Origin of the sequence: Stenotrophomonas maltophilia, from assembly GCF_013464485.1 — a bacterium.
Lineage (GTDB): Bacteria > Pseudomonadota > Gammaproteobacteria > Xanthomonadales > Xanthomonadaceae > Stenotrophomonas > Stenotrophomonas maltophilia_AW.
Map to the genome: position 1 here is coordinate 1 of NZ_RAUX01000002.1, position 98,705 is coordinate 98,705.

80 protein-coding genes and 1 pseudogene are annotated in these 98,705 nt (G+C 66.1%); 55 read left to right on the forward strand and 26 right to left on the reverse strand.

Going from position 1 to position 98,705, the window contains the following annotated elements:
* Nucleotides 1–745, reverse strand: a 745-nt coding sequence (locus D7Y61_RS01125) for a Crp/Fnr family transcriptional regulator (protein WP_180864629.1), incomplete at its 3' end; no start/stop codon positions are given.
* Nucleotides 746–871: 126 nt separating this feature from the next.
* On the opposite strand from D7Y61_RS01125, the gene hisS reads away from it, so the two are divergent.
* The 18 genes from hisS to cueR all read left to right on the forward strand — a co-directional run bounded on the left by hisS (nt 872) and on the right by cueR (nt 21,605).
* On the forward strand, nt 872–2,266 hold the full coding sequence (gene hisS, locus D7Y61_RS01130) for a histidine--tRNA ligase (RefSeq protein WP_180864630.1): 1,395 nt from the start codon (nt 872–874) through the stop codon (nt 2,264–2,266).
* Nucleotides 2,267–2,763: 497 nt separating this feature from the next.
* Nucleotides 2,764–3,072 (forward strand): YerC/YecD family TrpR-related protein, encoded by a 309-nt coding sequence (locus D7Y61_RS01135; RefSeq protein ID WP_049438528.1) that lies wholly within the window; start codon nt 2,764–2,766, stop codon nt 3,070–3,072.
* A 34-nt stretch (nt 3,073–3,106) separates the two neighbouring features.
* On the forward strand, nt 3,107–4,018 hold the full coding sequence (gene hisG, locus D7Y61_RS01140; protein ID WP_180864631.1) for an ATP phosphoribosyltransferase: 912 nt from the start codon (nt 3,107–3,109) through the stop codon (nt 4,016–4,018).
* The gene (gene hisD / locus D7Y61_RS01145; RefSeq protein WP_180864632.1) at nt 4,015–5,310 is read left to right on the forward strand and encodes a histidinol dehydrogenase; all 1,296 of its coding nucleotides are present in this window, start codon (nt 4,015–4,017) and stop codon (nt 5,308–5,310) included. The genes hisG and hisD overlap by 4 nt, the downstream gene beginning before the upstream one ends.
* Nucleotides 5,307–6,401: a histidinol-phosphate transaminase gene (gene hisC / locus D7Y61_RS01150; protein ID WP_180864633.1), complete on the forward strand. Its 1,095-nt coding sequence runs from the start codon at nt 5,307–5,309 to the stop codon at nt 6,399–6,401. Before hisD ends, hisC begins: the two co-directional genes overlap by 4 nt.
* Nucleotides 6,398–7,471: a bifunctional histidinol-phosphatase/imidazoleglycerol-phosphate dehydratase HisB gene (gene hisB / locus D7Y61_RS01155; RefSeq protein ID WP_180864634.1), complete on the forward strand. Its 1,074-nt coding sequence runs from the start codon at nt 6,398–6,400 to the stop codon at nt 7,469–7,471. Before hisC ends, hisB begins: the two co-directional genes overlap by 4 nt.
* A complete protein-coding gene (hisH, locus tag D7Y61_RS01160) occupies nt 7,468–8,070 on the forward strand; it encodes an imidazole glycerol phosphate synthase subunit HisH (RefSeq protein ID WP_134945586.1) in 603 nt (200 codons plus the stop codon). The genes hisB and hisH overlap by 4 nt, the downstream gene beginning before the upstream one ends.
* Nucleotides 8,067–8,801, forward strand: a complete 735-nt coding sequence (gene hisA, locus D7Y61_RS01165; protein WP_180864635.1) for a 1-(5-phosphoribosyl)-5-[(5-phosphoribosylamino)methylideneamino]imidazole-4-carboxamide isomerase — start codon at nt 8,067–8,069, stop codon at nt 8,799–8,801. Before hisH ends, hisA begins: the two co-directional genes overlap by 4 nt.
* Nucleotides 8,795–9,571, forward strand: coding sequence for an imidazole glycerol phosphate synthase subunit HisF (gene hisF, locus D7Y61_RS01170; protein ID WP_180864636.1), 777 nt, complete (start codon nt 8,795–8,797; stop codon nt 9,569–9,571). Before hisA ends, hisF begins: the two co-directional genes overlap by 7 nt.
* Complete coding sequence (hisIE, locus tag D7Y61_RS01175; RefSeq protein WP_180864637.1) at nt 9,561–10,181, forward strand: bifunctional phosphoribosyl-AMP cyclohydrolase/phosphoribosyl-ATP diphosphatase HisIE; 621 nt, start codon at nt 9,561–9,563, stop codon at nt 10,179–10,181. Before hisF ends, hisIE begins: the two co-directional genes overlap by 11 nt.
* A 149-nt stretch (nt 10,182–10,330) precedes the next feature.
* Entirely contained in the window at nt 10,331–11,920 is a 1,590-nt protein-coding gene (locus D7Y61_RS01180; protein ID WP_180864638.1) for a calcineurin-like phosphoesterase C-terminal domain-containing protein, read from the forward strand.
* Between the two features lie 46 nt (nt 11,921–11,966).
* Complete coding sequence (locus tag D7Y61_RS01185) at nt 11,967–12,251, forward strand: hypothetical protein (RefSeq protein WP_180864639.1); 285 nt, start codon at nt 11,967–11,969, stop codon at nt 12,249–12,251.
* An 84-nt stretch (nt 12,252–12,335) separates the two neighbouring features.
* The gene (locus tag D7Y61_RS01190) at nt 12,336–13,358 is read left to right on the forward strand and encodes a glucokinase (protein WP_180864640.1); all 1,023 of its coding nucleotides are present in this window, start codon (nt 12,336–12,338) and stop codon (nt 13,356–13,358) included.
* Between the two features lie 51 nt (nt 13,359–13,409).
* Entirely contained in the window at nt 13,410–14,408 is a 999-nt protein-coding gene (locus D7Y61_RS01195) for a N(4)-(beta-N-acetylglucosaminyl)-L-asparaginase (protein WP_180864641.1), read from the forward strand.
* On the forward strand, nt 14,405–15,142 hold the full coding sequence (locus D7Y61_RS01200; RefSeq protein WP_180864642.1) for a copper homeostasis protein CutC: 738 nt from the start codon (nt 14,405–14,407) through the stop codon (nt 15,140–15,142). Before D7Y61_RS01195 ends, D7Y61_RS01200 begins: the two co-directional genes overlap by 4 nt.
* A 408-nt stretch (nt 15,143–15,550) precedes the next feature.
* A complete protein-coding gene (locus D7Y61_RS01205; protein WP_180864643.1) occupies nt 15,551–18,508 on the forward strand; it encodes a TonB-dependent receptor plug domain-containing protein in 2,958 nt (985 codons plus the stop codon).
* 128 nt (nt 18,509–18,636) lie between these two features.
* Nucleotides 18,637–21,138, forward strand: coding sequence for a heavy metal translocating P-type ATPase (locus tag D7Y61_RS01210; protein ID WP_180864644.1), 2,502 nt, complete (start codon nt 18,637–18,639; stop codon nt 21,136–21,138).
* Nucleotides 21,139–21,149: 11 nt separating this feature from the next.
* Nucleotides 21,150–21,605, forward strand: coding sequence for a Cu(I)-responsive transcriptional regulator (cueR, locus tag D7Y61_RS01215; RefSeq protein ID WP_180864645.1), 456 nt, complete (start codon nt 21,150–21,152; stop codon nt 21,603–21,605).
* A 79-nt stretch (nt 21,606–21,684) separates the two neighbouring features.
* On the opposite strand, the gene D7Y61_RS01220 is transcribed toward cueR, so the two are convergent.
* Both D7Y61_RS01220 and D7Y61_RS01225 read right to left on the reverse strand, forming a co-directional pair.
* Entirely contained in the window at nt 21,685–21,879 is a 195-nt protein-coding gene (locus D7Y61_RS01220; RefSeq protein WP_180864646.1) for a heavy-metal-associated domain-containing protein, read from the reverse strand.
* Nucleotides 21,880–22,079: 200 nt separating this feature from the next.
* Nucleotides 22,080–25,154: a TonB-dependent receptor gene (locus D7Y61_RS01225; protein WP_180864647.1), complete on the reverse strand. Its 3,075-nt coding sequence runs from the start codon at nt 25,152–25,154 to the stop codon at nt 22,080–22,082.
* A gap of 1,123 nt (nt 25,155–26,277) precedes the next feature.
* Here D7Y61_RS01225 and D7Y61_RS01230 point away from each other — a divergent pair.
* The 6 genes from D7Y61_RS01230 to D7Y61_RS01255 all read left to right on the forward strand — a co-directional run bounded on the left by D7Y61_RS01230 (nt 26,278) and on the right by D7Y61_RS01255 (nt 36,199).
* Complete coding sequence (locus tag D7Y61_RS01230; protein ID WP_180864648.1) at nt 26,278–28,743, forward strand: GH92 family glycosyl hydrolase; 2,466 nt, start codon at nt 26,278–26,280, stop codon at nt 28,741–28,743.
* Between the two features lie 96 nt (nt 28,744–28,839).
* Nucleotides 28,840–29,889: a LacI family DNA-binding transcriptional regulator gene (locus D7Y61_RS01235; protein ID WP_180864649.1), complete on the forward strand. Its 1,050-nt coding sequence runs from the start codon at nt 28,840–28,842 to the stop codon at nt 29,887–29,889.
* Between the two features lie 60 nt (nt 29,890–29,949).
* Nucleotides 29,950–31,263 (forward strand): L-fucose:H+ symporter permease, encoded by a 1,314-nt coding sequence (gene fucP / locus D7Y61_RS01240; RefSeq protein ID WP_180864650.1) that lies wholly within the window; start codon nt 29,950–29,952, stop codon nt 31,261–31,263.
* Between the two features lie 7 nt (nt 31,264–31,270).
* Nucleotides 31,271–32,266 (forward strand): carbohydrate kinase family protein, encoded by a 996-nt coding sequence (locus D7Y61_RS01245; RefSeq protein ID WP_180864651.1) that lies wholly within the window; start codon nt 31,271–31,273, stop codon nt 32,264–32,266.
* A complete protein-coding gene (locus D7Y61_RS01250; RefSeq protein ID WP_180864652.1) occupies nt 32,263–33,489 on the forward strand; it encodes an AGE family epimerase/isomerase in 1,227 nt (408 codons plus the stop codon). The genes D7Y61_RS01245 and D7Y61_RS01250 overlap by 4 nt, the downstream gene beginning before the upstream one ends.
* Before the next feature lie 91 nt (nt 33,490–33,580).
* A complete protein-coding gene (locus tag D7Y61_RS01255; RefSeq protein ID WP_180864653.1) occupies nt 33,581–36,199 on the forward strand; it encodes a glycoside hydrolase family 2 protein in 2,619 nt (872 codons plus the stop codon).
* Nucleotides 36,200–36,285: 86 nt separating this feature from the next.
* Here the strand turns inward: D7Y61_RS01255 and mtnC are convergent, their stop codons facing one another.
* The 5 genes from mtnC to D7Y61_RS01280 form a co-directional block, all read right to left on the reverse strand.
* Nucleotides 36,286–36,981 carry an acireductone synthase gene (gene mtnC / locus D7Y61_RS01260; protein WP_180864654.1) on the reverse strand — a complete coding sequence of 232 codons (696 nt, stop codon included), beginning with the start codon at nt 36,979–36,981 and terminating at the stop codon, nt 36,286–36,288.
* Between the two features lie 3 nt (nt 36,982–36,984).
* On the reverse strand, nt 36,985–37,542 hold the full coding sequence (locus D7Y61_RS01265) for a 1,2-dihydroxy-3-keto-5-methylthiopentene dioxygenase (protein WP_180864655.1): 558 nt from the start codon (nt 37,540–37,542) through the stop codon (nt 36,985–36,987).
* Nucleotides 37,543–37,633: 91 nt separating this feature from the next.
* Complete coding sequence (locus D7Y61_RS01270) at nt 37,634–38,275, reverse strand: methylthioribulose 1-phosphate dehydratase (RefSeq protein WP_180864656.1); 642 nt, start codon at nt 38,273–38,275, stop codon at nt 37,634–37,636.
* A gap of 622 nt (nt 38,276–38,897) precedes the next feature.
* The gene (locus tag D7Y61_RS01275; protein ID WP_180864657.1) at nt 38,898–40,325 is read right to left on the reverse strand and encodes an amino acid permease; all 1,428 of its coding nucleotides are present in this window, start codon (nt 40,323–40,325) and stop codon (nt 38,898–38,900) included.
* Between the two features lie 82 nt (nt 40,326–40,407).
* Entirely contained in the window at nt 40,408–41,883 is a 1,476-nt protein-coding gene (locus tag D7Y61_RS01280; RefSeq protein WP_180864658.1) for an amino acid permease, read from the reverse strand.
* A 133-nt stretch (nt 41,884–42,016) separates the two neighbouring features.
* Between D7Y61_RS01280 and D7Y61_RS01285 the strand changes: the two genes are divergently transcribed.
* Nucleotides 42,017–42,631, forward strand: a complete 615-nt coding sequence (locus D7Y61_RS01285) for an NUDIX hydrolase (RefSeq protein WP_180864659.1) — start codon at nt 42,017–42,019, stop codon at nt 42,629–42,631.
* 94 nt (nt 42,632–42,725) lie between these two features.
* Here D7Y61_RS01285 and serA read toward each other — a convergent pair whose 3' ends face one another.
* Nucleotides 42,726–43,967, reverse strand: a complete 1,242-nt coding sequence (serA, locus tag D7Y61_RS01290; protein ID WP_180864660.1) for a phosphoglycerate dehydrogenase — start codon at nt 43,965–43,967, stop codon at nt 42,726–42,728.
* Nucleotides 43,968–44,137: 170 nt separating this feature from the next.
* On the opposite strand from serA, the gene D7Y61_RS01295 reads away from it, so the two are divergent.
* The 3 genes from D7Y61_RS01295 (at nt 44,138) to D7Y61_RS01305 (ending at nt 47,794) form a co-directional block, all read left to right on the forward strand.
* Nucleotides 44,138–45,526, forward strand: a complete 1,389-nt coding sequence (locus D7Y61_RS01295; RefSeq protein WP_180864661.1) for an FAD-binding oxidoreductase — start codon at nt 44,138–44,140, stop codon at nt 45,524–45,526.
* A 62-nt stretch (nt 45,527–45,588) separates the two neighbouring features.
* Nucleotides 45,589–45,888: a DUF2388 domain-containing protein gene (locus D7Y61_RS01300; RefSeq protein WP_180864662.1), complete on the forward strand. Its 300-nt coding sequence runs from the start codon at nt 45,589–45,591 to the stop codon at nt 45,886–45,888.
* Nucleotides 45,889–45,898: 10 nt separating this feature from the next.
* Nucleotides 45,899–47,794, forward strand: coding sequence for a DUF4105 domain-containing protein (locus D7Y61_RS01305; RefSeq protein ID WP_180864663.1), 1,896 nt, complete (start codon nt 45,899–45,901; stop codon nt 47,792–47,794).
* Here the strand turns inward: D7Y61_RS01305 and D7Y61_RS01310 are convergent.
* A complete protein-coding gene (locus tag D7Y61_RS01310; RefSeq protein ID WP_180864664.1) occupies nt 47,772–48,848 on the reverse strand; it encodes an ATP-binding protein in 1,077 nt (358 codons plus the stop codon). The two genes, D7Y61_RS01305 and D7Y61_RS01310, sit on opposite strands and share 23 nt — an antisense overlap.
* Nucleotides 48,848–49,564 carry a response regulator gene (locus D7Y61_RS01315; protein ID WP_180864665.1) on the reverse strand — a complete coding sequence of 239 codons (717 nt, stop codon included), beginning with the start codon at nt 49,562–49,564 and terminating at the stop codon, nt 48,848–48,850. Before D7Y61_RS01315 ends, D7Y61_RS01310 begins: the two co-directional genes overlap by 1 nt.
* 130 nt (nt 49,565–49,694) lie before the next feature.
* Between D7Y61_RS01315 and D7Y61_RS01320 the strand changes: the two genes are divergently transcribed.
* From D7Y61_RS01320 to D7Y61_RS01335, 4 genes are all read left to right on the forward strand, one after another.
* Entirely contained in the window at nt 49,695–50,843 is a 1,149-nt protein-coding gene (locus tag D7Y61_RS01320) for an efflux RND transporter periplasmic adaptor subunit (RefSeq protein WP_180864666.1), read from the forward strand.
* Nucleotides 50,844–50,879: 36 nt separating this feature from the next.
* Nucleotides 50,880–54,029 carry a multidrug efflux RND transporter permease subunit gene (locus D7Y61_RS01325; RefSeq protein WP_180864667.1) on the forward strand — a complete coding sequence of 1,050 codons (3,150 nt, stop codon included), beginning with the start codon at nt 50,880–50,882 and terminating at the stop codon, nt 54,027–54,029.
* Entirely contained in the window at nt 54,010–54,402 is a 393-nt protein-coding gene (locus tag D7Y61_RS01330; RefSeq protein ID WP_094001938.1) for a nuclear transport factor 2 family protein, read from the forward strand. The genes D7Y61_RS01325 and D7Y61_RS01330 overlap by 20 nt, the downstream gene beginning before the upstream one ends.
* Nucleotides 54,403–54,485: 83 nt before the next feature.
* Nucleotides 54,486–55,187 carry a COG3650 family protein gene (locus D7Y61_RS01335; protein WP_180864668.1) on the forward strand — a complete coding sequence of 234 codons (702 nt, stop codon included), beginning with the start codon at nt 54,486–54,488 and terminating at the stop codon, nt 55,185–55,187.
* A 164-nt stretch (nt 55,188–55,351) separates the two neighbouring features.
* Here D7Y61_RS01335 and yeiP read toward each other — a convergent pair whose 3' ends face one another.
* From yeiP to D7Y61_RS01360, 5 genes are all read right to left on the reverse strand, one after another.
* The gene (yeiP, locus tag D7Y61_RS01340; protein WP_005409468.1) at nt 55,352–55,918 is read right to left on the reverse strand and encodes an elongation factor P-like protein YeiP; all 567 of its coding nucleotides are present in this window, start codon (nt 55,916–55,918) and stop codon (nt 55,352–55,354) included.
* Between the two features lie 48 nt (nt 55,919–55,966).
* Nucleotides 55,967–56,737: an SDR family oxidoreductase gene (locus D7Y61_RS01345; protein ID WP_180864669.1), complete on the reverse strand. Its 771-nt coding sequence runs from the start codon at nt 56,735–56,737 to the stop codon at nt 55,967–55,969.
* Between the two features lie 100 nt (nt 56,738–56,837).
* Nucleotides 56,838–57,734: a hydroxymethylglutaryl-CoA lyase gene (locus D7Y61_RS01350; RefSeq protein WP_008268685.1), complete on the reverse strand. Its 897-nt coding sequence runs from the start codon at nt 57,732–57,734 to the stop codon at nt 56,838–56,840.
* Nucleotides 57,731–57,967, reverse strand: a complete 237-nt coding sequence (locus tag D7Y61_RS01355; RefSeq protein ID WP_180864670.1) for a glyoxalase — start codon at nt 57,965–57,967, stop codon at nt 57,731–57,733. The genes D7Y61_RS01350 and D7Y61_RS01355 overlap by 4 nt, the downstream gene beginning before the upstream one ends.
* Before the next feature lie 2 nt (nt 57,968–57,969).
* Nucleotides 57,970–58,758, reverse strand: coding sequence for an enoyl-CoA hydratase/isomerase family protein (locus D7Y61_RS01360; protein WP_180864671.1), 789 nt, complete (start codon nt 58,756–58,758; stop codon nt 57,970–57,972).
* Between the two features lie 119 nt (nt 58,759–58,877).
* Here D7Y61_RS01360 and D7Y61_RS01365 point away from each other — a divergent pair, with 119 nt between their 5' ends.
* Genes D7Y61_RS01365 through D7Y61_RS01375 form a run of 3 tightly spaced genes read left to right on the forward strand, consistent with a single transcriptional unit; the run spans nt 58,878 to nt 61,248 of the window.
* Nucleotides 58,878–59,132 carry a FeoA family protein gene (locus tag D7Y61_RS01365; protein WP_005409473.1) on the forward strand — a complete coding sequence of 85 codons (255 nt, stop codon included), beginning with the start codon at nt 58,878–58,880 and terminating at the stop codon, nt 59,130–59,132.
* A complete protein-coding gene (gene feoB, locus D7Y61_RS01370) occupies nt 59,129–60,994 on the forward strand; it encodes a ferrous iron transporter B (protein WP_180864672.1) in 1,866 nt (621 codons plus the stop codon). Before D7Y61_RS01365 ends, feoB begins: the two co-directional genes overlap by 4 nt.
* Nucleotides 60,994–61,248 (forward strand): DUF6587 family protein, encoded by a 255-nt coding sequence (locus D7Y61_RS01375; RefSeq protein WP_180864673.1) that lies wholly within the window; start codon nt 60,994–60,996, stop codon nt 61,246–61,248. Before feoB ends, D7Y61_RS01375 begins: the two co-directional genes overlap by 1 nt.
* Nucleotides 61,249–61,323: 75 nt before the next feature.
* Here D7Y61_RS01375 and D7Y61_RS01380 read toward each other — a convergent pair whose 3' ends face one another.
* From D7Y61_RS01380 to D7Y61_RS01395, 4 genes and pseudogenes are all read right to left on the reverse strand, one after another.
* Nucleotides 61,324–61,785 (reverse strand): DUF4304 domain-containing protein, encoded by a 462-nt coding sequence (locus tag D7Y61_RS01380; RefSeq protein ID WP_180864674.1) that lies wholly within the window; start codon nt 61,783–61,785, stop codon nt 61,324–61,326.
* 157 nt (nt 61,786–61,942) lie between these two features.
* Nucleotides 61,943–62,215, reverse strand: a pseudogene (locus D7Y61_RS01385) (NAD(P)H-dependent oxidoreductase); the annotation flags it as partial.
* A gap of 122 nt (nt 62,216–62,337) precedes the next feature.
* Complete coding sequence (locus tag D7Y61_RS01390) at nt 62,338–62,733, reverse strand: MerR family transcriptional regulator (RefSeq protein WP_180864675.1); 396 nt, start codon at nt 62,731–62,733, stop codon at nt 62,338–62,340.
* Nucleotides 62,734–62,737: 4 nt separating this feature from the next.
* Entirely contained in the window at nt 62,738–63,499 is a 762-nt protein-coding gene (locus D7Y61_RS01395) for a 3-oxoacyl-ACP reductase (protein WP_430543687.1), read from the reverse strand.
* 90 nt (nt 63,500–63,589) lie between these two features.
* On the opposite strand from D7Y61_RS01395, the gene dapB reads away from it, so the two are divergent.
* The 5 genes from dapB (at nt 63,590) to D7Y61_RS01420 (ending at nt 70,534) form a co-directional block, all read left to right on the forward strand.
* Nucleotides 63,590–64,309: a 4-hydroxy-tetrahydrodipicolinate reductase gene (dapB, locus tag D7Y61_RS01400; protein ID WP_180864676.1), complete on the forward strand. Its 720-nt coding sequence runs from the start codon at nt 63,590–63,592 to the stop codon at nt 64,307–64,309.
* A gap of 308 nt (nt 64,310–64,617) precedes the next feature.
* Nucleotides 64,618–65,745, forward strand: coding sequence for a glutamine-hydrolyzing carbamoyl-phosphate synthase small subunit (gene carA / locus D7Y61_RS01405; RefSeq protein ID WP_180864677.1), 1,128 nt, complete (start codon nt 64,618–64,620; stop codon nt 65,743–65,745).
* Nucleotides 65,746–65,894: 149 nt separating this feature from the next.
* Nucleotides 65,895–69,137: a carbamoyl-phosphate synthase large subunit gene (gene carB, locus D7Y61_RS01410; protein WP_106550405.1), complete on the forward strand. Its 3,243-nt coding sequence runs from the start codon at nt 65,895–65,897 to the stop codon at nt 69,135–69,137.
* Nucleotides 69,138–69,145: 8 nt separating this feature from the next.
* Entirely contained in the window at nt 69,146–69,610 is a 465-nt protein-coding gene (gene greA, locus D7Y61_RS01415) for a transcription elongation factor GreA (RefSeq protein ID WP_026347191.1), read from the forward strand.
* Between the two features lie 3 nt (nt 69,611–69,613).
* Nucleotides 69,614–70,534 carry a phosphoglycerate mutase gene (locus D7Y61_RS01420; RefSeq protein ID WP_180864678.1) on the forward strand — a complete coding sequence of 307 codons (921 nt, stop codon included), beginning with the start codon at nt 69,614–69,616 and terminating at the stop codon, nt 70,532–70,534.
* A gap of 39 nt (nt 70,535–70,573) precedes the next feature.
* Here the strand turns inward: D7Y61_RS01420 and D7Y61_RS01425 are convergent, their stop codons facing one another.
* The 3 genes from D7Y61_RS01425 to D7Y61_RS01435 all read right to left on the reverse strand — a co-directional run bounded on the left by D7Y61_RS01425 (nt 70,574) and on the right by D7Y61_RS01435 (nt 73,756).
* The gene (locus tag D7Y61_RS01425) at nt 70,574–71,644 is read right to left on the reverse strand and encodes a DUF1176 domain-containing protein (protein WP_180864679.1); all 1,071 of its coding nucleotides are present in this window, start codon (nt 71,642–71,644) and stop codon (nt 70,574–70,576) included.
* Nucleotides 71,645–72,688 (reverse strand): DUF1176 domain-containing protein, encoded by a 1,044-nt coding sequence (locus D7Y61_RS01430; protein WP_180864680.1) that lies wholly within the window; start codon nt 72,686–72,688, stop codon nt 71,645–71,647.
* 222 nt (nt 72,689–72,910) lie between these two features.
* Entirely contained in the window at nt 72,911–73,756 is an 846-nt protein-coding gene (locus tag D7Y61_RS01435) for a hypothetical protein (protein ID WP_180864681.1), read from the reverse strand.
* A gap of 184 nt (nt 73,757–73,940) precedes the next feature.
* Here D7Y61_RS01435 and recJ point away from each other — a divergent pair, with 184 nt between their 5' ends.
* Nucleotides 73,941–75,698 carry a single-stranded-DNA-specific exonuclease RecJ gene (recJ, locus tag D7Y61_RS01440; protein ID WP_180864682.1) on the forward strand — a complete coding sequence of 586 codons (1,758 nt, stop codon included), beginning with the start codon at nt 73,941–73,943 and terminating at the stop codon, nt 75,696–75,698.
* 13 nt (nt 75,699–75,711) lie between these two features.
* Here the strand turns inward: recJ and D7Y61_RS01445 are convergent, their stop codons facing one another.
* Nucleotides 75,712–76,752 (reverse strand): DUF1176 domain-containing protein, encoded by a 1,041-nt coding sequence (locus D7Y61_RS01445; protein WP_180864683.1) that lies wholly within the window; start codon nt 76,750–76,752, stop codon nt 75,712–75,714.
* 217 nt (nt 76,753–76,969) lie between these two features.
* On the opposite strand from D7Y61_RS01445, the gene D7Y61_RS01450 reads away from it, so the two are divergent.
* The 11 genes from D7Y61_RS01450 (at nt 76,970) to D7Y61_RS01495 (ending at nt 92,988) form a co-directional block, all read left to right on the forward strand.
* Nucleotides 76,970–79,213, forward strand: a complete 2,244-nt coding sequence (locus D7Y61_RS01450) for a type VI secretion system Vgr family protein (protein WP_180864684.1) — start codon at nt 76,970–76,972, stop codon at nt 79,211–79,213.
* A 19-nt stretch (nt 79,214–79,232) separates the two neighbouring features.
* Nucleotides 79,233–80,849, forward strand: coding sequence for a hypothetical protein (locus D7Y61_RS01455; RefSeq protein ID WP_180864685.1), 1,617 nt, complete (start codon nt 79,233–79,235; stop codon nt 80,847–80,849).
* A complete protein-coding gene (locus D7Y61_RS22525; protein WP_006441023.1) occupies nt 80,846–80,974 on the forward strand; it encodes a hypothetical protein in 129 nt (42 codons plus the stop codon). The genes D7Y61_RS01455 and D7Y61_RS22525 overlap by 4 nt, the downstream gene beginning before the upstream one ends.
* Before the next feature lie 19 nt (nt 80,975–80,993).
* Entirely contained in the window at nt 80,994–85,553 is a 4,560-nt protein-coding gene (locus tag D7Y61_RS01460; RefSeq protein ID WP_345776219.1) for an RHS repeat-associated core domain-containing protein, read from the forward strand.
* 8 nt (nt 85,554–85,561) lie between these two features.
* Entirely contained in the window at nt 85,562–86,260 is a 699-nt protein-coding gene (locus D7Y61_RS01465; protein WP_180864686.1) for a hypothetical protein, read from the forward strand.
* A 457-nt stretch (nt 86,261–86,717) separates the two neighbouring features.
* Complete coding sequence (locus D7Y61_RS01470; protein WP_180864687.1) at nt 86,718–87,347, forward strand: hypothetical protein; 630 nt, start codon at nt 86,718–86,720, stop codon at nt 87,345–87,347.
* Nucleotides 87,348–87,394: 47 nt separating this feature from the next.
* Nucleotides 87,395–87,793, forward strand: coding sequence for an Imm12 family immunity protein (locus D7Y61_RS01475; RefSeq protein ID WP_180864688.1), 399 nt, complete (start codon nt 87,395–87,397; stop codon nt 87,791–87,793).
* Nucleotides 87,794–87,810: 17 nt separating this feature from the next.
* Nucleotides 87,811–88,281 carry an SMI1/KNR4 family protein gene (locus tag D7Y61_RS01480; RefSeq protein WP_180864689.1) on the forward strand — a complete coding sequence of 157 codons (471 nt, stop codon included), beginning with the start codon at nt 87,811–87,813 and terminating at the stop codon, nt 88,279–88,281.
* Between the two features lie 166 nt (nt 88,282–88,447).
* The gene (locus tag D7Y61_RS01485; protein ID WP_180864690.1) at nt 88,448–88,894 is read left to right on the forward strand and encodes an SMI1/KNR4 family protein; all 447 of its coding nucleotides are present in this window, start codon (nt 88,448–88,450) and stop codon (nt 88,892–88,894) included.
* 483 nt (nt 88,895–89,377) lie between these two features.
* A complete protein-coding gene (locus D7Y61_RS01490) occupies nt 89,378–89,965 on the forward strand; it encodes an SUKH-4 family immunity protein (RefSeq protein WP_180864691.1) in 588 nt (195 codons plus the stop codon).
* A 104-nt stretch (nt 89,966–90,069) separates the two neighbouring features.
* Complete coding sequence (locus D7Y61_RS01495) at nt 90,070–92,988, forward strand: VIT domain-containing protein (RefSeq protein WP_180864692.1); 2,919 nt, start codon at nt 90,070–90,072, stop codon at nt 92,986–92,988.
* Between the two features lie 107 nt (nt 92,989–93,095).
* On the opposite strand, the gene D7Y61_RS01500 is transcribed toward D7Y61_RS01495, so the two are convergent.
* Nucleotides 93,096–94,364 carry an acyltransferase family protein gene (locus D7Y61_RS01500; protein ID WP_258010176.1) on the reverse strand — a complete coding sequence of 423 codons (1,269 nt, stop codon included), beginning with the start codon at nt 94,362–94,364 and terminating at the stop codon, nt 93,096–93,098.
* A gap of 175 nt (nt 94,365–94,539) precedes the next feature.
* Here D7Y61_RS01500 and D7Y61_RS01505 point away from each other — a divergent pair, with 175 nt between their 5' ends.
* Nucleotides 94,540–95,400, forward strand: coding sequence for a LytTR family DNA-binding domain-containing protein (locus D7Y61_RS01505; protein WP_180864693.1), 861 nt, complete (start codon nt 94,540–94,542; stop codon nt 95,398–95,400).
* A gap of 33 nt (nt 95,401–95,433) precedes the next feature.
* On the opposite strand, the gene D7Y61_RS01510 is transcribed toward D7Y61_RS01505, so the two are convergent.
* Nucleotides 95,434–96,174 (reverse strand): M48 family metallopeptidase, encoded by a 741-nt coding sequence (locus tag D7Y61_RS01510; protein WP_180864694.1) that lies wholly within the window; start codon nt 96,172–96,174, stop codon nt 95,434–95,436.
* 181 nt (nt 96,175–96,355) lie between these two features.
* On the opposite strand from D7Y61_RS01510, the gene prfB reads away from it, so the two are divergent.
* Together prfB and D7Y61_RS01520 are read left to right on the forward strand one after the other, a co-directional pair.
* A protein-coding gene (prfB, locus tag D7Y61_RS01515) for a peptide chain release factor 2 (RefSeq protein ID WP_180864695.1) occupies nt 96,356–97,481 on the forward strand; the annotation gives its coding sequence in 2 pieces (ribosomal slippage) (nt 96,356–96,430 and nt 96,432–97,481; 1,125 coding nt in all).
* 45 nt (nt 97,482–97,526) lie between these two features.
* Nucleotides 97,527–98,309 (forward strand): helix-turn-helix domain-containing protein, encoded by a 783-nt coding sequence (locus D7Y61_RS01520; RefSeq protein ID WP_180864696.1) that lies wholly within the window; start codon nt 97,527–97,529, stop codon nt 98,307–98,309.
* Nucleotides 98,310–98,705: the final 396 nt, after the last annotated feature.

Genomic DNA, 98,705 nt, shown 5'->3' on the forward strand with positions numbered 1-98,705 from the left:
ACCCTTCACCGGCCAGCGTGCGCAACCCGTCCTCGTCGAGGATCTCCACCACGTTCAGGTGGGGCAGGGCAATCAGCCCCTGCTGGCGCAGCTTGGTGAAGGTGCGGCTGACCGTTTCCATGGTCAGGCCCAAATGGTCGGCGATATCGCCACGGCCCATCGGCAGTGACACGCGCAGGCCGTCGCCACCCAGCTTGGCCTCGCGCGCAGCCAGGCGCAGCAGGAAGTCGGCCAGTTTCTCGGCCGGCTGCAGCCGCGCCAGTGCCAGTGCGGCGTCCTGTGCGGCGTCCAGTTCCTGGCAGGCACGCTGCAGCAGCTTGCGCTCCAGATGCGGGAAGCGGCTGCGCAGCGCCTTCATCTGCGGCAGCGCAACGCGGCACACGCGGCTGTCGGCGATGGCTTCGATATCGTAGCGGTGGTGGTCACTGCCGCTCAGCCCCAGGTAGTCGCCGGGCAGCACGAAGCCGTTGATCTGGCGGCGGCCGTCGGCCAGGGTGCGCACCAGGCGCAGGGCACCGCCTGTCAATGTATAGACATGCTGGCGCTCTTCGCCGGTACGGGCCAGGGTGCTGCCCATCGACACCTGCTGCGAAACGGTGACCTGTTCGAGCGCCTGCACTTCATCGGGCGACAGCGCCGAGCACACCGCAAGGTGGCGAACCGAGCAGTGCAGGCAGTCCTGCGTGACGCAGGACGGCGACGCGGAGTCATTGGTGGCGGGCGGAGCGCCGGAAGGCCGTGACATGTTGCGGGGGCGTATCGCGGGCGGGGAGGGCCTTATGATACTTCAAGCGGCCGTTCGACCCTGCCGGAGGCGGGGGCGCTAGAATGTCGCCCCCTCCCACGTCCCGTTCCAGCAGGAGTTCCGCCCGTGATCAAGCCCCGTACCCCGCCCGGCACCCTTGAACTGCTGCCGCGCGAGCAGATTGCGTTCCAGCGCATGCTGGATGTGATCCGCCGCAACTACGAGCGCTTCGGGTTCCTGCCGGTGGAGACGCCGGTGTTCGAGCTGTCCGACGTGCTGCTGACCAAGTCCGGTGGCGAGACCGAGCGCCAGGTGTATTTCGTGCAGTCCACCGGCGCGCTGGCCAACGCCGCCGAATCGGGTGACCGCTCATTGCCGGAGATGGCGCTGCGCTTCGACCTGACCGTGCCGCTGGCGCGCTACGTGGCCGAGCACGAACATGAACTGACCTTCCCGTTCCGCCGCTACCAGATGCAGCGCGTGTACCGTGGCGAGCGCGCCCAGCGCGGTCGTTTCCGCGAGTTCTACCAGTGCGACATCGACGTGATCGGCAAGGACAGCCTGAGTGTTCGCTATGACGCCGAAGTGCTGGCGGTCATCCACGCGGTGTTCTCGGAACTGCGTATCGGCGACTTCAGCATCCAGCTGAACAACCGCAAGCTGATGCGCGGCTTCTTCGAAAGCCTGGGCGTGGCCGAGGGCGAGCGCCAGCTGGCGGTGCTGCGCGAAGTGGACAAGCTGGACAAGCGTGGCGCCGATTACGTGCGCGAGACGCTGGTGGGCGAGGGCTTCGACATTCCGGCCGAGCAGGTCGAGAAGATCCTGGCCTTCGTTGCCGTGCGTTCGCAGGGCCATGCCGATGCGCTGGCCCAGCTGGCTGCGCTGGAAACCGGCGGGGCTTCGTCGGAAACGCTGCGCACCGGTGTTGCCGAGCTGCGCGAAGTGCTGCAGCTGGTGCAGGCGCTGGGCGTGCCGGAAAGTGCCTATTGCCTGAATTTCTCGATTGCGCGTGGCCTGGATTACTACACCGGCACCGTGTACGAGACCACGCTGACCGACCACCCGCAGATCGGCTCGATCTGCTCGGGAGGCCGTTATGAAGACCTGGCCAGCCACTACAGCAAGTCCAAGCTGCCGGGCGTGGGCATCTCGATCGGCCTGTCGCGCCTGTTCTGGCAGCTGCGCGAAGCCGGCCTGATCGACGGCATCGAAGCCAGCAGTGTGCAGGCGCTGGTGGCATTGATGGACGAACAGGGCATGCCGCAGTCGCTGGACATCGCCCGCCGCCTGCGTGCCGGTGGCATCAACACCGAAGTGCAGATGGAGCCGAAGAAGATCGGCAAGCAGTTCCAGTACGCCGCCAAGGCGGGTATCCGCTTCGTGGTGCTGGCGGGTGAGGATGAACTGGCGCGCGGCGTAGTCGCGGTGAAGGACCTGGTGCGCGAGCAGCAGTTCGAAGTCTCGCGCGACGAGCTGGCCAGCACCCTGCAGGTCGAGCTGGAACAGTCGAAGGTGATGTAAGGGCCGTTGGCCGCACGCCGACTACCCACGAAACGCCCACCTCCCGGTGGGCGTTTTTGTTTTTGGGCCGCGTTCCGGGGTCGGATCCGTTTTCCTTCAGAAAACGGATCCGACCCCAGGCTCTCCCAACAGCTCGCAGGAAACTGTCGAAGGCGGGGTGGGTCCGGTGGCAGGGGTGTGAGCGGCATGGATGCCGTGGCCAAGCCCCCATGGGTGAGGGCGCTTTGCTTGCGAAGCACTGCTTCGCAAGCGCCAGAACGCCCAGCCGCCAGCGGCTGGGCCGGACCGCGGAGCGGGGTTTACGGCGTCCCCTGTCACCGGACCCACCCCGCCAACCCCAGGAAACCAGTTTTTGCTGTTGCTTCAGTCGAGCATGGCTCGACTCTACAGCGGGTGCAGGGCGCAGCCCTGCCCACAACACCCCCAGATTTGACGCACTGCGCAAGAATGCGCTAATGTACTAGCGCGCTATTACATTGATGCATGGAAACAACCCCATGAAAGCCCGCCCCGACATTGCCGCCAAAGACCCGAAGGCCGACCTGGAAGCCCTGGCCAGGGCCTTTGCCGCCCTGCGCGAACCGGAGCAGGTGGAAGCGTTCCTGCGCGACCTGTGCACCCCCGCCGAACTGGAAGCCATGGCCGACCGCTGGAAGGTGGTGCCGCTGCTGCAGCAGGGTGTGCCGTACCGCGAGATCCACGAACGCACCGGCGTCAGCGTGACCACCACTGGACGGGTGGCACGCACGCTTGAGCATGGCCATCGAGGCTATGCCGCCGCCATCGACCGCCTTGCTTCGCGCTGATCCGCGCCCCGTTCCGAACTTCGAGACCTCCCCCATGAGTGCAACCCAGGCAGCGCCGGCACGAGACCGGTTGCGTATCGCCATCCAGAAGAGTGGCCGGCTGGCCGAGCCCGCCCGCAACCTCCTCAGCGCCTGTGGCCTGAGCTGGCGCGAGAGCCGCGACAAGCTGTTCTGCTACGGCGAATCGCTGCCGGTGGACCTGTTGCTGGTGCGCGACGACGACATCCCGGGCCTGATCGCCGACGGCGTCTGCGACCTGGGCATCGTTGGCCGCAACGAGCTGGACGAGCAGGCCGCGGCCCGCCGTCAGATCGGCCTGTCCGATGCCTACCAAGCGCTGCGCGGGCTGGGCTTCGGCCAGTGCCGGTTGATGCTGGCGGTGCCCGAGGAATGGCAATGGGAGGGCCCGGCGCAGCTGGCAGGTACCCGCATCGCCACCAGCTATCCGGCCATCCTCAAGCAGTGGCTGGATGAGCAGGGCGTGGATGCGCAGGTGGTCGAGCTGTCCGGTTCGGTGGAGATCGCGCCGCGCCTGGGTACCGCCGACCTGATCTGCGACCTGGTGTCCAGCGGCGCCACGCTGCGTGCCAACCAGCTGACCCCGGTGCACAACCTGCTCGACAGCGAGGCAGTGCTTGCCGGTGCGGTGCGGGTGCCGGATGACGCACGCGAGTCGCTGCGCGCGATGCTGCTGCGCCGTCTCGACGGCGTGGTGCAGCGCCAGGACCGCAAGTTGCTGATGTTCCGCGCCAGCGAGGATCGCGTGGATGCGTTGGCGCAGCTGCTGGCCGATGCCGAACCGCTGGTGCGGCTGCCGGCCGATGGCGGCGCGCTGCGCCTGCAGACCATGTGCCCCGGCCCGCTGAGCTGGCAGCGCATGGAAGAACTCGAGCGCGCCGGCGCGCAGGGCCTGATGGTGCTGAGCGTGGAGCGGTCGCTGGCATGAACCGTCTGATCTGGTCCCGACTTGATGAGGCCGCGCGCAGCGCGGCATTGACCCGCCCGGTGCAGGCCGTGGCGCAGCAGACCCGCGACGCGGTGGCGGCGCTGATCGCGCAGGTGCGTGCGCAGGGCGACGAGGCGCTGCGTGCGATTACCGCACGTTTCGACGGTGTCGAGCAGGCGTCCTTCGAAGTGTCCGATGACGAGTTCGCGGCCGCCGAAGCGGCAGTGCCGGCCGAACTGCGCCAAGCGATGATGGAAGCCGCCGAGCGCATCACGCGTTTCCATGAGGCTGGCATGGGCAAGGGCTATGCCGTGGAGACCGCACCGGGCGTGGTCTGTGAACGCATGCTGCGGCCGATCGGCCGGGTCGGCCTGTACGTGCCGGCAGGCAGTGCGCCACTGCCGTCCACCGCATTGATGCTGGGCGTGCCGGCACGGCTGGCCGGTTGCCCGCAGGTGGTCTTGTGTACGCCGCCACGCGCCGACGGCACGGCCGATCCTGCGGTGCTGGTGGCCGCACGCCTCACCGGCGTGCAGCGCGTGTTCAAGCTCGGTGGCGCCCAGGCCATCGCGGCGATGGCTTACGGCACGGCCAGAATTCCGGCTTGCGACAAGCTGTTCGGGCCGGGCAACAGTTTCGTCACCGAAGCCAAGCAGCAGGTCGCGCAGGACGGCGCCGCCGCCATCGACATGCCGGCCGGCCCGTCGGAAGTGCTGGTGATTGCCGATGCGGGTGCCAATCCGGCGTTCGTGGCAGCCGATCTGCTGTCGCAGGCCGAGCACGGCCCGGATTCACAGGTGCTGCTGCTGACCGACGATGCCGCAATGCTGGTGGCGGTCGAGGCCGAAGTCGAGCGCCAGGTTGCCTTGCTGCCGCGCCAGCAGATCGCGCGCCAGGCATTGTCGGCTTCGCGGTTGATCCAGGTGGAAACGCTGGGTGAAGCCTTTGCGATCAGCAACCGCTATGCGCCGGAACACCTGATCCTGGCGCTGCGCCAGCCACGCGACTGGCTGGACCAGGTGCAGGCGGCCGGCTCGGTGTTCCTCGGCGACTACACGCCGGAAGCACTGGGTGACTACTGCAGCGGCACCAACCACGTACTGCCGACCGCAGGCGCCGCGCGTGCCTACAGCGGTGTCAGCGTCGCCAGCTTCCAGAACCTGATCAGCGTGCAGAGTGCCAGCGCTGCGGGACTGGCGGCGATCGGTGGCTGCGCGCGCACTATTGCCAGCGCCGAAGGCCTGGACGCGCACGAACGTGCGGTAGCCCTGCGCATGGAGGCCGCGGCATGAGCGCCCCCATTGATGATGTGCTGGCACTGGTGCGCCCGGATCTGCAGGCCTTTGCCGGCTACAGCTCGGCACGCAGCGCGGCGGTCCAGGGCGAGGTCTGGTTGAACGCCAACGAGTCGGCCTGGGCCAATCCGGCCGATGCCGCCGGCAGCAGCCGGCGCTATCCCGAGCCGCAGCCGCTGGCGCTGCGTGAAGGTCTGGCCGCACTGTATGGCGTGCAACCGCAGCAGCTGCTGGTCGGGCGCGGCAGTGACGAGGCCATCGACCTGCTGGTGCGCGCGTTGTGCGTGCCCGGTCGTGATGGCGTGCTGGTCACGCCGCCGGTGTTCGGCATGTACGCCGTCTGTGCACGGTTGCAGGGCGCCCCGCTGATCGAAGTGCCGCTGGTGGACGGCGAAGACGGGCTGCGCGCCGATCTGGATGCGGTCATCGAGGCCGCATCCGCGCGCAATGCCAAGCTGGTCTTCCTGTGCGCGCCGTCCAATCCGGCCGGCAGTGATATCGGCCTGGCCGATATCGAGCGGGTGGCCACTGCTCTGCGCAGGCAGGCCCTGGTGGTGGTCGATGAGGCCTACGTGGAGTACGCCCAGCGCGCCTCGGCGACCACGTTGCTGGCCGCCCACGCCAACCTGGCGGTGCTGCGCACGCTGTCGAAGGCACACGCACTCGCCGCCGCGCGCATTGGAACGCTGATCGCCGCCCCGGAACTGATTGCCGTGCTGCGCCGTTGCCAGGCGCCGTATCCGGTGCCGACTCCGTGTGCCGAGCTGGCCGTGCAGGCGCTGCAGCCGGCCGCACTGGCACGTACCGCCGAGCGCGTGGCCACGGTCATCGCCGAGCGCGAACGCCTGTTCGCTGCGCTGCCGGGCCTGCCTGGCGTTCGTCGCGTGTACCGCTCGGCCGGCAACTACCTGCTGGTCCGCTTCGCTGATGCGCAGGCAGCGTTCGACACCTTGCTGGATGCCGGTGTGGTGGTGCGCGACCAGCGCGCCGCGCCGCAGCTGGGTGATGCGCTGCGTATCAGCATCGGCAGCCCCGAAGAGAATGACCGCGTGCTTGCGGCCCTGTCGGCGCGGAGGGCCGCAGCATGACACCGATCCTGTTCATCGACCGCGACGGCACCCTCATCGAGGAGCCGTCCGATTTCCAGATCGACGCCTACGAGAAGCTGCGCTTCGTGCCGCAGGTGATCCCGGCGCTGCTGAAGCTGCGTGATGCTGGCTACCAGTTCGTGATCGTCACCAACCAGGATGGCCTCGGCAGCGACAGCTACCCGCGCGCCAGTTTCGACGGTCCCAACGACCTGATGCTGCAGATCTTCGAGAGCCAGGGCATCACCTTCCGTGACGTGCTGATCGATTGCAGCTGGCCGCAGGACAATGCGCCGACCCGCAAACCGGGCATCGGCCTGATGACCGCCTACCTGCAGGACCGCAGCATCGACTGGGCGCGTTCGGGCATGGTTGGGGACCGTATCACCGACCTGCAGTTCGCCGACAACCTCAACATTCGTGGTTTCCAGCTGCGCACCGAACAGTTTGGGGGCGAGTGGGACTGGCCGGGCATCGCCCACGCGCTGGCCGACGCGCCGCGTACCGCCGTGGTCCAGCGCAATACGAAAGAAACGAAGATCCGCGTCGAACTGGACCTGGATCGCGCGGGCGATGCACACATCTCCACCGGACTGCCGTTCTTCGACCACATGCTGGAGCAGATCGGCAAGCATGGCGGCTTCGCGCTGGACATCCGGGCCGAAGGTGACCTGCACATCGACGAGCACCACACCATCGAGGACACCGGGCTGGCCCTGGGCCAGGCCCTGCGCGAGGCGCTGGGCGACAAGCGCGGCATTGGCCGCTACGGCTTCACCCTGCCGATGGACGAGGCGCTGGCCAGCGCCGCACTGGATTTCAGCGGCCGCCCCTACTTTGTGTTCGAGGGCGAGTTCAAGCGCGAGCGCGTGGGCGACATGCCTACCGAGCTGGTGCCGCATTTCTTCCGCTCGCTGTGCGATGCCAGCGGCCTGAACCTCAACCTGCAAGTGCGTGGCGACAACGATCACCACAAGGTCGAAGCCTGCTTCAAGGCGCTGGCCCGCGCACTGCGTCCGGCGCTGGCCCGCCAGGGCACGGCGCTGCCTTCCACCAAGGGGGCGCTGTGAGCGACGTTGCGCTGATCGATGCCGGTGGTGCCAACCTGGGCTCGGTGCGCTACGCATTGGAGCGCCTGGGTGCGACGGTGCGGCTGGTACGCGATGCGGACGGTCTGATCGGTGCGCAGCGGGTGATCCTGCCCGGCGTCGGCGCCGCCGGTCCCGGCATGCAGCGCCTGCACGCGCAGGGCCTGGTGGAACCGCTGCAGCGACTGGAGGTGCCGTTGATGGGTATCTGCCTCGGCATGCAGCTGCTGTTCGAACGCTCCGAGGAAGCGGGCGTGGAGACACTGGGGCTGATTCCCGGCGTGGTGCGCAAGCTGGTGCCGGCCTGCGGCATCCGGGTGCCGCACATGGGTTGGAACCGCCTGCTGCCGCTGCGGGAGTCGCTGCTGTTGCAGGGTGTACCGGAGCGGGCCAGCGCCTATTTCGTGCACAGCTATGCGGCGCCGCTGAATACCCACACCGTTGCTGCCTGCGATCACGGCGGCCTGTTCACCGCCGTGGTGGAGCAGGGCCGCTACTACGGTGCGCAGTTCCATCCCGAGCGTTCCGGCGAGACCGGCTCGCTGATGCTGCGCAATTTCCTCGAGGGCACTGCTGCATGAGTTTCATCGTTTACCCCGCGCTGGATATCCGCGATGGCCGCGTGGTGCGGCTGCGCCAGGGCGACTACGCGCAGGAAACCCCGTATGGCGACGATCCCCTGCCGCGCGCGCAGGCCTTTGCTGCGCAGGGCGCGCAGTGGATGCACCTGGTCGATTTGGATGCGGCGCGTGCCGGTGGCTATACGCTGGCGCCATTGCTGGCCGCGATCCGCGCGCAGACATCGCTGCAGGTGCAGACCGGCGGTGGCGTGCGCGGTCGCGATGACGTGGCGCGCATCCTCGAGGCGGGTGCCGGGCGCGTGGTGGTGGGTTCGCTGGCGGTGCGCCGCCCCGATGAAGTGGTCGGCTGGCTGGAGGAATTCGGTGCCGAGCGCATCACCATTGCGCTTGATGCCCGCCAGGACGCGCAGGGCCAGTGGCAGCTGCCGGTGCACGGCTGGACCGAGAACGCCGGCGTGACCCTGGATGATCTGGCCCAGCGCTACGCACGTGCCGGCATGCGTCACCTGCTGTGCACCGACATCGCCCGCGACGGCATGCTGGCCGGGCCCAACATCAGCCTCTACCAGCACCTGTCGGCGCTGCTGCCGGACGTGGCGGTGCAGGCCTCCGGCGGCATCCGTGACGTGGCCGACGTGGCCGAAGCGCGACGTGTGGGCTGCGGCGGCGCGATCCTCGGCAAGGCGCTGCTGGAGCAACGCATGGACCTGGCGGAGGCACTGGCATGTTGAGCCGCCGCATCATTCCCTGCCTGGACGTGCGCGATGGCCGCGTGGTCAAGGGCGTGCGCTTCCGCGATCACGTCGACATGGGCGATATCGCCGAGCTGGCGCAGCGCTACCGCGACCAGGGTGCCGACGAACTGGTGTTCTACGATATCGGTGCCAGCCCCGAGGCACGTTCGGTGGACGTGGCCTGGATCGAGCGCATCGCACGGCTGATCGATATCCCGTTCTGCGTGGCCGGTGGCATCGACAGCGTGGAGACCGCGCGCCGCGTGCTGTTTGCCGGTGCCGACAAGGTGTCGATCAATTCGCCCGCGCTGGGGCGCCCGGAACTGATCACCGAGCTGGCCGGCGAGTTCGGCGTGCAGTGCGTGGTGGTGGGCGTCGATTCGGTGCGCGAGGCTGATGGCCAGTGGCGGGTGCGTCGTTTCAGTGGTGACCCGGACAGGACCCAGGCGGTGCCGCTGTGCACCCTGGATTGGATCGTCGAAGCGCAACGGCGGGGTGCCGGCGAGATCGTGCTGAACTGCATGGACAGTGACGGCGTGCGCGGCGGCTACGATGTTGCCCAGCTGCAGCAGGCGCGGGCATTGTGTCAGGTGCCGCTGATCGCCTCCGGTGGCGCCGGTGCGATGGAACACTTCGCCGAGGCCTTCGACCAGGCCGATGTGGATGGCGCGCTGGCCGCCAGCGTGTTCCACAGCGGCGCCATCGCCATTCCGGAATTGAAGCGCTACCTGCGCGAGCAGCAGATCGAGGTGCGGGATGTCTATTGAAGTGAGGCCGTCACTGGATGCGCTGCAGGCGCTGGATTGGAGCAAGGGCGAAGGCCTGCTGCCTGCGGTAGTGCAGGATGCCGATACCCTGCAGGTGCTGATGCTGGGCTATGTCAGCGCCGAGTCGCTGGCGGCCACCCTGGCGATCGGCCACATGACCTTCTTCAGCCGCAGCAAGCAGCGGTTGTGGACCAAGGGCGAACAGTCCGACAACGTGCTGGTGGTGCTGTCGATCAGCGTGGACTGCGATGCCGATACGCTGCTGGTGATGGCACGGCCGGCCGGGCCGACCTGTCACACCGGTGCGGCGAGCTGCTTCGATGGCGCGCCGAAGGATTTCCTGGGCGGGCTGGGCCAGCTGGTGGCGATGCGCGAGGCGCAGCGACCACCGGGCAGCTACACCACGAGCCTGTTCGAGGGCGGTATCCGCCGCATCGCGCAGAAGGTGGGCGAGGAGGGCGTGGAGACCGCGCTGGCAGCGGTGGCTCAGGACGACGAAGCACTGCTGGGCGAGGCCTCGGACCTGCTGTACCACCTGCTGGTGCTGCTGCGCGCGCGCGGGCTGTCGCTGGAGGATGCGCGGGCGGTGCTGGAAAGGCGCCATCGTTAAGGGGTTTGTAGAGCCGAGCCCATGCTCGGCTGCTCTGGAGCTTCAAGCCAGCCGAGCACGGGCTCGGCTCTACAGGGCACATGCGCCACCGCGTGCGCGATGTCATCAACGGAATCTACAATAGGCGGTCTTTCTTTCCCGGACCGCCCATGAAACTGCCTGCCGCCTGGCTGTGCTGCCTGTTGCTGACCTCGCCGGCCTGGGCCGCGGACACCGTGGTCACCGGCAAGGTCTATCTGGAGCGTGACGGCAAGCCGGGCCGCGGTGCCACCGATCCGGGGCTGGCCGGGGTGCAGGTCTCCAATGGCGAGACCATCGTCAAGACCGCCGCCGATGGCAGCTACAGCTTGCCGGTGCGCGACGGCCAGATCGTCTTCGTGATCAAGCCCGATGCGTATTCGTTCCCGAAGGCGACCGATGGTCTTCCGTCGTTCTGGCGCCACTACCGCCCGAATGGCTCGCCGGCACTGAAGTACGGCGGCATCGCCGCGACCAGCGACGCCACCCGCAACTGGGATTTCGCGCTGCAGCCGGACCGCCATGACAGTCGCCGTGGCTTCCAGATGCTGGTGTTCACCGATTCGCAGACCGCCAGCCTGAAGGACATCGGCTATTACCAGCAGTCGATCGTGGCGCCGCTGGTCGGCCAGACCAGGGCGCGCCTGGGGACCACGCTGGGCGACATCGTCAACGACGACCTGACCCTGTACCCGGCGATCAACAAGGTCACCACCGAACTTGGTGTGCCGTGGTTCCATGTGCCGGGTAACCACGACCTCGATTTCGATGCAGCCAGCGACGATCATTCGCTGGACAGCTGGCGCAACATCTATGGTCCGGATACCTACGCGGTGGAAGAGGGCGGTGCCAGCTTCGTGTTCCTGGACGACGTGGTGTACGACCCCAAGGCCAGGCCGAAGTATGTCGGCGGCCTGCGCGAAGACCAGTTCGCCTTCCTCGCCAGCTACCTGAAGGGCCTGCACAAGGACCGCCTGCTGGTGCTGGGCATGCACATTCCGCTGTTCGATGCGGCGCCCGGGCGCGAGACCTTCCGTCATGCCGACCGCCAGCGCCTGTTCGACCTGCTCAAGGACTTCCGCAACGTGCTGGTGCTGAGCGGTCACAGCCACACCCAGCAGCACGTCTACCACGGCAAGTCCGAGGGCTGGCACGGCGACAAGCCGCTGCACGAATACAATGTCGGTGCCAACTGCGGTGCATTCTGGTCCGGGGTGAAGGATGCCGCCGGCGTGCCTGACAGCACCATGAGCGATGGCACGCCGAAGGGCTATGCGCTGCTGGATGTCGCTGGCAATGGCAGCTACAAGCTGCAGTACCGGGTGGCAGGCAAGCCGGCCAGCGAACAGATCGGCCTGCATGCGCCGAAGGTGCTGCGCCAGGGGGCCTACCCGGCGTGGGGCGTCTATGCCAACGTCTACATGGGCGAGGATGCCAGCGTGGTCGAGTACCGCGTCGACGGCGGCACCTGGCAGCTGATGAGGCAGGTCAGCCAGCCCGACCCGCGCCTGATGGTGGAAAACGTGGCCGACGATATGGCAGACAGTCTGCGTGGCTACGATCGTTCGCCGGAGGCCACCGCATCACCTCACCTGTGGCGTGGCGCGCTGCCGACCGATCTGGCGGTGGGCAGCCACAAGGTCGAGGTCCGCTCGACCCAGCCTGATGGCGCGGTGTTCACCGCAACTACCAGCTACAGCCTGCAGACGGCCCAGCCCTGAGCCCGACGGCTTGGATCCGCGGTTTCCCATCACGAAAGGACGCAACATGGATATCCGTTTCATGGCCGGCACCACGCCGGTGACCCTCAGCCGTCACTGGTTCACCGGCGCGATGCTGCTGCAGAGCGCCAGCGAGAAGGTCTGGGTGCAGCATCCGTGGCATCCGGGCACGCATTTCTCGTTCTCGCTGGTACAGTCATGGCTGCGCCATATCGCTGGCCATGAAGTGCTGGTCGAGCGTACCCGGCCGCTGCTGTTCGCCGGCTTCCGCCCGCAGCGCCTGCGCGTGCTGGTGGACGGCGTGCAGGTGGCCGAACAGGAAGGCATGTAGGCCAACCTGAACCACCAGCGTGCTAGGCAAAGCCGCCCCGATGCCTGAGAATCGGGGCGATTCAATCGATCCAAGCAGGCCAGCGTGACCATCGCAGCAGCGTCCCCGGTTTCCACCGACTCCGCCCGCGGCGGTCTTCCGCGCAGTCTCGTTGTCGCCGATGTCGGCGGCACCTTTGCCCGTTTGGCGCTGGCTGAAACGCAACCCGGCCAAGCGCCGCTGCTGGACAGCCATCGCACCTACGCCTGTGCCGAGCATCCCAGCCTGGCGGCGATCCTTGCTGATTTCACCGCAGGCCTCAGCCAGCCGGTGCAGACCGCCGTGGTGGCCATCGCCGGGCTGCTCGATGGCGATGTACTGATCAATTCCAACCTGCCGTGGACGGTCTCGCTGTCGGCCACCCGCGCGCAGTCCGGGCTGCATGAGCTGCAGTTGATCAATGATTTCGAAGCGGTGGCGCTGGCCGTCCCGTATCTGCAGCCGGAAACCCTGGTGCCACTGAACGGCGACGCCGATCCAGCGCAGGCGTTCCCGGCACTGGTGCTGGGCGCCGGCACCGGCCTTGGCGCGGCACTGCGTTTCGCCGATGGCGAGCGCCCGGTGCTGGCCAGCGAGATCGGTCATGCCGCGCTCGGTGCAGGCAATGCGCTGGAGCTGCAGGTGCTGGGCAAGCTGCTGCAGCGCTGGCCGCACGTGGACAACGAGCGCGTGCTGTCCGGCAGTGGACTGATGAACCTGTATCCGTGCCTGTGCGAACTGCACGGCGCCACCCCGGTGTGGACCAGCACTGAGGCGCTGGTCGGCGCCGCCCGCAGCGGCGAGGATGCGCTGGCGGTGGAGACGCTGCAGGTGTTCTGCGCGTGGCTGGGCAGCCTGGCCGGTGACGCGGCAATCGCCGTCGGCGCGCGCTCGGTGTACCTGGCCGGCGGCATCTCCGCGCATGTGCAGGATTTCCTGGCCGACGGCCGCTTCCGCGAGCGCTTCCTCAACAAAGGCGTGCTGACCGAGGTGCTGCGCCAGGTGCCGGTATGGCGGGTGGAACATGGCCAGCTGGGCGTACTTGGTGCAGCGGTCTGGCACGCCGCACGGCAGCCCACGCACGACTGATCGGCAGGGCCGGCATCGGGCCGGCCGTGCATTGCAGACTGGGAGGGGAAGATGGTGGATCGCAGGCAGTTCCTGCAGGCCGGTGCACTGGCCGCAGGCATGGCGGCTTTGCCGGGCGTGCAGGCACGCACGCAGGGTGGGGCCAAGGTGGTCTCGACCTGGGACTTCGGTGTGCCGGCCAACCAGGCCGCATGGAAGGTGCTGGCGCAGGGCGGCAGCGCGCTGGATGCAGTGGAAGCGGGCGCACGCTGGGCCGAGAGCGAGCTGTGCAACCCCACCGTCGGCCATTGCGGCAACCCGGATCGCGACGGCGTGCTGAGCCTGGACGCCAGCATCATGGATGGCGATGGCCGCTGTGGTGCGGTGGCCGCGTTGGTCGACATCCTGCATCCGGTGTCGGTGGCCCGCAAAGTGATGGAGAACAGCCCGCATGTGCTGCTGGTCGGCGAGGGCGCGCAGCAGTTCGCGGTGCAGCAGGGCTTCGAGCGGAAGCACCTGCTGACGCCGCAGGCCGAAGCCGCCTGGCGCGAGTGGCTGAAGACCGAGAAATACCAGCCGCAGATCAACGCCGAGCGCCGCGGTATCCCCGGCAACAGCGACAACCACGACACCATCGGCATGCTGGCGCTGGATGCCAAGGGCCATCTGGCCGGTGCCTGCACCACCAGCGGCATGGCCTGGAAACTGCACGGACGTGTGGGCGACAGCCCGATCATCGGTGCCGGACTGTATGTCGACAATGAAGTGGGCGCGGCTACCGCCTCGGGCGTGGGTGAGGAGATGATCCGCAACGCCGCTTCGTTCCTGGTGGTCGAGCTGATGCGCCAGGGACGCTCGCCGGCGCAGGCCTGTCGCGAGGCGATCGACCGTGTGGTGCGCAAGCGCCCGGAGGCGAGCAGAACGCTGCAGGTGTGCTTCCTGGCCATGAACAAGCAGGGTGAGGTGGGCGCGTATGCATTGCACCGCGGTTTTGTCTACGCGGTGTGCGATGCGCAGCGCCAGGACGATCTGCGCGACTCGCCGTCGATCTACACGAGCACGCAGGCGTGAGCACGCGGCTCACCCTGGAAATCGCCAGCAACTCGCTGGCCTCGGCGCTGGCAGCACAGGCCGGCGGCGCCGACCGCATCGAGATGTTCGACAACCTGGCCGAGGGTGGCACTACGCCGTCATTCGCCAGCATCGCGATTGCCCGCGAACGCCTGTCGATTCCGCTGTTCATACTGGTGCGCCCGCGCCCGGGCGACTTCCACTACGACGCACTGGAAACCGAACTGATGCTGCGTGACATCGCGCAGTGCCGCGCGCTGGGCTGCGATGGCGTGGTGATCGGCGCGCTGGATGTGCAGGGCGACATCGATCTGCCGCTGTGCCGCGAACTGGTGCAGGCCGCCGGACCGCTGCAGGTGACCTTCCATCGCGCCTTTGATGCTGCGCGCGACCTGCCGGCGGCGCTGGAGCTGGTGATCGGGCTGGGCTGCCAGCGCGTGCTGACCTCGGGCGGCCAGGTCAGCGCCGAGGCCGGTGCTGACGTGCTGGCGGATCTGGTCACACAAGCGGCGGGCCGCATCAGTGTGATGGCCGGCGCCGGGCTGGGCCCGGCCAATATCGCGGCCGTCGCGCGGCGGAGCGGCTGTGCCGAGTTGCACGCCTCGGCGAAAGGCCTGCGGCGCTCGGCCATGCAGTTCCAGAATCCGGCGCTGCGCGGCCTGGACCCGGACTGGAGCCAGACCGCTACCGCCACCGTGGCCGCGCTGCGGCAGGCGCTGGACGGCGCAAGTTAACCCGTTTCTTCTCTGTAGAGCCGAGCCCACGCTCGGCTGCTTTTCACGGCKAACAACAGCAGCCGAGCGCGGGCTCGGCTCTACAACGACCCGCTGTCGGCCGTACACGGCATCACGGACAATACAGTTCCGCGCGCGATTGTCGCGATCATGTCATTGACGTGTGCGCCGTTCTATCAGCGATGTTTCGCAACCATTTGATTTTTATGGATGACGGCGGCCGATAGCGGCATTCCGGGGGCTGTTGCTGCGTCGCCGCATGCCGGGCATGGTTCAGCTGTGCTTTAGTTTGGATCGATCCACAGGGGAGGGTGCCGAGCGGTCTTGAACCGATCCAGGCGCCCGGATCAGTTGTCTTGCCGCGCCACCACCCGTCCGTGCGTCCACACTTTCGAAGAGCAACCACCCATGGCTCAGATCGTCCGCAAGCCTCGTCACCTGCTGTCCCAGGCCCTGGTCCTGGCCCTGCTTCCCCTGGCTGCCAATGCGCAGGAAGCCTCAAGCTCGTCCACCAAGGATCTCGATGCGGTCACCGTCACCGGCTCGCGCATCAAGCGCGCCAGTGTCGAAGGCCCGGCACCGGTCAATGTGATCACCGCCGCGCAGATCCAGAAGGAAGGCTTCGTCAGCGTGTACGATGCGCTGAAAACCCTCACCGAAGCGACCGGCACCGTTGAAGCTGCCTCGCAGTGGGGTTCGCACACGCCCAATGCCAGCGGCCTGAACCTGCGCGGGATGGGCCCGAACCGTTCGCTGCTGCTGGTCAACGGCCGCCGCGTGGCCGACTACCCGCTGCCCTACGGTGGCGAAACCAACTTCTCCAACTACGGCAACATTCCCGCTGCCGCGGTGGAGCGCATCGAAGTGCTGACCGGTGGCGCCTCGGCCATCTATGGCTCGGATGCGATCGCGGGCGTGGTCAACGTCATCCTGAAGACGAACTACGACGGCGACGAAGTGCGCGTGCGCGGCGGCACCTCCACCGAAGGCGGTCGCGATACCTGGGATCTGTCCTGGGCCGGCGGCAAGACCGGCGACAACTGGAGCGTGACCTACGCGCTGCAGTACACCAAGCGCGATCCGCTGTTCGGCCGTGACCGCCCGCAGATGGACGATGCCGATGATGCGCCGTACCCGTCCTGGAACATGGAACAACGCAAGGTCGGCTTCCGTCCCACCGCCGGCCTCGCGCTGATCGATCCGACCACCGGCCAGCGCCTGGCGCCGCCCACCGGCACCTGCGAGAAGTTCGATGGCGAGTACTACACCGCCGATCGCCTGGTCTACAACTACGCCGCCAACACCATCACCAACACCGGTCGCCTGTGTGGCATGAGCGCCGACTACGCCAACTGGCTGCTGACCGGCGGCGCCGAGAACGTGTCCGGCAACCTGTACGCCACGTTCGATTTCGGCAACGACCTGCAGGCCTGGACCAACCTGGCGGTCTATCGTTCCGAAGCGATCTGGGGCACCAATCCGCCGAGCGTGTCGCTGATCGACGACGAAAACGGCTACTACTGGGACGCCAACCGCAACCGCCCGATCCTTGGCGTGCGCCAGTTCACCCCGAACGAAGTCGGGGGCCTGGATACGCTGCGCAACACCAACCGCGAACTGTCCTGGGACTGGAGCGCCGGCCTGCGTGGGCGCCTGGCTGACCGCTTCGACTGGAGCGCCACGGTGGGACGCTCGTACTACCGCGTGGAAGAACGGCAGAACGTGGTCGACAAGCAGAAGTCGTATGACTACTTCCTGGGCCCGAAGCTGGGCACCACCGCCGATGGCGAGGCGATCTACGCACTGAACGAAGCGCGCTGGTGGAATCCGCTGACGCCGGACCAGTACTGGCAGTTGGGCACGGTCGCCAGGAACCGCGCATCCTCCTGGGTCAACCAGGCCTCGGCGGACATCACCGGCGAGCTGTTCCAGGGCTGGGCCGGCCCGATCTCGTTCGCCGCCGTGGCCGAAGTCGCGCAGCAGGGCTATCACCTCAGCCCCGATCCGCGTGCCGGTATCGATTTCGACCTGCAGAACGTCGATCGCGGCGGCGGCGAGCGCACCCGCTATTCGGCCGGTGTCGAGTTCAAGATTCCACTGCTGGCCAGCGTGACCGCCACTGCCGCCGCACGCTATGACCGCTATGGCAGCTACAAGGCCGACGACAGCGCCGACGCGCTGGACATCGGCAACCAGAAGGAAACCACCTGGAACGTCGGCCTGGAATGGCGCCCGGTCGAATCACTGCTGGTGCGTGGTTCCTACGCCACCAGTTTCCACGCTCCGGACATGCACTACCTGCTGGGCCAGCCGAGCAGCTCCGAAGTGCAGACGTACGACCGCCTGCGCTGCATCCAGAGTGGCGCGTACCTGGTCAACAACTGCGGCGTGGGCAACACCGACGTCTGGTACACGTTCGATGTGAACCGGCGTGGCACGCCGCTGCTGCGCTCGGAGACCGGCGATTCGTGGACCGTCGGTTTCGTCTGGGACGTGATGTCCAACCTGTCGGTGAGCGCGGACTACTGGGCAATCAAGCTGGAAGACATGATCGTCGATGTGGGGGCCGACGAAGTGCTGGCCAGCGAGGCGGGCTGCCTGACCGGCAAGAACATGGACGGCACGCCGTGGGCCAATCCGGCCGGTGGCGAGTATTGCGCCGGCATCCTGGCCCGCGTGAACCGTGACAGCAACGGCCGCCTGGTATCGATCGAGCGCGGTCCGTTCAACCTGGCCAGTCGTGAGGTGCGTGGCATCGACCTGACCGCACGCTATCGCCTGGAAACCGCACAGTGGGGCAGCTTCCAGCTGGGCCTGAACTACACCAATCAGATCTCGACCAAGGAACAGCGCTACGCCAATGACCCGAACCCGGAGCGTCGCGACCGCGACCTGCGCAGCAAGCTGCGTGCGAGCCTGGCCTGGCAACGCGGCAACTGGAATGCCAACGTCTACGCCGACCGCGTTGGCTCGGTGCCGGGCGTGCGCTACCACTGGGGCACCGATCGCCTGAACAACCCGGGTGGCTGCCTGCCGTTCGCTGATGGCTATGTGCCCAGCGACAGCCCGTCGCTGAACTGCCTGGAACCGGCGACGCGTCCGGATGGCTCGCCGAATCCGAACCCGAATGCGGGCCAGCAGACCGCGCGCTACTACGGACGGGTCGGGCCGTTCATCACCTGGAACGTCAACCTGGGCTATCAGGTCACCGAGCGCGCCAAGGTCAACGTCTACGTCAACAACGTGTTCAATTCGGCCAGCTGGAACCACAAGGATCCGTACAAGCTGGACTATGACTTCGCCCCGACCCGTCTGCTGAGCGCGGTTGGCCGCGAGTTCGCGCTGGAGTACGTGTTCACCTTCTGAGGCGGATGGCGGGCGGTACGCCGGGCATGACCCGGCGCTACCGGCTGGACGGGGCGGCTGGATTTGACCTTCCCACAATGGCAAGGTTTAGCCTGTCCGCATCCAGAAGGAACCCCGGGAATCCGATCATGAGCACGCCCCGCGCCATTGCAGTCCCCGCCAGCCCCGCCACCATCAGCCTGCCCATCGAGGGCATGACCTGCGCCAGCTGTGTCGGCCGGGTCGAGGCGGCGCTGTCCAAGGTCGAAGGTGTGGGCAGCGTTTCGGTCAATCTGGCCACCGAGCGGGCGGATATCCGCCCGTCAGGTGCTGTCGATCGGGCCGCGCTGATCCAGGCAGTGGAGCGGGTGGGCTATGAGGTGCCGGCCGCCACCGTTGAACTGGCGGTGGAAGGCATGACCTGCGCCTCCTGCGTGGGCCGCGTGGAGCGCGCGCTGCTGGCGGTGCCGGGCGTCAGCCAGGCCAGCGTGAACCTGGCCACGGAGCGCGCGACCGTGCGCGGCGTGGCGGGCGTGGACGCGCTGGTGGCGGCCATCGACAAGGTCGGCTACGCCGCACACCCGATCGAGGCCGGCGTACAGTCCGATGAGGAGGCCGCAGAAAAGAAGGATGCCGAGCGCGCTGAGCTGAAGCGCGACCTGATCGTGGCGACCGTGCTGGCGCTGCCGGTGTTCGTGCTGGAGATGGGGTCGCACCTGATTCCCGGCATGCACCAATGGGTGATGGCCACCATCGGCATGCAGGTCAGCTGGTACCTGCAGTTCGTGCTGACCTTGCTGGTGCTGGCCATTCCCGGCCGCCGTTTCTACCAGAAGGGTTTCCCGGCGCTGCTGCGGCTGGCACCGGACATGAATTCGCTGGTGGCGGTGGGCACCGCCGCGGCGTTCGGCTACTCGGTGGTGGCGACCTTTGCGCCGCGGCTGCTGCCGCCCGGTACGGTGAACGTCTACTACGAAGCGGCGGCGGTGATTGTTGCACTCATCCTGCTGGGTCGCTTCCTCGAGGCCCGCGCCAAGGGCCGTACCTCCGAAGCGATCAAACGCCTGGTCAACCTGCAGGCCAAGGTCGCCCACGTGATCCGTGACGGCCGCACCGTCGAAATCCCGGTCGATGAAGTGCAGAGCGGCGACGTGGTGGAAGTGCGCCCGGGGGAGCGCGTGCCGGTCGATGGCGAGGTGGTCGAGGGTCGCAGCTACATCGACGAGTCGATGATCAGTGGCGAGCCGATCCCGGTCGAGAAGCAGCCGGGCAGCAGCGTGGTGGGGGGCACGGTCAACCAGAAAGGCGCACTGACGGTGCGTGCCACGGCGGTGGGCGCGCAGACCATGTTGGCGCAGATCATCCGCATGGTGGAACAGGCGCAGGGTTCGAAGCTGCCGATCCAGGCCGTGGTCGACAAGGTGACGCTGTGGTTCGTACCGGCGGTGATGCTGGCCGCGCTGGCGACCTTCGCCGTCTGGCTGATCTTCGGGCCCTCGCCGGCGCTGAGCTTCGCGCTGGTCAACGCGGTGGCGGTGCTGATCATTGCCTGCCCGTGCGCGATGGGGCTGGCCACGCCGACCTCGATCATGGTCGGCACCGGCCGTGGCGCTGAAATGGGCGTGCTGTTCCGCAAGGGCGAGGCGCTGCAGCTGCTGAAGGACGCGCAGGTGGTGGCGGTGGACAAGACCGGTACGCTGACCGAGGGCCGCCCGCGCCTGACCGACCTGGAGATCGGCGAGGGGTTCGATCGCAGCGCGGTGCTGGCGGCGGTGGCGGCGGTGGAATCACGCTCGGAACATCCGATCGCCCGCGCCATCGTCGATGCGGCCACCGAGCAGGGCATCGCGCTGCCGTCGATGGTCGATTTCGAATCGGTCACCGGCATGGGCGTGCGTGCCAGCGTTGATGGTGCGCGTGTGGACGTCGGTGCCGATCGCTTCATGCGTGATCTCGGCGTGGACATCAGCCCGTTCTCGGCGCTGGCCAGCCAGCTCGGAACGCAGGGCAAGTCGCCGCTGTATGCCGCCATCGACGGCCGCCTGGCCGCGATCATCGCGGTATCCGATCCGATCAAGCCGAGCACGCCGGCCGCGATCGCGGCGCTGCATCAGCTTGGCCTGAAGGTGGCGATGATCACCGGTGACAACGCCGGTACCGCGCAGGCGATCGCACGCCAGCTGGGCATCGATGAGGTGGTGGCCGAGGTGCTGCCGGAAGGCAAGGTCGATGCGGTGCGCCGCCTGAAGGCTACGCATGGCCACGTCGCCTTCGTCGGTGATGGCATCAACGATGCGCCGGCACTGGCCGAGGCCGATGTCGGCCTGGCCATCGGGACCGGCACCGATATCGCGGTGGAGTCGGCCGATGTGGTGCTGATGTCGGGCAACCTGCAGGGCGTACCAAACGCCATTGCGCTGTCCAAGGCAACGCTCGGCAACATCCGGCAGAACCTGTTCTGGGCGTTCGCCTACAACACTGCCCTGATTCCGGTAGCGGCCGGCGTGCTGTACCCGGTCTGGGGCGTGCTGCTGTCGCCGGTGTTCGCGGCCGGTGCGATGGCATTGTCCAGCGTGTTCGTGTTGGGCAACGCGCTGCGACTGCGCCGCTTCCAGCCGCCGATGGCGGACGTTGCCGCTGCCACCCACTGAAGGAGATCCGCATGAATATCGGTGACGCTGCCAAGGCCTCCAGTGTGTCGGCGAAGATGATCCGCTACTACGAACAGATCGGCCTGATTCCCGCAGCTGATAGAACCGAATCGGGCTACCGGGCGTATTCGCAGGCGGACATCCACCGCCTGCGTTTCATCCGCCGTGCGCGCGATCTCGGCTTCCAGGTGGCCGAGATCACCGATCTGCTGGGCCTGTGGAACGACACCTCGCGTCACAGTGCCGACGTCAAGCATCTGGCCGAACAGCACATCGCCGACCTGGAACAGCGCATCGAGCACATGCGGCAGATGGCCGACACGCTGAAATCGCTGATCAGCTGCTGCGCGGGCGACGAGCGCCCGGAGTGCCCGATCCTGCAGCGACTGGGTGAGGATGACACGTTGCCGGTGCCGGTTGAGGCGCCGAAGACCGGGGTAGTACGGCGACGCGCGCACAAGCACTGAACCGCCGCTGCGCATGTGAAAAAGCCCACCCGCTGTGATTGCAGCGGGTGGGCTTTTCAGTGTGAGTCAGGGCAGGGGATCAGGCAGTGCGCGGCGGGAAACCCGCATCGTTCAGTGCGGCGAAGACCTGCTCCTGCGAGGCGGTGGTCTGCACCTTGACCAGGCCGCTCGGCGGGTCGGCCACCACACTGGCGTTCGGATCGATCTGCTGGATCGCACGGGTCACGCTGCGTGCGCAGCCGCCGCAGGTCATGCCGTCAACATGGAATTCCATCTGTAGCTCCTTCGGTGCTCTTGGGGTGGAGTCAGTGTGCACCTTCCAACGATGGCAGGGTCAAGCAAAGGGCTGAACGTCTGGCAAGCGGCCAATGAAAACGGCAGCCGCCTGTACCAGCGCGGCTGCCGTGGAGGAACATCCCCGCCGGGGCGGGGTGTGGGGCTGCGCCGGGTCGCGCCCGGGCACCCCGGGATGCCTCAGAACTTCCAGTTCACGCCGAAGTACAGCTGGCGGCCGGCGTAGAGGTTGGAGAGCAGGCGGGCCTGGCTGTCGTTGCCGATGTAACTGCGCAGCTCGGACTTGGTCGCGTTCAGTACGGCAGCAGTCACCGTCCAGTCCGGTGTGAGGTTGTAGGCGACGTTCAGGTCAAGCTGGCTGTATGGCTTGGTGTAGGTGGTCATGCCGTTGTTCAGGCCGCCGACCACTTCGCCACGCCGGTTGTACGATGCACGGGCCAGGAACTTGTCGTTCTCGTAGAACACGGTCACGTTGGCCTGGTTCTTCGCACTGCCCACCAGCGGCGAGGAACCGATTTCCTCGCCGTCCAGCACGATCGAGGCCAGGTTGGTGTCGTTGTAGGTGTAGTTGGCCTGCACGCCCAGACCGAAGTCGAACGTGTACTGGCCGTACAGCTCCACGCCCTGCGACACGCCATCGCGGCCATTGGCCTGGGTCTCGTACTTCTGCACGGTGACCGGCTGCCCGCCGACGTTCATCTGCTGGTCGCGCACCACCGGCACGGTGAAGTTGTCCACGTTCTTGCGGAACAGTGCAACGCCTGCCACCGCGCCCGGCTGGAAGTACCACTCCAGGCCAAGGTCGAACTGGACCGCCTTGAACGGCTCAAGCGCCTTGTTGCTGCCCGACCCGTACCAGCCGGGCGTGTCGGTGCCACCGGTGACCCGGCGGTCGTTGGCGTACTCCTCGCTGATGTAGCGCAGGCCGCCGGGGTAGGCGATGCTGGTGTAGCTCGGACGCGCGACCACCTTCGATGCTGCACCGCGCAGCACCAGGTTGTCGGTGATGTCCCAGGCAATGTTGAAGCTGGGCAGTACGTCGGTATAGGTCTTCTCCAGCGACGACAGTGCGTAGACCTTGTCGCGGACCTGCGGGTCGGGCAGGCGGACGAAGCCACCCTGGCAGCGCAGGTTCGGATCGGCGGCCGGGTCATCGCAGCTCATCGGCGCGCCGCTGGCGTTGTCGACGAAGTAGTCGTTGAAGCGCTCGACCGAATCGCTGGACTGTGCGAACTGCTTGGTGCGCACCACGCGCACGCCGACGTTGCCGCGTACACGTTCGGTGCGGAAGTTGGCCTGGAAGTAGCCGGAGTAGATCTTCTCGTTGACGTCGTAGACGAAGTCTTCTTCGGTACGGTTGTGCGAGCCGCCGTAGGTCTTGTTCAGATAGTCGATGTAGGCCGGGTAGTTGATGCCCGGGAACACGTTGGCGTTGAACGCGCCGGTGATGTTGCTGATCGGGTTGGACAGGAAGAAGCCCGGCTGGGCATCGCCTGCGGTCGGATCGCAACCTGCCTGATAGCGGTTGTTGTCATAGTCGGACGGATCCAGGCCCGGGCACACCCAGTAGGTGTTGCCGGTATTGCGGTGGACCTTGCCATCGCGGTACTTGGCGCCGAACTGGATCGAGTCCAGCCAGCCGGCCTCGAACAGCTTGGTGACGTCTGCCTGGAAGTAGTTCTGCTTGACTTCGGTCTGCATCCACGACGAATCGGTCGAGCCGGTGTCGACTTCCGCGACGCCGGCCATCAGCTGTTGCTGCAGATCCGGCGAGAACTGCACCGACGGCGTGCCGGTCAGGTCCCATGCGGTGTACTGGTTGCCGGATTGCCACTGGTTGCCGACCTTGCGGCGTGGCTTGGCCGACATGCGGAAATTCATCGACGGACCGCCTTCAGACCAAGTGCGGCCGCCGGTGAACGACGCTTTCCACAGTGGGCTGATATCCCAGTCGATGGTCAGGTCGGCGGTCTGCGAGAGTGCCTTTTCCTTGCTGTATCCACCGGTCAGCTGCGGAGTGGGGATGGTGCAGTCATCCGGGCCCCAGCCACCGGGTTCCAGGCCGGCGGCCGCCGCCTCTTCCTCGCTGCAGTAATAGGTCTTTCCAGCCAGCTTCTGGTACTGGGCACCGGTAACGATGCTGCCGCTCGGGTCGAAGTCCAGCCCGTTGAGCAGGCGGCCACCGGCCCAGTTGCCGTCCTGGTTGTAGCGGGCCAGGTTCCACTCCGGCACCTTCAGCATGTTCTGCGTGTAGTCACCCTGGAGTTCGAAGCGGAAGTAGTTTGCCGTCATGGTGACGTTGTCGACCGGCTTGAACTGGAAGGTCAGCTGGCCGCCCTTGCGCTCGCGCTTTTCTTCCTTCACTGCGAAGTTCACCGAGGTCGGCATGAAGAACTCGCTGTAGTTCTTGCCGGTCTGGTTGTTGAAGCCGGACTGGCCCCACCAGTAGTGGATGCCGTCCTGTTCCAGCAGGTTGCCATTGGCATCGCGGGCCGTGGTGCCATTGCCGTACCACTGGTAGTCCTCGGTGCTGACTTCCATGGTGCGGGTGGTGCGCTTCTGCTGGGTCACGCCGACGAGGACGCCGAAGCGCTCGTCCTTGCTGTGCCAGGAGTACAGCGCGGACGCCTGCGGATCGACATCGTGGCTGGTATCGGAGGTGGTGCCCTCCAGGTTCACATAGCCGGAGTTGGATTCCATGTCCAGCGGGCGACGGGTATGCAGGATGACCGTGCCGCCGATGCCGCCTTCATCGATGCGTGCTTCCGGCGACTTGAACAGCTCCGCGCTGGACAGCATGTTCGATGGCAGCAGGGTGTAGTTGAAGGAGCGTGTCGCTTCGTTGTTGGTCTCCGACGAGGCGACGAAGTTGCCGTTCAACTGGGTCAGGGTCAGGTCGGGTGCAAGCCCGCGCACGCTGACACTCTTGCCTTCACCGCCGCTGCGGGTGATGACCACGCCGGGCACGCGCTGCAGTGCGTCGGCCACGTTCTTGTCGGGGAACTTGCCGACGTCCTCGGCGGTGATCACTTCGACCACGGCGTTGGCGTCGCGCTTCTGTTCGAGGCTTTTCTCGATGGCGTAGCGGTAGCCGGTGACCTGGACGCTGTCCAGGGTGGTGGCGTCCTGTGAGCCGGTGGACGCGGCCTGCTGCGCGGCGGCGCCAGCCGGCATGACGGCGGCGGCCAAGGCCAGCGCGATGGCCAACGCCAGTGCGTCCTGGCCATGCGTGCGTGTTGAATGCTTCATTCCCATCTCTCCCTCTCTCCTGGATTGATCCGGTGACGTGGCACGGACAACTTGAATCGATCTAATTTGAAGTGACATTGTCGCTATTGCCATGCAGTGGCAGTAGCACCGTGCGCGTGGCCTGGTACGTCCTGTTGCTGCTCCCCCAACTCCCGGCCATCGCAGTGTCGTTCTTGGATCGATCTAAGCGATGGGCGGGCGATTTTTAGCATGGGTCGCCCGTGGGCGCATGCTGCTGCGCAATATGGTACTGGCGTGGCGAAGGGATGACGGTTTGCTGAAAACAGTGAAATCGTTTTCGTGCGCAGGGGAAGGTGGGTCGGCAGGGCTGCGCCCTGCACCTGCCGAAGCCAGGGCAACGGCCAAAGCCAAAGCCAAGGCCAAAGCGGCTCTGGGCTGTCTGTGGGTTGGGCGGGGCGGTGTCGGATTGCGGGGACGCCGTAAACCCCCAGACCGACCCAGCCGCTGGCGGCTGTGCGTTCGGGCGCTTGCGAAGCAGTGCTTCGCAAGCAAAGCGCCCTCACCCCTGGGGGCTTGATGGCGCCATCCATGGCGCCAACGGTCCTGCCAGCCCACACCGCCCCGCCTTCGACAGTATCCCGGTGACGGATGGATTGATCTTGGTGCGGCATGGGGTCATGGGGTCAKATCCGTTTTCCAAAGKAAAACGGATCTGACCCCAATTGATTTCGTTATCTGTCAGAGATTCATCCACGCATGGCGTGGATCTACAGATCGCGGAAATCTGTCGAAGGCGGGGTGGGTCCGGTTGCGGGGGTGTCCGCGGCATGGATGCCGCGGCCAAGCCCCCAAGGATGGGTTTACGGCGTCCCCCGCAACCGGACCCACCCCGACTCCCCACAGGAAACCGGCTTCTGCTGTTGCTGTTGCTGTTGCTCCAGCTTGAAGCAGGTGCAGGGCGCAGCCCTGCCGAACGCCCCCCTCATGCTGCGCCGCAGAATGCATTCGGCTGAACCTGCATGCTCTACTTGAATCGATCTAAATTCACGGTCACGTGGGTCGGGCGTCATTCCAGGGGAGCTCTCTGCCGGTCACGGCGGGGCTCAACGGAACGGTGCCGGATGGCCCCGGCCGTCTGCCTCCGTGTCATCGACTACAGGAACCCGACATGCGTCCAGTGCCGTCCGCTCCCGCCGTCCCATCGACCTCGCGCCCTCTGGCGCGTCTGGCCTGCCTGCTGGCGCTTTCGGCCGTGCCGATGCTGCTGCAGGCCGCGCCGGCAGCACTGGAGCGTGAGGTCAACACCTTCATCGGCAGCAAGGACGACGGCAATACGTTCCCGGGCGCATCGGCACCGTTCGGCCTGATCCAGGTCAGCCCGATCGGCAGCCACTATTCGGGCTGGCGCTACGACGACGAAAAGATCCGCGGTTTCGGACACTCGTTCATTTCCGGCGCCGGTTGCTGGGAGCAGGGCGGGCAGGTGTCGATCCTGCCGGTCACCGGCAGCATCGGTCTGGGCGGCGATTTCGATACCGGCAACGCCAAGTCGTTCGACCACAAGGCCTACGCCTCGAACTACACCCATGACGGCGAGATCGGCCAGGCCGGCTACTACAAGGTGCGCCTGACCAGCTACGGCGGCATTGATGCCGAGGCCACCGCGCGCACCCGTGCCGCCGCCGAGCGCTACACCTTCAGCCAGCGCAGCGGCGATGGCCACGTGCTGGTCAATGTCGGGCAGGCCAACGAGCGCCATTCGGTGATCGGCAGCGTGGTCGACGTGGTCGGCGACCGCGTGGTTGAAGGCAAGCTGGTGACCAAGAGCTTCTGTGGCGGCCACCAGTACACCACCTGGTTCCGCATCGAGTTCGACCGTCCGTTCAAGGCGCACGGCACCTGGGGCGAGGGCGGCGGCCTGCCCGGTGCGCGCCACAGCATGGAAGGCGAGCAGAAGCCGAATGGTGCCTGGCTCAGCTTCGATCTGGCCAAGGGCCAGTCGGTGACGGCGGTCAGCGCGATCTCGCATGTGGACGCCGAAGGCGCGCGCACCAACCTGCGCGCCGAGGGCATGCAGGGCGGGGCGCTGCTCGGTTTCGACCGCATGCGCACGCTGTCCCAGCAGTCCTGGCGCGAGCAGCTGGGCCGCGTGCGCGTGCAGGGCGGTACCGCCGACGATCGCAGCGTGTTCTACAGCGCGGTCTACCACGCACTGTTGCAGCCGATGACCGGCAACGATGCCGATGGCCGCTACCGTGGCTATGACGATGGCATCCACCGCGCCGATGGCTGGACGTACTACGAGTACTTCTCGTTGTGGGATACCTACCGCGCGCAGAACCAGTGGCTGGCACTGACGCGCCCGGACGTGGCGCGCGACATCGGCCGCACCCTGTTGGCCATCGACGAGCAGGGGGGCTGGCTGCCGCGCTGGGGCTATGCCAACTTCGAGACCAACATCATGACCGGCGACCCGGTCACCCCGTTCATGGTCGACCTGTGGCGCTTCGGTGCGCTCAAGGGCCGCGAAGCGCAGGCCTGGGATGCGCTGCGCCGCAACGCCTTCGGTACGCCGCCGTTGAACTCGCGCATGGCTGGCCGCTCCGGCAACCCCACCTACCTGGACAAGGGCTATGTGGTCTACGACCGTGCGTTCCCGTCCAAGGGCATGGACGTCGATCCGCACCACGGCGGTTCGGCCACGCTGGAATACGCGTTGGCCGATTGCGCGCTCTCGCAGATGGCCGATGGCCTTGGCCACACGCAGGACGCGGCGACGCTGCGTGAGCGCGGCCGCAACTGGCGCAAGGTGTGGGACCCGCAGGTGCGCGATGCCGAGACCGGCTTCACCGGCTTCCCGCGCCCGCGTACCGAGGACGGCCAGTGGTACACCCCGGCCGATGGCCACTACAGCCCGCGTTCGCACCACGGCTTCCATGAGGGCACCGCGTGGCAGTACCAGTGGCTGGCGCAGCAGGATGTGCCGGGCCTGGTCGAAGCGATGGACGGCCGCGAACAGGCCGGCCGCCGCCTTGACGCGTTCTTCGCGATGGATGCGCTGCAGGCCGATCCGCTCAATGCAGCCCGCAAGGAGTGGGTGGTCGGGCCGTACAGCTACTACAACCAGTTCCGCTACAACCCGAACAACGAGCCGGACCTGCACTCGCCGTGGCTGTACACGCTGATCGGCCAGCCGTGGAAGACCGCTGCGGTGGTGCGCGCCGCGCAGCAGCTGTTCACCAATGCGCCGAATGGCGTGACCGGCAACGATGATCTCGGCACGATGTCGGCCTGGTACCTGTTCAGCGCCATCGGCGTGTACCCGGCGGTGCCGGGCAGCGGCCAGTTCCTGCTGCACACGCCGCGCTTCAGCAAGGTGGAAGTGGACATGGGCAATGGCCGCACGCTGCGCATCGACGCGCCGGGCGCCGACGGTCGCCGCCTGCAGTACGTGCAGGGCGTGAAGGTCGATGGCCAGGCGCATGCGCCGGTGTGGCTGGACTGGGACCGACTGCAGCAGGGCCCGCGCCTGCACTTCGCGCTCGACGGGAAGGTGCCGGAGCAGGGCTGGGGCACGGCGGCGAAGGACCTGCCGGTGTCCTGGTGTGCGGCGCCGGGCAGCCAGCTGCGCTGAGCCGGACTGTGCCGTTCGCGGTGACCCAGCGAACGGCACGGCACGACACGCCCCTGATCCATTAGGCTTGAGCTTCCAGCGGAGTCCGGGAAGACGATGAACGACAACGGCAGCAGTTCCAGCAAGCGCGCCGGCAAGGCGGTGACGGTGACCGACATCGCGCGTGCCATCGGCGTGTCACGGGCCACCGTGTCGCTGGTGCTGCGCGGCAGCCCGCTGGTCAATGTCGATACCCGGGCAAGGGTGGAGGCTGAACTGCGTCGCCAGCGCTATGTCTACAACCGCGCGGCGGCCAATCTGCGTCGCCGCACCTCGTCGAGCATCGCGCTGGTGATCAACGACCTGTCCAACCCGTTCTTCGCCGAATTTGCCTCCGGCGTGGACGAGGCGTTGGGCGGGCGTGGCTACGTAACGTTGCTGGGCAGCACCGGCGAGTCGCCAGAGCGGCAACAGGCGGTGCTGTCCACGCTGATGGAGCACACGCCGGCAGGGCTGATCCTTTCGCCGGCCGAAGGCAGCGACACCGCGCAGCTGCGCCAGGCATTGGGCGCCAATGCCAACGTGTTGCTGTTCAACCGCGAACTGGAAGGGGCCGACTGGGACTTCCTGACCCTGGACAACCAGCACGGTGCCTATCTGGCGACGCGCCACCTGATCGAGCGTGGCCATCGCCAGATCGCCTTCTTCGGCGGCCACGCCGCATCGAGCTCGTGCCACCAGCGCCGTGCCGGCTTCCAGCAGGCGCTGGCCGAGGCCGGCCTGTCGCTGCCGCCGGGTTGGATGATCGAGTCGGCGCCGAACCGGCTGGAAGCCGCTGCGCGCACCGATGAGCTGTTTGCCGATGGCCATCGCCCGAGTGCGGCGGTCTGCTACAACGACACCGTCGCGCTGGGCTTGATGCTGGGCCTGAACTCGCGCGGCATCCGGCCGGGCGGAGACTTTGCAGTGACCGGCTTCGACGATATTTCCGAGGCATCGGTCGCGGTGCCGCCATTGACCACGCTCACCGCCGATCCGCGCGAGCGAGGCCGGCAGGCGGCGGCACTGCTGCTGCAGCGATTGGACGAACCGGACGCGCCGCCACGGCGCACGGTGGCGCCGGTGCAGTTGCGCATCCGCGAAAGCAGTGCCGCACGGCCGAACTGATTCCTTCCACGTACCCCTTCCACGCAACAACGACCTTCCGCGCATCGAGGCGCGTACCGCATGCCGATCTCCGCAACGCCCCGTCCATCGGGTTCTTCGGGCAACGCACCCGCCGTCACCAACGGCAAGGCGCTGGCCGTGGTCACCACGATCTTCTTCATGTGGGGCTTCCTGACCTGCCTCAATGACATCCTGATCCCGCACCTGAAAGCAGTGTTCGAGTTGAACTACGCCAAGGCGATGCTGGTGCAGTTCACCTTCTTCGGTACCTATTTCCTGATGTCGCTGCCCGCAGGCCGGTTGGTCGCCGCGCTGGGCTACAAGAAGGGCATCGTGGCCGGCCTGGTGATCGCCGGCATCGGCGCGCTGGGCTTCTGGCCAGCGGCCGAACTGCGCGTATACGGCGCCTTCCTCGGCGCACTGTTCGTGCTGGCCACCGGCATCACCGTTTTGCAGGTTGCTGCCAATCCCTACGTCGCGCTGTTGGGCCCGGAGCAGACCAGCTCCAGCCGCCTGACCCTGGCGCAGGCCCTGAACTCGCTGGGCACGGCCATCGCGCCGATCTTCGGCGGCATGCTGATCCTGTCCAACACGGTCAAGAGTGCCGATGACCTTGCCGCGATGCCGGCCGCCGAGCAGCTGGCCTACCGTGCCGCCGAGGCGCAGGCCGTGCAGGGCCCGTACGTGGGCCTGGCCGTTGCGCTGGTGCTGCTGGCGTTGTTCGTGTTCCTGTTCCGCCTGCCGGCGCTGAGCGACGCCACCGAGCAGGCCGACCAGGGCCATCACCACAGCTACCTGGACGCGCTGCGCAAGCGCCATCTGCTGCTGGGCGTACTCGGCATCTTCTTCTACGTCGGTGCCGAAGTTTCGATCGGCAGCTTCCTCGTCAATTACCTGTCGATGCCGAACATCGGCGGCTTCAGCGAACAGGAGGCCACCCATTACGTGTCGGCCTACTGGACGATGGCGATGATCGGCCGCTTCGCCGGTTCGGCACTGCTGGCGCGCTTCTCGCCCAGCCGCCTGCTGGCGATCTTCGCGCTGGTCAACGTGGCCCTGCTGGTCACGACCATGCTGACCTCCGGCAACGTCGCGCTGTACTCGGTGGTGGTGATCGGCCTGTTCAACTCGATCATGTTCCCGACCATCTTCGCGCTGAGCATCGAACGCCTGGGCCCGCTGACCAACAAGGGCTCCAGCCTGCTGATCATGGCCATTGTCGGTGGTGCCGTGGTGCCGTACCTGCAGGGCGTTCTGGCCGACCACATCGGCGTGCAGGCCAGCTTCATCCTGCCGCTGCTGTGCTACGGCTACATCATCTTCTACGGACTGGTCGGCGCGCGTACGCCGGCTTCCGCAACGCAGGGAGGCTGAGTCCGGAATGGGTTCCATCGTTTGCTTCGGCGAAATTTTGATCGATCTACTAGCGCAGCCGCCGGCCTCGGCCGATACCCCGCGCGCGTTCCTGCAGTACGCCGGGGGCGCACCGGCCAACGTTGCGGTGGCCGCTGCGCGGCTGGGTGCCAAGACCCAGTTCGTCGGCATGCTGGGCCGCGACATGTTTGGTGACTTCCTGGCCGAGAGCCTGGTCGAGCATGGCGTCGGCACCGACTACATCGCGCGCACCGATGCGGCCAAGACCGCGCTGGCGTTCGTGGCGCTGGACGCCAGCGGCGAACGCAGCTTCAGCTTCTACCGTCCACCGGCGGCAGATCTGCTGTTCCGTGACAGCGATTTCCAGGCCGCCTGCTTCGACAGCGCGCAGTGCTTCCACGTCTGCTCCAACAGCCTGACCGAGCCTTCCATTGCCGAGGCGACCTTCGCCGGCATGGAGCGCGCCCGTGCCGCCGGTACGGTGGTCAGCCTGGACCTCAATCTGCGCCCGGCCCTGTGGCCGGCCAACGAAGATCCGACGCCGCGCCTGTGGCAGGCGCTGGAGCGTGCCGACCTGGTCAAGCTGTCGCGCGAGGAGCTGGACTACCTGGCCGCGCCGCTCGGCGCCGATGGCGAGGCAGCGGTGCTGCGGCGCCTGCTGGCTGCACAGGCGCGCTGGGTGATCATTACCGATGGCGCGGCCACGCTGCATTGGTACACCCGCGACAACCACGGCACGGTCACCAGCTTCCGCGTGGCTACGGTCGATACCACGGCAGCCGGTGATGCCTTCGTCGGTGGCGTGCTGGTCGGCCTGCTGGAGCGGGGTGGGGCCGGTGCAGGTTTCGCTGCGTTCTGCCAGGACCCGGAGGCGATCACCGCCACGCTGCGCTTCGGTGCCGCCGTGGGTGCGCTGGCTGTTACCCGCAAGGGCGCGTTCGCCGCGATGCCCTCGCTCGATGAAGTGCAGCAGCTGCTGCAGGCCCAGGACATTACCGCATGAGCACCTCGCCCGATTTCCGTTCGCCCGCGTTCCTGCGTGCGCATATCGCCGACACGATGGCGTTCTACCACCCACGCTGCATCGATCCGAACGGCGGTTTCTTCCACTACGTCCGTGATGACGGCAGCATGTACGATGCCAGCCACCGCCATCTGGTGAGCAGCACGCGCTTCGTCTTCAACTACGCGATGGCCTACCGCGAGTTCGGCAATGCCGAATACCGCGACGCCGTCGAGCACGGCGTACGTTACCTGCGCGACGTGCATCGCAACCCGGCCACGGGCGGCTATGCCTGGACCCTGCGCGACGGCAAGGTCGAGGACGACATGAACCACTGCTATGGCGTGGCGTTCGTGCTGCTGGCCTACAGCTGTGCGCTGAAGGCCGGTGTCGAGCAGGCCCGCGCATGGATGGACGAGACCTGGCAGCTTCTGGAAGCGCGCTTCTGGGAGCCGCAGCACGGCCTGTACAAGGACGAGGCCGATGGCCAGTGGAACTTCACCGGCTACCGCGGCCAGAACGCCAACATGCACATGTGCGAGGCGATGCTGGCGGCGTTCGAGGCCAGTGGCGAGCAGCGCTACGTGGAACGCGCGCTGCAACTGGCCGACAACATGACCCGTCGCCAGGCCGCCAAGGCCGGTGGCCTGGTCTGGGAACATTACGATTCCAACTGGGAGATCGACTGGGACTACAACCTGGACGACCCCAAGCATCTGTTCCGCCCGTGGGGCTTCCAGCCGGGCCATCAGACCGAGTGGGCCAAGCTGCTGCTGATCCTGGACCGCCACGTGCAGGCCGACTGGCTGGTGCCGACTGCGCAGCACCTGTTCGATGTGGCAGTGGCGCGCAGCTGGGACGAGGCACGCGGTGGCCTGTACTACGGTTTCGCACCGGAAACGCGCCGGCAGCCGGGCGTGGACGGTGCGCCGATCGGCGGCGACAGCTTCGTCTGCGACGATGACAAGTACTTCTGGGTGCAGGCGGAGACGCTGGCTACGGCCGCGCTGATGGCCAAGCGCACCGGCGATGACCGCTACTGGCAGTGGTACGAGCGCATCTGGGCGTACTCGTGGGAACACTTCGTCGACCACCAGTACGGCGCCTGGTTCCGCATCCTCGATGCCGAGAACCGCAAGTACAGCGACGAGAAGAGCCCGGCCGGCAAGGTGGATTACCACACCATGGGCGCATGCTACGAAGTGTTGAACGTCGTGCGTTGAAGGGCGTTCGAATGCAGTAGTGCCAGGCTATGCCTGGCAATCCGAAATCGGTAGCGCCGGGCCACGCCCGGCGGAAAAACAGGAGCTCCGCGTGCATCGTCTTTCCCTCGTTGTCCGTCTGCTCCTGCTGCTGATCGCAGCCTCCGCCTTCCCGGTGGCTGCAGCGCCTCTGCAGGCAGAGTGGGAGTTCCGCATGCTGCCCGGCGATGCCGAGGGCGCAGCCCACCCGGGCCTGCAGCAATGGAGGGCCGCGAAGGTGCCCGGCAGCGTGCACACCGACCTGCTGGCGCATGGGCTGATCCGCGATCCGTACGTCGGTGCGCCTGAGGCAGAGCTGCAATGGATCGGCCTGGCTGCCTGGGAGTATCGCGCCCGCTTTGACGTGGATGCGGCGACGCTGGCCAAGCCCAATGCCGAACTGCGCTTTGATGGGCTGGACACCTACGCCGAAGTCAGCCTCAACGGCAAGCCGCTGCTGCGCGCGGACAACGCGCACCGCACGTGGCGTGCCCGGGTCGAAGGCCGCCTGCGTGCGAAGGGCAATGAACTGCAGATCGTGTTCCGATCGCCGATCCGCACCTTGTTGCCGGGCGTGCAGGCGATGCCGCACAAGATCGCCGGCAACTATCCTTCGCCCTATGGGGACGAGCCCAAAGACGCGATGGTCGGCAACTTCGCGCGCAAGCCGGCTTACCACTTCGGTTGGGACTGGGGCCCGCGCTATGTCACCGCCGGCGTCTGGCGCGGTGTCGACCTGCAGGCCTGGGATACGCATCGATTGACCGATCTGGCCGTGCGCACCGATGCATTGAGCGCGGAGCAGGCGAAGCTGGCGGTGCTGCTGCAGGTGGAGCAGGGGAGTGCAGCCGGTTCTGCTGTGGTCAATGTGGAAGTGCAGGATCCAGAAGGCCGCAACGTGGCCCAGGTGCAACGCACGGTGTTGCTGAAGCCGGGCCAGAACAGTGTTGAACTACCGATTGAACTGGCGGAACCGAAGCGCTGGTGGCCGGTGGGCCATGGTGCTCAGGATCGCTATGCCGTGCAGGCTCGCCTGGATGGTGGCGGCGATGCAACGCTGGCGCGCGAGCAGCGCATCGGCCTGCGCACGGTCGAACTGCGCCGCGAGGAAGATGGCAAAGGAGGGCAGGGCTTCGCCTTCGTCATCAATGGCGTGCCGATCTTCGCCAAGGGCGCGAACGTGATTCCGTTCGACGCTTTCCCTGCGCGCGTCGATGCGGCGCGCCTGCGCCAGGTGCTGACCGCCGCGCGCGACGCCAACATGAACATGCTGCGCAACTGGGGCGGTGGCTACTACGAGGACGACGCGTTCTTCGATATCGCCGATGAGCTGGGCCTGCTGGTCTGGCAGGACTTCATGTTCGGTGGCGGCATGCAGCCAGGCTTTGATCCGGCATTCCGTGCCAGTGTAGTGGCGGAGGCGCGTGACAACGTGCGGCGTCTGCGCCATCACCCCAGCATCGTGCTGTGGTGTGGCAACAACGAAGAAGAAACTGCCTGGAAGGACTGGGGGCACGGCCGCGACCTGAAGGCGGCCGATCCGGCGTTCGCGTCGAAGGTCTGGCAGGGTTATGTCGATCTGTTTGGCAATGATCTGCGCCAGGTGGTCGGAGAGGAAGGGCTTGGCGTACCGTACTGGTCCAGTTCGCCCAGCAACGATCTGGACGAGAAGGCCAACGACTCCACTCGCGGCGACAAGCACTACTGGCAGGTGTGGGGCAATCCGGCGCTGCCGGTCCAGGCCTATCTGCGCGAGACCCCGCGCTTCATGTCCGAGTACGGGTTGCAGGCGTGGCCGTCGGTGGCGACGGTGGACCAGATCGCCACCCGCGCCGAGCAGCGCATCGACAGCCCGGTGATCCGGGCCCACCAGAAGTTCATGGCAGGCGAGGGCAACAGCCGCCTGTTGCACTACATCGAACTGGGCTATGGCACGCCGAACGACTTCGTGGATTTCGTCTACCTGAGCCAGGTGATGCAGGCCGACGGCATTGCACTGGCCGCGCTGCATCATCGCGCATCGCGGCCGTACACCATGGGCTCGCTGTACTGGCAGCTCAACGACGTCTGGCCGGGTGCCTCCTGGTCCAGCGTGGACTATTTCGGTCGCTGGAAGTCACTGCACTACGCCGCACGCCGCTTCTTCGCGCCGGTGACGGTGGCCGCACTGCGCGACGAGGGCAGCACGCGGGTTCGCCTGATCAATGATGGCGCTGCCGCAGATGCACGTTGGCGGTTGCGGGTGATGGATGTGGACGGCAAGGTGCTGCGTCGTCGCGAGGACGCGGTGACGTTGACGGCGGCAGGCGTCACCTCGATCGGTGATTTCCGCGATGCCGAGCTGCTGGCCGGTGCCGATCCGAAGCGCACGGTGGCCGTGTTCGAGCTGCTGCAGGACGGCAAGGTGAGTGCGCGCCAGGTGGTCGGTTTCGTTGAAGCCAAGGACCAGGCGCTGCCGCGGCAGAAGCTCAAGGCCACCTTGACCATCGATGGCGACCACTACCGGCTGCGGCTGGAAAGCGCGGCTTACGTGCGCGCGGCGTGGATCGATTTCGGCGCGCTGGATGTGCAGGTGGAAGACAACCTGCTGGACCTGTTGCCGGGCGAAACCCGCGATATCGCAGTGCGTGGCCCGGTGGACCTGACCACCCTGCGCGAAGCGCTGAAGCTGAAGACCCTCAACGACCGTTGAGGGCTGAACACCCCGCTCTGGTAGGTGCCAACCTTGGTTGGCACACCAAGAGCATGCCAACCAAGGTTGGCATCTGCCCCCTGCAGTTACAGCTTGATCTGCTGGAAATTCTCGACCCGCTCATGGCCGTTGGCGGCCTGTCCGGTGCGCGGCAGTGGATAGTCATCCAGGCGATCAATCAGGCGGGTCTGCAGGCCGGCTTCGTGGGCAGCATCCAGTTCTTCCACCACATCCGACAGGAACAGGATCTCGCCGGCCGGCACGCCGATGGCCTGCACGATGCGGCGGTAGCTGTCGGCCTCACGCTTGCCGCCAATCTCGGTGTCGAACCAGCCCGATACCAGCGGGCTGAGGTCACCGGCATCGCTGAAGCCGAAGAACAGCTTCTGCGCCGGCACCGAGCCGGAGGAGTACACGTACAGCGGCAGGCCGGAGGCGTGCCAGCCCTTCAGCACCGGCGCTACTTCCGGGTAGAAGTGCGCGGTGTAGTCGCCGCGGCGGTAGCCTTCGTCCCAGATCAGGCCCTGCAGCGCCTTTAGTGCGGTGTGCTTGCGGTCCTGGTCGATCCAGCCCTGCAGCGTCTCGGCTACCAGGCTGTCCTGGCAGGCGCCGCCGATCTCGGTGGCCACCGCATCCAGCCAACGGCGGACTTCCGGCTGCTGGCCGTGCTCGGCGACGAACGCGGGCAGTGCCTTGCGGGCATAGGGGAACAGCACGTTCTTGACGAACGAGATGCTGCTGGTGGTGCCTTCGATATCGGTCAGGATGACGCGGGGCTGCATGGATCAGGATGCCTGGGTGGGTACGTAACGGGGGAATTTCTGCGCGATGTCGGTGCCGGTGAAGTGACCGACCCAGCCATCCGGCTCGGTGAAGAAGCGGATCGCCACGAAGCTGGGTTCATCGCCCATGTCGAACCAGTGGGTGGTGCCATCGGGCACGGCGATCAGGTCATCCTTCACGCACTCGATCTCGTAGACCTTGTCTTCCACGTGCAGGGTGAACAGGCCGGAGCCGGCGACAAAGAAGCGAACCTCGTCTTCCTTGTGGAAGTGCTCGTCGAGGAATTTCCTGCGCAGCTCGGCGCGGTTCGGGTTGTCCGGGGCGATCGAGGCCACGTCCACGCTCTTGAAGCCGTTCTCGGCCACCAGGCGGTCGATGTCGGCGCGGTAGGCCGCGAACACTTCCTCCTGGCTGGCGCCGGGTGCGACCGGTGCAGTGGCCTGCCAGCGTTCGAAGGTGACGCCGATCTTCTGCAGTTCGGCAGCAATGACCGCGCCGTCCTGGGTGTCCAGCAGCGGCGATTCGGGGCGGGTGTCGTCGTAGATGCGCAGTCGGCTCATGGCGGCAGCTTGAACGTCTCGGGGGAAGACAGGGTAGCAGGGTGGGGGCGAGGCGCAGATTCCGGATCGGCATCTGCACCTGAACGCCGGCTCAGCCGCGCAGCTTGCGCAGCTCGAGCTCGCAGTGGAACAGGAACTCGAACGCTTCCATGTGGCGGCGCGCTTCGGCCATGTCGCGGCCCCAGGCATACAGGCCGTGGCCGTCGATCAGGTAGCCCCACAGGTTCTGGCGGTCGAGCAGGTCGTCGACCTGCTTCGAAAGCACGTTCATGTCCTGGGTGTTGGCGAACACCGGTACGTCGATGGCCATCTCGTGGGTGCTGTTGCCGGCGAAGGCCTTCAGCAGCTCGTAGCCTTCCAGACGGATATGGCCCTGCGGCGCGTACAGGCGCGAGGCAATGGTCTGCACCGGCGAATGGGTGTGCAGCACGCAGCCGATCTCCGGGAAGCGGCGGTACAGCTGGGTGTGCAGCAGGGTTTCGGCGGAGGGGCGCAGCGGGCGGCCGACGGCCTTGCCATCGAAGTCCACCACCATGATGTCGTCTTCGATCAGGCGGCCCTTGTCCTTGCCCGAGACGGTGATCGCGGCGTGGCGGTCGTCCAGGCGGTGGGAGAAGTTGCTGCTGGTGGCCGGGGTCCAGCCGGCGTGGGCCAGTTCGCGGACGTTGTCGATCAGCAGCTGGGCCAGTTCGCTCAGGCGGGCAGTGTCGTACGGGAAGGTGGGGGCGTTCATGGGGTCGATTTTACTGGATTCGGCCAACGGCTGAGCCCCTCGTGGCTGGAGGCGGGGCTGGATTTCTTGCTTTGGCCGGGCGGGKGGGCTGTGCHGGGGGCGCCGTGAACCCGTCCTTGGGGGCTTGGCCGCGGCTTGCTCGCGTGCGCTGTCCTGCGCACACGGCAAGACCGGGGTTGGGCCTCCTGCCCAACCCGCCCGAGGCATGCCTCGGGCCCATGCCGCGGACACCCCTGCACAGCCCACCCGCCCGGCCACGGACAGTTTCCGTGCGCGCCAGCCACGGAATGAAGAAGGAAGAGCGAAAAGCGGGTCGCGGCGCTGCGCTTGCTCGCAGCGGAGCATGGCTCCGCTCTACAGAGGATTCATCGACCGGAGAAAATTCATTTCCCGGATGAATTCATCCACGCATGGCGTGGATCTACTGGACGCGCCGGGAAACTATCAGGGGTGGGGCGGGTTGGGTTCGCGGGGGTATCCGCGCCATGGATGGCGCGGCCAAGCCTCCAGGGACGGATTCACGGCGTCCCCCGCGAACCCAACCCGCCCCGCCAAGCCAGCATGCCCGCTCTTGCCGTTGCTCCGGCGGGTGCAGGGCCGCAGGCCCTGCAATGCAAAAAACTCACTTACCCCGCAGACGGCTGTGCCGGAATCCGTAGCAGAAATAGATCACGAAGCCGACGAAGGTCCACACGCCCATCAGCATCCAGTTGTGCATCGTCATCGCTGACAGCAGTGCCAGGCAGCTCAGCACGCCCAGGCTGCAGACCAGCCAGGCCATCGGCATGCGGAACGGGCGCGGCAGGTCCGGCTGGGTGCGGCGCAGGATCAGCACGCCGGCGCACACGGCAGCGAACGCGATCAGCGTCCCCATCGAAGTCAGCTCGCCGAGGATGTCCAGCGGGAACAGCGCCGCCAGCAGCGCGATGCCGATACCGGTGATCACCGTGTTGATGTGCGGGGTACGGTACTTCGGGTGGATCTTGGTGAACACCGGCGGCAGCAGGCCGTCGCGGCCCATGATCATGAAGATGCGCGGCTGGCCGATGATCATCACCAGCACCACCGAAGACAGGCCGACCAGCGCGCCGACCTCGACCACCCAGCGCAGCCAACCCAGCTGCGGATGCGCGGCCACCGCGGTTACCACCGGCTCGTCGGTGCCCAGCAGCTGGAATGGCACCAGGCCGGTCATCACCGCGGCCATCGCGATGTAGAGCACGGTGCAGACCACCAGTGACAGCATCATGCCGATCGGCATGTCGCGCTGCGGGTTCTTCGATTCCTGCGCCGCCACCGACACTGCCTCGAAGCCGATGTAGGCGAAGAACACCATCGCCGCGCCGCGCAGCACGCCTTCCATGCCGTACTTGCCGGGGCCTTCGTTGGCCGGGATGAAGGGCGTCCAGTTGCTGGTATCAACGTACTTCCAGCCGACCACGATGACCAGCAGGATCAGGCCGGTCTTCAGCACGACCATTGCCATGTTCATCGCCGAGGACTTGCTGATGCCGACGTAGCACAGCCAGGTCAGCAGCAGCACCAGTGCCGCGGCGGGCAGGTTGGCGATCGCGCCGGTGGGGCGCAGCTGTGCGTCGAGTGGGGCGTTGACCAGGGCCGCCGGTAGGTGGATGTCGAACTGGCTGAGCAGGCTGAGGAAGTAGCCGGTCCAGCTGACCGCCACCGCCGAGGCGGAGACGCCGTATTCGAGCACCAGCATCCAGCCGATGAACCAGGCCGAGAGCTCGCCGAAGGTTGCGTAGGTATAGGTGTAGGCGCTGCCCGAGACCGGCACCATCGAGGCGAACTCGGCGTAGGCCAGCGCGCAGAAAGCGCAGCAGATGGCGGCCAGCACGAACGACAGCATGATGGCCGGGCCGGCGTGGTTGGCGGCGGCCTGGCCGGTGATGACGAAGATGCCGCCGCCGATCACTGCGCCGATGCCGAGGGCGGTCAGGCCCCAGGGGCCGAGGTGGCGGCGCAGGCTCAGGCCGTTGGCGTCTTCATGGGCGGCATGCGGATGCTTGGTGGCCCACAGTTGCTTGAACATGTGTGGTGGTCTTGTCGAAGCGCGCCATGACCGGCGCGCGGGGAAAACGGACGGGCCGGCGCGAGGCCGGCCCGTAGGCGGATCAGGGCGACTTGGCCAGCTTGCTGTTGCGGATGCCGTAGCCCAGGTAGATCAGCAGGCCGAGCAGCGTCCAGCCAACGAACAGGTGCCAGTGCACCACGAACGCCTGCCAGAACAGGAACAGGCAGGTGGCCGCGCCCAGCGGGCAGATGATCCACACCATCGGCACGCGGAACGGGCGATGGATTTCCGGTTTGGAATAGCGCAGCACCAGCACGCCGATGCAGACCGTGGCGAAGGCCAGCAGGGTGCCCATCGACACCAGTTCACCCAGCACGTTCAGCGGCACCAGGCCAGCCAGCGCGGCGGCGATCACGCCGACCACGATCGTGGCCACATACGGGGTGCGGAAGCGGGTGTGGACCTTGCCGAAGAACTTCGGCAGCAGGCCGTCGCGGGAGATCGTGTACGCGATGCGGGTCTGGCCCATCATCATCACCAGCACCACCGAGGACAGGCCGGCGATGGCACCGATCTCCACGAACGTCTTCAGCCAGGACAGGGTCGGGTAGGGCTCCAGCGCGGTGGCCACCGGCTTGTCGGTGCCCAGCAGGTGGTACGGCATCATACCGGTCAGCACCGCACAGACGATGATGTAGACGATGGTGCACACGGCCAGCGAGCCGAGCAGGCCGATCGGCATGTTGCGCTGCGGGTCCTTGGTTTCACCGGCGGCGGTGGAGACCGCATCGAAGCCGATGTAGGCGAAGAACACGATGGTGGCCGCGCGGAACACGCCACTCCAGCCGAACTCACCCGGCACGCCGGTGTTTTCCGGGATGAACGGCTGCCAGTTGGTGGGGTCGATGTGGGCCGCGCCGATGCCGATGAACAGGCAGATGACAGTGACCTTGATCGCCACGATGATCGCATTGACGAAGGCCGACTGGGTCACGCCCACATACAGCAGGCCGGACACCGCCGCCACGATCAGCACCGCCGGCAGGTTGAACAGCTTGCCGGAGGAGACGAACTCGCTGCCGGTCCAGGCGATGGGCGCTGCGCTGAGCAGGTCCGGGAACGGCATGTGCAGCGTGGTGGTGATGAAGCTGATCAGGTACGCCGACCAGCCCACCGCGACCGAGGCCGAGGCGAACAGGTACTCCAGCACCAGGCACCAGCCGATGAACCAGGCCATGCCTTCGCCGAGGGTGGCGTAGGAGTACGAATAGGCGCTGCCGGAGACCGGCATCATTGCCGCGAACTCGGCGTAGCACAGGCCCGCCAAGGCGCAAGCGAAGCCGGCAATCACGAACGACAGCATGACAGCCGGGCCGGCATGGTTGGCCGCGGCCTGGCCGGTCAGCACGAAGATACCAGCGCCGATCACCGCACCCACGCCAAGCAGGATGAGGTGTTTAGCCGTGAGGGTCCGTTTCAACGTGGCTTCGCCGTCCAGGCTGCCTTCGATGGGTTCGCCGGCATCGACGTGCCCGGCCGGCTGGACCGGCTTGACCCTCAACAGAGCTTTCAGCATGCAGTACTTCCTAGTGATCGGATTTGGGTGGGCCGCCGATACGTTGCCGGCAACCTTGAATGGTGAAGGCCGCGCGAACGGCCCGCTGTACCTTAGCCAAAGCTGAAGCCAACGCACAAGCGCAATCGCAACAATGAACGGCGATAATGAGCAGTCATGTTCCCGTTCCCGCCCATTCATGAGCCAGACCGCCGAAACCCTTGCCGTGCTTGACGATCGCCTGCGTCAGCTGTTGCACGACTATGCCCGCCGCGAGCCGGCCCGCGACGCGCTGGCTGCCGAATTCAGCACATTGCTGGACGATCCGGAAGATCCGTTCCGGCGCGAACGGCTGGCCGGCCACTTCACTGCCAGCTGCTGGCTGGTCAGTGCCGACGGCCAGCGCCTGCTGCTGACCCACCACCGCAAGCTGCAACGCTGGCTGCAGCTGGGCGGCCACGCCGACGGCGACCGCGATCTGGCCCAGGTCGCGCTGAAGGAGGCCGAGGAGGAGTCCGGCCTGAGCGGCCTGGTGCTGGAAGACCCTGCCATCTTCGATCTGGACAAGCATTGGATTCCGGAACGCAAGGACGTGCCGGGACACTGGCACTACGACGTGCGTTTCGTGATCCGCGCGCTCGGTGGCGAGGCCTTCGTCCTCAGCGAGGAGTCGCTGGAGCTGGCCTGGCGGCCGGTGGCCGAGGTCGCCGCAGACCCGGAATCGGACGAGTCCATGCAGCGCATGGCGCGCCGGTGGTTGGCGCGCTAGCAACCTGTAGAGCCGAGCCGATGCTCGGCTCAGTGTGGGCCGGAACCGCAGCCGAGCATGGGCTCGGCTCTACAAGTGAATGGCGGGATCCGCGTCAATACAGAATGCGCGTACGCAACGTCCCCGGGATCGCGGCCAGTTCGTCGCGGACGGCCGCGGCCTGTTCTTCGCTGGCGGTGATGTCGATCACCACGTAACCCACCTTCGGGTCGGTGCGCAGGAACTGGCCGTCGATGTTGACGTTGTGCCGCGAGAAGATCTCGTTCACCTTGGACAGCACGCCCGGCACGTTCTGGTGGATGTGCAGCAGGCGCAGGCTGTCGGCGTGCTCGGGCAGGGTCACTTCGGGGAAGTTGACCGCCGACAGGGTGCTGCCGTTGTCGCTGTAGCGCACCAGCTTGGCCGCCACTTCCACGCCAATGTTGTCCTGCGCCTCCAGCGTGCTGCCGCCCACGTGTGGGGTCAGGATCACGTTGTCGTGGCGGGTCAGCGGTGATTCGAAGATATCGCCGTTGCCCTTGGGCTCGACCGGGAACACGTCAAGCGCCGCGCCGCCAATGTGGCCGCTGGCCAGCGCGGCATCCAGCGCGTCGATGTCGACCACGGTGCCGCGTGCGGCGTTGATCACGTGTGCGCCTTTGCGCATCCTGGCCAGCTCGGTGCTGCCGATCATCCACTGCGTGGATGCGGTTTCTGGCACGTGCAGGGTGATGATGTCGGCGCGTGCCAGCAGGTCATCCAGGCTGGCGGCGGCGCGGGCATTGCCCAGCGCCAGCTTGGTTTCCACGTCGTGGAAGATCACCTGCATGCCCAGCGATTCGGCCAGCACGCCCACTTGGGTGCCGATATGGCCGTAGCCGATGATGCCCAGGGTCTTGCCGCGCACCTCGTGGCTGCCGCTGGCCGACTTCGACCACCCGCCGCGATGGCATTCGGCGTTCTTCTGCGGAATGCCGCGGGTCAGCATGATCGCCTCGGCGATCACCAGCTCGGCCACGCTGCGGGTGTTGGAATAGGGCGCGTTGAACACCGGGATGCCGGCCAGCTCGGCCGCGTCCAGGTCCACCTGGTTGGTGCCAATGCAGAAACAACCCACCGCGATCAGGCGCTTGGCCTCGGCCAGCACCTCGGCGCTGAGCTGGGTGCGCGAGCGGATGCCGACGATGTGAGCTTCGGCGATGCGGGCCTTCAGTTCGTCCTCGGGCAGCGCCTTGGTGTGTGCCTCGATCTGGCTGTAGCCGGCGGCGCTGAACACCTCCACGGCGGTCTGGCTGACCCCCTCCAGCAACAGCACGCGGATATCCTGCTTCGGGAACGAGGTCTTCTTCGGCGACATGGGGCAACACGGCCAGTGGGACAGGGGCCAACCACTATGCCAGATCGCACCGCGCCATGGTGCAGTGCGCAATTGGTTACATCCGTAGCTATCTGCCTGCCTGCGGGGCTGGACGCTGGCGCGTGCCGCTGGCACGCTTGCCCGCTCTTCACGCACCGCGCTGGACTGTCATGACCGATTCCCGCATCGCCTCACTGCAGCAGGCCTGTCCCGGCCTGAAGCTGAAGACCGACCCGGCCGACCTGGAACACTACGGGCGCGACTGGACCCGGCGCTGGACGCCGGCGCCGCTGGCGATCGCACTGCCGGCCACGGTCGAGGAAGTCCAGGCGGTGATGCGCTGGAGTGCCGCCGAGGGCGTGGCAGTGGTGCCGTCCGGTGGCCGAACCGGTCTGTCCGGTGGCGCGGTGGCGGCCAACGGCGAGTTGGTGCTCAGCCTGGAACGGATGAACAAAGCGCTTGCCTACGATGCGGTCGATCGCACGCTGGTGGTGCAGGCCGGCATGCCGCTGGAAGCCCTGCACAACGCTGCACTGGAGCACGGCCTGATCTACCCGGTGGACTTCGCCGCGCGCGGTTCCTGCTCGATCGGCGGCAACGTCGCCACCAACGCCGGTGGGATCCGCGTGATCCGTTACGGCAACACCCGCGAGTGGATCGCCGGCCTGAAGGTGATCACCGCCAACGGCGAGCTGCTGGAGCTCAACAAGGGCCTTATCAAGAACTCCAGCGGTTACGACTTCCGCCAGCTGCTGATCGGCTCGGAAGGCACGCTGGGCGTGATCGTCGAGGCGACGGTGAAGCTGACCGACCCGCCGCCGGCCAGTAACGTGATGCTGCTGGCAGTGCCCAGTTTTGAAGTGCTGATGCAGGTCTTTGCCGCTTTCCGTGCACGCCTGCAGCTGCAGGCCTTCGAATTCTTCACCGACCGCGCGCTGGAGCATGTGCTGGCCCACGGCGCGCAGGCGCCCTTCGATGAGGTGCACCCGTATTACGTGGTGACCGAATTCGCCGCCAATGACGAGGCGCAGGAAGCGGCGGCTATGGCGGCCTTCGAAGACTGCATGGGCAATGGCTGGGTCAGCGATGGCGTGATCAGTGCCAGCGACGCCCAGGCGGCCCAGCTGTGGCGCCTGCGCGAAGGCATCACCGAATCGCTGGCGCGCTACACGCCCTACAAGAACGACGTCTCGGTGCGGATCTCGGCGATGCCGGCGTTCCTGGCCGAGACCCAAGCGCTGATCGGCGAAGCCTACCCGCACTTCGACGTGGTCTGGTTCGGTCATATCGGTGACGGCAACCTGCACATCAACGTGCTCAAGCCCGACGGCACCAGCGACGCCGATTTCGTGTCGCAGTGCGAACACGTGACCAAGCTGCTGGCCCAGGTGCTGGCCCGCTTCGACGGCAGCATCTCGGCCGAACACGGCATCGGCCTGGTCAAGAAGGGCTACCTGGACAGTACCCGTGGCCCGGCCGAGATCGCCCTGATGAAGGCGGTCAAACACGCGTTCGATCCCCAAGCGCGGCTGAATCCCGGCAAGCTGTTCGACGTTTGAACCGGGCAAATCCTTCACGTACCCGTTACGCTCCACGCACCTTCACAACCGGCTTCGCATCGATGACCCGTCCGCTTCTGCTGCTCGCCCTGCTGTCCCTCCCGCTGGCCGGCTTCGCTTCCAGCTTTGCCGGCACCTCGGCCGGTTCCGCCACGGGTGCGTCTTCCGGTTCCTCGGGCAGCAGCTCGGGTGATGACAAGGTGGTGCTTGCCGCACGCGATGATGCTGCCGCATTCGTTGCCAGCGACGGCCAGATCCGTGGCGCGCGCCTGCAGGCCGCGCTGGTCCACCTGCGCGAGCAGAGCACTGCCGCACAGCAGCAGGGCGATCTGGAACTGGCCCGCGCGCTGCTGGCGCGTTGATCCAGGCAGCATGGCCTCGGCGTCATCGCTTTCTGTAGCGCCGAGCCATGCTCGGCTGAATGCCAAGCGCTCGCGAATCGCAACAGCAGCCGAGCATGGCTCGGCTCTACAGAGGCACAGTGGGCGGTGCGGATGGATTGCCGCATTGGCGTGGCTGCTCATCCCTTCCGCGCACGCAGCCGATCGCCTGCAGCTCGATCCCTCCGGTCTCGATCCGGCGCAGCAGCAGCTCGCCAGCCAGACCCTGGCCGACGTGCAGTCACTGCTGCCCGATGGCCTGCTGCGCGCATTGCCGGCACACGTGCAGGTGCGCTGGAGCGACGACCTGCCGGCTGACGTTCACGGCCGCGCCTTCGCTGGCGGCATTGCGCTGCGCCGCGACCTGCTTGAAGACGGCCTGCCGGGTGCGCGGCGGGCAAGGCGCAGCGCGCTGGTACACGAACTGACCCATGTTGCCGACCGTACGGGTGCGAACTGGTCGCGCAGCGCCCGTTGGCGCGATCTGGCCGGTTGGCAGCGCAAGCCCTGGCATCTGGGTCGTGGCAACAACGACTTCCGTGACCGCAGCCCGGATGGCTATGAGCTGAAAAGTGCGGCCGAGTACCTGGCGGTGAACGCCGAGCATTTCGTGCTCGATGGCGAGTTTGCCTGCCGGCGTCCGGCATTGGCGCAGTGGTACCAGGCGCATTTCGGAACACCGCCGTCGCTGCCGCAGCCGCAGTGCGCTAGGACGCTGCCCCTGCTCCAGGCCGAATCGGAAGAAGGCGCTGCATCGCTGCTGCAACTCGACCCGGCGCGCGTCTACGCGGTGGATTACCTGTTTGCCGAGGGCAGTGCGCAGCCAATGAGCCGCTGGGGCCACAGCATGCTGCGGCTGGTGATCTGCCGGCCGGGCCGTGCACCGGGGCCGGATTGTCGCCTGGATCTGGAGCATCACCGCGTGCTGTCGTTCCGTGCATTCGTCGGCGACGTGCAGATTTCCAACTGGCGCGGACTCACCGGCGGTTACCCGTCGCGCCTGTTCGTGCTGCCGCTGCAGCAGGTGGTGGACGAGTACACGAAAGTGGAGCTGCGTGGCCTGCAGTCGCTGCCCTTGCAGCTGCAGCGCGGCGAGATTGCCAGCCTGCTCGAACGCACCGCCCAGGTGCACTGGAGCTATGACGGACGCTATTACTTCGTCAGCAACAACTGCGCTGTGGAAACCGCGAAGCTGTTGCAGGCGGGGGTGCCGCGGCTGGGCGAGGCCGGCCTGGCCCAGCTGAGCCCGCGCGGGTTGAAACGCCGGTTGGCGCGGCTCGGGGTGCTCGACGAGCAGGTGTTGGCTGATCGAAGCGCGGCACAGGCGCAGGGCTATTACTTCGCTTCGGCGCGCGACCACTACCAGCAGATGTTCGAGGTGGCCGCCGCCCAGCTGGACGTGCCTGCACGCGATGTGCGCGGCTGGTTGAAACTTCCTGCACAGCAACGGGCACCCTGGCTGCTGAAGGGCGACCTGCGCGCCAGCGCCGGCCTGCTGTTGCTTGAGCAGGCCGCACAACGCCGTGCCGAACTGCGCGCGCGGGATGTGCTCAAGCGGCAGCTGCTGGCCGCCTCGGACAGCACCGCAACCCGCAACCTGCGCGGCTTGCTGGAGCAGAGCGGGCAGTGGTTGCGGCCAGGGACGCTGCTGCGGGAGGGGGGTTATGGCTTGCCGTTGTCCGATGAGCAGGCGGTACTGGCCGAGGTGGCGGCCAACGCCAGTGCGCAGGCAGTCCCTGCGTGGCAGGCGTTGCGCGTACAGTTGCGCCAGCAGCTGCCCGCCCGGCAGCGTGACGAAATGGATGCGATCGACGCCAACCTGGCCCTGCTCGGCGCGCATCTGCGCAAACAGGCGGCCACGCCCGCTATTGGCGCGGCAGTTCGATGACGAAGCGGCTGCCGCCGACGCTGCCTTGCGAACAGTAGACGCGGCCGCCATGGGCATCGGCGATCGCCTTGACCACTGCCAGGCCGAGGCCGCTGCCACCGCTCTGGCGTGAGCGCGAACCGTCGGCGCGCATGAACGGAGTGAAGATATCCGCGTGCAGTTCCGGGTCGATGCCCGGGCCTTCGTCTTCGATGGCTACCTGGACATGGCCCGGCGTGTCATGCACGGCAATCCGCACCTTGCCCGGACTGGCGTAGCGGCGTGCGTTCTCCAGCAATGCGAGCAGCGCCTGGCGCAACCGGGTCGGATCACAGTGAGCGTTGTGTTCCTCGCGGCTGGTTTCCAGTTCCAGCACGAAGCCGGCGGCGCGGAACTGCGGATCGACCAGGGTGACCACCGAATGCACTTCGGCAACCACGTCGGTGCGCGCGCGGCGCACGTCCAGTCGCGCGTTGTCGGACAGGCTCAGCACGCGCAGATCCTCGATCAGGCGCGACAGGCCTTCTACCTGGGCCAGCAGGCTGCGGAACTGTGACTCGTCGGGTTGGAATACGCCTTCGGCCAACCCCTGCAGGCGACCACGCAGGATCGTCACCGGTGTCCGCAGTTCATGGGCGATGGCCGCATGCCACATCGCACGCTCGCTCTCCATGTGCTGCAGGCGGCGCGCCATTGCATTGAAGTCCTCGACCAGGGTGGCCACTTCGCCCGGTGAATTCTCCTCGACGCTGGCGCGTGCACCGAGATCACCGCCAGCCAGTGCGCGCACACTGTCGACCAGAGAATTCAATGGCGACAGGATGCGGTGGGCAAGACGGAACGAGGCGGCGATGGCCAGCGCCAGGCCGGTCAGGATCACCCCGACCATCCATGCCAGCTCCGGCCCGGTCGGCAGCCAGCTTTCCGGTTCTTCGGTACTGCCGGGGAAGAACTCGACCAGCACCGCATACAGCAGCCACGAGGACAGGATCATCATCACGATGACGCCGATCACCATCAGCGACATCGAGACGATGATGTGGCGGCTGAGCCCGGAGCGGCGCAGGCGGGCCATCAGCGGTCGGCCATCAGCCGGTAGCCGACACCGCGCACGCTGGCCGGAACGTTGACCATGCCTACTTCATCCAGCTTGCGGCGCAGCTTGCTGACATGGCTGTCGACCGTGCGCTCCAGCGCCTCGCTTTCCGGAAGGCACTCGTGCATCAGTTCGCTGCGGCTGAAGATCCGGGTCGGCGCCAGCGCCATGCAGTGCAGCAGCTTGAACTCGGTGAGAGTGAGCAGCACCTCATGGCTGTAGCCATCGCCCTCCACGTGCACGGCGTGGGTGGCCGCGTCGATCAGCAGCGGGCCCGCCCGCAGCGCAGTCGGTGCATCCACGCGTGAAGCGCGCAGCGTACGCCGCAGCACGGCTCGGACGCGCGCAGCCACCTCGGCCGGGTTGAACGGCTTGACCACGTAGTCGTCGGCACCCATGCGCAGCGCCGTCAACTTGTCGAGATCCTGGTCGAGTGCGGTCAGCATGATGACCGGTGTTTCCCCGCGCTGGCGCAGCTGCGTCAGCACGCTCCATCCATCCAGCCGCGGCAGCTGCACATCCAGCAGGACCAGGTCCGGGCGCGCGCTGCGGTGCAGGTCCAGCGCGCTCTGTCCATCGGCAGCACGGACAGTGCGCAGTCCCTCGCGTTCCAGGTAGGCGGTAAGAATATCGGCGATCTCGGCCTCATCCTCGACGATCAGGACGAGGGCGGCGAGGGCAGGGGAGGCATGCATGCGGGGAGCGGGGCCTTAAGGTGCTTGCCTCCATCGTATCTCCACAGTTCCTCCATCGAAACCCCATCATCGCCCCGCAGACTGCACGCTTCAGAACCTATCAGCCGCCTGCGCGGCATTGTGCACAGCAATGAGAACCTTCAGGACTCCGGTCGCGTTGATCGCGGCCCTCGCTCTGGCCATGACGGCCTGCTCCGCCCCCGACGCCACGCCCGAAGCCGCACCGCGTGTCAGCGTGGTCACCGTCGGCCCGCAGGTGGTGCAGCGCGATGACGAGCTGCCCGGCCGTGTGGCCGCTGTACGCACCGCACAGATCCGCGCCCAGGTGGGCGGCATCGTGCAGCGGCGCCTGTTCGAGCAGGGCGCCGAGGTGACTGCGGGCCAGGCACTGTTCCAGATCGATCCAGCGGCGTTCCGTGCCGACGTCGATTCGGCCCTGGCGGCCCTGCAGCGCAGCGAGGCCGCGTTGGGCCGCAGCCGCGTGCAGTCGCAGCGCCTGCATGCACTGGCCGCGGCACAGGCCGTCAGCCAGCAGCATCGCGACGATGCCAGTGCCGAGTACGAACAGGCCCGTGCCGCGGTGAATGAAGCGCGCGCGATCCTGGCCCGTCGCCAGCTCGACCTGCGCTATGCCACGGTCAGCGCGCCGATTGCCGGCCGCATCGATCAGGCGCTGGTGACCGAAGGCGCACTGGTCGGCGTGGCCGATGCCGAGCCGATGGCGGTGGTACAGCAGATCGACCAGGTCTACGTCGATGTGCGCCAGCCGGCGGCCCAGCTGGAATCGCTGCAGCGCAGTGCTGCCGGTGGTGGCGAGCTGCCGGTGACGATCATCGGTGCCGCCGGCAAGCCGCTGTCCGAGCGTGGCCAGATGCTGTTCTCCGGCATCAACGTCGATGCGCGTACCGGTGATGTGATCCTCCGCATCCTGGTCGACAACCCGCAGCGCCAGCTGCTGCCCGGCATGTATGTGCGCGCGAAAGTGCCGCGGGGTGCACCGGCCAGCGCGCTGACCGTGCCGCAGCAGGCCGTGCTGCGCAGCGCCGGTGGCCAGGCCTATGCCTGGGTGATCGGTGGCGATGGCAAGGCGGTGATCCGCACGCTGGAAGTCGACGGCAGCGTTGATCGCCATTGGCTGGTGCGCACCGGTCTGAAGGCGGGCGAAAAGGTGGTGGTCGAGGGCCAGGAACGCCTGCAGGAAGGCGTGGTGGTCGATGCGCGCGACTGGCAGGTGCCGGTCGCCAGCGCCGGCGCGGTGCAGGCCGGCAGCAAGGGCTGAGCCTTTCCCGGGCCAGCCCCTCCAGGAAAATCCAACATGGCACGTTTTTTCATCGATCGCCCGGTGTTCGCCTGGGTGCTGGCGATCTTCATCATCCTGGCCGGCGTACTGGCCATTCCGCGCTTGGCCGTGGAGCGCTATCCGGCGGTCGCGCCGCCCAGTGTCAGCATCTATGCCAGCTACCCGGGTGCCAGCCCGCAGACGCTGAATGATGCGGTGGTCGGGCTGATCGAGCGCGAGCTGTCCAGCGTCAAGCACCTGCTGTACTTCGAATCGTCGGTGGACACCTCCGGCGAAGCCTCGATCACTGCGACCTTCAAGCCCGGTACCAACCCGGAGCTGGCGCAGGTGGACGTGCAAAACCGGATCAAGGCGATCGAGCCGCGCCTGCCGCGCAGCGTGCGCCAGAACGGCCTGTTCGTGGAGGCCGCCGATTCCGGCTTCCTGATGCTGGTCGGCCTGCGTTCGCCGGATGCCAGCGTCAGCGAAGCGGCGCTGGGCGATTTCATGGCGCGCAACATCATCGAAGAGCTGCGCCGCATCGATGGAGTCGGCCGCGTGCAGCTGTTCGGTGCCGAGCAGGCGATGCGCGTTTGGCTGGACCCGACCCGGTTGACCGGCTACGGCCTGACCATGGGTGATGTGGCCACCGCCATCGAGCAGCAGAACCTGGAGATCTCGCCGGGACGCATCGGTGATTCGCCGGGTGTTCCGGGCCAGCGCATCACCGTGCCGCTCAGCGCCGATGGGCAGCTGTCCACGCCGGAGCAGTTCGCAGCCATCGTGCTGCGCGCCGGGGCAGACGGTTCACGGGTGGTGCTGGGCGATGTCGCCCGCGTCGAACTGGGCGCGCAGAGCTATGCGTGGGGCACCCGTGAGGATGGCCACCCAGCGACCGCCGCCGGGGTGCAGTTGCGTCCTGGCGCGAACGCAGTGCGCACCGCGTCGGCGGTACGCGAGCGCATGGCCGAACTGGCGCCGCTGCTGCCGCGCGGCGTGGAGTCGAGCATTCCGTTCGACACCGCACCGTTCGTGAAGATCTCGATCCAGAAGGTGGTGCAGACGCTGCTGGAGGCCATGCTGCTGGTGTTCGCGGTGATGTACCTGTTCCTGCAGAACTGGCGCTACACGCTGATTCCGGCGCTGGTCGCACCGATCGCGCTGCTCGGCACCTTCGCGGTGATGCTGGCACTGGGCTTCTCGATCAACGTGCTGACCATGTTCGGCATGGTGCTGGCGATCGGCATCATCGTCGACGACGCCATCGTGGTGGTCGAGGGCGTGGAACGGATCATGGCCGAGGAAGGACTGCCGCCGCGCGAGGCCACCATCAAGGCGATGCGCGAGCTGACCGGTGCGGTGATCGGCATCACCCTGGTGCTGACCGCCGTGTTCATTCCGATGGCGTTGGCCAGCGGCTCGGTGGGCGCGATCTACCGCCAGTTCACCGTGGCGATGGCGGTGTCGATCCTGTTCTCGGCGCTGCTGGCATTGAGCCTGACGCCGGCGCTGTGCGCGACCCTGCTGCGCCCGAATACCCATGGCCACCATGGTCGTGTCGGGCTGTTCGGTGCCTTCAATCGTGGCTTCGAGAAGATGACCGGGCGCTACCAGCGTGGCGTGGCCTCGGTGCTGCAGCGCAGTGGGCGGGTGATGGGCGTGTTCGCCGCACTGGTGGTGGCGCTGCTGCTGGGCCTGCACTGGTTGCCGGGCGCATTCCTGCCGGAAGAAGACCAGGGCTATTTCATGACTTCGATCCAGCTGCCGGCCGAAGCCACCGCCGAGCGCACGCTGGCCGTGGTCGAAGCCTACGAGCGGCACGTGGCCTCGCGTCCGGGCATCGGCTCCAACCAGTCGATCCTCGGCTACAGCTTCTCCGGCTCCGGCCCGAGCGCGGCGCTGACCTACACCATGCTCAAGGACTGGAGCGAGCGTGCAGGCGCCACCGCGGCCGGCGAGGTGGAGGCCGCGCAGAAGGCGATGTCCACGATTGCCGAGGGCGAGGTGATGAGCGTGATGCCGCCGGCGATCGACAGCCTGGGCCGTTCGTCCGGCTTCTCGCTCGCCCTGCAGGCGCGTACCGGGCAGAGCCAGGCCGAACTACGCGCGGCCCTGCAGCAGCTGCTGAAGCTGGCCGAGGCCAGCCCGCTGCTGTCCGAGGTGCATGCCGATGGCCTGCCGGCCGGCACCAGCGTGCGGCTGGACATCGACCGGGCCAAGGCCGAGGCGATGGGCGTGGGCTTCGAACACATCAGCAGCACGCTGTCGGCGGCAATGGGCTCGCAGTACGTCAATGATTTCCCCAACAAGGGCCGGTTGCAGCAGGTGATCCTGCAGGCCGATGCACCCCACCGGATGGAACTGGAGGACGTGCTGAAGCTGTACGTGCGGAACAGCGAGGGCGGCATGGTGGCGCTGTCCGAACTGGTGACCCCGCACTGGACCGAGGCGCCGCTGCAGCTGCAGCGCTATCTCGGCTTCCCGGCGCTGAATCTGTCCGGCGCCCCGGCCTCCGGCGTGTCGACCGGTCAGGCGATGGCGGAGATGGAGCGGTTGGCGGAGAAGCTGCCGTCTGGCTTCGCCCTGCAATGGACCAGCCAGTCGCTGCAGGAGCGCGAATCCGGTGCGCAGGCGCCGTGGCTGTTGCTGCTGTCGATGCTGGTGGTGTTCCTGGTGCTGGCGGCGCTGTACGAGAGCTGGTCGATTCCGCTGGCGGTGATGCTGGTGGTGCCGCTGGGCCTGCTCGGTGCGGTCGCCGCCGTGTTGTTGCGCGGCATGCCCAACGACGTGTTCTTCAAGGTCGGCATGATCACCGTGATCGGGCTGTCGGCGAAGAACGCGATCCTCATCGTCGAGTTCGCGCGGCAGCTGCAGCAGCAGGGACGCGGACTGGTCGAGGCGGTACTGGAGGCGGCGCGCCTGCGCCTGCGGCCGATCGTGATGACCTCGCTGGCGTTCGCGCTGGGCGTGGTGCCGCTGATGCTGGCGCAGGGCGCGTCGAAGGAAACCCAGCAGGCGATTGGAACCGGTGTGTTCGGCGGCATGGTCAGTGCGACCGTGCTTGCGGTGTTCTTCGTGCCGGTCTTCTATGTAGTGGTGCAGGGCGCGCGGCAGTGGATCGCGCAACGCCTGCGCAGGCGCCGGCCGATGCCGGGAGGAACCGTGGATGGAACGGAACATCGTTGAAGATCTGCACGAGCAACAGTTGATGGTGCTGGAGCAGCGCCTGTGCGCAGCGCTGCTGCAAAATGATCACGATGCGCTGACCGCGCTGGTATCGCCGGCCTTGTTCATGATGGATGGCCACGGCGGGCGCATGCTCGATTTGCCCTGGCTGGGCGATTGGCTGGCCGGTGGCCTGCAGGTACGAAGCCTGCAGCTGCACACGGTGGAAACGCTGCTGTGTGGCCGCCTGGCGCTGCTGTCCAGCGATGTGCGCTTGTCGGTGTGCGAGCAGGGCCAGGAGCGCGAGCTGAAACTGCGCCTGCTGCGGGTCTGGACCTGCAGTTCCGGCGACAGCGGCGCGCAACTGCTGTCGATGGCGGTGCTGGCCGCATGAACGCGGTCAGGCCCCTTTCAGGCCCCGCTCACCGGCAGGTGGTAGGGTCGAAGATCTCTGTAGTGTCGACAAGGAGTCGAGCCATGCGTGTAGTTCCCAGTCTGTTGGCAGCCTCCCTCGGGTTGGTGCTGGCCGCGTGCCAGCCGGCCCAACCGCCCGCCGCGGGCGGCACTGATGCCGCGCCGCCGGCCGCGCCCGAACCGGCTGCCAGCACTGGCGCCGGTACCGGCAGCGAGACCACGTACCAGTGTGGTGATCTGAGCGTGCGCGCGACCTTCAATGGCGAGGATGCGGCCACGGTGGTGATCGGCGACCGTACCTTCGCCATGGCCTCCGAGCGTGCGGCGTCGGGTGCCAAGTACGGCGATGGCAAGGGCAACAGCTTCTGGACCAAGGGCAGCGATGACGGCCTGTTGAGCCTGAAGGGCGAAGCCGATCGCGAGTGCCATGCGGTGGAAGCCACTGAAGGCGATGGCAGTGCCGGCAATGCCGCGTTCCGTGCCACCGGCAACGAGCCGGGGTGGCTTGCGGTCGTTGATGGCGACACGCCGGGCCTGCAGGTGGAAGTCGACTATGGCGAGCGCCGCTTCGATGTGGCCAAGCCCACCGAAGGCGCTGACGGCTGGAGTGGCAAGGCGTCCGACGGTACCGACGTCAAGCTCAGCTTCCAGCGCACCACCTGCCAGGACAACATGAGTGGCGAGGCATTCGATGCCAAGGTGAACCTGACCATCGGCACCCGCCAGTACCACGGTTGTGGCAACTTCGGCGCGAAGCAGCCGTAAGCTCTCTGCAGAGCCGAGCCCACGCTCGGCTGCTGTGTGCGTTGGACAGGCACTGCAGCCGAGCGTGGGCTCGGCTCTACACAACCGCTGTCGCCGATGATCCGTCCGCTGCCTGCGGCGAACACGCCGCAAGCAGGGACAGGCAGGCGATCAGCGCAAGGCGCTTAGTCGGCACGGCCAGCGAATTCGCCGGTGGCGGTGTTCACCAGCACGCGTTCGCCGTTGACGATGTACTCCGGCACCATGATCTCGATGCCGGTGTTGAGCTTGGCCGGCTTCGGGCGCTTGGTAGCGGTGCCGCCCTTCAGTTCCGGCGGCGTCTCGATCACTTCCAGCACCACCGAGGCCGGCAGCTGGATCGCCACCGGCTGCTCGTCGATCACCTGCACGTAGATGCCGGTCAGGCCATCGGTGATGTAGCCGGCGTCGTCGCCGATCACGTCTGCGTCCAGGGTGTAGGGGGTGTAGTCCTCGTCATCGAGGAACACGAAGGCATCGCCGTCCTTGTACGAATAGGTGGACTGGCGGCGCAGCAGTTCGACCTCGACCAGGTTGTCGTCGGCATCAAAGCTGGCGTCGAGCTTGTTGCCGCCTGGCACGCTGTACATGATGAAGCGGAAGCGGACGTTGCCGCCGCGACCCTGCGGCGAGCTGCGCTCGATGTCGCGGATCTGGTACACGCCGTTGTTGTACTCGACGACGTTGCCCTTCTTGATGTCGTTGGCTTTCATGGTGATCTAGGTCGTTGGGGGAGGGCGCCGTCCCGGCGCCCGGGGGAATCACTTCGGAGCGAGGCGGGTAGCGCCGTCCAGGCGGATGGTCTCGCCATTGAGGTAGGTGTTGCCGAGGATGAAGCCGACCAGGCTGGCGAAGTCTTCCGGCTTGCCCAGGCGCGACGGGAACGGAATCGAGGCGGCCAGCGACTGCTGCACGGCCTCGGGCATGCCGTCCACCATCGGCGTCCAGAACACGCCTGGAGCAATCGTATTGACGCGGATGCCGAAGCGCGACAGTTCGCGCGCCATCGGCAGCGTCATCGAGACCACGCCGCCCTTGCTGGCGGCATACGCGGCCTGGCCGATCTGGCCTTCATAGGCGGCGATGCTGGCGGTGTTGATGATCACGCCGCGCTCGCCGTCGGTGCCGGCCTCGTTGTGCTGCATGCGGTTGGCCGCAGCCTTTGCAACGTTGAAGCTGCCGACCAGGTTGACCATCACCGTGCCCTGGAAGCCGGCCAGCGGCATCGGGCCTTCCTTGCCCAGCACGCGGCCGGCGCCGAGGATGCCGGCGCAGTTCATCGCTACGTTCAGGCCGCCGAGGAAATCGTGGGCCTGGTCGATGGCTGCCGAGACGGCCGCTTCATCACTGACGTTGACGTTGAAATAGCGGGCCTTGTCGGCACCCAGCCCGGCAACGGCGGAGGCGCCCTTGTCGTCGTTGAGGTCGAACAGGGCCACCTTGCCGCCCTGGGCGACGAGGTGCTGGGCCACGGCCAGGCCGAGGCCGGAGACGCCGCCAGTGATCACGGCACGTACGGAAGACAGCTGCATTGCACGGTCCTGCAGGTTCGAGAACCGCCGATTCTAACGGAAGCCGGGACCGTCGCCGTTGTGCACTGCGCCGCCGGTGCAGGGCGGCGCAGTGCAGCGGTCAGCCGGCGGCGGCCAGCGCCTGGCCGGTGCGGCTGGCGGTGGCGCGGCCGAGCAGGCCGGCCAGCCAGCGGCCGGTCTCGGCCAGTGCCGGCAGGTCCACGCCGCTGTCCAGGCCCAGGCCCTGCAGCAGGTAGACCACGTCCTCGCTGGCGACATTGCCGCTGGCGCCCTTGGCATACGGGCAGCCACCGGCGCCAGACACCGCGCTGTCGACCACGCGCACGCCTTCTTCCAGGCAGGTGGCGATGTTGGCGATGGCCTGGCCATAGGTGTCGTGGAAGTGCACGGCCAGTGCCGCCATCGGAATCTCGGCGGCAACCGCCTGCAGCATCGCCCGTGCCTTGCGCGGGGTGCCGACGCCGATGGTGTCGCCCAGCGAGATTTCGTAACAGCCCATCTGGTGCAGGGCACGCGCCACCCGCACCACGTCGGCCAGTGGCACCTCGCCCTGGTAGGGGCAGCCGAGCACGGTGGAGACATAGCCGCGCACGCGCACGCCATCGGCGGCGGCGCGGCGCAGGATCGGCTCGAACCGGGCCAGCGATTCGTCGATGCCGGCATTGGTGTTGGTGCGGTTGAACGCCTCGGACGCTGCGGTGAACACCGCCACTTCCTCCACGCCCACCGCACGGGCGCGGTCGTAGCCCTGTTCGTTCGGCACCAGCACCGGGTAGTGGATGCCGGGCCGGCGCTGGATGCCGGCGTAGACCTCGGCGGCATCGGCCAGCTGCGGGATCCACTTCGGGCTGACGAAGCTGGTCGCCTCGATGCTGCGCAGGCCGGTGGCCGACAGGCGGTTGATCAGTTCGATCTTGTCGGCGGTGGAAACCGACTGCTTTTCGTTCTGCAGGCCGTCGCGCGGGCCGACCTCGACAATGCGGACGTAGTCGCTCATGCGGCCTCCCCGGCGGTGGGGCGGTGGCAGACCGCCTCGATGTTGTTGCCGTCCGGGTCGAGCACGAAGGCGCCGTAGTAATCCGGGTGGTACCACGGGCGCAGGCCCGGGGCGCCGGTCTGTTCGGCAGTCACTTCCATCACCACGCCGATCTGCAGCGGCGCCAGCGCCTGCAGGAAGAACGTCTTGCTGCGCGCCAGGTCGGCGCTGGTCAAACCAAGATGATCGAGCATGTTCAGGCTTCCGTGACCCAATGGGGGGCGCGCTTGTCGAGGAAAGCACCCAGGCCTTCCTGGCCTTCGGCAGACACCCGCAGGCGCGCGATCAGAGCGGCATTGTCGCGATCGAGGGCGTCGCGGTCATGGCTGTCGCGGACCTGCCGGACCAGCTGCTTGGCCGTGGATGAGGCGATCGGGCCAGCCTTGTCAAGCAGGGCCAGCTGGCGTTGCACGGCCTCGTCCAGGCGTTCGGGCTCGACCAGCTGGTGGACCAGGCCGATGCGCAGCGCGGTGTCGGCGTCGAAATGCTCGCCGGTGGCGAACCAGCGGCGGGCCTGGCGGGGGCCGATGGCCTCGATCACATAGGGCGAGATCACCGCTGGCAGCAGGCCCAGGCGACTTTCGGTCAGGCCGAAGCGGGCCGACGTGCTGGCGATGGCGATGTCGCAGCAGGCGACCAGGCCGACGCCGCCACCGAAGGCTGCGCCGTGTACCCGGGCCAGGGTCGGTTTGGGCAGCTCGTCCAGGGTGCGCATCAGCCGCGCCAGGGCCAGCGAGTCCTCGCGGTTGTCGGCCTCGCTGGCCGCAGCCATGCCGCGCATCCACTGCATGTCGGCACCGGCCGAGAAGGAGGCGCCGTGGCCGGCCAGTACCACCGCGCGCACCGAATCATCGCGGCCGGCGGCCTCAAGTGCGGCAGTCAGGCGGGCGATCAGCCCGGCGTCAAAGGCGTTGTGCAGCTCCGGCCGGTTCAGCCAGAGGGTGAGGACGGCGCCGCTGCGCTCGATCTGCAAAGCATCGTTCATGGGATTCCAGGTTCACTCCATACCTGTATGGATCATAGCGGGCCATTGGTCATGGGCCATGACGCGACGCGGGAATGTTAGAATCGAGAACCATTTACATCCAGCAGAGAACACGCTAGATGACGCTGTCCGAACTGCCGCTGCACACCTCGGCCGTGGTCGAGTCCGTGCAGGACCTGCATGCCAACGATGCCATTGCCCGTCGCCTGCGCGAACTGGGTTTCGTGAAGGGCGAGGAAGTGCGCCTGGTGGCAAAGGGTCCGGTGGGGGGCGAGCCGCTGCTGGTGCAGGTCGGGTTCACCCGTTTCGCGCTGCGGATCAGTGAAGCCAAGCGCGTCGTTGTCGACGCCGCCAGCCAGGAACGACGTGCATGACCGCCACTGCTTCTACCGCCCCCCTGCGCGTTGCGCTGGTCGGTAATCCCAACAGCGGCAAGACCGCGCTGTTCAATCAGCTGACCGGCAGCCGGCAGAAGGTCGCCAACTACACCGGCGTCACCGTCGAGCGCAAGGAAGGCCGCCTGCGTGCGCCGTCCGGCCGCGAATTCGCGGTGCTCGATCTGCCCGGTGCCTACAGCCTGCAGCCGGCCAGCCTGGATGAAGCGATCACCCGTGACCTGTGCCGGGGCTTCTACCCCGGCGAGGCCGCGCCGGACGTACTGCTGTGCGTGATCGACGCCACCAACCTGCGCCTGCACCTGCGTTTCGCGCTGGAACTGCGCGAGCTGGGCAAGCCGATGGTGGTGGCGCTGAACATGGTTGATGCGGCCCAGCGCCGTGGCATCCAGGTGGACGTGGCCGCGCTGGAGCGCGAGCTGGGCGTGCCGGTGGTGGAGACCGTGGCGGTGCGCAAGCAGGGCGCCAAGGCCCTGGTCGAGCGGCTGGACGCGATGGTGCCGCACCTGGACGCGCCGGTACCGGGCCCGGAAGGCGGCATCGATTACCACGCCAAGGTGCGCCAGATCCTCTCGGTGGCCGTGCGCATGCCGGCACGTACCGCGAAGATCGATGACGCGCTGGACCGCTGGCTGCTGCACCCGGTGTTCGGCCTGGTCAGCCTGGCGGTGGTGATGTTCCTGATCTTCCAGGCGGTGTACGCCTGGGCCACGCCGCTGATGGATGGCATCGAGGCCGGCTTTGCCTGGCTTGGTCAGTTCGTCGGCAGCGTGCTGCCGGAAGGCCCGCTGGCCAGCCTGTTGACTGACGGCATCATCGCCGGCGTTGGTGGCGTGGTGGTGTTCCTGCCGCAGATCCTGATCCTGTTCTTCTTCATCCTGGTACTGGAGGAATCCGGCTACCTGCCGCGCGCGGCGTTCCTGCTGGACCGCATGATGGCTGCTGCCGGCCTGTCCGGCCGCTCGTTCATCCCGTTGCTGTCCAGCTTCGCCTGCGCGGTGCCGGGCATCATGTCCACCCGCAGCATCCAGGACCCGCGTGATCGCCTGGCCACGATCCTGGTGGCGCCGCTGATGACCTGCTCGGCGCGCCTGCCGGTGTATGCGCTGCTGATCGGCGCGTTCATCCCGCAGAAGACGGTATGGGGCGTATTCAACCAGCAGGGCCTGGTGCTGTTCGGCCTGTACGCGGCCGGCATCCTCAGCGCGCTGGCGATGTCGTGGATCATGAAGAAGTGGCGTCGCGACAAGAGCGAGCACCCGCTGATGCTGGAGCTGCCGTCGTACCGCCTGCCGCACGTGCGCGACCTGGCGGTGGGTCTGTACGAGCGCGGCATGATCTTCCTCAAGCGTGTCGGCGGCATCATCCTGGCGCTGACCGTGCTGCTGTGGGTGCTGCTGTCGTTTCCGGCGGCCCCGGCCGGCGCCACGATGCCGGCCATCGACTACAGCTACGCGGGCCAGATCGGCCATGCGATGGCCGTGTTCTTCGCGCCGCTGGGCTTCAACTGGCAGATCTGCATTGCGCTGATCCCGGGCCTGGCCGCGCGTGAAGTGGCGGTGGCCTCGCTGGCCACGGTGTATGCGCTGTCGGCCGCCGATGACGATGCTGCCAGCCAGGCGCTGACCCCGCTGATCAGCGACGGCTGGTCGTTGGCCACCGCGCTGTCGCTGCTGGTCTGGTACATCTATGCGCCGATGTGCATCTCGACGCTGGCCACCATCAAGCGCGAGACCAACTCGTGGAAGCAGATGGGCTTCGCCGCGTTCTACCTGTTCGCGGCGGCCTATGTGGCCGCGCTGATCACCTACCAGGTGACCAGGGCGCTGGGAGGCGGCTGATGGATACCGGCCTGCTGATCCAGTACCTGATCATCGCGGTGGCCGTACTGGTCAGCGCTTGGGTGGTGCTGAAGAAGCAGTTTCCCGGTACCGTGCGCAAGCTGCGCAGCGCATTGGCGTTGGCCCTGTTGAAGCCGGGCCGTGCTGCCTGGCTGCAGGCGCTGGGACGGAAGGTCGCGCCGCCGGCCAGCGGCGGCGGCGGTGCCTGTGGCGGATGCGACAGCTGCGGGCCGACGCCGCCGAAGCAGCACTGACGCTGCTTTTCCTGCGCTGGTGGGTGTCACCCCTGGTTCGCACGCTTGCGGGCTCCATGCACGCATGGCGTGGAACTACACATCTTTGCGGATGATGGCGCGAAAGCGTCCCTCCTGCTGCATGCGTCGTACCGATTCGCGGTTTCCATGGATTGCCGCGAAGCCGGCCACATCGGCCAGGGCACCAAGCAGAAGGCGCTTCATCGCGTTGCGATCGCCAGCCTCGAGCAGGTCATGAAGATCCTGCTGGGTGAAGACCCGGCGAAGCCCGGGCGTCTCTTCGATCCGCCAGTCCACATGGGGCGTAGGAATGCTGGTGCGGTACCTGAAGGCCTTCTCTAGATCGCACGGTTCAAGCGGGTGCTCAAGCAGCTCTGCAAAGTAGAGCCCGGCATTCACATAGAAGCCCCTGCCGTGACTGGCGGCCTGGTGATTCACGACAAGCGAAGCGCCGTCCAGCAAGCGGTAGCGGGTGGTTGTTGTACCGGCAAAGCCGGTTTTCCTTGCACATCTGCTGAAGACTGTCGCGGATTTCATGCGTTCTGCCTGGGCCGGAAGAAGGGCCCACAGCCTTGAGGTGCAGTGATTTCAGGTCAATTGGCAAATGCGACACGCGCAGCGAGCGCCCCGGGTGGGTGCGGTTCTTCCAGGTGGGTGCGAACCTTGGTTCGCACGCCTTGCCCATGGCCTGAATCTACCGAGCCCGCGCCCCCAGCGCTGCTGCCATCGCCAACCAACGCTTTCGCTGCGCCGGGGCGCTGCCGCGTACCGCACCAAGGCGGCTGACCCGCACCGGGCGGATGCCGCAGAACGCCAGGATGGTGGCGCGAATCTGGATGATGCCCGGGTCGCGGTAGATCCAGCGGTGGTACCAGGGCGGTGTGTCCAGGGTGGTGATCACCCGAGCGCTGCGCCCGGCCAGCAAGCGATCCCACCACACCGAATCGCGTCGGTAGCGGAAGGCGTAGGGCGAGGGCGCCGCACAGGCTGTCGCTGTCGGGATGCCCGAGCAGGATCAGGATGGAACGGGACACGGCGACCTCGGGCAATGGAGAGTGCGCGAGGGTGCGGTCTGCCCCAGGGGCAGAGTCAAGCCGCAGTGACGCAGCCGTTGGGGGCCAGCACGCAGTCAGTGCTGCCGGAGTGCAGCCACTGCTGCAGTTCGTCGCTGACCTGTTGCAGGGCGAGTTCGACCTGTTCCAGTCGTGCCCGTTCACTGGCGATGTGGCTGCGCTGCTGCTCCAGCAAGGCCAGTACCGCGGGCCAGTCGAGCTGCCCGTCGGGACCCTGCAGGCGGGAGATCGCAGCCAGCGTGATGCCCAGCGCCAACGCCTGACGGATCAGCTGTACCCAGGCCACGTCCTGTTCGCTGTAGTCGCGATAGCGGTTCACGCGTGGCACCGGCGGCAGCAACCCGCGTGCCTCATACAGGCGGATGGCCTTGGCGCTGGCGCCGGTCAGGCGACTGACTTCGGAAATACGCATCGACTCAGTCGCGCACCAGTCCGCCGTCCACCACCAGGTTCTGGCCGGTCACCGCGCGCGACCACGGGCTGGCGAAGAACAGCGCGGCATCGGCGAATTCGACCGGGGTGGTGACGCTGCGCAACGGTGTGTTGGCGGCGATGTAATCGAACACCGCTTCGGGTGTGGCGGCACTGGCATCGGTGGTGCGCAGCAGTCCGCCGGACAGCATGTTCACTGTGATGCCATGCGGGCCGAGGTCGCCGGCCAGGGTGCGGGTCAGCGACAGCAATGCGGCTTTTGCGGCGGTGTAATCGTGGTAGGGCACGACCGGGTTCTGGAACAGGTTGGTGCCGACGTTGATGACACGGCCGAAGCGGCGGGCCCGCATGCCGGGCAGGGCAGCCTGCACGGTGTTCAGTGCGCCGCGCACGCTGCCTTCGAACTGAGCCTGGAACGCTGGCCAGCCGATGTCTGCGGCGTTGTCGCGGGCATCGCCATTGAACGAGAACGTCGCCAGTGCGTTGTTGACCAGGGTGGTCACGCCTTGCCCGAAGTGGGCCAGTGCCTGCTGCAGCAACGCATCGACCTGGCTGCGGTCGGTGACGTCGGCCGGCAGTGCGATCGCCTGTCCACCCAGCTCTGCAGCCAGGGCACGCGCGGCGCCTTCGCTTCGGTGGTAATTGACGATGACGCGCGCGCCCTGTGCGGCGAAGGCGCGGGCGATGTGCTGGCCAAGCCCGCGCCCGGCACCGGTGACCAGCACCAGCTGTTCGCTGATCTGCATGGGGAGGCTGCCATCCATTGCATGAAAGGGCATGCAGCGTAGCAGCGATGGCGCTTGCCGGAGCAGGCGTGCTGCCGCTAGCCTGCAGGCATGAACCAGATTCCCCTGCGATTGCTCATTCACGGCGCCTCCGGGCGCATGGGCCAGGCCCTGCTGCGGTTGGCCGCCGAACATCCCGAAACCCTGCAGATCGCCGCCGCGGTGACGGGGCGTGCGCCGGCCCAGCGCGTGGTCGATGGCGTACCGTTCTTCGCTGCCAGCGAGCTGCCCGGTGCGCCGGCATTCGACGTGGCGATCGACTTCAGCCTGCCGGAGGGTTTCGACCCGATGCTGGCGCTGTGCGTGGAGCGTGGCGCGGGCCTGGTCTCGGGCACGACCGGCATCTCCAGCACGCAGCGCCAGGCGCTGGAGGCGGCGGCGGCGGATATCCCGCTGGTCTGGGCGTCGAATTTCAGCCTGGGCGTGGCGGTGCTGGACGAGCTGGTCGAGCGCGCGGCGCAGGCGCTGGCCGGCTGGGACTGCGACATTGTCGAATCGCACCATACCCAGAAGAAGGATGCGCCTTCGGGCACCGCGCTGACCCTGGGTGCCGCCGCGCAGCGCGGTGGCGCCGAGCCGCACTACGCCAGCCTGCGCGCCGGTGACATCGTCGGCGAGCATCTGGTCCAGTTCACCGGCCTAGGCGAGCGCATCGAACTGGTGCACCGGGCCACCAACCGCGACATCTTCGCCCGCGGCGCGCTGTTTGCCGCCCGCCAGCTGCAGGGGCGGGCCCCGGGCAGCTATCGGGTAAGGGACCTGCTGCAGTAAGTCGGTAGTGCCGGTCGCTGGCCGGCAACCTCATGAAGCCCAACGGCAAGGGAATTGCCGGCCAGCGGGCGGCACTACCGGACGGCGGCCCCACATACGCCGCCGGATTGAAATGAATACGCAATCGCCTGTTCATGAAGCGCGATAACCGCTGGCGCGAGCGCCCCGGCAGCGCTACAATTCGCACTCGCCGAATCACGAAAGCCGGACCGGTCCCAGACCGTACGTCCGCGCTTTTTTGCAACCGGATTTCCGTGAAGCGCAGGCGTGACTTCGGCAGCCCCCTCGGTAGCCAAAGTGAGATTCCCGTGACCCAAGCCGCAATCCTCGTCCTCGAAGACGGCACCGTATTCGAGGGCGAATCCGTAGGCGCGCCCGGCCTGTCCGTCGGTGAGGTGGTGTTCAACACCGCCATGACCGGCTACCAGGAAGTGTTGACCGACCCGTCCTACGCCCGGCAGATGGTCACGCTGACCTATCCGCACATTGGCAACACCGGCATGACCGACCAGGACAATGAAGCGTCCAAGGTGTGGTCGGCCGGCCTGATCGTGCGCGACGTACCGCGCCGCCCGAGCAACTGGCGCAGCCAGGTGTCGCTGCAGGACTGGCTGATCCAGCGCGGCGTGGTTGCCATCGCCGGCATCGACACCCGCAAGCTGACCCGCATCCTGCGCGAGAAGGGTGCGCAGAACGGTGCGCTGATGGCCGGCGACATCGACGTGGAAAAGGCACTGGAAGCCGCCCGCAAGTTCCCGGGGCTGAAGGGCATGGATCTGGCCAAGGTCGTCACTACCGAGAAGACCTACACCTGGACCGAGGGCCAGCTGGACCTGGATGCCAATGCCTTCGTCAGCGTGCCGGCGAAATTCAAGGTCGTGGCCTACGACTTCGGTGTGAAGACCAACATCCTGCGCATGCTGGCCGAGCGTGGCTGCGAAGTGACCGTGGTGCCGGCCCAGACCCCGGCCGCCGAAGTGCTGGCGCTGAAGCCGGACGGCGTGTTCCTGTCCAACGGCCCCGGTGACCCGGAACCGTGCGACTACGCCATCGAAGCGATCAAGACCTTCATCGACGTGAAGATCCCGACCTTCGGCATCTGCCTGGGCCACCAGCTGCTGGGCCTGGCCTCGGGCGCGAAGACGATGAAGATGGGCCACGGCCACCACGGCGCCAACCACCCGGTGCAGGACCTGGACAACGGCCGGGTGATGATCACCTCGCAGAACCACGGTTTCGCGATCGATGAAGCGACCCTGCCGGCCACCCTGCGCGTGACCCACCGTTCGCTGTTCGACGGCACCAACCAGGGCGTGGCCCGCACCGACGTGCCGGCGTTCTCGTTCCAGGGCCACCCGGAAGCATCGCCGGGCCCGACCGATGTCGGCCCGCTGTTCGACCGTTTCGTGGCGCTGATGGAACAGGCCAAGGCGTGATCAGTACGCCGCCGGCCCGCCGGTGGCGTCGCGATGGACCGTAAGCCCCCGCATCGCTGCTGCCCCCGGCGCGGCGCTGCGGATCAAGATTCCTGATCGACAGCGTGCGATCACCCCCCTTGTCACGCTGTACTGACTTAGAGAAGAAAATGCCCAAGCGCACTGACCTCAAGACCATCCTCATCATCGGTGCTGGCCCGATCGTCATCGGCCAGGCCTGCGAGTTTGACTACTCCGGCGCCCAGGCCTGCAAGGCCCTGCGTGACGAGGGTTACCGCGTGGTGCTGGTCAACAGCAACCCGGCCACGATCATGACCGACCCGGAGATGGCTGACGCCGTCTACATCGAGCCGATCAACTGGCAGACGGTCGAGAAGATCATCGCCAAGGAAAAGCCCGACGCGCTGCTGCCGACCATGGGTGGCCAGACCGCACTGAACTGCGCGCTGGACCTGGCCGACCACGGCGTGCTGGAGAAGTACAACGTCGAACTGATCGGCGCCAAGCGCGAAGCGATCCGCATGGCCGAAGACCGCGAGCTGTTCCGCGTGGCCATGGGTGAGATCGGCCTGGAATGCCCGACTGCCGCCGTCGCCCACACCCTGGACGAAGCGCTGGAGATCCAGACCCGCGTCGGCTACCCGACCATCATCCGCCCCAGCTTCACCCTGGGCGGCAGCGGTGGCGGCATCGCCTACAACCGCGAAGAGCTGGTGGAGATCGTCAGCCGCGGCCTGGAACTGTCGCCGACCACCGAAGTGCTGGTGGAAGAGTCGGTGCTGGGCTGGAAGGAATTCGAGATGGAAGTGGTCCGCGATACCGCGGACAACTGCATCATCGTCTGCTCGATCGAAAACCTTGACCCGATGGGCGTGCACACCGGTGACTCGATCACCGTGGCCCCGGCGCAGACCCTGACCGACAAGGAATACCAGCGCCTGCGCGATGCCTCCATCGCCGTGCTGCGCAAGATCGGGGTGGATACCGGTGGCTCGAACGTGCAGTTCGGCATCAACCCGAAGACCGGCCGCGTGGTCGTCATCGAGATGAACCCGCGCGTGTCGCGTTCCTCGGCGCTGGCCTCCAAGGCCACCGGCTTCCCGATCGCCAAGGTCGCTGCGAAGCTGGCGGTGGGCTATACCCTGGACGAACTGAAGAACGAGATCACCGGCGGCCTGACCCCGGCCTCGTTCGAGCCGTCCATCGATTACGTGGTCACCAAGATCCCGCGCTTCGCCTTCGAGAAGTTCCCGGCGGCAGACGCGCGCCTGACCACCCAGATGAAGTCGGTGGGCGAGGTGATGGCGATGGGCCGTACCTTCCAGGAATCGGTGCAGAAGGCGCTGCGTGGCCTGGAAACCGGCAAGGTCGGCTTCGATCCGACCGGCCTGGACCTGGGCAACGAAGAAGATCTGCAGACCCTGCGTCGCGAACTGAAGGCGCCGGGCCCGGAGCGTCTGTTCTTCGTCGCCGATGCCTTCCGCGCCGGCATGAGCGTGGAAGAGATCTATGCGCTGTCGTTCATCGATCATTGGTTCCTGGACCAGATCGAGGAAATCATCGCCGCGGAAACCGCCGTCGCCGCCGATGGCATCGACGCGCTGGACGCCGCGCGCCTGCGCAAGCTGAAGCGCGCCGGTTTCTCCGACGCCCGCCTGGCGCAGCTGACCGGCACCAACGAAGCGGCCATCCGCGCGCTGCGTCGTGCGCACAAGGTGCGTCCGGTCTACAAGCGCGTGGACTCCTGTGCCGGTGAGTTCTCCACCGGTACCGCCTACCTGTACTCGACCTACGAGGACGAGTGCGAGGCCGCGCCGACCAACCGCGACAAGATCATGATCCTGGGCGGTGGCCCGAACCGCATCGGCCAGGGCATCGAGTTCGACTACTGCTGCGTGCACGCCGCACTGGCGCTGCGCGAGGATGGTTATGAAACCATCATGGTCAACTGCAACCCGGAAACCGTGTCGACCGACTACGACACCTCCGACCGCCTGTACTTCGAGCCGCTGACCCTGGAAGACGTGCTGGAAATCGTCGAACTGGAGCAGCCGAAGGGTGTGATCGTGCAGTACGGCGGCCAGACCCCGCTGAAGCTGGCGCGCGCGCTGGAAGCCAACGGCGTGCCGGTGATCGGCACCAGCCCGGATTCGATCGACCTGGCCGAAGACCGCGAGCGCTTCCAGCAGCTGGTGGACAAGCTGGGCCTGAAGCAGCCGCCGAACCGCATCGCCCGCAACGACCAGGAAGCCCTGCTGCTGGCCCGCGAGATTGGCTACCCGCTGGTGGTGCGCCCGAGCTACGTGCTGGGTGGCCGTGCCATGGAAATCGTCTACGGCGAAGCCGACCTGGCCCGCTACGTGCGCGACGCGGTGAAGGTGTCCAATGATTCGCCGGTGCTGCTGGACCGCTTCCTCGACAACGCCGTCGAGTGCGACGTCGACATCATCGCCGACAAGGATGGCAACGTCCTTATCGGTGGCGTGATGGAGCACATCGAAGAAGCCGGCGTGCACTCGGGTGATTCCTCGTGCTCGCTGCCGCCGTACTCGCTGTCGGCCGAGACCCAGGCCGAGCTGCGCCGCCAGGTGGTGGAGCTGGCCAAGGCCCTGAACGTGGTCGGCCTGATGAACACCCAGTTCGCGATCCAGACCAGCGACGAAGGTGCAGACACCATCTACCTGCTGGAAGTGAACCCGCGTGCCTCGCGCACCGTGCCGTTCGTGTCCAAGGCCACCGGCATGCCGCTGGCCAAGATCGCCGCCCGCTGCATGGCTGGCAAGACCCTGGCCGAGCAGGGCGCGACCAAGGAAATCGTGCCGGACTACTACTCGGTGAAGGAAGCGATCTTCCCGTTCGCCAAGTTCCAGGGCGTCGATCCGATCCTCGGGCCGGAAATGCGCTCCACCGGCGAAGTGATGGGCGTGGGCCGTACCTTCAACGCTGCCTTCGCGCGTGCGCAGGAAGCGGGCGGCATCAAGACCCCGCCGATCGGCAAGGCCTTCGTGTCGGTGCGCGACCCGGACAAGAAGCGCGTGCTGCCGGTGGCCAAGGCCCTGCTGGCGCGTGGCTACAGCCTGGTCGCCACCCGTGGCACCGCCGCGTGGCTGCAGCAGCACGGCATGGACTGCGAGATCATCAACAAGGTGGTCGAAGGCCGTCCGCACATCGTCGACTCGATCAAGAACGGCGAGATCGTCTATATCGTCAACACGACCGAAGGTCGTTCGGCGATCAACGACTCGTTCTCGATCCGTCGCGAGGCGCTGCAGCACCGCGTCACCTACTCGACCACCATTGCCGGCGCCAAGGCGCTGGTGGATTCACTGGAATTCCGCGGCACCGGCCCCGTCTGGTCGCTGCAGGAGCTGCACAAGGAGTTGAATGCATGAGAGCCCCCATCACCATGAAGGGCGCGCAGAAGCTGCGCGACGAGCTGGATCACCTGAAGTCGGTCAAGCGCCCGAAGGTCATTGCGGCCATCGCCGAAGCGCGTGAGCACGGCGACCTGAAGGAGAATGCCGAGTACCACGCCGCGCGCGAGGAACAGGGCTTCATCGAAGGCCGCATCAAGCAGCTGGAAGGCGAGCTGTCGCACGCCGAGATCATCGACGTGAGCAAGCTCAACGCCGGTTCGAAGGTGGTGTTCGGCGCCAGCGTGACCCTGGCCGACGTGGAAACCGACGAAGAGAAGAAGTACCAGATCGTCGGTGACCTGGAAGCGGACATCAAGCTGGGCCTGATCGCGATTTCCTCGCCGGTGGCGCGCGCGATGATCGGCAAGCTGGAAGGCGACTCGATCGTGATCGACGCCCCGGCCGGCCAGCGCGAGTACGAAATCGTCAGCGTCAGCTACGTGGACTGACGCGTGGCAACGGCGACCCTGCTGTTGCCGGCACGCAGCCGCTTTGCCGCGGCTGCGCTGCCGGACGATGTGGCACGCGCGCTCGGCCGTGCCACCACGCTGCAGGTCGCGCCAGGCGAACGCGCGCAGCTGACGCGCCATTTCACGGTCGCCGCGCCGCATTGGCCGGTGGCCGCGTTGACCCGCCAGCGTGACGTCGGCGACGCCGCCGGCGCCAGCTGGCTGCGCGCCGATCCGGCCTGCATGGTGCCGGACATGCATGGCGCGCGGATGATGGCCTACGGCGAAACGCTGCGGCCAACGCTGGCCGACAGCCTGGCCTTGCTGCCGGTACTGCAGCCGTTGTTCGCCGACGCCGGTTTTGTGCTGGATGCGCCCGATCCCTCGCGGTGGTATCTGCGATTGCCGATCGATCTGGCGTTGCCGGACTTCGACAGCCCGGACGAAGTGCTGGGCGATGACCTGTTCTCGCACCTGCCCGAAGGCGAGGGCGGTCGCCGCTGGCGCGCGCTGATGACCGAAGCGCAGGTGCTGCTGCACAACCATTCCTGGAACCAACAACGTGCCGCGCAGGGCCAGCAGCCGATCAATTCGCTGTGGTTCTGGGGCGGTGGCGTGATGCCGGTGTCGGTCAGCACCGCGCACGCACAGGTGCGCAGCCGCGACGCCCTGCTGCAGGGCCTGGCCCAGGCGGCAGGCGTTGCCGTCGATGGCGAGCAGGCCGTGGATGCACTGGTCGACCTGCGCCAGCTGCGTTCATTGCAGCAGTTGGGCAATGATGCGATCCGCCCGTTGCTGGCCGCGCTCAAGCGTGGCGAGCTGCAGCGGTTGGTGCTCGATTTCGAGGATGGCCTGCAGTTCCAGCTCGACCGTGGCCAGCGCTGGCAGTTCTGGAAGAAGCCGCGCCAGCTTCACGATGCCTGAAGCAGCGCTGGTAGCGCCGGGCCATGCCCGGCGAGTGCTCTAGCGGAACTCCGAAACGTAGGTCGGCAACTGCCAGGTGGAGGCGGCAGAGCCGCTGCAGGTACCGCCGACGTACTCCATGGCCAGCTGCATCCGCTGTCCATCCCACGACCAGTAGCGCCCGGTTTCGCAGCGATCCTGGTCGGTCTCCACGGTTTCCTCAAGAAAGACCGCCTCCGGCGAGCGCGCGAAGAGTGCGCCCTGGGTAATGAATACGGGGTTGAACGGTGCCTGGTCGTTGATCACCCAGGTACCCGCCGGCACGTTGAACGCTTGGGTGTGGCAGACAACGGAAGCGAGCAGGTGATGATCGTCCAGTCGCTGGATGGCGATGGAAGGCGGGGCGGTCTGCTGCACATCCCTGGCGCATGCCCAGTCGGCCTTGCTGCTGGGCTGAAGCAGGCGGCGCAGGTCCTCGCGTTCCTCCAGGCGTGCATCTTCCTCGTCCGGCGCTACCGCCATGGAGGGTGTGGCCAGCTGTGGCTTGGGGAGGGCGGGTGGCACGCTCGACTCCGGTCTATTCCCGCGCCTCACCAGCGCGCCGGGCGTCTCCAGACGCTGCTGGAACTGATCCATCTTCAGCATCAGCGCGGCCGCGCCGGAGGCGGAGAGCGACCACGCCTGCCCCTTGCCATCCGTGACGCTGATGGGTGAATGCCCGATGAGGGCTGCACTGAACGCGCGCACCTGAGCCGGTGTCAGCGTTGCATGCGCTGTCGCCGACGCCAGTACGCCGATGCTGCCCGCGGGCATTCCGTCCAGCCGCAACTGCAATGCGCCGGTAGGGGACTGTGCCTGCGCTTCGGGGTCGTCAACGCTGTCGCGGGCGAGTGTCAGCCGGATCTCCACCACGGCCCCGGGGCCGCCATTGCGCTCGATCAGCGCGGCCAGCCTCAGCGGTGCCGGTGCGCCGACACCGGCGAGACGACAGGTGCGGGTGTTGTCGCAGGCCATGAACCAGTCGCCATCGGCGAACGATCCACCCGCCGCTTCAATGGCCGAAGCAGCCGAAGGCATCGTCAGCAATCCCAGCACAAACAGGGGTGCCTGCAGCAGAGAAAGGGTGCGCATTCAACGAACCTCGCTGACCAAGGTCGGCAGGTTCCAGTGCCCGCCCGGGATGCCGCGACACAGGCCCGTACTGAACGCGCTGCTGGCCTGGAATCTGCGGCCATCCCATGCCCAGTCCGAGCCTGAAACGCAGTCGCCGATGCCTCGACCCTTGTAGCGCGCATACAGCGTGCGCTCGTCGCGCGAGAAGCCCTCGGCTTCCAGTGTGACCACCTCCGCCGCGTAAGGCGGCTGATCGCGCGCGATCCAGAAACCATTGCTGTAGTTGTATGCACCCATCTGGCACAGCGCCTGGACCAGTACATGGCTGTCGTCCAGGCGCTCGATCACCATTTCCGGGGTTCCCTTGTACTCGACCAGGTGCGGACAGTCGTCGCCGTCACCGAGCGTGGCAATCAGGGCGTCGCGCAGCGCTTCGCTGGTACCCAGTGTAGGGTCGCGCGGATGAGCGGCCGACAGCGCGGCGCGCACGATCACCGGTCTGGCCCGCGCAGCCGGCACGCTCGCCTCGGCTCGCGTGCCACGCCGTAGCAGGGCGCCGGGTGTGCCGATCCGCCCCTGTGCCTCATCCATTTTCAACAGCACGGCGGCGGCACCCCGGTCGGAAATCGGCCAGCGCGCGCCTTTGCTGTCGATCACCTCGATGCGCGCCTGGCCGGGCAGGGCAGCGAGCAGTGCTTCAACCTGCGCGGGACGCAGCGCCACGGCGTCGTCGGCGCCGGTGTCCTGCACCGGGCCCAGATCACGACCGTTCACCTGCAGGCGCATCGCGCCTTCAGGCGTTGCGTTCCCGCCATCCTCGCCCACCCGTAGCCGCGCCTTCACCGACGTGCCGGGACCACCTGCACGTTCCAGCATCAAGCCCAGCACGCTGTCGGCGTTTTCCGGGCCATAACCCGCGGCGCGGCAGGTGCCGGTGTTGTCGCAGGCCAGCAGCCAATCGTGGTGCACGAACTCGATACCGGCCTTCGGCTCGGGCGTGGTGGCGTGGGTGGCGGGAACCAGAGCGGCGGCCAATAGAGAGGGGCACAGTACGTGCAGCATGCAGTGAATTCCATTTCCGGGGGGTATGGAAAATATGGCCGCAGAATACAATTTTCCACGCGTCGATCAATTACGCAAGTTGCAGTACTTCCAAAAGTGCGAGATCGACGCCTAACCTCCACTACGCTCTAGGGCGGTGCAATGATTGCTTGCAGAAAATAATGACTGGGTCCGGGTGGTCCGATGCAAGAGTTTGCCGACGATGGCTCTTTTGCTTGAGTATTATGCTGGAGGGCTTTTTAGTATTGTATTTAGGCGATCTTTCAGGCTTTTCTCAACGATTGCAATGCAATCCTTTATTGGCTCTCTTTCTTCTGCCCAAGAGTCATATCCCCTTGCTGAACTGATCTTGCTCTGAAGCGCCTTAAGGAATGCCGTCCTTTTTTCGCCTTGTTGAATGATCTCAAGATCGTAGAAAATCCAATAATATCCACGAATTTCGCCCTCAAACCAGGTTTTTCTTACTGGTGATTTGGCTGAAGCTGTCAGTTTGCCGAGAAGTTCGTCCTTGAGGTGCTCTGCGCCATCTTCGTCATCAATCGCGGCGAGGTAGTAGAGAATTAGCTGCCTGTTGGTTGCTTCTCTTGCGATCTTTATGACCACTCCAATCAAATTTGTTGGTTTGGATTCGCTCGTTCTCGTTGGTTGTGGTTTGGTTACGTCGCCGCGGAGGGATTTTATCTCGGCCTCGACTCTTCCTGAGGCCTCAAGTGCTGCGGCTGAATTTGCTACTGATTTCGATATGTCTTCTCTGATATCTTCAAGGCGGTTAACCTCATTTGAGAATTGCGAGCTCGACGCCTGGGCTCGCCCAATTGCGTCGTTCAGGCTGGAAATCTGAGATCGCAAAGCCTCTGCGTCCGAGCGCTGGGATGCATTCGCAAGATACGAGTAGACGATAGCAAGGATCGCTAGAATCATCCCTACGACAGTTCCTGCAAACGAAATGTAATCGATGACGTCTCGATTACCTGCTACGGCAATCGACCATTGTGTAATAAGTAGCTGCCCCATTATAAGAATGGCTGCCCATGTAATTATCGTTGACAGCTTCAAACTTAATGTCATTGTCCATTGACCTTTGTATTCTTTGTGGGTTTTCAGAGCTAGTGCTACTTGAGAATGTTCTCAAGTGTCGGGGCGAGTGGCAAGGTGTGTGTGCGGATCTGAGGGGCTGTACTGCCCGTCGAAAAGCCACGGACTGGTTCTGTGCAGGTATCATCACGATCTATTTCGCAACCCGGCGATGCCGATGTCCCTTGCCGCCGAAGCTGCGCTGCCCGTGTCAGATGCCCCGATGATCCTGCGCCGCGAGCCGGTGCAGCCCGGTGCGTGGCCAGACGGCACGCTGCCACTGCTTGCACGCCTGTACGCCGCGCGCGGCGCACACACCCCAGAGCTGGCGCTGCCCAAGCTGGGCAACCTGCATGCGCCGGAACTGCTGACCGGCATCGATGATGCAGTGGGCCTGCTGATCGAGGCCATCGCCAATGACAAGCGCATCCTGGTGGTCGGTGATTTCGACTGCGATGGTGCAACCGCCTGTGCGGTGGGCGTGCGTGGCCTGCGCATGCTCGGCGCGCAGCATGTCCTGCACGCTGTGCCGAACCGCATGGTGCATGGCTATGGCCTGTCACCGTCGCTGGTGGAGGAGCTGGCCGCGCTGCAGCCGGACCTGCTGGTCACGGTCGACCACGGTATTGCCTGCCATGCCGGCGTGACCGCAGCCAAGGCGCGCGGCTGGCAGGTGCTGGTCACCGACCACCATCTGCCCGGCCCGCAGCTGCCGCCGGCCGACGTGATCGTCGACCCCAATCTGGACGGCGACGCCTTTCCCAGCAAGTCGCTGGCCGGTGTCGGCGTGATCTTCTACGTGCTGATGGCGCTGCGCCGGCAGATGCGCGAGGCCGGTGTCTTCGCCGATGGCAAGGGCCCGGATTTGACCGCGCTGCTGGACCTGGTAGCGGTCGGCACCGTCGCCGATCTGGTGGCGCTGGACCCGAACAACCGTGCGCTGGTCAGCGCGGGCCTGCGCCGGCTGCGGGCGGGACAGGGCTGCGTCGGCCTGCGTGCTTTGATCGAAGCCAGTGGCCGCGACGCCGCGCGACTGACCGCCACCGACATCGGCTTCGCCCTGGGCCCGCGCCTGAATGCCGCCGGCCGGCTGGAAGACATGGCGCTGGGCATTGCGCTGCTGCTGACCGAGGACCCGCGCCAAGCACGCGAGATCGCGCAGACGCTGGAGCAGATCAATTCGGAACGCCGCGCGGTGCAGCAGTCGATGACCGACGATGCCGAGCAGGCGCTGACCCGCGTTGTGCTGGACATGGCAGGCAAACGGCCGGTGGCGGCCTGCCTGTTCGATGCCGAGTGGCATCCGGGCGTGGTCGGACTGGTCGCGTCGAAAATGAAGGATCGCCTGCATCGGCCGGTCATCGCCTTCGCCCCGGCCGAACCCGGTGCCGACACCCTGCGTGGCTCGGCGCGCTCGATTCCGGGCCTGCATATCCGTGACGCACTGGCGTTGGTCGATGCACGCCATCCGGGCCTGATCGAACGCTTCGGCGGTCACGCCATGGCAGCCGGCCTCAGCCTGCGCCTGGATCACCTTGAAGACTTCAAGGCGGCCTTCGTCGCCGTCGTGCTGGAAATGCTCGATCCGGCCGCGCTGCAGCAGCAGGTGCTCAGCGACGGCGAACTGGCGGCGGACGAACTGGACCATCGTCACGCTGATGCGCTGCGTCTGGCCGGTCCTTGGGGGCAGGGCTTCCCCGAGCCGCTGTTCGATGGCCATTTCGAAGTGGCCAACTGGCGCGTGCTGAAGGAACGCCACCTCAAGCTGGAACTGCGCCTGCCGGGTGTGCCCGGCACGATCAACGCGATCCACTTCGGTGGCTGGCACGGCAACGCGCCGAGCCACCACGTGCACCTGGCCTACCGGCTGGCCTGCGATGACTATCGCGGTGGCAGCGCCATCCAGCTGATCGTGGAGCACTGCCTGCCGGCGTGACCGGCCGTCGCGCTCAGTGCTGGACCTTGCTGACGATGGTGGGCATTTCCCATGCGCCACCGGCGGTCACCATCCGGCACAGGCCGGAGGTGGCTTCGCTGGTCGGCACGAAGCGCTTGCCATCCCAGCCCCAGTCGGCCGTCCAGCCGCAATCGCCGAGGCCGCGCCCCTTCTGCCAGGCGCTGATGGTGGGGCCGTCGTTGTCGGTCCCGGAAGTGGTTACCAGCACCGGCTGGAACGGTGCCTTGTCGTTGGCCACCCAGAAGCCGTAGCCCTCGTTGTAGGCAGCGCGCCAGCACAGCGTCGACACCAGCACCTTGTCCTTCGACAGGCGGGTGACGCTCAGTTCCTGCGGCTCGCTGATCAGCGGATCGCCCTCCGTGCTGATCGCGCTGCAGTCGTCGCCCGGCGTCGCGCTGCGCAACGCGGCGCGCAGGGCAGGCGACTGCGCCAGGGCGGCATCGCCGGGACGCGCGGGTGCCAGCTTGGCCAGCGTCACCACCGGCACCGGTAGTGCCGGCACTACCTTGCCTTCGCCCGCGCTTCCCTTGCGCATCAGGGCGCCCGTGGTACCGAGGCGACCCTGGAACTCGTCCATCTTCAGCAGCACCGCCGAGGCGCCGCGGTCGGACAGCGTCCAACGCTGCGGGCCGTTGCCGATCACCACGATGCGGCTGCTGCGGGTCAGCGCGGCCAGCAGGGCATCGGTCTGCGCGGCGGAAAGCGTGGCGCTGCCGCCCTGCAGCTGCAAGCGGCCCAGATCCTTGCCGTTGATCTGCAGCTGCGCCTGCGCCGGGGGCGTCGGCGATTGCTCGTCGTACTGGCCCAGCAGCAGCTGCGCGTCCACACGCTGGGCCGGCCCGGCGGCGCGGGTCAGCAGCACGGAAAGTGGCGCCGCGTCGCCTTCATCCTGCTGGTAGCCCGCCGCACGGCAGGTGCGGGTGTTGTCACAGGCCAGCGTCCAGTCGTGGTGGGTGAACGGGAAAGGCGCCGACGTGGCGGCAGCGGCCGGCAATGAAGTGGCCAGCAGGGCGCAGAAATACAGCGGGCGCATGACACATCCTTTTGAAAGCGGACGCACATGGTGCGCTTCAGGCCGCTGCCTGAACAGCCACCGCAAGGCCGTATATCTGTGACCGGATTCGCACTCCCTTCAAATTTCTTAATGAATTCATCTCTTTATCCAGCGCTCGTCGCGTCAAAAAGCTGGCGCATGTCACACGGCAATGGCAAAGTCGGGCCACGACCAACATGGGACGACGGAACGCCCGATGTACGCCGAATCACTGCTCCCTGGCGCTGCACTGCAGCGCCTGCACCAGGACCGACGCCTGATCCGCGTCGACACCGCCTTGGATCCGGACACGTTCCTGGTCAAGCGCTTCGAGGGAAGCGAGGCGGTGTCGAACCCGTTCACCTACCGCATCGACCTGCTCTCGATCCAGCCACGGCTGGAACTGAAGCAGCTGGTCGGGCAGCCGCTGCGCCTGCAGCTGGGCGATGAGTTCGGCAACCGCAGCGTGCACGGCTACGTGCGTGAGTTCGCCAGCACCGGCCAGCAGGCACAGTTCAGTGCGTATCGCGCCGAGCTGGCGCCGTGGTTCGCGTTCCTGGACTACACCTGCAACTGCCGCATCTTCCAGGACCGCACCGCGTTGCAGATCGTTGAAGAGGTGTTCGCCGGTTACGCGCAGCTGGCGAAGTTCCGTTACGACCTCAACGCCGGCAAGCTGGCGCCGTTGCCGTACTGCGTGCAGTACAACGAGTCGGACTACGCCTTCGTCAGCCGCCTGCTGGAGGACGCCGGGCTGTACTACAGCTTCGTGCACGATGAAGAAGGCCACACGATGGTGATCAGCGACGATTCCACGCTGAGCACCGTGCATGGCGAGCCACGCCCGATTGCCTTCGTCTCCGATCAGGGCACGCTGGCCAGTACCGGCCTGCACCGCTGGGGCGCGCGGCGCCGGGTCGGGCCGAGCGTGCAGACCCTGCGCAGCTTCGATTTCAAGCAGCCCAGCCAGGCGCTGGACGGCAACCAGGGCAACCAGGTGCCACTGGGCCTGCTGCCGCCGCTGGAGCAGTACCGCTACGATGGTGCAGCACGCTTCAGCAACAGCCGTATCGGTACCGCGCTGGCCAATGTACGCAGTGAAGAGGTGACCTGGCCGACCAAGCTGTTCGAATGTGCCGGCAATGCCGGTGAGCTCGACGCCGGCGCCTGCTTCGAACTGGAGAGACACCCCGATTTCATCGGCCGCGACGATGCCGATCGCAGCTTCTTCGTGGTCAGCGTGCAGCGCGAAGGCCACAACAACTTCGCCGCCGATTTCGGCAGCGCCGAAGCGCCCAGTGTGGAAGTGCAGGCCGAAGTGCTGCGCCGGCGCATCCCGTACCGGCCGCTGCGGCGCACGCCGTGGCCGCGCATGCCGGGCCCGCAGACCGCCACCGTGGTCGGCCCGCCGGGTGAGGAGCTGCATGCCGACCGCTACGGACGGGTGAAAGTGCAGTTCCACTGGGACCGCCAGCTGGACCGCCGCGAGAACGCCTCGTGCTGGATCCGCAGCGCCAGCCCGTGGGCCGGCGCCGACATGGGCGGCGTATCGCCACCGCGCGTGGGCCAGGAAGTGATCGTCGATTTTCTCGATGGTGACCCGGATCGCCCGATCATCACCGGCCGCGTCTACAACGAAGACAACATGCCGCCATTCGGCATGGAAGTGAGCGGCCTGAAGTCGAAGACGGTCAAGGGCGCAGGCTGGAACGAGATCACCATGCACGATGGCGCCGGTGGCGAGCTGCTGAACATGCGCGCGCAGCGCGACATGGTCACCACCGTGCTCAACGACCAGAACGCCAGCATCCAGAACAACAAGTCGACCACGGTGGCGGTGAACCACACCATGGGCGTGGGCGCCAACCAGGACATCAGTGTCGGCGGCAATCGCGGCATCACCGTCACCGGCACCGATACGCTCGGCGTCACCGGTACCCGCACCACCAACGTGACCGGCGCGGTGACCGAGAAGTACGAGACCGGCGAAACCAAGACGATTGCCGCCGCCGGCTACACCGAGACCATCACCGGCGATTTCAAGACCACCCTGACCGGCAACTACACCAGCCAGCGCACCGGCACCTGGACCGAGACCGTCACCTCCACTTCCAGTCGCACTGTGGGCGGCCTGGTCACCGAAATGCTGCAGGCCGCCCGTGAGGTGACGATCACCGGTCAGGACAAGCGCAAGGTGCAGGGCAAGGTCGATGACAGCAACGTCGGTGCGCGCGTCATCGATGTCACCGGCAACTTCAGCCAGGATGCCACCGGCACCCACAGCCAGGGTTCGGACGGCGCGATGAGCCTGGAGTCCGCAGTCAAGCTCACCAGCAAGGTCGGCGGCTCGGTCATCGAGATCACCGACAGCGCGATCAAGATCACCGCCGGCGGCTCGGAGGTGGTGATCGACGCAGGCGGTGTATCGGTCAACGGCAGCGAGATCAAGCTCAACTGCTGAGCCGCCAGGGAGAAGCACGATGCAGGACACCCCCATGCTGCGTGGCCTGAACGCACTGCGCGATGCCTGGCTGGATGCAAGCGCCGACAGCAGCCGGCGGCTGCTGGTCTGGCGCCTGCCGGCCGCCTCCAGCCGCTTGCTGGCCGCGTTCTTCGAAATGCAGCGCAACGACGCGGGTCGCGATACGCCGGATTACTTCCTGCGCATCGATACCGCCTATGAACTGGGCTTCCGCTACAGCCGCCAGGTGAAGCAGGACCTGCTGGACCGCTATCTGGCCAGCCAGGACGATCTGCGTTCGCAGCAGGTGCCGCTTGGGTGGCGGGGGCCGCATGAGGCGCACCCGGACAGCGCGCACGGCGTGGTGCAGGTGCTGGAGAGTTTCATCGACCACCACGGCGAACACCTGCGCCTGCTGGCGGCGGTGCTTGAGCCGGAGCGCTGCGTGCCGGGCGAGGGTTTCGAGCGCTGGGTGGACGCGGCGCTGGCCGCCGGCCCTGGTGCGCGCCTGCGCCTGGTGCTGGTGGATACCGAAGAAGATCCGCGTTGGCAGTCGCTGTTGGACCGTCACGGCGCGGCGGCGCGGGTGGTGACCGCCCCGGTCGACATGTTCGGCATCGCCCGCGACACCGCGGCGCAGTCCGGCGGCCGTGGCCCGGAAGTGCTGTACCGGCAGCTGCTGGCCGACCTGATGCTGCTGCTCGAACGCGGTAGCCCTTCCCAGGTCGTTGCCCGCGCAGAGCGCGCACAAGGGCTGGCGCAGCGGCAGGGCTGGCAGGACCAGCAATCGGTGGTGCAGATGATGGTGGCCGGTGCATGGTTGAAGCACGGCGATCACGGCCAGGCGATCAACAGTTATCGGCAGGCGCGCAGTGCGGCCGAAGGCGCACGCATGAGCGGCAACCCGGCTGCGCCGGAACTGGTGATGCAGAGCTGGTTCGGCGAGGCCGGTTGCTGGTTGGCCGCCAAGCAGCCCGAGCGTGCTGCGCAGACCTACCTGCAGGCCTCGGCGTCGGCGGCCAGCATTCCGCATCCGATGTTCGCGCTGGAGGGCCAGCGCATGGCTGGCTGGTGCCAGTTGCAGGCGGGCCAGCGCGAAGCGGCACGCACCCAGTTGCTGGAAGCGATCCGCATCGCCAAGCCGCTGGCCCCGGCCGACCGCAAGGCCACCACGCTGCCGCAGGCGCTGTGGGACCTGCTGCAGCTGCAGGACGCGCGCCGCTGCGAATCGCTGCAGCAGGTGGCCGCCGATTACCTGCAGGCCAGTACCAGCCTGCTGGAAAAGGCCGATGCACAGGGCCGCGCGCTCGGCCCGCGACCCGCACGGCCGGCGCTGGACGCCATCGACGCGGAGCTGGATGCCGCGCTGGAGCGTGGCTTCCATCGCGCCCAGCAGGAGCGCGAGCGGTTGATCCAGGGCGGCGACGAATTCTTCCGCAAGATCGTGGCCGTGGGCCGCGACTTCCTCGACCCGGGCTGGAACGGCCTGCCGGCCATCGAACACCCGCTCGATCACGAGATACCGGTGTGGAGCGAGCCGCCGGCGATGCAGCCGTTGCCCGATCCCAGTGGCCTGCTGCAGGCGTCCGTGGCGGCGCCGGCCGGGCCTGCCGTTACAGGAGTGGCTGTTGCATGAAGTCGAACAAGACCGTGGTGATGCTGGTGGCCATCGTGCTGGGCATCATCGTCGTGACCTGGATCAGCGCCGAGTACCGTGACGAAGTAAAGGCGTTCCTGCGCGCGTTGTTCCGCGCCTTGTAAAGCAACAGGGAGTGTTGCCGTGAGCATCGCCGCCAAGCATTTCGATCCGCAGCTGGGCATCGACATCCACATGTACGCGGTGCCGCCGTGCCCGCTGCCGACGCCGCATATCGGCCTGGTGCTGGATCCGTTCGACTACATCCCGTTCATCGGCTCGACCATCAAGGTCAACGGTGTACATCGCGGCACCGCCGGCACCGGCGGCCTGGACATCCACATTCCACTGGGCGTGTGGGGACCGCCGCTGGCTGCGCCGATGGGGCCGCAGTTCGACGGCGAAGAAATCTTCATGGGCAGCCGCACGGTGTCGGCCGATGGCGAGCCGTTCTCGCGGCTGGCGATGCCGGTGCTGGACTGCAACCTGGCCGGCATGATCAATCCGTTCCGGGTGAAGAAGCCGAAGAAGCCGCTGCGTGCGATGTCGCTGCCGACTGGCCTGAACGTGGCCATTCCCACCAGCGTCACCGTCGGTGGTCCGCCTACTGTCTCCTGGACTGCGCTGGCGTTCCGCGCCGCGTTTGCCGGACTGGGCAAGCTGCGCAAGAGTGCGTTCTTCCGCAAGAAGTTGGATGCGTTTGCCAAGTGGCGGCGCGGCAAATGGGGCCATCTGCCCTCCGGCTTCCTGAAATGCAAGGTGCTGCGTGCCGAGCCGGTGGATATCCGCGATGGCAGCGTGGTAGTCAGCCACCAGGACTTCGACATTCCGGGGCGGCTGTCCCTCGCATGGCAGCGCAGTTATGGCTCGCGCAGGGCGGGTGAGCCGGGACTGTGCGGCGCAGGCTGGCAGACGCCGGCCGATATCCGCCTGGAACTGCTGGACGACGGCAGCGTGTGGTTGTCCGGCCCGGACCAGGCCGCGTTCTTCGCGGAGCTGCCACCCGCTGAAGGCGAGGCCGGGGCGATCCTCGATTTCGTCGATGGCGCGCGCCTGCTGCGTCGGCGCGGGCAGTGGCAGGTGCGCTTCAAGAGTGGCCTGAAGTATGTGTTCGGCGGCGAACTGCCGGCAGGCGTCAGCGTGCTGCCGAATCCACAGTCCTGGCCGATCGAGCGCATCGAGGACGCGCACGGCAACCACTGGCGGTTCGAGCGCCGCGACGGCCATCTGGTGCGCATCGTCGAAAGCGGCGTCGGCGACCTGCAGGGCCGTTTCATCGAAGTGGAGGCCCGCAACGGCCGCATCGACCGGATGGCGCTGCATGACCCGGCCACCGGCTTGGTGCATCCGCTGGTGAGCTACCGCTACAGCGGCGAGGGTGACCTGTTGGCGGCCGTCGATGCGCTGGGTGCGCCACGCACCTTCGCCTACGAGCAGCACCGCATGGTGCGGCACACCGACCGCGTCGGCCTGTCGTTCCATTACGCGTTCGACGCGCAGGGCAGGGTGGTGCATTCGTGGGGCGATGGCGGCCTGTACGATTATCACTTCGAGTACGACGCGCTGCTGCGCGAGACCCGCGTAACCGACTCGCTGGGCCACCTGAGCGTGGTCAAGTTTGACGAGAACCAGCTGCCGCTGTGCGAGATCGATCCGCTCGATGGCGTGACGCTGTTCGAGTACGACGATTTCGGGCGGACCGTGGCGGTGACCGATCCGGAAGGGCTGCGCACGGCGTTTGCCTATGATGCGCATGGCAACCTGATCTGCCTGACCCGCGCCGATGGCACGACGATCCAGATGGAGTACGACCTGGACGACCATATGGTGTCGCTGCGGACGCCGGATGGTTTCGATTGGCAACAGGCGTATGACGGCCAGGGCTTGCTGGTCAGCCAGACCGATCCATTGGGTGCAACCACACGCTTCGAATACGACGCACGGGGACAGTTGGAGTCGCAGACCAACGCGCGGCAGGCAGTCACACGCCTGCGCTATGACCGTCATGGGCTGGTGGCAGCGGTCGTTGATGCGCTCGGCCATGAGAGCCGCTTCGAGCACGATCCGCTCGGCAACCTGCTGCGCCAGGTAGATCCGCTGGGACAGACCAGCCGCTACGAGTACGACGCGAAGGGACGCCTGTTGGCCACTGCTGGCCCCGATGGGAACGGTGTGCGCTGCGAGTACGATGCCGAAGATCAACTGGTGCGCTACACCGATGAAGTGGGCGCGCAGACGCGACTGCAGTACGTGGGCATCGGCCAGATCGGCAAGCGCCTGCAGGCCGATGGCCACAGCGTGGAGTACCGCTACGACACCGAAGAGCAGCTCATCGCGGTCATCAACCAGCGCGGCGAGACCTATCAGCTCGTACGCGATGCGCTGGGCCGCATCGTCGAGGAGGTGGACTACTGGGGGCAGTCGCGGTGCTATACCTATGACGCGGCCGGACGACTGACCTCCACCGTGGATCCGCTGGGCCAGCGCATCGCCTTCACCACCGACAAGCTCGGGCGCATCACCCGCAAGACGCTGCCGGACGTACGCCAACCTGGCCAGCAGGTGCAGGAACACTTTGTCTACGACGTGCAGGGGCAGATTGTCGAGCTGCGCAATCCGGCGCGTACGGTGAAGCGCGTGTATGACCCGCTGGGCCAGCTGCTGGAAGAGCTGCAGGATGGCTTCCGCGTGGGCTATGGCTACGACGCGGTCGGCAACCGCGTGTTGCGCGAGACCTCGGCGGGTAACCGGGTTGCGTTTGGCTACGACCTGCGGGACCAGACGGTGTCGGTGGCGATCAATGACGAGTCGCCGATCTCCATTGAGCGCGACGCGTTGGGTCGCACGACACGCGAGCAGCTGAGCCCGCATCTGCAGCGCGACTTCACCTATGACAGCCGCAACCTGCTGACCTTGCAATCGGTACTGAAGGAAGCCGCGCCGCTGTTCGAGACTCGCTACGACTATGACCGCAGTGGCAACCTGACCCGCCGCAGCGACAGCGCACAGGGCGTGGACGAGTACCGCTACGACGCGATCGGGCGCCTGCTGCAGCACATCGACCCGAAGGGAAGGGTCGAGCGCTACTTCAACGACCCGGCCGGCGACAGGCTGCGCACCGAGGTGAAGCAGGTGCAGGCGCGCAAGGTGGTGGGCGGCGAAGATGACGACCTGACCACCTGGACGCGCGAGGGCACCTACCAGGGCGTGCACTACGTGTTTGACCGGGCGGGCGATCTGGTGCGCAAGGGTGCGCCGCAAGGGGATGCGCCCGATGACCTGACGCTGATCTGGGATGCCAATCATCGGCTGGCGGAGAGCCGTCGCAATGGGCAGTCAACGTACTACGGCTATGACCCGCTGGGGCGGCGCGTATTCAAGCGCAACCCGACGCAGACCACGTGGTTCTTCTGGGATGGAGATGCATTGCTGGGTGAAGTGCAGCAGGCCAATGACGCCGAAGAGGCGGCACCGGTGTGGGTGGGGAATGTGGCGAGCCTGGTGGAGGTGAGGCGCCGGCAGCGGCGGTTGGAAAAGCTGCATGAGCGAGTGCGGGAGTATGTGTACTACCCGGGGACGTTTGTGCCGTTGGCGTTGGTTGGCGCTGTGCAATTGAGCTGCCAGCACCGTGCAAGTACTGTGGCAACCGTTGTCGCGCCAAGCGCTGACGTCCGATCCAAGGAGGAGCTTGAGGGCCCGCTGCATCAAGCAGAGTCGAAGTTGAATCAGAGCGCCTTGGGGACGCTCGGAGCACTGGGTGGCAGCGCGCCCAGTCCACTTGGTGACTCAAAGAAGCTGGGACATGGTTCCCTTGGAACTGGGCTGGCGCTCAACGGCACCGCCGGCTTGGGTTTGCGTCCTGACGCAAATTCCCGCGCGACCACACCCCAGGCGACGGCGGCCGGAAGTACACGGGCATCGCCGCCGCCCGGACTTCCGCAAGCGGGATTGGAGGGGCCAAAGGAGGTTTCGGCGAGCCAATCAGGCCTCCTTTCAATCTTCCATCTTGATATCAACGGTTTTCCGATGCGGATGACCACAGTTTCCGGTGACTTGATCTGGAGCCGTTTTGCGGGATCCCATAGCCCTGTTGCGGCGGCGCCAGGCCTTGTTGCAGGCACGGAGCTGGAGTTGCAGGGGCAGTATCGAGACAACGAAACGGGCCTTCTTTACAATCGGCATAGGTACTTTGACTCCGAGATCGGGCAGTTTTCATCGCAAGATCCGCTGGGTCTCGCTGCGGGAGACAATCTCTACGAGTTTGGCCCAAACACGCTGGGCTGGTCTGACCCATTGGGGCTGAGCTGCAGATCTACCAAGAAGCTGCAGAGCTTCGTGGATCAAGCGGTCCGCGAGCTGGTAGCTAACCCTAAGATGGCTGAGTCGCTGATGAGCGAAGGCAGCTATCGCCATTTGAAGAATGGCACCAACCTCTACGCCGCAAGCTTTGGTAAAGCGGTTGAGCGTCGGGTTGCCCAGCTGGTCAGGGAGGATCCAAATCTGAGGAACACTATTCTGCACACTGGTCTCGCCAGGGGGAGCAATGGGCGATTCATTTCGAGCCCCGACTTCACGCGTACGACCGGGCGCCCCAAGGTGTGGGACGTTACTACGAATGCAGATGTGCCCGCACACGCGGATCGCTACGGAGATGATGCTGTTACGTATCTCACGTATGATGTCGTCAAGGGACTCCCTTTCTAGGTTTAGTGATGCAGAACATTGATGATCAGCAGTTCAGAATGGTGTTCGATGATGGCGGCAAGGTCTTCGAGGCACTTCGAGTAACGAACAGCAGTTTTGATAACTGCGGGATGTCGCTGTCAAAACGACCTTCGAGGATGAGTCTGGTTCGCAATGTCCATGTGTCGAACTGCAAGGTGATTAATTCCGAGATTGGTCCGACAGTGATCGAGGATGTCCAGATCGACGGATTGGAAGTGAATCCAATTCTTCTCTTCTGGTCATGCTTTTTTAGGCGTGTGTCATTTTCGGGCAAGATTGGAAAAATAAAAATCAATCTTGAGCCCTTTGCGTTCTGCACTGATGCAGGTGTTCTCGCGGCGTTCGCAGAGCAGCGTGCGGCATTCTATGAGGCTACGGACTGGGCGCTGGATATCAGTCGGGCAAAATTTGTTGACTTTGCGTGTAAGGGGGTTCCTCTTGCTCTGACCAAGAGGGATCCGGAAACCCAGGTCATCATCAGGAAGCGGGACTTCCATGGGCTCGACATGTTGGGGCAACAGTTCGCGGACGCATTCCCGGAGACGCACACGAGGCTGAGCATTTTCAGCGACTCGAATGCCGAGGAGGTACTGCTGGTGGTGCCTTTGGCTGCGGCCAAGAAGCGCCGGGAAGACTGGGCCGGCGGAATTGCGGAGTTGAGGCGCTTGGGCGTTGTTTCAGAGTAGTCTGGTTGATGGTGATCCTCTGCGTTCGCTTCTTCGGAGTGTGGCGAATTCTGAGTGAAGTTCAGTGCGCCCGACCAATGTCAAGAAGCAGGTTTCTTGTCATTTGCCGGCCTCCCATCTTGTTCACAATGAATCAAGGTGCGCGCGGGTGTGTGGTGTTCGTTGATCGTCGGCAGTGAGGTGTGTTCGTGTTTGATAATCTCACAGGGTTGGTGTCGAACAGGGGCGTGGCCACCGGCAACATCCACTGGCGCGCAGACGCGACTACCGTATTGGGTGCATCAGCCCGATCAGCAGGCTCCTGAAAACTGATCGGCGACGCCTGGAGAACCGCAACGATACCGAAGGCCAGCTGATCTCAATCATCATTTGGCGTAGTGAGAACTACATGATCCTGCCCGGCGCATTGAGCTGTGTCGTTAAGGAGGCGACGTCCCCGCGATCTTTCGAGGTTTGCATGCAGGAGCTGACTTCTCCCCGTTCGTCTGTCTTCTCATATGATCCTCGATGGGTAGAGGTTCGCTTGGGGGCTGAGCCCGCGCTCTACTACATGGGCTCCAATTCAAGCTTCTATGTCGATCAGGATCCAATGGGAGGCCGCATTCTGGCCCCTGTTGCAGATGTCCTGGTTGATCAGCCGGCTGGGACGCTGAGATTGGTGTCGGCCGATAGGGGCGAGCCCGTCGAGTACGTGGTGCCCGCGGGGTGTGACTTCGACCGTCTCATCTTTGAGCTTGTGCATGCGCTGAAGGATTCGGGTCTGGCAGCAGGCGAGACCGATGACAAAATTGATGTGGCCTGTGAGGGTGGACTGATCAAAACGTGCTACATCACTCGCGTGTTCGACGGGGATGCGCCTAGATCGCTGCGTATTGTTCGTAAAGAAGAGGGTATTCATGTCGTTATTCCTAGTCCGCGATATCAAGCTCGCGTCACTTCCTTGGTGATGAGTGGCGTTGAGCTGCTCATTGGGACCGATGACGGAGCAACCATAAAGCGTAAGCTCACTCTTCCTCAGTCCATTCTAATGTTCCTCACCGGTGTGGTTGACGAATTGCGAGAAGCTTCCGAGGGTGATAGCAGCTAATAGGATTGTTGATCGCGCTTTGTCGCAGTTGGACCTATGGAGTGCAGATGAGAGTGACGTTGAGCGGAAGGATGGGCGGACCAGAGATGGGGGTAAAGTATCAGGCTGAAATCGTCCAGGCACGCGCTAGATTGAAGTTCGCGTTCGCAGAGCTGTCTATTGATGGTCTGGAGACGATCGATGTTGAATTGTGGATCAGTGGCAGTTTGACAGAATATTGCCCGGAAGGGATTTCATCGTCGGTTAGATTCTCTGCCAAGAAAAAAAGTGTTCTGCTTGCTGTCTGCGTTGGAAAGGACGAGGCAATGTCCATCGATGATGATTGCGCTGCATCGGCAATTGGAGGTTGGCTGACGCGCGGTTTCGAAAGTGCAAAGCTGCCGCGCAGTGCCGGTAAGATCGATTTCTCGGGTGTTGCTGGCGCCGTGAAGCTCTGTTTCGCTTGATTGATTCAGGAGGCCTGGTGTGTCCTGATTGGAGTTCCTGTTTTGAGCGCCTTGATGAAATGATCGCTGGATCGGCGCGGGTAAGGGTGTTTCCTGGCCGTGCTGCTTCTCCGGAGCTTGTGGAGGATGCAGAGAAGGAGCTTGGCTTGGCTCTGCCCGTTTCCTACAAGGCTTGGCTAGTTGAGTTTGGCAACCTTTTTGTAGGTCCAGATCCCGTTTTCGGCCTCGCAGATGCGGAGAACCGTGACGTGGCTGATGACGACCTTGTCTACAACGCTCGCTTGGTCGAGGAGAACGGCTTTCCGCCAGAAGGCCTGATTCCGATTTTTGTTCCGGACTCGGACGAAGCCTTCTACTTCGATACACGTGAAGGATTGAAGGATGGAGAGTATCCAATTCTGCGGTACGACTACAATACCGGGGAGTTCGAGTTCTCTTCGCCATCATTCTTTGATTTCCTGATGGGCCTCGTTCGTCACTCAGCGTAGAAGGGCTTTCGGGCCTTAAGGCTTGCGCAGTCGATAGCATCTTCGGCATCGCTTCAAGTGCGGCTTAGCTGGACCCTGCTGCATTGGCCACGACCCTGTTCGGCGCCATTGAGCAGGTGCAGGACAAGGCAACGCGCTGGCTATCTTCCGACAATGAGGTGTGTTCATGTTTGATAATCTGGAGGCGCTGGTGGCGCAGCACCCGCGAGTCAAGGTGTTCCCAGGGCGCCAGGTTGAACCTGGCCTTATCCGGGAGGCCGAAGCTGAGCTGGGGATCCCATTGCCTGATTCGTACAAGGAGTGGTTGCTCAAGTATGGGAATCTGAGGGTCGGTGCTTATCCTGTCCTGACCCTTGCGCCTCGGGATGTGCGTGAAATTTCCGATAGTGATCTGATCTGCAATTTCAGGCTGGATTCACGTGATGGCGACCTGCCGGGCGGGTATATCTCAATTCATCTGCCGGATGCGGATGAATCATTCTATTTCGATACCAGTAACGGGCTGATTGGTGGGGAGTATCCAGTTGTCAGGCGGGATTGGTCTGACGGATCTTATGAGCCGTTTGTCGATAGTTTTATGGGCTTTCTAGAGGAGATTGTTCGGCGGGCCTGATGTAATTTGCGATTTCGTGCGTCACAAATGAATGATGGAATTTGATGAGGTTCGATTGGGTTCCAGAACTTGAACGTGTGATGAAATTATCGCTGGAATATCGTGCCTCAGGGTCATTCCTGGCCGCGCTGCTCCTTCACGGCTGATGGAGGATGCAGGGGAGTGCTTGGCCTGCCTCGGCCGCTGTCCCACAAGGCACGGCTAACTGAGTGTCGGCCGGTAACCGCGTTGCGTTTGGCTGCGACCTGCGGGACCAGACGGTATCGCTGGGGATCAATGACGAGTCGCCGATCTCGATGGAACGTGAAGCGCTGGGCCGCACCACGCGAGAGCAGTTGAGCCCGCATCTGCAACGCGAGTTCACCTACGACAGCCGCAATCTGCTGACCTCGCGGTCGGTACTGAAGATCGCATTGAGATCTTCGTCAGGTGCACGGTTCACGAATCTATTGGAAGGTGAACTCCCGGTTTTGGGGGCTACACGTGACTGGAAATTCGTTCTCTCGCTTCTACGATGCGGGTTCGCTGGAAGTGAGTGCCAAGGTGCTTGGCGACTTTGGACTTGATCCTTTGTCCAGTGAGTTGATGTTGAAGCTCGGTTTGCCGTCAAGACTTCCTGGTGAAGTACCCGTTGTGCAGTTCGAAGCGCCGCAGATAGCCGATTTCTATGGCGAGGCGCTTCTGGTCGTGGCGCACGAGCCATGGGGAAAGGAACTGCTGCTCTGCCTTTCCTTGGCCGGAAAGGTTATTGCGGCAGGTGACGGCGGACATCAGTTCGTCAATAGTCGCCTTTCGAGCTTCCTTGGCTTTCTGAAGGCGTATGAGGTATTTCAAGCGCAGGCAACATCAGGCGATTCCATGCCGGTTGTCTACTCTCAGGCAGTAATGCAGGCCAGACTTGAGGCGTTCAAGCGAGGCGAGATTCACGCGCGTCCAGCAAGACAAGGGTTCAATCGCGATGATGAAATCAAGGCGATGGCGGCGGCATGGGCAAGGCTTGATCCTGCTGCACTTGCCGATGGTTCATGGTGGTCCGTCGTGCTGGAGCAGCTCGAAGACGGCCTGATCTGAAGCTGCGCTGTGCGGGACGGCATCCCGAAGTCGCCCCCCCCCCATCCAACCCCATTTGCCCCAGCCACGCGTTGAACCGTCCAACCTCCCGCTGGAGCAGTCCGATGCCCCTCGTCCGCCGTGTGATTCCATCCGTACTGGCCCTGCTGCTCTGCGCTGTCGCCGGGGTCGCCCAGGCGCAGTCCAGCAAGGCCGTCCGGCCCGTCCGGTCGGTGCCACTACTGCAGGTTGCCGGCGCCGAGCAGCCCGTCGCGCTGCGCAAGGCCAGCATCGAGGGTGAGGTCCACGCCGGCATCGCCCAGACCCGCATCACCCTGGAGTTCCACAATCCGAACCGTCGGGTGCTGGAAGGGGAGTTGCAGTTCCCGTTGGCCGAGGGCCAGCAGATCACCGGGTTTGCCCTGGATATCGGCGGCGAACTGCGCGAGGCGGTGCCGGTGCCCAAGGATCGCGGCCGCCAGGTCTTCGAGGAGATCGCCCGCCGTGGCGTCGACCCCGGCCTGCTGGAGCAGACGGCGGGCAACCAGTTCCGCCTGCGCATCTACCCGCTGCCGGCCGGTGGCAGTCGCCGCGTGCAGCTGGTGCTGCGCGAGCCGTTGGCCTTTTCCAGCCGAGGCTGGCGGTGGACGCTGCCGCTGCAGTTCGCCGCAGGTGCCGCCTCCGTTGCAGTGAAGGTGCAGGCGCCGGGGGCGATGGCTGCAGGTACCGCACCGTTCCAGATCACGGCGGGCCAGCTGCAATGGCAGGGCCAGGGTGCGCAGCTGCCGCCACAGCTGCAATGGACCCTTCCGGCCGAAAGAAAGCCGCAGGTGCAGGTGGCGCCGTGGCAGGACGGCCACTATCTGCTGGCACAGGTGCCGGTGCCGGCCAGCGGTACTCCCCGCACGCTGCCGAGTGAGGTCGGCCTGCTGTGGGATGGTTCGGGTTCCTCCGGCCGGCGCGACCGCGCACGTGAGTTCGCGCTGCTGGATCGCTACTTCGCCGCAGTGGGCAATGGCACGGTCGCGCTGACCGTGCTGCGCGACCGCGCTGAACCGGTGCGTCGCTTCCGGATCCGCGCAGGAAACTGGAGCGAGCTGCGCGCGGCGTTGCAGGCGGTGCGCCCGGACGGTGCCAGTGCGCTGACCCAGTGGCAGCCGCAGCCGAGCGTGAAGGAGTACCTGCTGGTCAGCGACGGCCTGCTGACCTACGGGCCGGAGCAGCTGCCAGCGATGGCGCCGGATCAGCGCCTGTTTGCCGTCAGCAGCGCCGGTGCCCGCACCGACAGCACGCGCCTGCGCAGCTGGAGCGAAGCGCACGGTGGCCGCTTCGTCGCCCTGGAAGCCGACGTCGATGCCGCCGCGCGTGCACTCCTGTCTTCGCCGCTGGATGTACAGGTGGACGCGGGGCGTGGCGTGCAGGACGTGGTGATTGATCGTCGCAGCGAAGCCGAAGGCTGGCTGTGGCTGCACGCGCGGTTGGCGGCGGACGGTGTGCCGATGCGGGTGCGCGTTGGTGGTGGTGAGTGGCTGGCGCTGCCGGCCACGCAGAAGAGCGACGACGGTGAACTGCTCGCCGGTTTGTGGGCGCAGGCGCGCCTGCAGCAGCTGGCGGCCGACCGTCGCGGCAACCGCGAGGCGATGCAGCGCCTGTCGCAGCAGTTCGGCCTGGTCGGGCCGGATACCTCGCTGATCGTGCTGGAAACGCTGGAGGATTACCTGCGCTACGCGATCCGTCCGGCGGGCAAGCTGCGCGCCGAGTACGACGCCCGCTTCGCGCGCCAGGTGAGCGACCGCGCCGCTGCCGATCGCCGGCGTCTGGACGAGGTGGCCGCACGCTGGAAGGAGCGCCAGCAGTGGTGGAGCCGCAGTTGGCCGAAGGATGCGCCGCCGCAGTTGAAGGGCAGGGGGCTGGAAGTGGCGTCTGCAGATGCTGCGATGGAATCGGCGCCGGTGGCGATGCTGGCGGCACCTGCTCCGGCGGCCCCGCCTGCACCGATGGCAGCGGCAGCCGAGCAGCGCAGGGAGGCCAGCAGCGCACGCGCGCGCCGCTCCGTGTCCGCGGCGAACCAGACGCTCGACGCGGTGGTGGTCACCGGTTCGGCCATCGATCAAGCCGGGCCCGCCAACGAGGGCGAGCTCGGCATCCAGCTGGCCGCATGGCAGCCGGATTCGGCCATTGCCCAGCGCCTGCGCCAAGGGCCCTCCGCGCAGCTGTACAACCGCTATCTGGCCGAGCGCGATGCGCATGCCGACAGCAGTGCGTTCTTCCTGGATGTGGCCGATCTGCTGCTGGAACAGGGCCAGCGCGAGCTGGCGCTGCGTGTACTGTCGAACCTGGCCGAGATGGACCTGGACAACCGCCACCTGTTGCGCGTGCTCGGCTACCGGCTGATGCAGGCCGATACGCCCGCGCTGGCGGTGCCGGTGTTCGAGCAGGTGCTGGCGATGGGCCAGGAAGAACCGCAGAGTTTCCGTGACCTCGGCCTGGCGCTGGCCGCCGCCGGAAAGCCGCAGCAGGCGCTGGCGCCGCTGTACCAGGTGGTGGTGCGGCCCTGGGACAACCGCTTCGATGGCATCGCGCTGATCGCCTTGGATGAGCTCACCAACCTGGTCGCGCGCAGCACGCCACGGCTGGATACCCGCAACATCGACCCGCGCCTGCTGCAGGCGATGCCGCTGGACCTGCGCGTGGTGCTGTCCTGGGATGCCGACAACAGCGACATGGACCTGTGGGTGACCGACCCGAACGGCGAGCGTGCGTACTACGGCAATCGCCTGACCTACCAGGGCGGGCAGATGTCGCAGGACTTCACGGGTGGCTATGGCCCCGAGCAGTTCTCGCTGCGCAACGCCAAGCCGGGCAAGTACAAGGTGGAAGCGAACTACTTCGGCAGCCGCCAGCAGCTGGTGACCGGGGCGACGACGCTGATGCTGCGCCTGACCACCCACTGGGGCACGCCTAAGCAGAAGGACCAGATGGTGACGATGCGGCTGAAGGACCGCGCCGAGACCGTGCTGGTCGGCGAGTTCGAGGTGAAGTAGCGCCATGCCATGCGTGGCTGCCCAAGCCGCGATCCTGTAGAGCCGATCCCATGCTCGGCTCACCGCAGAAGCAGCCGAACATGGGCGCCGCCGTTGAGGACTGCGGATCATCGGTTCATCGGTGGGTCGCGCCCAACCCATGCGCTGCGCATGGCAGGGGTAGTCGAGCATGGGCTCGGTTCTACATCGGCGTGACGCTCGCTGCGCCGTTGCGGATCGGCTTTCAGCCCGAACAGCGGCCGCAGCCAGCGCGTGCGGCGGATCAGCAGTTCGTGGATCAACAGGCAACCAGCCACCGTGCCGCCCAGCAGCAGGGGCGGTTCCAGCCACGGCCCCAGTTGCAGCGGCTTGAGCCAGGACAGCAGCGCGATGATCAGGCTCTGGTGCAGCATGTACCACGGATAGATCGCCTCGGTGCAGTACGGCAGCCAGCGGAACGGGCGGTCGAGCAGCACCTTGCCCCAGCCGAGGATGGCCAGCAGCGCGGTCCACACATACAGCGACTGGGTGGTCCTGACCTGCAGATCCCAGAACGGTTCGGGCCACTGCCGCAGCGGTGAATCGTCCGGCAGCAGCTGGCCGAGGATGCGCAGGCCCATGTACCAGCCCACCGCCGCCAGGGCCAGCCACAGCGTCATGCGGCGCAGGGCGACGACCCGTTCCCAGAACATCGGCTCGCGCGCCAGCAGGTAACCCGCCAGGAACACCGTGGCGTACTTGGCGTGCTGGTACCAGTCGCTCATCAGCGCATTGGTGGCGGGGTAGATCGGCTCCAGCCAGACCACCCAGGCCAGCAGCAGGGCAAACGGGATGCCGATCAGCAGGGGCGGCGAGGCGGCCATGCGGGCCACGGCCCTGCGCACCACTGCCAGGCCCAGCACCGGCATCAACAGCACCAGCGCCAGCGTGTAGTTCCACAGGTAGGCCAGGTACCACAGATGGTTCCAGGTGATGCCGTACTGCCAGCCGGCAAAGCTGTTTGCCGGCCATGGCCGCGCCTGCCAGTAGCGCAGCAGGAAGTGGCCGAACCCTGGCGCCACATGGCCGTTGGCAACGCCCTCGCAATAGGGCTGGATCGGCACGATCACGAACATGCCGAACAGCAGCGGCAGCAGCAGCCGCCAGGTGCGCTGCCCGGCAAAGTGCAGCAGCCTTCCTTCCGGGCGCATCAGCGCGATGGCGATACCCGAGATCAGGAACAGCAGCGACATTCGCCAGCGGTTGAAGAACAGCATCGGCCATTGCAGCCATTCGGCGGTGTGCACGCTCTTGAGGTGGAAGCCCCAGTCGTCCACGTAGGCCATGCCGGTGTGGTAGAGGATCAGCAGCGCGAAGGCGAACACGCGCAGGGCGTCGATGTCGTGGCGTCGGGTCATGGTCGGGCCAGGCCGGGAGGTTGTGCCAATCTCGCCCTCACTGGTGGGTCGGGCCATCGCCAGGGGCCTGCCGGCGCCCGTGCAGTGACCAATGGCGGGCGTGATGGGACCAATGGAGCGGCTACCCTCGGTCCCTTCAGGCAGGCTGGAGAGCCACCCCACCATGGAAGCTGCAATGGCCCCGGGCCGTCCTCCGCGCTGGCGCACGTCCACCCGCCTGTTGCTGTGGGCCGCGATCCTGTCGGCCTCGGCAGTGACCAATGCGCTGGTCGAGGTGATGGACGCCGCGCGCCGGGGGGCCGATCTCGGGCTGTGGGAGCCGATGATCTGGGAATTCAGCAGCCTCAGCATGATCCTGTTGACCCTGCCGCTGCTATGGTGGGGCTGCGAGCGCTGGCCGTTGCATGCCGATACCTGGACGCGGCGTTTGCCGATGTATCTGTTGGCCAGCGTAGGTTGGTCGCTGCTGCACGTGGTGGGCATGATGCTGGTGCGGCATCTGGCCTATGCAGCGCTGGGCTACCGTTACCAGGATGATGCCGGATGGTTGGAGCGTCTTGCCTACGAATACCTGAAGGATGTGCGCACGTTCGCGCTGTTCGTGGCACTGGAGCACTTCGCCAGCTGGTTCGGCCGGCGCCGGCAGGGTGAGGCGAGCCTGCTGGCCGAGCCCGATGTGGGCCCGCCGGTGGAGCCGGTCGAGCGTCCGCAGCATTTCCTGGTGCGCAAGCTGGGCAAGGAGTTCCTGGTCGCCACCGGGGATGTGGAATACGCCCAGGCCGCAGGCAATTACGTGAACCTGCGTGTGCGCGGGCATGACTACCCGCTGCGGATCACCATGGCGGTGCTGGAGCAGCGGCTGGACCCGGCGCTGTTCCTGCGCCCGCACCGCAGCTGGCTGATCCACCGCGACCAGCTGCGCTCCATCGAACCGCTGGATGGGGGCGAGGCCCTGCTTCACATGGCCGATGGCGTCAAAGTACCGTGCAGCAGGCGACAGCTGCCTCTGCTGCGACAGGCCCTGGCGGGGGGCTGAGCGGGCGGACCGGTCGGCCCGCCCGCGCAGGGATTACTTCTTGTCCTTCTTGATCATCGCGTCGATGCGCCCGGCACGTGCTTCCGAGCCCGGGTGCGAGGACATCAGGCCGCCGTCGCTGGACAGCTTGCGGAACATGCTGGCCAGGGCGGCCGGGTCGTAGCTGTGGCGCTTCATGAACTGATAGCCATACTCATCGGCGGCGCTCTCTTCCTTCTGCGAGAACTGGGCGTTGACGAAGCCTTCGGCCAGTTCGCCGAGCTGGCCCTGGCTGAGCTGGGTCAGGTTGCCGTTGCCGGAGGCCGCCAGGCCTTCACGGCCGGCCGAGGCCAGCAGGGCGGTGCGCATCTTGGTCTTGCTGTGGCCAAGCTTCACGTGACCGATTTCGTGGCCGATCACGCCACGCACTTCGTCGTCGCTGGCCATGTCCATCAGGCCGGTGTAGACGCGGACGCAGCCGTTGGCCATGGCCCAGGCATTGACGTCAGCGGTGCGGTAGACCTTGAAGTTCAGGTTCAGCCCGTCCTCGTTGGACAGGCCCTGGGTGATCTTGGCCAGGCGCTGGGCGTAGGGATCGTTGCCGGTCACTACCTGGTTGTCCTTGTCCATGTAGGCACAGGCCTGGTCGGCGGCGGCCGAGACTTCGGCGTCGGACAGGGTCAGGGCCTTGCCGGCCTTCAGGCCGGTACTGGTCAGGCCCTTCAGGTCGATGGCCGAGGCATTGGCGGCCAGCAGACAGGCGGCCAGGCACAGGGTGGAACGGATGATCGTCATTGAAATGGTGCTCCTTGGTTGGAATGACCCGCGTGGCCCCTGTTCCCGCGGTGGTGGGGAAGTCTACCGGGATCGTGTGGCCGGGTGTGCAGCGCGGGGCGGGGGCCCCTGGCCTGCCTCGCCGGAGGCCCAGCGCCTGCGGTATCATTGGCAGTCATCTATTTAGTGCATAACCGCCGACATGATCGAACTGAATCCTGTCCGCCAGCGCATCACCGATCTGACTGATCGCGTGCTGTCGCTCCGGGGGTATCTTTGACTACGACGCCAAGAAAGAGCGTCTTGAAGAAGTAACGCGGGAGCTGGAAAGCCCCGACGTCTGGAACAACGCCGAATACGCCCAGAACCTGGGCCGTGAGCGCTCCAGCCTGGAAAAGACCGTGGGCGGCATCGCCTCGGTGCTCGACGGCCTGACCGACGCGACCGAACTGCTGGAACTGGCTGAATCCGAACAGGACGAAGATACCGCCCTGGCCGTGGTCGCCGATCTGGACAAGCACCAGGCACACGTGGAGAAGCTGGAATTCCAGCGCATGTTCTCCGGCGAGATGGACAATGCTGCCGCTTTCGTCGATATCCAGGCCGGTGCCGGTGGTACCGAAGCCCAGGACTGGGCGGAAATCCTGCTGCGCATGTACCTGCGCTGGTGCGAATCGCGCGGCTGGAAGACCGAGCTGATGGAAGTGTCTGGTGGCGACGTTGCCGGCATCAAGTCGGCCACGCKGCGCGTGGAAGGTGATTACGCCTACGGCTGGCTGAAGACCGAGACCGGCGTGCACCGCCTGGTGCGCAAGTCGCCGTTCGATTCGGACAACCGCCGCCACACCAGCTTCACCTCGGTGTTCGTGTCGCCGGAAATCGATGACAACATCGATATCACCATCAACCCGGCCGATCTGCGCACCGACGTGTACCGTTCCTCCGGTGCCGGTGGTCAGCACGTGAACAAGACCGAGTCGGCGGTGCGTATCACCCATATCCCGACCAACATCGTTGTGGCCTGCCAGACCGGCCGCAGCCAGCACCAGAACCGCGACAACGCGATGAAGATGCTGGCCGCCAAGCTGTACGAGCTGGAAATCCAGAAGCGCAATGCCGAAAAGGACGCCGTGGAAGCCACCAAGTCCGATATCGGCTGGGGCAGCCAGATCCGCAACTACGTGCTCGACCAGAGCCGCATCAAGGATCTGCGCACCGGCATCGAGCGTTCGGATACGCAGAAGGTGCTCGATGGCGACCTGGACGAGTTCGTCGAGGCCAGCCTGAAGGCCGGTCTGGCGGTCGGTTCCAAGCGCAGCGATGCCTGACCCAGGCGCCTGCGCGGATGTCATCGCCTTCCGCAACGGAGGGCGATGATGCGCAGCGAAAGCGAACGGAAGGAACTCGGCGGCTTCCTGAAAGCCTGCCGCGCCCGTGTCGATCCCGCCACGCTCGGCCTGCCGGCCGGGCGTCGGCGCACCCCCGGGCTGAAGCGCGAGGAAGTGGCGCTGGCCATTGGGGTCAGTGTCAGCTGGTACACCTGGATCGAGCAGGGCCGCGAGGTGCGCGCCTCACCGGAAGTGCTCGAGCGCCTGGCCACGGTGCTGCGCCTGAGCGATGACGAGCGCGCCTATGCCTTTGCACTGTCCGGTTACGGCGTGCCGCTGGAATCGCCGGACGAGAGCGTGACCGAGGGTCTGCGCCAGCTGGTGGAGGCGATGCAGCCGATCCCGGCCTACGTACGCAACACCCGCTTCGACATCCTGGCCTGGAACCCGGCCATTGCCGAGTTGTTTGTGGACTACAGCCAGCTGGCACCGCACGAGCGCAACACGCTGCGGCTGATGTTCCTGTATCCGCCGTACCGCACGCTGATTCTCAACTGGGAAGAAATGACCCGCGGCCTGCTGGCGGGGTTCCGCGCGGCGATGGCGCAGGCGCCGGACAAGGCGCCGTTCCTGGCCCTGGTGGAGGATATCGCGGCGCACAGCGAGGAGTTCCGCCAGTGGTGGCCGGAGCACGATGTGCGTCGTTTCGACGAGGGTGCCAAGAAGCTGAACCATCCCACACGCGGGTTGCTGGACCTGCAGTACGTGGCGCTGGTGCCGGAGAGCCGGCACGACCTGTCACTGGTGACCTACCTTCCGCGGAAGTAGGTTGGTCGGCAGGGCTGCGCCCTGCACCCGCAGAGGCTTCAAGCCAGAGCAACACCAATGGCCGGAGCACGAGCGGCCCTGGCTTTCTGCTTGTTGGGCGGGGCGATGTGGGTTGGCAGGACACGCCGTAAACCCGTCCCTGGGGGCTCGATGGCGCCATCCATGGCGCCAACGGTCCTGCCAACCCACACCGCCCCACCTCTGACAGATCTCCGCGGCTGTTGGTAGGTGTCGACCTTGGTCGACACATCTGTCAGATATCGAAAGAAATTCCGGGGTCAGATCCGTTTTCCTWCGKAAAACGKATCTGACCCCAAGAGTATTTCCGACAGATCGCGGAAAACTGTCGAAGGCGGGGTGGGGGSGGGTGGGGGGGGGGGGGGGGGGGGGGGCGGG

Coding starts and splice junctions, on each gene's coding strand:
- D7Y61_RS01135 (WP_049438528.1), top strand. CDS start 2,764: ATGAAAGCCCGCCCCGACATTGCCGCCAAAGACCCGAAGGCCGACCTG.
- hisG (WP_180864631.1), top strand. CDS start 3,107: ATGAGTGCAACCCAGGCAGCGCCGGCACGAGACCGGTTGCGTATCGCC.
- hisD (WP_180864632.1), top strand. CDS start 4,015: ATGAACCGTCTGATCTGGTCCCGACTTGATGAGGCCGCGCGCAGCGCG.
- hisC (WP_180864633.1), top strand. CDS start 5,307: ATGAGCGCCCCCATTGATGATGTGCTGGCACTGGTGCGCCCGGATCTG.
- hisB (WP_180864634.1), top strand. CDS start 6,398: ATGACACCGATCCTGTTCATCGACCGCGACGGCACCCTCATCGAGGAG.
- hisA (WP_180864635.1), top strand. CDS start 8,067: ATGAGTTTCATCGTTTACCCCGCGCTGGATATCCGCGATGGCCGCGTG.
- hisF (WP_180864636.1), top strand. CDS start 8,795: ATGTTGAGCCGCCGCATCATTCCCTGCCTGGACGTGCGCGATGGCCGC.
- hisIE (WP_180864637.1), top strand. CDS start 9,561: ATGTCTATTGAAGTGAGGCCGTCACTGGATGCGCTGCAGGCGCTGGAT.
- D7Y61_RS01180 (WP_180864638.1), top strand. CDS start 10,331: ATGAAACTGCCTGCCGCCTGGCTGTGCTGCCTGTTGCTGACCTCGCCG.
- D7Y61_RS01185 (WP_180864639.1), top strand. CDS start 11,967: ATGGATATCCGTTTCATGGCCGGCACCACGCCGGTGACCCTCAGCCGT.
- D7Y61_RS01195 (WP_180864641.1), top strand. CDS start 13,410: ATGGTGGATCGCAGGCAGTTCCTGCAGGCCGGTGCACTGGCCGCAGGC.
- D7Y61_RS01205 (WP_180864643.1), top strand. CDS start 15,551: ATGGCTCAGATCGTCCGCAAGCCTCGTCACCTGCTGTCCCAGGCCCTG.
- D7Y61_RS01210 (WP_180864644.1), top strand. CDS start 18,637: ATGAGCACGCCCCGCGCCATTGCAGTCCCCGCCAGCCCCGCCACCATC.
- cueR (WP_180864645.1), top strand. CDS start 21,150: ATGAATATCGGTGACGCTGCCAAGGCCTCCAGTGTGTCGGCGAAGATG.
- D7Y61_RS01220 (WP_180864646.1), bottom strand. CDS start 21,879: ATGGAATTCCATGTTGACGGCATGACCTGCGGCGGCTGCGCACGCAGC.
- D7Y61_RS01225 (WP_180864647.1), bottom strand. CDS start 25,154: ATGGGAATGAAGCATTCAACACGCACGCATGGCCAGGACGCACTGGCG.
- D7Y61_RS01230 (WP_180864648.1), top strand. CDS start 26,278: ATGCGTCCAGTGCCGTCCGCTCCCGCCGTCCCATCGACCTCGCGCCCT.
- D7Y61_RS01235 (WP_180864649.1), top strand. CDS start 28,840: ATGAACGACAACGGCAGCAGTTCCAGCAAGCGCGCCGGCAAGGCGGTG.
- fucP (WP_180864650.1), top strand. CDS start 29,950: ATGCCGATCTCCGCAACGCCCCGTCCATCGGGTTCTTCGGGCAACGCA.
- D7Y61_RS01245 (WP_180864651.1), top strand. CDS start 31,271: ATGGGTTCCATCGTTTGCTTCGGCGAAATTTTGATCGATCTACTAGCG.
- D7Y61_RS01250 (WP_180864652.1), top strand. CDS start 32,263: ATGAGCACCTCGCCCGATTTCCGTTCGCCCGCGTTCCTGCGTGCGCAT.
- mtnC (WP_180864654.1), bottom strand. CDS start 36,981: ATGCAGCCCCGCGTCATCCTGACCGATATCGAAGGCACCACCAGCAGC.
- D7Y61_RS01265 (WP_180864655.1), bottom strand. CDS start 37,542: ATGAGCCGACTGCGCATCTACGACGACACCCGCCCCGAATCGCCGCTG.
- D7Y61_RS01270 (WP_180864656.1), bottom strand. CDS start 38,275: ATGAACGCCCCCACCTTCCCGTACGACACTGCCCGCCTGAGCGAACTG.
- D7Y61_RS01275 (WP_180864657.1), bottom strand. CDS start 40,325: ATGTTCAAGCAACTGTGGGCCACCAAGCATCCGCATGCCGCCCATGAA.
- D7Y61_RS01280 (WP_180864658.1), bottom strand. CDS start 41,883: ATGCTGAAAGCTCTGTTGAGGGTCAAGCCGGTCCAGCCGGCCGGGCAC.
- D7Y61_RS01285 (WP_180864659.1), top strand. CDS start 42,017: ATGAACGGCGATAATGAGCAGTCATGTTCCCGTTCCCGCCCATTCATG.
- serA (WP_180864660.1), bottom strand. CDS start 43,967: ATGTCGCCGAAGAAGACCTCGTTCCCGAAGCAGGATATCCGCGTGCTG.
- D7Y61_RS01295 (WP_180864661.1), top strand. CDS start 44,138: ATGACCGATTCCCGCATCGCCTCACTGCAGCAGGCCTGTCCCGGCCTG.
- D7Y61_RS01300 (WP_180864662.1), top strand. CDS start 45,589: ATGACCCGTCCGCTTCTGCTGCTCGCCCTGCTGTCCCTCCCGCTGGCC.
- D7Y61_RS01305 (WP_180864663.1), top strand. CDS start 45,899: ATGGCCTCGGCGTCATCGCTTTCTGTAGCGCCGAGCCATGCTCGGCTG.
- D7Y61_RS01310 (WP_180864664.1), bottom strand. CDS start 48,848: ATGGCCCGCCTGCGCCGCTCCGGGCTCAGCCGCCACATCATCGTCTCG.
- D7Y61_RS01315 (WP_180864665.1), bottom strand. CDS start 49,564: ATGCATGCCTCCCCTGCCCTCGCCGCCCTCGTCCTGATCGTCGAGGAT.
- D7Y61_RS01320 (WP_180864666.1), top strand. CDS start 49,695: ATGAGAACCTTCAGGACTCCGGTCGCGTTGATCGCGGCCCTCGCTCTG.
- D7Y61_RS01325 (WP_180864667.1), top strand. CDS start 50,880: ATGGCACGTTTTTTCATCGATCGCCCGGTGTTCGCCTGGGTGCTGGCG.
- D7Y61_RS01330 (WP_094001938.1), top strand. CDS start 54,010: ATGGAACGGAACATCGTTGAAGATCTGCACGAGCAACAGTTGATGGTG.
- D7Y61_RS01335 (WP_180864668.1), top strand. CDS start 54,486: ATGCGTGTAGTTCCCAGTCTGTTGGCAGCCTCCCTCGGGTTGGTGCTG.
- yeiP (WP_005409468.1), bottom strand. CDS start 55,918: ATGAAAGCCAACGACATCAAGAAGGGCAACGTCGTCGAGTACAACAAC.
- D7Y61_RS01345 (WP_180864669.1), bottom strand. CDS start 56,737: ATGCAGCTGTCTTCCGTACGTGCCGTGATCACTGGCGGCGTCTCCGGC.
- D7Y61_RS01350 (WP_008268685.1), bottom strand. CDS start 57,734: ATGAGCGACTACGTCCGCATTGTCGAGGTCGGCCCGCGCGACGGCCTG.
- D7Y61_RS01355 (WP_180864670.1), bottom strand. CDS start 57,967: ATGCTCGATCATCTTGGTTTGACCAGCGCCGACCTGGCGCGCAGCAAG.
- D7Y61_RS01360 (WP_180864671.1), bottom strand. CDS start 58,758: ATGAACGATGCTTTGCAGATCGAGCGCAGCGGCGCCGTCCTCACCCTC.
- D7Y61_RS01365 (WP_005409473.1), top strand. CDS start 58,878: ATGACGCTGTCCGAACTGCCGCTGCACACCTCGGCCGTGGTCGAGTCC.
- feoB (WP_180864672.1), top strand. CDS start 59,129: ATGACCGCCACTGCTTCTACCGCCCCCCTGCGCGTTGCGCTGGTCGGT.
- D7Y61_RS01375 (WP_180864673.1), top strand. CDS start 60,994: ATGGATACCGGCCTGCTGATCCAGTACCTGATCATCGCGGTGGCCGTA.
- D7Y61_RS01380 (WP_180864674.1), bottom strand. CDS start 61,785: ATGAAATCCGCGACAGTCTTCAGCAGATGTGCAAGGAAAACCGGCTTT.
- D7Y61_RS01390 (WP_180864675.1), bottom strand. CDS start 62,733: ATGCGTATTTCCGAAGTCAGTCGCCTGACCGGCGCCAGCGCCAAGGCC.
- D7Y61_RS01395 (WP_430543687.1), bottom strand. CDS start 63,499: ATGCAGATCAGCGAACAGCTGGTGCTGGTCACCGGTGCCGGGCGCGGG.
- dapB (WP_180864676.1), top strand. CDS start 63,590: ATGAACCAGATTCCCCTGCGATTGCTCATTCACGGCGCCTCCGGGCGC.
- carB (WP_106550405.1), top strand. CDS start 65,895: ATGCCCAAGCGCACTGACCTCAAGACCATCCTCATCATCGGTGCTGGC.
- D7Y61_RS01425 (WP_180864679.1), bottom strand. CDS start 71,644: ATGCGCACCCTTTCTCTGCTGCAGGCACCCCTGTTTGTGCTGGGATTG.
- D7Y61_RS01430 (WP_180864680.1), bottom strand. CDS start 72,688: ATGCTGCACGTACTGTGCCCCTCTCTATTGGCCGCCGCTCTGGTTCCC.
- D7Y61_RS01435 (WP_180864681.1), bottom strand. CDS start 73,756: ATGACATTAAGTTTGAAGCTGTCAACGATAATTACATGGGCAGCCATT.
- recJ (WP_180864682.1), top strand. CDS start 73,941: ATGTCCCTTGCCGCCGAAGCTGCGCTGCCCGTGTCAGATGCCCCGATG.
- D7Y61_RS01445 (WP_180864683.1), bottom strand. CDS start 76,752: ATGCGCCCGCTGTATTTCTGCGCCCTGCTGGCCACTTCATTGCCGGCC.
- D7Y61_RS01450 (WP_180864684.1), top strand. CDS start 76,970: ATGTACGCCGAATCACTGCTCCCTGGCGCTGCACTGCAGCGCCTGCAC.
- D7Y61_RS01455 (WP_180864685.1), top strand. CDS start 79,233: ATGCAGGACACCCCCATGCTGCGTGGCCTGAACGCACTGCGCGATGCC.
- D7Y61_RS22525 (WP_006441023.1), top strand. CDS start 80,846: ATGAAGTCGAACAAGACCGTGGTGATGCTGGTGGCCATCGTGCTGGGC.
- D7Y61_RS01465 (WP_180864686.1), top strand. CDS start 85,562: ATGCAGAACATTGATGATCAGCAGTTCAGAATGGTGTTCGATGATGGC.
- D7Y61_RS01470 (WP_180864687.1), top strand. CDS start 86,718: ATGCAGGAGCTGACTTCTCCCCGTTCGTCTGTCTTCTCATATGATCCT.
- D7Y61_RS01475 (WP_180864688.1), top strand. CDS start 87,395: ATGAGAGTGACGTTGAGCGGAAGGATGGGCGGACCAGAGATGGGGGTA.
- D7Y61_RS01485 (WP_180864690.1), top strand. CDS start 88,448: ATGTTTGATAATCTGGAGGCGCTGGTGGCGCAGCACCCGCGAGTCAAG.
- D7Y61_RS01495 (WP_180864692.1), top strand. CDS start 90,070: ATGCCCCTCGTCCGCCGTGTGATTCCATCCGTACTGGCCCTGCTGCTC.
- D7Y61_RS01500 (WP_258010176.1), bottom strand. CDS start 94,364: ATGACCCGACGCCACGACATCGACGCCCTGCGCGTGTTCGCCTTCGCG.
- D7Y61_RS01505 (WP_180864693.1), top strand. CDS start 94,540: ATGGCCCCGGGCCGTCCTCCGCGCTGGCGCACGTCCACCCGCCTGTTG.
- D7Y61_RS01510 (WP_180864694.1), bottom strand. CDS start 96,174: ATGACGATCATCCGTTCCACCCTGTGCCTGGCCGCCTGTCTGCTGGCC.
- D7Y61_RS01520 (WP_180864696.1), top strand. CDS start 97,527: ATGATGCGCAGCGAAAGCGAACGGAAGGAACTCGGCGGCTTCCTGAAA.